We start from the raw sequence: 115343 nt of genomic DNA, 5'->3' as shown, positions 1-115343 counted from the left end.
CGAGGCGATGCGAAGCGAGCCCGTAAAGGGTCCCCTGTGGAGCGGTGAGGGTTGGACGAAAAGGCCCCGAAGGGGGCGCAGGCAGGGATGCCTGCGCCTTTTCGACACGACAGGGACGTCGTGTCGAAAAGCCCGTCCAACCCTCACGGACCCGCAGGCGAAGCCGGAGGGCGCGCAACCGGGGTGCCTTTTCTTTTGGTTACTTTTCTTTGGGCAAGCAAAGAAAAGTGACTCGGACCGCGGCAGCGGTTCGAAAGCCCGCGGCAGGCGAGCCAGGGCACGCAGACGCTAAAACCAAGCGATAACGCCACTGGATGACCAGCTTCGCTGTTGAAAAGCTCCTCCGGCCTACGCCGGAATGACGGAGTGAGAGGGATTTCGCAAGCTCCGAACAGAGGGGGGCGCAAACGCAACCACTTTCGCCGCAAAGCAACAAACCCCCAAACCTGCCCCCAACACCCCGCCTGCTAGAATTGCCAACTTTCATCCACCAGCGCCACACGGCGCCAAGGCTCAGGAGCACGCATGTCCCACGAAATCCTCAAAGCGCTCGGACTCGGCAACGACCACTCGGGCTCTTATCTCGGCCAGGGCGAATGGTCCAAGACCACCGACGCCGGCGCACTGCAGCCGGTGAACCCGGCCACGGGCGAGGTGATCGGCACCGTACATGCCTCCAGCACCGCCGACTACGAAATCATCGTCAAGCGCGCCCAGGAAGCCTTCAAAGTGTGGCGTACCACGCCCGCCCCGCAGCGCGGCGAAGCCGTGCGCCTGTGCGGCGAAGCGCTGCGCAAGCACAAGGACGCGCTCGGTTCGCTGGTCGCGCTGGAGATGGGCAAGATCAAGCCGGAAGGCGACGGCGAAGTACAGGAGATGATCGACATCGCCGACTTCGCAGTGGGCCAGAGCCGTATGCTCTACGGCTACACCATGCACTCGGAGCGCCCGGGCCATCGCATGTATGAGCAGTACCAGCCGATGGGTCTGGTCGGCATCATCAGCGCGTTCAACTTCCCGGTCGCGGTGTGGGCGTGGAACGCGTTCCTTGCGGCGATCTGCGGCGACATCTGCATCTGGAAGCCCTCGCCGAAAACCCCGCTCTCGGCGATCGCCACCATGAAGATCTGCAACGAGGCACTGAAGGCTGCCGGTTACCCGGATATTTTCTTCCTGTTCAACGACGCCGGCACCGATCTGTCGCAGTCCTTCGTCGACGACAAGCGCATTCCGCTGATCAGCTTCACCGGCTCCACCAAGGTGGGTCGCATGGTCGGCGAGCGCGTCGCGCAGCGCATGGGCCGTTCGCTGCTGGAACTGGGCGGCAACAATGCCATTGTGGTGGACGAGAGCGCCGATCTGAAGCTGGCGATTCCGGCCATCGTGTTCGGCGCCGTCGGCACCGCCGGTCAGCGTTGCACCACCACGCGCCGCCTGTTCGTGCACGAGTCGATCGCCGCCGACGTCACCGAGAAGCTGGTCACCGCGTACAAGCAGGTGGAAGGCAAGATCGGCGATCCGACCCTGGCTACCACGCTGATGGGTCCGCTCAACAGCCAGGACGCCGTCAGCGCCTACCTCGCCGCGGTGGAGAAGGCCAAGGCTGCCGGCGGTACGGTGCGCACTGGTGGTGCCGCGCTCAACGATCGCAAGGGCAACTTCGTGCTGCCCACCATCGTCACCGGCCTGAAGAACAGCGACGAAGTGGTGCAAACCGAAACCTTCGCGCCGATCCTCTACGTGATGACCTTCAAAACGCTCGACGAAGCGATCGAGCTGCAGAACGCCGTGCCGCAAGGCCTGTCCTCGGCCATCTTCACGCAGAATCTGAAGTCGGCCGAGCAGTATCTGTCGGCGGCCGGTTCGGATTGCGGTATCGCCAACGTCAATATCGGCACCTCGGGTGCTGAGATCGGCGGTGCGTTCGGCGGCGAAAAGGAAACCGGCGGTGGTCGCGAGTCCGGCTCGGATGCATGGAAGGTCTATATGCGCCGCCAGACCAACACCATCAACTACTCCAACTCGCTGCCGCTCGCCCAGGGCATCAAGTTCGATCTGTAAGCGCAACACCGGCGCCCCGGTTTCGGCCGGGGCGCCTGCGGTCCATCACGCCCGACCTCTTTCATCGGCAGCCGGCCTTCTCCGTGACGCAGACAACGACCGCCAAGACCCGCTTTGATCTGCACGGCTACCGGGTCGTGATTGCCGGTGGCAGCAAAGGCATCGGCCGCAGCATGGCGCTGGCCTTCGCCGAAGCCGGCGCGGCAGTGTCGATCTGCGCGCGCGGCGAACAGGCGCTGGCGGAAACGCGCGAAGCCATTGCAGCGCACGGCGTCACGGCGCATTCGAAAAGCTGCGACCTGGCCGATGCGAAGGCCATCGAAAACTATGTGCATGACGCCGCCACCGCACTCGGCGGCATCGATGTATTGGTCAACAACGCCAGCGGCTACGGTTTCAGCGAAGACGATGAGGGCTGGACCGCCGGCTTCGAAGTGGACCTGATGGCGGCGGTACGCGCTTCGCGTTTTGCCCTGCCCCATCTCAAGGCCTCGCCGCACGCCAGCATCCTGCACACCAGCTCCATCGCCGCGTTTCATCCGCGTCGGCACGGCGCGCCGTACGCGGCAGTGAAGGCAGCGCTGAGCCAATACACCACCTCGCAAGCGCTGGCTCTCGCCGAGCACCGCATCCGCGTGAATGCCATTGCGCCTGGTTCGATCGAATTCGCCGACGGCCTGTGGGACCGCCGCAAGCGCGAAGAGCCGGAGCTTTACGGCGCCACGCTGGCAAAAATTCCGTTCGGCCGCTTCGGCCAGCCGGAAGAAATCGCACACGCCGCTTTGTTCCTCGCCTCGCCATGGGGCGGCTGGATCACCGGCCAGACGCTCTGCGTCGATGGCGGCCAATCGCTGATGGGATGAATGCCATGACTGCCACGAACGACCTGCAATCCACCGAGCGCTTCAGCAACCGCGTCGAGGACTACGTCCGCTACCGGCCCGACTATCCGCACGCCTTGTTGCAATGGCTGCAGAGCGTACACGGCGTGACACCCCGCTGGCTGGTCGCCGATATCGGTGCCGGCACGGGCATCTCCAGCAAGATGTTCCTCGATGCGGACTATCACGTGATCGCCGTCGAGCCGAATGCCGCCATGCGCAGCGCCGCCGAGCAATGGCTGGGACGCGACGAGAACTTCCGCTCGCTCGATGGCCACGCCGACGCCACCGGCCTCGCCGCGCACAGTGTGGATCTGATTTCGGTGGCGCAGGCCTTTCACTGGTTCAACGAAGAAGCCACGCGCCACGAGTTCCATCGCATCCTGCGTCCGCATGGGCTGGCCGCGATCTATTGGAACAGCCGCCGGCTCACCAGCACGCCGTTCCTGGAAGGCTATGAAGCCTTGCTGCAACGCTATGGCACCGACTACACCAGCGTCGTCGAGCGCTATGCCGATGAAGCACGCATGCGCCAGTGGTTCGGCGACGGCTATCGCGGCACCGCGAGTTTCGAGCATCGCCAGTTGCTGGATTTCGACAGCCTGCGCGGCCGCCTGATGTCCTCGTCCTATGCGCCGGCGGCCGGTCACCCGATGCACGAACCGATGCTCGCGGCACTACGCGAACTGTTCGACGCCTGCGCCGAACACGGCAAGGTAAGCTTTGATTACGACACCCGCGTCTACGTGGGCCACCCGGGCTGACTATGTATAAATACCTCCGACCTTTGATGTTCGCGCTCGACGCGGAAACAGCGCATCGCGCGACCATGTATGGCCTGGATGTGGCTCATCGCAGCAACTTCCTGCACCTTGCCGCCAAGCCGCCGGCCGAGCTGCCGACCACGGTCTTCGGCATTCCATTTCCCAATCCGGTCGGCCTCGCCGCCGGCCTGGACAAGAACGCCGACCATCTCGATGCACTGGGTGCGCTGGGTTTTGGCTTTGTCGAAGTCGGCACCACCACGCCACGCCCGCAGCCCGGCAACGACAAGCCGCGCATGTTCCGCCTGCCCAACCACGAGGCGGTGATCAACCGGCTGGGCTTCAACAACGACGGCGTCGATGCGCTGGTGCGCAACGTGCAGCAGTCCAACTATCGCGGCGTGCTCGGCATCAATATCGGCAAGAACAAGGACACGCCCAATGAAAAGGCGGTGGACGACTATCTGTTCTGCCTGGAGCGCGCCTACGCGCACGCCAGCTACATTACGGTGAACATCTCGTCGCCCAACACCCAGGGCCTGCGCGACCTGCAGGAAGAGGCTACCCTGCGCCGCTTTATCGAAACCCTGCGCGAGGCGCAGGAACGTCTGGGTTCGCAAACCGGCGCACGCAAGCCGATGTTGCTGAAGATCGCGCCCGACCTCACCGAGACCGAACTCGACGCCATCGCCGATGTACTGCTGGCAGCGAAGGTCGACGGCCTGATCTGCACCAACACCACCGTTGACCACGCCGCGGTAGCCAGCGATCCGCACGGCAATGAAACCGGCGGCCTCTCCGGCAAGCCCCTGTTCGCGCGCTCTACCGCCGTGTTGCGCGGCATGCGCAAGCGGCTGGGTAATGACATCGGCATCGTCGGCGTGGGCGGCATCCTGGATGGCAGCGACGCGGCGGACAAGATCGAGGCTGGTGCCTCGCTGGTGCAGATCTACTCCGGCATGGTTTATCGCGGCCCTGAATTGATCGCCGAATGCGTCGACGAAATCCGTCGCCAGCGCGAGGACACTCATGCTGGTTGATCGCACAGACATGGGCGGCTACACGTTGATCGAAAACGCCTCACTCGCCGCGCGCAACACATTGCGCGTGGACGCGCGCGCCAAGCTTCTTGCCGAAGTGCGCGACGCCACCAAGCTACCCGAACTGTTGGACTTCCCCGCCGTGCGCCACGGCAAAGTGCTCGTGCTCGGTGAGGGCAGCAACCTGTTGTTCACCGGCGACTTCGACGGCACCGTGGTGGCTATGGCCACACGTGGCGTGCATGTGGAACAGGATGGCGACGTCGCCCGCATCGCCGTTGCCGCTGGCGAACGCTGGGACGACTTCGTCCGCTGGACCCTCGGCCAGGGCTACGCCGGCCTGGAAAACCTGATCCTGATTCCCGGCACCGTCGGCGCCGCACCGATCCAGAACATCGGCGCCTACGGCACCGAAGTCGCCGAATTCATCGAAAGCGTCGAAGCCTGGGACACCGTCGAACGCCGCGTTGCCACGCTCGACCGCAACGCCTGCGCCTTCGCCTATCGCGACTCCGTGTTCAAACACGTACCCGGCCGCTACATCGTCACCGCCGTCCGCTTCGCCCTGCCCCGCACCCGCGAACTGCGCCTCGACTACGCCGGCATCCGCGAAGAACTTGCACGCATGGGCATCGACAAACCCGCCCCCTTCCACGTCGCCGAAGCCGTCATCCACTTGCGCACCAGAAAACTCCCCGACCCCGCCGTGATCGGCAACGCCGGCAGCTTCTTCAAAAATCCCATCGTCGACGCCACCATCGGCGAAACCCTGAAACGCGAACATCCCGAACTCGCCGCCTGGCCAAGCAACGACAGCCGCTGGAAACTCTCCGCCGCCTGGCTGATCGAAGCCTCAGGCTTCAAAGGCGAGCGCGAAGGCGACGCCGGCATCTCCAACCGCCACGCCCTGGTACTAGTCAACCACGGCCACGCCACCGGCCCACAACTGTGGGCGTTCGCGCAACGCGTCATCGAAGGCGTACACGCCAAGTTCGGCGTAAAACTCGAACCCGAACCCGTCGTTATCAGCGCCGCCTAATCCGTTGCAGGAGCGCACCCTGTGCACGGCCGGCAAAGTGCGTCGCGCACAGAGTGCGCTCCTACAGCAGCGTTATCTCGAGCCCCCCCCTCACCCCAACCCTCTCCGCGGAGGGGAGAGGGAGATGTTGTGCTTCGAGGCGGACAGACCTGGAAGAAAACCATCCCGACGCCTGACACTGGAAGATGCGTAGCTACAGGGCACACCGCCTGCTCTCAGGCCATTTCTCTTTGGTTACTTTCTCTTTGGGCCAGCAAAGAGAAAGTGACCCGGGCCGCGGCAGCGGTTCGGAAGCCCGCGGCAGGCGAGCCAGGGCACGCAGACGCCAAAACCGAGCGCACCACTACTGGATGATTCGCTTCGCTCACCCCTTCAGGGCCGCCCATTCGGGCGTTCTTCGCGCTACGCGCTCGTCCTGCCTGCGCAGGGACGACGAAGTAGGAGGAAATGGCTCAAGGGCTCAATCCTCTTCCGAAGGGAGAGGGAGCAAAGCTCACGCAGCCTGACGACGCGACCGCTCAAGACCAGGCAAAAACACCGTAATCATCCCCAGCAACGGCAAATACGCACACAACTGATACACATAGTCGATGCCACGCGCATCCGCCACCCGCCCCAACACCGCCGCACCAATACCGCCCATCCCAAACGCAAACCCAAAGAACAGCCCAGAAATCATCCCCACCCGCCCCGGAATCAACTCCTGCGCATAAACCAGAATCGCCGAAAACGCCGACGACAGAATCAAACCAATCACCACCGTCAGCACACCCGTCCAGAACAAATCCGCGTGCGGCAGCATCAGCGAAAACGGCGCCACACCCAGAATCGACACCCAGATCACCCACTTGCGCCCGATGCGGTCGCCCACCGGACCACCGATCAGCGAACCCGCCGCCACCGCAAACAGAAACACAAACAAATGCGTCTGCGCGTTCTGCACCGACACACCGAATTTGTGGATCAGATAGAAGGTGTAATAGCTGCTGATGCTCGCCATGTAGAAATACTTGGAGAAGATCAGCAGACCGAGGATCAGCAGCGATCCCGCCACCTGCTCGCGCGTCAGCTTTAGCTCCAGCGCGTGACGCGGCTTGGCCTTGCCGCGCACCGCATGGTGGTCGCGGTACCAGCGGCTCACCTGCAGCAACACCACGATGGCGAGCAAGGCGGCGAGCGAGAACCAGGCTACGCTGCCGCGTCCATTCGGCACGATGATCCACGCCGCCAGCAGCGGCCCCAGCGAAGCGCCGGTATTGCCGCCGACCTGGAACAGCGATTGCGCCAGCCCGTGCCGCCCACCCGATGCCATGCGCGCCACGCGCGAGGATTCGGGATGGAACACCGAGGAACCCGTACCCACCAGCGCCGCCGCCAGCAGCAGCACCGGGAAGTTCGGCGCGGTCGCCAGCAACAGCAAGCCGCACAAGGTGAAGCCCATGCCGACCGGGAGCGAATACGGCATCGGCTTGCGGTCGGTGATCATCCCCACCATCGGCTGCAGCAGCGACGCCGTGACCTGATATGTCAGCGTGATCAGACCCACCTGCGCAAAATTCAGGTGGAAGCCAGCCTTGAGGATCGGGTAGATCGCCAGGATCAGCGACTGGATCATGTCGTTGAGCAGATGCGAAAAGCTGATCGCGCCCAGGATGCCGAATTCGGTGGCTTGCTCTGGGTGGGTAGGATCGGCGGGCAATGGCGAGGGCAAGGTTTCTTCGGCGGGGGATCGCATGGGGACTCGGGGAGTGTTGTGGCGGTATGTCGCGCACCTTAGAGCGACGGCCGGCGGCCCGCATGCGGTATTGGGTCAATAGATATAGAATTCGGGCCAATCATGCGCCAGACCCGCGTCACTCAATACGAAGACACGCCCCGCGATGTGGTCGCGACGGGCAACGACTACCCCGGGCGCTTCGTACTTCCGCCCCATACGCACAAGCGCCATCAGCTGCTGTACGCCGCCACCGGCGTGGTCAAAGCCATCACCTCGGAAGGCAGCTGGGTGGTGCCGCCGCGACGGGCCCTGTGGATTCCCGCAGGCGTCATGCACGAAGTACATATGGATGGCACGGTCAGCACGCGCAGCGCGTATATCCGGCAAGAAGCGGCAGCAGCAGCTGGACTCTGGACGCATTGCCAAGTCATTGCCGTATCGCCGCTGCTGCACGAGTTGCTGCAGGAAGCGGTGGACCTGCCGGCCGAATACGACCTAGACGGTCGCGATGGCCGCATCATGGCGCTGCTGGTGGACGAAGTCCGCGCCATGCAACCCCTCGCGCTCAACACGCCGCTGCCCAGTGATCCACGGCTGCGCCGCCTGTGTCGCGTCATCCTCGATGCACCGGCACTGGAGATCGACATCGATGCGATGGCCGATAAAGCCGGCATGAGCCGGCGTAGTTTTACCCGCACCTTCCGCGAGGAAACCGGCATGAGCTTCGCGGCATGGCGGCAGCAGGCCTGTTTGTTGAACGCGCTTACCCGGCTGGGACGCGGCGAATCCATCACCCAGGTCGCGATTGAACTGGGTTACGGCAGCACCAGCGCTTTCACCGCAGCGTTTCGGCGCGTGCTCGGCGCACCGCCGAGCCGCTATCTCGCTGGTGATCAGCATCCGCGCGAGAAAACACCGCCGCAGTAAGCAATGGATGGCTTCCTATCAAGCCGCTGACGCAAACTCACGCGTCGCTGGCAAACTGCCCGCCCCTTCCAAGGTGCAGCGGATCGCCTGCTCGATCGGTGTGTAGGGCGACTTGCCCAGAAAGGCCCGCAGTCGCGTGTCATCCAGTTGTACCGGCGTGCGCCACAGGTAGCGCATCTTGCGCATCTCGCGCAGCGTCTCCACGAACGGCGAGGCCAGGGTCACCAGCCACCAGGGGAAACGGCCGGCCACGATGTCCGGGTTATCTGCGGCACGACGGACCGCTTCCACCATCCCGCGTCCATCCAGCCAGTAACCACCGAAGTGATAGCGCGCAAAGTCGGCCAGTTCATCGCCACGATCGAGCAGCGTCGCCAGCGTTTCGGCCACATCGGGCAAGTAGGCCCAGGCGTGGCCGATATCGAGCGCGCCTGGATAACTGACCTTGCGCACCGGCATGCCGGGCTTGGTCAGGCCTTGCGAGAACCAGCTGTTGGCCGTACTGCGCGGGCCAAAGAAATCGCCGCAACGCAGGATCAGTACCGGCGTTCCTTCCTGGGCAGCCTGCTCCAATCGCTGTTCCATCGCTACGCGCAGTTCGCCCTTGCGCGTCTGCGGATGCTGCGGCGAGTCTTCACGCAGCAGCGGAAAAGCATCGGGGCCGTAGTTGTAGACCGTGCCGGGCAGCACGATGCGCGCACCCACGGCGCGGGCGGCGGCGATGCTGTTGTCCAGCATCGGCAGCACTACCTTGCCCCAGCCGCGATAGCCCGGCGGGTTCACCGCATGCACGATCACCTGCACACCTTGCGCGGCACGCAGCACATCGGCCGCCACCATCGCGTCGCCGCGCACCCATTCCACGCCGTCCAGCGCATCCGTCTTCGGTGCGCGCGCCATGGCGCGTACCTGCCAGCCATGCCGGCGCAGGGCCAGGCAGGTTTCGCTGCCAACGCCGCCATTGGCGCCGACGACCAGGGCTGTTTTCGATGTCTTCATGGCGGTGTCCTCGTTAGGGTGTGGATGTAGCTTGGCCTCGCCGGGCATCAAAGAAAATTGGCGATACACGAACATCTGCTATACAAATATGCATGGCTAACCCCGACCCGCAATGGAACCTCTACCGCTCGTTCCTCGCTGTCATGAGCGAGGGCAGCCTGTCCGCCGCCGCGCGCGAGCTGGACATGACCCAGCCCAGCCTGGGCCGGCATATCCGCGATCTGGAGGCCGCCCTGGGCGTCGACCTGTTCACGCGCTCGCCGCAGGGGCTGGTGCCGACCGACATGGCCTACGCCCTGCAACCCCACGCACAGGCCATGGCCGCCGCCACTGCGGCACTGCGCCGCGCGGCTACCGCACAGGACGGCAAGACCCGCGGCGTAGTGCGGATCACCGCCAGCGAAATCATCAGCGTGGAAGTGTTGCCACCCATGCTCGCCGCGTTCCGCAAGGCGCAGCCGGAGGTGGTGATCGAACTGTCTGTGTCCAACCAGACCGAAGACCTGCTGCGCAAAGACGCCGACATCGCCATCCGCATGGCGCGTCCCACCCAGCAGGCGCTGGTTACCCGTCATATCGGGCGCATCGAACTGGGCGCTTATGCACACAAACGCTACCTGCGTTCGCATGGCCGGCCGGAGACAGTAGAGGCATTGCGGGAGCACAGCCTGATCGGCTTCGACCGCGAGACACCCTACCTTCGCAACCTGCGCCCCAAGGACCTGCCCTACACGCGCGAGCTGTTCGCGCTGCGTACCGATAATGACCTGGCTGCGTTGGCGGCAATCCGCGCCGGCTACGGCATCGGCTTCTGTCAGGTACCACTCGCCGCGCGCGAACCGCAACTGGTACGGCTGCTGCCGGAGAAACTGGCGCTGGGCATGGACACCTGGGTAGTGATGCACGAGGACATGCGTCGCCACCTCGCCGTGCGCAAGCTGTTCGACCATCTGGCGAGCGCTCTGATCGACTACGCAAACAGCCCTTGACCACCTGCCATGTCATGCCGCTGTCAGAAGACCGTAGCAATATGACCGGCCGCGAAACGGCCCCAGGTCGTAGGCCCATCAAGGACGTGCTTGCCACGGGAACGAGGTAGCATGCCTATTCCCCGTAGTGGCCCTGCCTCCAGGGGCCCAGGAAAGACATGATGTCCAGCAGTGAAAACCGCTCCACCGTTACGGTCGAAGAAAGCGCCCCTGCCCTGGACATGCCTGCCGCGAGCGCACCCGTCGCCGCAGTGCATGACCTCAACGACAGCAATCTGTATATCCACCGCGAGCTGTCGCAGCTGCAATTCAATATCCGCGTGCTGGAGCAGGCGCTGGATGAGAGCAAGCCGATCCTGGAACGGCTGAAGTTCCTGCTGATCTTCTCCAGCAACATGGACGAGTTCTACGAGATCCGCGTGGCGGGCCTGAAAAGCCAGATCGCGTTCGATCATGAAATCGTGGGGCCGGACGGCATCTCGCCCCGGCGCGTGCTGGCCGAAATCAGCGAGATCGCGCACAAGCAGATCGAGCGGCAGTACGCCATCCTCAATGAGCATGTATTGCCGCAGCTCGATCGCCAGGGCATCCGCATCGTGCGCCGCAACGAGTGGTCGCACAAACAGAAGCTATGGGTGCGCCGCTACTTCCGCCATGAAGTCGCGCCGCTGATCACGCCGATCGGCCTCGACCCGACGCACCCGTTCCCGTTACTGGTGAACAAGAGCCTCAACTTCATCGTGCAGTTGGAAGGCGTGGATGCGTTCGGCCGCGATTCCGGGCTGGCCATCGTGCCTGCGCCGCGCGTGCTGCCGCGGCTGATCCGCCTGCCGGACGAAGTGTGCGAGAGCGGCGACAACTTCGTGCTGCTGTCCTCCATCATTCACGCGCATACCGAAGAGCTGTTCCCCGGGATGTCGGTGCATGGCTGCTACCAGTTCCGTCTGACCCGCAACGCCGACCTCACCATCGACCCGGAAGACGTGGAAGATCTGGCCCGCGCGTTGCGCGGCGAGCTCTACTCACGCCGCTTCGGCGATGCGGTGCGTCTGGAGGTGGCCGACAACTGCCCCAAAGCACTCACCGATTATCTGCTCAAGCAGTTCGGCCTCGCCGCGGCCGAGATGTATGAAGTGAACGGCCCGGTAAACCTGTCGCGCCTGTTCGGCCTGATCGGCAAGACCGATGCGCCGCAACTGCTCTATCCGCCCTTTACGCCGGCGATTCCCAAGGCGCTGAAGAAAGCCGAGGATCTGTTCCAGGTGATCGGCAAGCAGGACATACTGCTGCTACACCCCTATGAGTCCTTCGCACCCGTGGTGGATCTGCTGCATCAGGCGGCGAAAGATCCGAGCGTGCTGGCGATCAAGCAGACGCTGTACCGCAGCGGTGCCAATTCCGAAATCGTCGATGCGCTGGTAGACGCGGCGCGCGCCGGCAAGGAAGTCACGGTCGTCGTCGAACTGCGTGCGCGCTTCGACGAGGAATCCAACCTGACCCTGGCTTCGCGCCTGCAACAGGCCGGCGCCATGGTGATCTACGGCGTAGTGGGTGTGAAGACACATGCCAAGCTGATGCTGATCCAGCGCCGCGAAGGCGATGAACTGGTGCGCTACGCCCACATGGGCACCGGCAACTACCACACCGGGAATGCGCGCCTGTACACCGACTACAGCCTGCTTACCTCCGATCAGGTGCTGTGCGAAGACGTGCACAAACTCTTCAGCCAGCTCACCGGCATGGGCAAAGTGCTGCGCATGAAGAAGCTGCTGCATGCGCCGTTCACGCTCAAGAAAACCCTGCTCGACCTGATCGCGCGCGAAACCGCCCACGCCACGGCCGGGCGCCCGGCGCAGATCATCGCCAAGATCAATGCCATCACTGATCCCAAGGTGATCCGCGCGCTCTACAAGGCGAGCATGGCCGGGGTGAAGATTGATCTGATCGTACGCGGCATGTGCTGCCTGCGGCCGGGCGTGCCGGGGGTGTCGCACAACATCCGCGTGCGTTCCATCGTCGGGCGTTTCCTGGAGCACAGCCGCGTGTATTGGTTCGGTAACAACGGCGACGAGCAGTTCTACCTGGCCAGCGCCGACCTGATGGAGCGCAACCTCGACCGTCGTGTGGAAACCGGCTTCCCGATCGAGAGCAAGAAACTCCAGCAGCGTTTGAAGAAGGAACTGGAGCTGTACCTCAGCGACAACTCCAGCTCCTGGCAACTGCAACCCGACGGCCAGTACGTGCGTCAGCACCCCGCGCCGGGACAGACCACGCGCAATGTGCAATTGCAGTTGCTGGAGAAAATCTGCGGCATAGGCGCCTCAACCGAAGTCTGAGACCGTTGTAGGAGCGCACCCTGTACGCGAAGCTCTACGCCAATAGGGTGTCGCGCACAGGGTGCACTCCTACATGCATCACACGAAGCGCTTGACCCAGGCTACGTAGCGATCGACAAAGCCCTGCAGGAATTTCTGCGTGCCCTCGCTGCCGATGTGGCCCTGGTCATCCAGCAGGCCTTCCTTGAAGTGAATGAACACTTCCGGCTGTGCCAGCAGAGGCACGTCGACATAGGCCAACACATTGCGCAAATGCTGCTGAGCCAGCGCCGAGCCAGTAGCGCCGATCGAAGCACCGATCACCGCCCCAGGCTTGCCAGCAAACGAATTGGTACCCCACGGACGCGATGCGATATCAATCGCGTTCTTGAGCACACCGGGCATGGAACGGTTGTACTCCGGCGTCACAAACAACAGCGCATTGGCCGCCTCGACCGTCTGCTTCAGACGCCTGCATTCCGCCGGATAATCGCCATCGAAATCCTGCGTATACAGCGGCAATCCGCCGATAGGTACATGCTCAAACACAAGCTCCTTCGGCGCCAACTGCTCTACTGCCAGAGCCAACCGCTTGTTGATCGATTCCTTACGCAAACTGCCTATGAAAACCGCAACCTTGATCGTGCTCATCGCCCGCTCCCACCGATGCCGGAGTGCCAAGCATGCCGAGGCGCGGTTAAGCGCAGGTGATGCTTCGTAAAAGCCTTGTTCGCGCCATACCGAACGCCATCGCAAGCACCCACCCCTCACCCCAACCCTCTCCCCGGAGGGGAGAGGGAGATGTGGCGCCTCGACAGGGAATAACGATCAGACCTCGAAGAGAACTATCCCGACGCCTGACACTGGAAAAGGCGCAGCTACAAAGCGCACCGCCTGCTCTTAGGCCATTTCTCTTTGGTTACTTTCTCTTTGGGCCAGCAAAGAGAAAGTGACCCGAGCCGCGGCAGCGGTTCGGAAGCCCGCGACAGGCGAGCCAGCACACGCAAACGCTAAAACCGGGCGATAAGGCACTGGATTCCGGCCTGCGCCGGAATGACGAAGTAGGAGGAAATGGCTCAAGAGCCGAGCTCTCACTCCGGCGAGTACAACTTCCTCTTCAACAAAGCCTTCACACCATCATCCGGCCCACCCAACCAACTCAACTGATCATTACTGGTATCACCCACATCCACCGGCGCCTCCCCCGTGCGCTTGGCAAACACGCCCCACAACTCATGCGTCTTCTCGTCATAAAGCACCACGATCCGCTCACTCGGACAATCGTGCGGCTTGCAGCCGCTCGCGACCAGCATGGGCTTACCACTCACCACAATGTTCTGCGCCGGCGCAGACGTACCACCCTGACGCGTCCAGTCAGGCAGATCGGACACACCGGATAATTTGGCAAAAGCCGCCGAGAAATCGGGACGCTGCAGCAGATCGAACAGATACGGCCCCTTGGCCGCCAGATCGGCATCGACGGGCGCACCATCTGCCGCACTGATGCTGCTCGCCACTTCGATCTTGTTTGTCGTGGCGCTAGCGGCCGGCGCCGATGCGGCGCCGTTCTTATCCTGCGAACAGGCCGCACAGGCGAGCGCTGCGGAAAACGCGAGCGCGATAGCGGAGAGCTTCATCGTCGGATCCTTCGTTGGCTACACCTTGCCAACTTACGCAGCGCCGACTGAATCGAAACCTTCCTCCGCCACTCAGGCCAGCTTGTCGGCGGCCGCCACGATCTCCGCCTCGCCCGGCAGCACCAGCAAAGCCGCGCCAGCCAGCGGCGTGTAGGTATCCGCACCCACTACTCGCCGTAGCGGCGTCGCACCACAACCACCTTCAACGATGGCGGTGATGATGCCCTCGCCCACACCGGCGCTCTTGCGGCCTTCGTCCAGTACGAGGATGCGCTTGGCACTGCGCGCCTGATCCGCAATGAATGCGTCGTTGAGCGGCGCCAGCCAGCGCAGATCGACCACGCGGGTCTTCCAGCCGTGATGGGCTTCGATCGTGCGCGCCGCGCGCAATGCCATAGGCACGCCGTTGCCGAAGGTAAACACCACCAGGTCGTTGGCGCTGTCGTTGTAGACGCGGCCTTCGCCCAGCGACATCGCCTGGCCCGGCGCGGGATAGGCGTACTGCCATTGGCCATCGCCCGCTTCGTACAGATCTTTGGTCATGTACAGCGCAATGGGCTCGAGGAAGGCACACACGCGGCCGTCCACTTTCGCCAGCGCCATCAGCGTACGCAGCATGGTGGCCGCATCGTCGCCGCGGCTGGGGCAGCCCACCACCAATCCGGGGATATCGCGCAGCGCTGCAATCGAGTTGTCGTTGTGGAAGTGACCGCCAAAACCCTTCTGATAGCCCAGCGAGGCCACACGCATCACCAGCGGGTTGCGGTACTGGTCGTTGGAGAAGAACTGCAGACTGCAGGCTTCGCCGCGAATCTGATCGCAGGCGTTGTGGAAGTACGCCAGATACTGGATCTCCGGCATCGGCAGCATGCCCATGTTGGCGTAGCCCTGAGCCAGGCCAAGGATCACCGTCTCATCGAGCAGCGTATTGAACACGCGGTTGCCCTTGAAGGTTTTGAACAGACCCTTGGTGACGGTATACACCCCGCCCTTCTGCGCCACGTCCTCGCCGAACAGCAGCGACTCGGGATACTTCGCCATGACATCGTGCAAGGCCTGGCCGATCTGGATAGCCAGATGGCGCGGCGGCTGTTTCTCCGGCAGCTTTTCTTCGCTGCCGAACACGGTGAGACGGCGCTCGGCGTAGTCGGCGCGTTCGGCTTCGGCCTTCACCGCCGTCGGCGTGTACGGCGCCAACGGCTTCATGACGTCTTCGAGCGACGTGATGCGCGGGCGGCGGTCGGCGTCCTCCGCCGCTTCGAAGCAGCGCTTGCGCGTGGTCTCGTAAAGTTCGAGCAGCGATGCCTTGGTGTACAGGCCGGAAGACAGTGCAATCTCGGCGGAACGCAGCAGCGGATCGCTGGATTCGAGCGCGAACAACTCTTCGACGCTGCGCCACTCGATCTCGAAATCGGTGCCAGCATGCCCCATCACGCGCGTGGTGCGCAGATGCAGGAAAGTCGGGCGCCGCGTGTCGCGGCAGTGATCCACCGCACGCTGCACTTGCGCGTAGCCCTCGGCCAGATCGAGGCCATCAGCGAAGAAATAGTCCAGGTTGGCGCGGTGCTTGAAGTTGTTGGAGATCCAACCGGTGGGCGTCTTCACCGAAATGCCGATGCCGTTGTCCTCGCACACATAGAGCACCGGTGCCGGCAGCTTCTGGTAGGCCGTCCACGCGGCGGCGTTGAAGGCCGATTGCGCGGAGGCATGATTGGACGACGCGTCGCCAAACGAGCAAACGGCAATGCTGTCATCCGGAATCGGCAATGCGTGTCCGATGCGGCGCGCCTGCTCGATCGCCACCGCTGTACCGAAGGCCTTGGGCAGATGCGAGGCGATGGTCGACGTCTGTGGCAACACCCACAACGGTTTGCTGCCCCACACTTTGTGGCGACCACCGGAAGCCGGATCGTCCTTGCTGGCGGCAAACGACAGCGCGGAGTCCATGATCGGATCCATGCCCGGCAATTTGCGGAAGCGCTCGGCCATGAAGCCGCCGGAGCGGTAATGCAGGAATGCCGGGTCGGTGTGGCGCGTGAGCCGCGCCACCATCGCATTGCCTTCGTGGCCGCTGGAGCCGATGGTGTAGAACACCTTGTTCTGTACGCGCAGCACGCGCGCCATCAGGTCGAGATGGCGCGAGATCAGCTGCGATCCCAGCAACTCGCGAAATCCACGCGCATCCAGCGCGCTGCCCAGCAGTACCGGCTCGCCGTCATCCGGTGCATGGTGCACGTCGCCTTGCCACAGCTGCACGAACTCGGTGAAGTTCTGGTCGACGATTTCGGCGCGGTTGAAGCCTTTGTGGCGGGCGCTAAGGGCAAACGGAAGAGCAATCATGATGGACAGGCAATCTCGTCGGGAGCTTATGCTCCCTCCCCTGCTTGCAGGGGAGGGTTGGGGAGGAGTAAGTGCTTGAGAAAGCGTTTCGGGAGAGGTTGTCGCAAGGGCTTTACCCCCTCCCGGCCTCCCCCTGTCCCGCGGGACTAGCTTCGCGTCGCGAGCAGGGGGAGGAGTTAAAAACCGCGCTGCTGGGATTTAGCGCGTTCAACAACGCGGCGCGCTGCAGATCCTTCGGCCGCCCGAAACTCTCGAGGATGCGGATCTGCTCCGCCACCGTGGGAATCGGTACCGTGAAGCCGGCCACGCTGACGCTGGTCGCTTCATGGACCTGTACAGGCTGCCAACCGTCGCCACGATCCAGCTCCAGGCCGCCCATTACTTCCACTGGCAGACCGGGAAAACGGAAACGCGCGAAACGCGAACGGAACAGCTCCGCACCGACTGGTGCATAGACCGGATCGCGCAGGTCGCGCCATTGGTTTTCCAGCTGCGCCGCATCGTCGGCGCTGGCAAGTACATCGAGGTCGGCCACGCTGACATCCACACCGGCCAACCAAGCCGCGGCACTGCCGATCAGATACCACGGCTCGCGACAGTGCTTCTGCAGATCAGGCAGGACATGGACGAGCGTTTGCCGCAAGGTGTCGCGCATGGTGATGCTGTCCGCGCTCATGACTGCTGCCTGCGCTGCAGCCATTCCTCGCGCGTCTGGCCCCAGATATCGATTTCCAGATCTTCAAGCGGCGCCGGCAGCCGACCGGGCCCGCGATTGCGCGACCCGAGACGGATCGCCAATGCCTGCGAGGCCTGGTTGTCACGGTCGATGCTATGGATCACGTCGTTCCAGCCAAGATGCTCGAACGCCCAGTCGATACTGGCGACGGCGCCCTCCAATGCATAACCCTTGCCCCACGCGGAACGTGCGAGACCCCAGCCGACTTCCGTACCTGGCCAACCTTCGGGCTGCCACGGACCGAGCCGGCCGACCCATTGACCCGTGCTCTTCTCGATCACCGAGAACATGCCGAAGCCCTGGATCGCCCAGGCACCGGCCATGGTGAGAAAGCCGCGCCACGCGGCAGCGCGCGGCTGATAACCACCGATGAAACGCGCAGCTTCCTCGTCGGCCATGTTGGCGGCCCAAGCGTCGAAATCCTCTTGCTGCGGTGGACGCAGAATGAGGCGTTCGGTTTCGATGCGTATGTGTTGCCAGTTCACGTCACACACCTCACACAAGCCGTCGATCGCAACGACTCTCGTCATCCCAAGCTTCGCCGGGATGACGATTCAAATAGTCGTTGCCCACCGCTCCATCAGAACGCGTTGATGCCGGTCAGCTCACGCCCCACCACCAGCTGATGCACGGTCTCGGTGCCTTCGTACGTAATCACCGATTCCAGATTCAACGCATGGCGGATCGCCGAATGCTCGGTGGTGATACCAGCGCCGCCGAGGATGTCGCGGCATTCGCGTGCGATATCGATGGCCATGCGGCAGTTGTTCCACTTGGCTAGCGAAACCTGGGTGGGCTGCATCTTGTCGGCGTCCTTCAAACGACCGAGCTGTAGCGACAACAGCTGTGCCGAGGTGATGCGACGGGCCATGTCGGCCATCTTCAGCTGCACGGCCTGATTGGAAGCGAGCGGACGGCCGAACAGGATACGCTCCTGCGTGTAGTCCAGCACTTCTTTCAAGCAAGCCTGCGCGGCACCGATCGGGCCCCAGGTGATGCCGTAGCGCGCCTGGGTAAGGCAACCGAGCGGACCCTTCAGGCCCTTCACGTTCGGCAGGCGATTGGCGTCCGGCACGCGCACGTTGTCGAAGAACAGCGCGGAGGTAACCGACGCGCGCAGGCTCATCTTCTTGTGCACTTCCTGGGCGGTGAAGCCCTTGGTGTCGGTCGGCACGATAAAGCCCTGAATGCCTTCCTCGGTCTGCGCCCACACAATGGCGATGTGCGCGAGGTTGCCGTTGGTGATCCACATCTTGGCGCCGTTGATGACCCAGTCGCCGCCGTCTTTCTTGGCGTTGGTCTTCATGTTGGCGGGATCAGAACCACCGTGCGGTTCGGTGAGGCCAAAGCAACCGATGATTTCGCCCGCCGCCATCTTCGGCAGGTAGTGCATCTTCTGTTCTTCGGTGCCGTAGGCGTAGATCGGGTACATGCACAGCGAGCTCTGTACCGAGGCGAAGCTGCGCAGGCCGGAATCGCCGCGCTCCAGCTCCTGGCAGATCAGGCCGTAGCTCACGCCGTTCATGCCGGCGCAACCGTACTTCTCGGGAAGGGTCGCGCCGAGCAGGCCGAGGTTGGCGATCTCCGGAACCAGCTCCTGCGGAAACCGCGCCTGATCGAACGCATCGCCAATGATCGGCAGCACTTTTTCATCGACGAAGCGGCCAACGGTGTCCTGCACCATGCGCTCCTCGTCGGTGAGCAGCGAGCGGACGTCATACAGGTCAAGCGGATTCAGGCGAGCGGACATGCAGGGATTCCGTACGTGGGTGGGACAAGCCCTCGATTCTAGCGGCCTCCGTCCCTCCAGGTCATGACGAGGTGCAGCACCGACGGGTAGGCGTAAGGGTCTCCCTATGGGACCATGGCCGGGCCTGCCCGCCCCCGCTTTTCCGCTGGAATCCCCATGATCAAAGGTGTACTCCTGGGCTTCGCCTGCTACGCGGCCTACGCCATCAGCGACGCCTTCGTGAAGTCCCTGCACGGCTCGCTGCCAGCCTACGAGGCGGTGTTTTTCGGCGCCGTACTGATGCTTTCGGCGCTGCCCTTTATCCGCAAGCCGCAGGACCGCTGGATCGAGGTATTCAAGGCCAACCGACCCAGCCTGTGGTGGGTGCGTGCCATCTCCGGCGCCATCTGCAATATCGCGGCCGTGATCGCGTTCACGGCGCTGCCCATGGCGGAAGCTTTTGCGCTGATCTTCCTGCTGCCGATCTTCGTGACCCTGCTCTCGGTGGTATTCCTGAAGGAGCACGTGGGCTGGCGGCGCTGGTCGGCGGTGGTGGCCGGTTTTATCGGCGTGCTGGTGGTGCTGCGGCCCGGCTTCCGCGCGCTGGGCGTAGGCCACTTGGCGGCGATGATATGTGGGCTTTCCGGGGCGCTGTCGGTAGTGGCGCTGCGCATGGCCGGTGCCCACGAGAAACGCATCAGCCTGTATGGCGCCGGGGTGGTCGGCCCGCTGGTAGCCGGTGGCGTGCTGATGCTTCCCCATTTCGTCTGGCCCGAGCTCTGGCAATGGGGCCTGCTGGCCGGCTACGGCCTGCTGGCCGGCCTCGCCGGGGTGCTGCTGATGTTCGCTACCCAGCACGCACCCGCCAACCGCGTGGCTCCCACCCAATACAGCCAGATGCTCTGGGCCATCGGCTTCGGCTATTGGCTGTTCGGCGACCATCTGGACTGGCCGATGCTGATCGGCATCGCGCTGATCCTCGGCTCGGGCCTGTTTACCCTGGTGCGGGAAGGCAAGGTCACCCCGTGGTGGCGGCGGGCCAAGTTGGTGTAGCAGGAGCTTGCGCAAAAGAGCTCCGTACAAATCATCAGCATAGACGGGCGTCAGCAGTCGCCAGATACCGACGCGCGAGCTATCACTTTCTCCGCGAAAAGCACCTCGATTTCCTTACGCGATATCCCGCGCAGGCCGTCTGTCGTGGACCGTTGCCGTGATGCCCAATGAGTCCTGCGTCTGGATGAGACGCCTACGGACGGAGATGGACTCATGCGCATCCGCACTTCACGCCTTTCTGCGGCGGCGACCCTGCTTACCTTGTTTCTTTGTGCTCCAGCGTTATCGCTGGCCAAGAGCAAAAGCGCGTCACGCAACACCGCAGCACCCGCCTATGTCGACATTCACGACTACCTGCCCGACTGGCAGGACCGGGATGCCTGGCTCGATATCACCTATCAGCTCAAGCTCAATTTCCTCGATGTCTGTGGTGACACGTTCTGCGAGGGCGAATACGCCAATCTCGAAGCGCTCAGCTATCGCTGCTCGGTGGAGACTGCCAGTGGCGATATTGGCGAATGCGTGTGGGTGATCGCGGCCAGCTCGGAGGACATCAATCCCAGCGATGGCAAGGTGGTGGTGTCATTGCATCAGTGGCAATGCACCAGTCCGCTCGCAGCGCATACCAGCGCGGCGCAATTGATTGCCGCGCTAAAAGGGCGCGATCCGATCCACACCACACTGCCGAATACGGACAAGTCAATCTACGAAGGACTGACCGAATGCCTCTAGTCAGTCGCCGCGCTCGCGGTTGCTGATGCCGTGCGGCACATGTCCGGTTGCGACATGCTGCCGCGCGGATTCCACATTGGCCGGTGAGTCGTCGAAAAAGATATCAGCGCCGAAGGCATCGAGGAACGGCCCCTTGTCGCGACCGCCCAGGAACAGCGCCTCATCGATACGCACACCCCAACGACGCAGGGTGAGAATCACGCGCTTGTGCGCCGGTGCCGAACGCGCGGTGACCAGCGCGGTGCGGATGGGTGAGTCTTCGGCGGGAAACGCGGCCTGCAGACGATGTACAGCTGAAAGGAAACCGCGGAACGGCCCTACAGACAGCGGCTCATCAGCCCGTTCGGTTTCGCTGCGATGGAATGCTTCCAGACCCTCTTCGCGCGATACCCGCTCGCCTTCATCGCCGAAGATCACTGCATCGCCGTCGAAGGCGATGCGTAGTTGCTCGGTGGCGCGCGGCGGCGCGGTCGACGGCAGGATGGTCGCCGCCGCCACACCAGCCATCAGAGCGCGGCCCACGTCTTCGGCATTGGCGGAAAGGAACAGATCGGCCTTGAACGGCGCGATGTAGTCGGACGTAGGCGCCCCGCTGGTGAACGCGGCCCGGCTGATTTCCAGACCGTAATGCTGGATGGCATTGAAAATACGCAGGCCAGTGTCGCCCGAATTGCGCGATAGCAGGATCACTTCAACTGGCGGCACATCGCCGGCCAGCTTGTTCAGGCCGAGCAGTTTCTGCACCAACGGAAACGCCACGCCCGGCTTGAGAATTTCGTTCTCGTGATCGATCTGGAACGCGCGATAGGCGTCCAGACCGTCACGCTCGAACAGGGCGTGGCTGTCGCCCAGATCGAACAGCGCGCGTGAGGAAATGGCAACCACCAGGCGATTGTCGGTGGCAGCGGATGGGTCGTGAGTGGTGACTGCGCGGGTCATGGAAGTGCTATGGGCGATATTGCCGTTGAATCTAGCAAAGAGCGCCAAGAAATACCTGTAGGAGCGCACCCTGTGCGCGAAACGGCCTGCATAGCAGGGCCGCCCTTTCTTTCCAATGTGGCAAAACCGGACCCGCTAACGCGGGCCCTTCGCGCACAGGGTGCGCTCCTTCCGAGCCCTTGACTCAGTCGGGGGCGAATTGCTCGTCGAGGATGCGCTGCTCCAGATTGTGTTCCGGATCAAACAGCAGGCGCACACCGGGACCTTCCGATTGCTTCACGACCACGTCGCGCACGTCGCGCACTTCATGGAAATCGGCGGTGGCGCTGACCGGTCGCTTGCCGGGATCGAGCACACGCAGCGTCACCTGGGTACGGTGCGGCAGGATGGCACCGCGCCAGCGTCGCGGGCGAAACGGGCTGATCGGGGTTAGCGCCAGCACGTTGGCATCCAGCGGCAGGATCGGGCCATGCGCGGAGAGGTTGTACGCAGTGGAACCGGCGGGCGTGGAGACCAGAATGCCGTCGCATACCAGCGCATCGAGCTTCACCGCCTCGTTGAGCTGCACTTCCAGATGCGCGGCCTGGTTGCTCTGGCGCAGCAGCGAAACTTCGTTGAACGCCAACGCCTGATGCACTTCGCCGCTGACATCCGTGACCTGCATCTCCAGCGGATACAGCACGGCCGCATGCGCACGCGTGATCCGCCCATCCAGATCGTCGATGCGATGCTTGTTCATCAGAAAGCCCACCCGTCCCAGCTTCATGCCGTACACCGGCGCCGGCAGTGCGCGATACGCATGCAGGGTGCGCAGCATGAAGCCGTCGCCACCGAGCGCCACGATCGCCTCCGCCTGTTCCGGTGGCGTGTCGCCGTAGCGGTCGACCAGTTTGCGGCGTGCCTGCTGGGCAACGCTGGTTTCACTGGCGACGAAGGCGTAGGCCATGGGGAACCGTGAGGAGGTCAGTGAATGAGGGTCTCAGTTGAGCTCAGATAGAGAAAGGGCGCAAGACCATCGCTGGTCTGCGCCCTTTCTTCAGATCGATCAGGAATCAGTGGCCTTGCGGACCGCCACTGACTCCTGACGCCTTACTGGCTTACCGGTACCTGCGCGAGCTGCGCCAGGCGACGGACGGCGACCGAGGCGATCGGGTAGTCCGCGTTCTGGGTGAGGATTTCCGCCAGCATGCTGCGCGTGTACTTGAGCGTAGCGTCGTCACGCTGCAGCCACGCCCGCACCGGCGAGACGTCCTTGCTGCCGCCGGCCAATGCCAGCACCTGCAAGGCCAGCGCGCGATGTTGGTGGTTGAGCTCGTCCAGCAGCGAACCGCGGGCCTGGGCGTGCCAGTGGCCTTCCACCGGCAGCGCCTCGATCTGGCTGCGCAGCCATTCGAGATCCAGCGATTCACCCAGCTCGTAGAACACGCCCGCCACCTTGTCGACCGGCTGACCGCTCTGCTGCGCCACTTCGACCACGTCGAGCATGGCGCGCAGTTCGGGGATGCGGGCGAGACGCACTGCCAGATCCGCCGGCAGGCCCATGCCTTCCCATTTTTCCTGGCTGGTTGAGAAGTCGGCCTTGCCGGTTTCGGTCAGCGCATCAGGCAGCGCCGCACGCAAGGCGGCGACACCGGCCTGATAGCGCTCCACGTTGGCGGCGATATCCAGCGTGCCGCCCGGACGGTTGAGTAGCCAGCGGGTCAGATGACGCAGCAGCGACCAGATCTGCATGATCGCGTCGATCTGCGTGTCCTCGGCGGCCTTGCTGTCCAGCGCCTCGATCTCCGCCCACAGCTCACGCGCGCCGAGAATTTCACGAGCGGCGGTGTAAGCCTTGGCGATCGCCGCAGGACCCTGCCCCGTGTCTTCCTGCATGCGCATCATGAAGGTGGCGCCCATGCGGTTGATGGTGGAGTTGGTGACCGCGGTGGCGATGATTTCGCGCTTCAGGCGATGACGCTGCATGTGTGCGGCGTACTTGTCGTGCAACGGCTCGGGGAAGTAGCGCACCAACTCCTTGGAGAGGTACGGATCTTCCGGCACGTCGGAGTCGAGCATCTGCTGGAACAGCTTGATCTTGTCGTACGACAGCAGCACCGACAGCTCGGGACGGGTCATGCCCTGGCCGCGCGTCTTGCGCTCGGTCAGCTCGGCTTCGCTCGGCAGGTTTTCCACCTGGCGATCGAGCAGGCCCTCGCCCTCGAGCGTGCGGATGAAGTGGGCCATCGAACCCAGGCGGCGTACCGACTGATGCTCCATCAGGGTGATCGCCTGGTTCTGGCGATAGTTGTCCCACAGCACCAGCTGGCCGACTTCGTCGGTCATCGCCGCGAGCTGCTGGTTGCGCGCGTCCACCGTCAACTCGCCGCGCTGCACGGCGTCGTCGAGCAGGATCTTGATGTTCACCTCATGGTCGGAGGTGTCCACGCCGGCCGAGTTGTCGATGAAGTCAGTGTTAAGCAGCACGCCGTGCTGGGCGGCTTCGATGCGGCCCTTCTGGGTCATGCCCAGATTGCCGCCCTCGCCCACCACCTTGCAGCGCAGCTCACCACCATTGACGCGCAGGCCGTTGTTGGCGCGATCGCCCACGTCGGCATGCGTTTCGCTGCTGGCCTTCACGTAGGTGCCGATGCCCCCGTTCCACAGCAGGTCCACCGGCGCCTTGAGGATGGCGTTGAGCAGATCAGTCGGTGCCATTTGCGTCACATCAGCCTTGATGCCGAGCGCGGCGCGCACTTCCGGCGATACCGGAATCGACTTCAGCGCGCGCGAATAGACACCGCCACCCGCCGAGATCAACGACTTGTCGTAATCCTCCCAGCTCGAGCGCGGCAGCTTGAACATGCGCTCGCGCTCGACGAAGGAACGCGCCGCATCCGGGTTCGGGTCGAGGAAGATGTGGCGGTGATCGAACGCGGCCAGCAGGCGGATGTGCTGCGACAACAGCATGCCGTTGCCGAACACATCGCCGGACATATCGCCCACGCCCACGCAGGTGAAGTCCTGCGTCTGGCTGTCGCGACCCAGCGCACGGAAGTGACGCTTGACTGACTCCCACGCACCCTTCGCAGTGATGCCCATGCCCTTGTGGTCGTAGCCGTTGGAGCCACCGGAGGCGAACGCGTCGCCCAGCCAGAAACCATGCTCCACCGAGATCGCGTTGGCGATATCGGAGAACGTGGCCGTGCCCTTGTCGGCCGCCACCACCAAGTACGGATCGTCCGCGTCATGGCGCACCACGTCATGCGGCGGTACCACCTTGCCTTCGACCAGGTTGTCGGTGATATCGAGCAGGCCGCTGATGAACATGCGGTAGCAGGCGATGCCCTCGGCCAGCTGAGCGTCGCGGTCGCCGTTCACCGGCGGACGCTTGACGAAGAAGCCGCCCTTCGAGCCGACCGGCACGATCACGGTGTTCTTCACCATCTGCGCCTTGACCAGACCCAGCACTTCGGTGCGGAAGTCTTCGCGGCGATCCGACCAGCGCAGGCCACCGCGCGCCACCGCGCCGAAGCGCAGATGGATGCCTTCCACGCGCGGCGCGGAGACGAAGATTTCGCGGTACGGCACCGGCTTCGGCAGATCCGGCACGCGATGCGAGTCGAACTTGAAGCTGATGTAGCCGCGGTAAGCACCGTCCCACTGCTGGAAGAAGCTGGTGCGCAGGGTGCCGCGCATCAACGCCATGAAACTGCGCAGGATACGGTCGTCGTCGAGACTGGAAACCGTCTCCAGCAGCACGCCGATGGTCTCTTCAATCGCCTTGACTTGCTCGTCGCGCGGCTTGGCAAGGGCGGTGACCAGACCGGCAATCAGCGCCGGGTGAGCGGTGCGCACGGTTTCCGGAATCAACGCGGTCATTTCGCCCGACAGCGCCTCGCCGGCAGCCTTCAGTTCGTCGGCCGACAGGCTCTCGCGACGCGGATCGAACTTGGCCAGGAACAGCTCCACCAGCAGGCCGGCGATGGCCGGATAGCGGTTAAAGGCGTCTTCCATATAGCTCTGCGAGAACGCCACGCCAGTCTGCAGCAAGTATTTGCAGTAGCCGCGCAGCATGGCGATCTGGCGCCAGCCGAGCTTGGCGCCGAGCACCAGGCGGTTGAAGCCGTCGTTCTCGGCATTGCCGCGCCAGATGTGCTCGAAGGCGTCTTCGAACAGCGAACCCACCTGCTCCACCGTAAAGGCGAGGTTACCAACCGGCTGCACCTCGAAGTCCTGGATAAACAGCGGCGCGCCGTCGGTCTTCATTTCGTACACGTGCTCGGTGAGCACGCGCAGACCAAGGTTTTCCAGCTGCGGCAGCACTTCGGACAGCGCGATGTCGGCACCGCTGCGGTAGACCTTGAAGCGCAGCTCTTCCGGACGCTGGGCCGGGTGATAGAACGACATGCGCACGGCATCGTCGCCCTTCAGCAGCGACAACTGGCGCACGTCCTCGGCAGCGGCCGCCGCCGACACGTCTTCGATATAACCCGCCGGTAGTGCCTTGGCATAGCGATTCGCCAGCACCACGCCGTCGTGATCGCCGAGGCGCTTGACCAGGGCGTCGCGCACATCGTCGTGCCAGTTGCGCACGATCGCGGCAACACCCTCTTCCAGCTTGGCGGCATCGAAGTTCACGTGATCGCCGATCTTGGGGCGCACCACCACATGCAGGCGGGCCAGTGCGGCCTCGCCCATCAGCACGGCCGAATCGCTCTGCTCGCCGTGCAGCGCGTCGCGCAGCAGTGCTTCGATGCGCTCGCGCACCGAGGTGTTGAAGCGCTCGCGCGGCACAAACACCAGGCAGGTGAAGAAGCGGCCGTAGCGGTCGCGGCGCACGAACAGGCGCGTGCGGGCGCGCTGGCGCAGTTCGAGGATGCCGATGGCGGTGGCGTACAGCTCGTCCTCGTTGCTCTGGAACAGCTCCTCACGCGGCAGCGTTTCCAGAATGTGGCGCAGCGACTTGCCGGAGTACGAATCGCGCTTCAGCCCCGAACGGGCCAGCACGGCTTCCACCTTGTGGCGCACCAGTGGCACGTCCTGCGGACGCGCCATATAAGCGTTGGAAGAGAAGAGGCCGAGGAAGCGCTGCTCCGCGACCGGCTTGCCGTTGGCGTCGAACTTGAGCACGCCGATGTAATCCATGTGCCCGGGACGGTGCACGTGCGAGCGCGCATTGGTCTTGGTCAGGATGATCGCGTCGGTCGAACCCGACTGCGGCAGCTCGCTGGCCACCAGCGAACGGAGCGAACGCGGCGCCATCGAGCGCTCCTGCTTGTGCAGGATACCCAGGCCCGAGCCTTCCACCGAACGCAGCACTTCATCGCCGTCGGCCTGGGTCACTTCGTATTCGCGGTAACCGAGGAAGGTAAAGTTGTCGTCAGCCACCCAACGCAGGAATTCGTTTGCCTCTTCCACCGAACTGGCGTTGACCGGCAGCTGGCGCTTGGTCAGCTCGTCGGCGATGACCAGCGCCTTGTCGCGCATCTTGGACCAGTCGTTGACCGAGGCGCGCACGTCTTCAAGCGCGGCTTCGATCTGCCCCTTCAGCTGCGCCATCTCGGCGTCGCCGGCCATGCGGTCCACTTCGAAATGCATCACCGATTCGGGCGTGCCGTTTTCCGCACCCAACTGCTGCAGGCGGCCAGCGGCATCGCGTACGGCCTTCACCACCGGATGGATCACCGCGTGGATCTGCAACTTGGCTGACACAATCATGCTCACCGTGTCGACCAGGAATGGCATGTCGTCAGTGACGATCTGCACCAGGCTGCGGCCGGCATGACCGGACTCGGGGTTGATCACGCGCACCAAAGCACGGCCGGGCTGACGCTGCTGCGTGAACTCGAGCAGGCCGGCCATCAGCGCGGCCCATTCGGCGGCGGTGTGCAACTCGAGGTCGCTGGAGGCCATGCGCGAGAAGAAGGCGCCGATAAAAAATTGCGCCTCATCAAGGCGCTGGGTAGGTAAGCCGCTTTTTTTCAGTTCTTCGAAAACAACAGCCTGGATCGGGTTATCACTGGCCGCACGAATCGCATTCATGGCATCTACTTGTCTGTGGGGACGGAATGGTGCAGAAAAGCCGCAAAAGGATACGCCTGCCCCGCATGCTTAGCCACCTGCACTGCGGCACAAACTTCAGGTCTCGATGTGTTTACCAGGCGCTCGAAAGACTCAGCACCCGCGTGTGATCGTTCGAGCTTCCGTCAGTGGAGCAACCGAATGTATACGGCCCAGTGGAAGCGTCGCGTGTATCGGTCCAGATCATCTGCGCATTCCATGCCTGCCAGTTGAATCCAATACCCGCGCGTATGTCGTAACCGCATGCGCTACGCGGCCACACGCACGTCACGGCCGTTGCGACGCAACATGCACAGGTATGAATATGAAAAAGCATGGAAGCGCGTTGACACCGGCACGGTGCGGTCATGCGCCATGACGATGACCCGTATGGAGGGACGGCAGGATCGGAATGAGGGCTCTCGAAGCGCGCCCGCTTTAGCGATGCGGCATGCCCGGCTCGACCATTCCGGTTCAAAGCCCGGTCAGTCGCGCACTTACGCACCCATCTACTGGCCGGCCCCATTCACGGGAGGAGAAAGCCCGCCGGCCGGCATCACACTCCCTTCGCGATGAAAATACGAAGAATTTGGGGCTAGACCATACGTGAAGGCAAATTGTAAACTGTACGGTATAGTCAGCCCCGATTACCCGGCTCGATGGGCTGTTCGAGCGCTTGTCCACACCCCGTTTCCGCTGTAAAGCGGGACGTCAGGCACTGGGCAGGCTGTTCGCGAGCCGTAAAGCTTGAGGTCTGGCCGCCGATCCGGGGGGTCGGCGCCACCCCTACCCCGATACTTAAAGAACGGAGTCCCCATGAAGTCCTCGTCACTGCGCACACCGATGATGTGCCTGGGCCTGCTGGCACTGGCCGCTTGCGGAGGCAAGAAGGAACAAGGTCCCCCGCAGATGCCTCCGCCCGAAGTCGGGGTGGTCAAGGCGCAGCCGCAGAGCGCGCCGCTAAGCAAGGACCTGGTGGGTCGCGTCTCCGCCTATCGCAGCGCCGACGTGCGCGCCCGCGTCTCGGGCGTGCTGCTCAAGCGCGTCTATCAGGAAGGCACCGACGTCAAGAAAGGCCAGGTGCTGTTCGAAATCGAGCCCTCGGTCTACCAGGCCGCCCTGAGTTCCGCCCAGGCCAACCTGACCTCGGCGCAGGCCACCTATACGAATGCGCACAAGGCCGCGGAGCGCTTCCGCCAATTGCGTCCGCAGGGCTTCATCTCGCAATCCGACCTCGATAGCGCCGAAGCCAACGAGCGCAGCTCAGCCGCCGCGGTGAAGCAGTCCCAGGCTGCCGTGGAAAGCGCACGTATCAATCTCGGCTTCACCCGCGTCACCTCGCCAATCGACGGCCGCGCCGGGCAGCAGCAGCTGACCGAGGGCGCCATCGTGGGTAACAGCAGCGCCGACGGCGGTGCCAATTCGACCTTGCTCACCACGATCGACCAGCTCGACCCGCTGTACGTGAACTTCACCGTGAGCGCGGCGGATCTGGATCGCCTGCGCGCAGCGCAGGCTGCAGGACACGTGGTGCTGTCGGATACGGCCAAGACCTCGGTGGAAATCACCCTGCCAGACGGCAGCAAGTACGACCAGAAGGGCATGCTCGACTTCTCCGGCGCTGCGGTCGATCCGACCACCGGCACGGTGAACCTGCGTGCGCAGCTGGCCAACCCGCAGCACCGCCTGCTGCCGGGCACCTACGTCACCATCACCGCGAACCTCGGCGAACAGGCCAATGTGTTCCTGATTCCGCAGCAGGGCGTCGCTCGCGACGTCGCCGGCGCCTACGCGCTGGTAGTCGGCCAGGACGGCAAGGTGGCGCGCAAGAACGTGGTCGCCAACAACATGGCCACCGGCAACTGGATCGTCACCAGCGGCCTGGCCGCCGGTGATGAAGTCATTGTGTCGGGACTTCAGGCCGTGCAGCCGGGTGCCCCTGCCAAAGCCACGCCTTGGCAGCCGAACAAGGACAGCAACGGTCCAGCAGGCGCACCAGGTAGCACCAAGCCTGCTGCCGGCAAGCAGTAAGGGAGCCGACCGACATGCCGAGTTTCTTCATTGACCGCCCGATTTTCGCTTGGGTGGTAGCCATCCTCATAACCATGGTCGGCACGATTGCGATGCTGAACATGGGTATTGAGTCCTATCCCAACATCGCTCCGCCGCAGGTAGTGGTGTCGGCGACCTTCCCCGGCGCCAACGCCGATACGGTGGAAAAGAACGTTACCCAGGTGATCGAGCAGCAGCTCACCGGTATCGACCACCTGCTGTATTTCAGTTCGTCCTCCAGTGCCAGCGGCACCGCTTCCATCACCCTCACCTTCGAGACCGGCACCAATCCGGATATCGCCCAGGTGCAGGTGCAGAACAAGGTTTCGCTGGCTCAGCCGCGTCTGCCTTCGGCGGTGACTCAGCAGGGTGTGGTGGTTGCCAAGAACAACCCCGACTTCCTGATGTTCGTATCGCTGGTCTCCTCCAACCCGGAGATCGACGGCAACCGTCTGGCCGACATCATCGCTTCGCAGGTGTCTGACCAGGTCGGCCGCATCCCCGGCGTAGGCAGCACCCGCGTGATCGGTGCCGAGTACGCCGTGCGCATCTGGCTGAATCCGGACAAGTTGCAGGGTTATGGCCTCTCCGCCAGCGCCGTGCGCGACGCCGTCTCCACCCAGAACGTGCAGTTCGCTGCCGGCTCGCTGGGCGCCGATCCGGCCCCTACCGACCAGGCCTTCACTGCCACGGTGTCGGCCGAAGGCCGCTTCTCCTCGCCGGAGGAGTTCAGCAACATCATCCTGCGCGCTAACAGTGACGGCACGGCAGTCAGGCTCGGCGACGTGGCCCGTGTCACGTTCGGCCCGCAGACCTACGGCCTGGTTTCGACCTGGAACGGCCAGCCAGTCGGCGGCCTCGGCGTGCAGCTGCTGCCGGGCGCCAACGCGCTCGACGTCGCCACCGCCGTGCGCGCCAAGATGGACGAACTGGCCAGGGACTTCCCGCAGGGCGTTACCTGGTTCGCGCCGTACGACACGACGCCGTTCGTGAAAGTCTCAATCAATGAAGTGGTGCACACCCTGGTCGAGGCGATCATCCTCGTGTTCCTGGTGATGCTGATCTTCCTGCAGAACATCCGCGCCACCATCATTCCCACCCTGGTGATTCCAGTGGCGCTGCTCGGCACCTTTATCGGTCTGATCTCGCTGGGCTTCACCATCAACCAGCTGACTCTGTTCGGCATGGTGTTGGCCATCGGTATCGTGGTGGACGACGCGATCGTGGTGATCGAGAACGTCGAACGCATCATGACCGAGGAACACCTCCCGCCGAAGGAGGCCACCCGCAAAGCCATGGGCCAGATCACCGGCGCGGTGGTGGCGATTACGGTGGTGCTGGCGGCGGTGTTCATTCCGTCCGCATTGCAGGCCGGTGCTTCGGGCGTGATCTACAAGCAGTTCGCGCTGACCATCGCGGTGTCGATGGGCTTCTCCGCGTTCCTCGCGCTGTCGTTCACCCCGGCGCTGTGCGCCACCATGTTGAAGCCGACCCACAACGAAAAGAAGAACGTCGTCTACCGTGGGTTCAACACGCTTTTCGACAAGGTCACGCACGTCTATAGCGGCCACATCGGCAGCGCGGCGCGTCATGCGCCACGCTGGATGATCGTGTTCGCGCTTGTCGCCGCGCTGGCCGGGTTCCTGTACACCAAACTGCCAACCAGCTTCGTGCCCAGTGAAGACCAGGGCTTCGCGCTGGCCATCGTCAACCTGCCGCCCGGAGCCACCATCAAGCGCACTGAAGCGGTGATGGGTGAGATGCGCGAGCGGCTGAAGAACAGCCCGCTGAACGATGCCATCGTCGGCATGTACCAGATCAGCGGCTTCAGCTTCGTCGGCCAGAGCGAAAGCGCGGGTATGGCCTTCATCAAGTTGAAGGACTGGAGCGAGCGCAAGATCACCGCGGACGAGCTGATCATGCAGGCCAACGGCGTGCTGCACGGCATTCGTGATGCGCAGATCTTCGTGGTGAACCTGCCGACCATCCGCGGCCTCAGCCAGTTCGGCGGCATCGACATGTATCTGCAGGCACGTGCAGGCCAGTCGCATGGCGAGCTGATGCAGGCGATGGGCATGGTGCTGGGCAAGTCCAAGGGTAATCCGGCCTTGGTCGGTACCCGCCCCAACTCACTGCCAGATGCACCGCAGTGGGACTTGAAGGTGGATCGCGTGCAGGCGGAATCGATGGGGCTTTCGGTCAGTGATGTCTATACCGCTGTCCAGCTGACCCTGGCGCCGATCTACGTCAATGACTTCATCTACGGCGGCCGCGTGAAGCGCGTGTACCTGCAGGCCGACCAGCCCTATCGCATGGGGCCCGATGCGCTGCAGCACATCTTCTCGCCCAGCGTGCTGGCAAACAGTGCGACGAGGACAGCAGCCAATCCGTACAACATGATCCCGATCTCCAGCGTGGTGCAGACCAAGTGGGATTCGGGCTCCCCGGCACTGACCCGCTACAACGGCTATTCCGCCGTGGAAATCGTGGCCAGCGAAGGCCAGGGCTACTCCACCGGCCAGGCCATGGCGGCGTTGCAGAACATCGTCGACAACGACCTGCCCAAGGGCTTCGGCGCGGACTGGACCGGTCAGTCGTATCAGGAAATCCTGGCCGGCAACTCGGCCACGCTGCTGATGGTGCTGTCGATCGTCATCGTGTTCCTGTGCCTTGCCGCACTGTACGAGAGCTGGTCGATTCCGGTCGCCGTGCTGCTGGTGGTGCCGCTGGGCCTGTTGGGCACGGTAGTGTTCTCGATGTTGCGCGGCCTGCCGAACGACATGTACTTCAAGATCGGCATGATCACGGTGATCGGCCTGGCCGCGAAGAACGCGATTCTGATCGTGGAGTTCGCGGTGGAGCAACAACAGCAAGGACACTCGCTGTTCCAGTCGGTGGTGACCGCCTCCCGCCTGCGACTGCGCCCGATCCTGATGACCTCGATGGCCTTCATCCTCGGCGTGTTCCCGCTGGCGATCTCCACCGGCGCGGGTGCGAACTCCCGCCACGCCATCGGTACCGGCGTGATTGGCGGCATGATGTTCGCCACCTTCCTCGGCTTGCTGCTGATCCCAGTGTTCTACGTGGTGGTACGCCGTGCGCTGGGCGACAAGCTCGACGAGCCGTCGAACAAGATCCCGCAAACGCATGCGCAGCTGCCCAACGAACCCGGGCAGCAGTCGTTCGATTCCGATCCGCGTCGCGGGTCGTAATCAACGACTCGGCAACACCTCAAGCCCCGGCAGCGATGCCGGGGCTTTTTTTGGGGCCGCATAAACGAAAACGCCCGGCAGGTTTCCCTGCCGGGCGTTCGTCCCAACGGAGGCATTCGACTTAGCGCAGACCCGTCTCGGCGCGAGCAATCACCATGCGCTGGATCTCGCTGGTGCCCTCGTAGATCTCAGTGATCTTGGCGTCGCGGAAGTAACGCTCCAGCGGCATTTCTTTCGAGTAACCCATGCCGCCGTGGATCTGCACTGCCTGATGCGCGATCCACATCGCCGCCTCGGAGGCGACCAGCTTGGCCACCGATGCCTCGGTGCCAAAACGGCCACCGTTCTTGTCGGTTTCGCCCTTGGTCCAGGCTGCGCGCAAGGTCAGCAGCGTGGCTGCGTCGAGCTTGCACTTCATGTCGGCGATCTTGGCCTGGGTCATCTGGAAGGTGCCGATCGGATGACCGAAAGCCTTGCGATCGCGTGACCACTGCAAGGTCGCTTCATAAGCGGCGCGCGCAATGCCGACGGCTTGCGAGGCAATGCCGATACGACCGGCGTCCAGCACGCCCATCGCGATCGAAAAGCCCTTGCCCTCTTCGCCCAGCAGGTTTTCCTTGGGGCAAATGTAGTCGGTGAACTCGATCTCGCAGGTGGCCGATGCGCGGATGCCGAGCTTCGGCTCGGTCTTGCCGGCATGGAAGCCCGGTAACTGCGTGTCGATGATGAATGCCGACACGCCCTTGGCGCCGATGCCCGGCGTGCTGATGGCGAACAGGATGATGTAGCGCGCGACAGGACCCGAAGTGATCCAGCTCTTCTTGCCGTTGATCACCCAGTCGCCGTTGGCGTTCTTGGTGGCACGCGTGTGCATGGCCGACGCATCGGAACCCGACTGCGGCTCGGTCAGCGCGTAGGCGCCAATGGCCTCGCCCTGCGCGATGGCGCGAACATACTTCTGCTTCTGCTCCTCCGTGCCGTGCTTGAGGATGCCGTTGCAGAACAGCGAATTGTTCACCGACATAATCGTGGAGGTGGCGGCATCGGCCGCAGCGATCTCGATCATCGCCAGCACATAGGCGATCGGATCCATGCCCGCGCCGCCGTACGCCTCCGGCACCTCGATGCCCATCAGGCCCAGCTGGCCCATCTCGCGAATGTTCTCCAGCGGGAATTCGCCTTTCGCATCCAGCTCGGCGGCAACCGGCACGATGCGCTTCTGGGCGAAATCGCGGGCAATGGACTGGATCGACAGCTGATCTTCGGTAAAGCGGAAATCCATGGGGAGGGCTCCAGAGTGAGGCTAGCCGCCCATTTTAGCGGGAGGGGCCGAAAACCCTTTGTGCGACCGCAGCAAGGCCGTCCGAATAGGAGCGCCCCCCGAGCCGCCCCCACAGCATCTTGACGCACTGGGCCTAGGCGCCTAGCCTTACGCATCTCTTTATCGCGATATAAGGATGCAGCGTGGATCTCGCCACCGCTTCCAGCGTCCTGCGGTTGCTGGCCGACCCCACCCGGGTGCGCCTGCTGGCCTTGCTCGAACGCGAAGAATTGACCGTCGCCGAACTGGCCTCCGTGCTGCATCTGGCACAGCCGCGCGTGTCCACCCACCTGGCCAAGCTCAAGGAAGCCGAGCTGGTGCGCGACCGCCGCGCGGGTGTCTCCGCCTACTACCGTGCCAATAGCGAAGGCGACGAACACCAGCACAGCCTGATCCGCTCGCTGCGCGACAGCATCGACGACGCCCTGCTGCGCGACGACGCCGCGCGCCTGCCCGGCGTGCTCGCCCAGCGCGCCCGCGAGGAAGGCTGGGCCGATACCGTGGCCGGCGACATGGAGCGCCACTATTCCCCCGGCCGCACCTGGGAAACCCTGGCGCGCTCGCTGCTGCAGTTACTGGAAACCGGCGACGTGCTGGATATCGCCTCCGGCGACGGCATCACCGCCGAACTGCTGGCGCCGCATGCGCGCTCGATCGTCTGCGTCGACTCCAGCGAGCGCGTGGCCGAGGCCGCCGCACAGCGCCTCAAGCCTTTCACCAATGTCGAGGTACGCCAGGGCGACATGCATGCACTCGATCTCGGCGAGCGCCGCTTCGATCTGGTGTTGATGCTGCACGCCCTTACTTATGCGGAACAGCCGGCGAAAGCCGTAGCGGAAGCCTCGCGCCTGCTGCGCCCCGGTGGCCGCCTGCTCGCCGTGACCTTGGGCAAGCACGACCACCGCGCGGTGGTAGAACCGTTCGATCACCGCAACCTGGGCTTTTCGCGCGATGAACTGGACCGCTACGCCAAGAGCGCCGGTCTCGACGTACTGAGCTGCACGCGCCTGAGCCGCGAGCGCAAGGCCCCGCATTTTGAAGTCATCAGCCTGCTCGCGCGCAAACCGTGAGGACCGAATCATGAGCACCCCCTGGCTCCACCCCGATCGCGTTGCGTTGCTTGAAAACGCATTGCGCCAACGCATCCTGATCCTCGACGGCGGCATGGGTACCATGTTGCAGGGCCATCAACTCGATGAGGACGGCTTCCGCGGCGACCGCTTCGCCGAAGGCCGCGACAGCGCGCACGAACATCACCACGACCACCCCGGCAGTTGCGACCTCAAAGGCAACAACGACCTGCTCACGCTGACCAAGCCGGAGATTATCCGCGGCGTGCACGAGGCCTATCTCGAAGCCGGTGCCGATCTGGTCGAAACCAATACTTTCAACTCCACCCGCATCAGCCAGGCCGACTATCACCTGGAACACCTTGCGTACGAGCTGAACCGCGAAGGCGCACGCCTGGCGCGCGCAGCCTGCGATGCGTACACCGCGAAGACGCCGGACAAGCCGCGCTTCGTGATCGGCGTGCTCGGTCCCACCAGCCGCACGGCTTCACTGTCGCCGGACGTCAACGACCCCGGCTTCCGCAATGTCACCTTCGAAGAACTCGCGGCCAACTACACCGAATCGGCCAATGGCCTGATCGATGGCGGCGCTGACGTCATCATGGTCGAAACCATTTTCGACACACTCAATGCCAAGGCCGCACTGTTCGCGCTGAGCGAGCTGTTCCATCAGCGCCGTGCGCGCCTGCCGGTGATGATCTCCGGCACCATCACCGACCGCTCCGGCCGCACTCTCTCCGGCCAGACCGCCGAGGCGTTCTATTACTCGGTGGCCCACGCGCGGCCCCTCACCGTCGGTCTCAATTGCGCGCTAGGCGCCGCCGATCTGCGCCCCCACGTGCAGACCCTGTCCAACGTCGCCGACTGCTTTATCAGCACGCACCCCAATGCCGGCCTGCCCAACGCCTTCGGCGAATACGACGAAACCCCGGAACAAATGGCCTCGGTGATCGGCAGCTTCGCCCGCGACGGCCTGCTCAACCTGGTCGGCGGCTGCTGCGGCACCACGCCGGCGCACATCAAAGCCATTGCTGAAGCCGTGCGGCACTGTCCGCCGCGTGCTCTTCCTGTCGCCAAACAGGAGGCCGCATGAGCGCATGCATACCCCTCCCCCTGCTCGCAGGGGGAGGCTGGGAGGGGGGAAACCCTTGCGACACCGCCGCACAGCTTGCGGGGCTTGACCCCACCCCTACCCTCCCCTGCTGCACGCAGGGGAGGGAGCACATCGTTTTGCTTGAAGGCTTCCACTGCGCATGAGCTCCATCCGCCACACCCGACTTTCCGGCCTCGAGCCGCTGGTCATCACGCCCGACCTGCTGTTCGTCAATGTCGGCGAACGCACCAATGTCACCGGCTCCGCGCAGTTCAAAAAGCTGATCAAGGAAGATCGCTACGAAGAAGCGGTCGACGTCGCCCGCCAGCAGGTTGCCAACGGCGCGCAGATCATCGACGTCAACATGGACGAAGGTCTGATCGATTCGGAGGCGGCGATGACCCGCTACCTCAATCTGATCGCTGCCGAGCCCGACATCGCCCGCGTGCCTGTGATGGTCGACTCATCCAAGTGGACCGTGATCGAAGCCGGCTTGCGCTGCCTACAGGGCAAAGGCATCGTCAACTCGATCTCGATGAAGGAAGGCGAGGAAATCTTCCTCGAACACGCGCGCAAGGTGCAGCAGTACGGCGCCGCGGTGGTGGTAATGGCCTTCGACGAGCAAGGCCAGGCCGACACCTGCGAACGCAAAGTGGAGATCTGTTCGCGCGCCTACGCGTTGCTCACTACCCGGCTCGACTTCCCGCCCGAAGACATCATCTTCGACCCCAACATCTTCGCCATCGCCACCGGCATCGAAGAACACAACAACTACGCGGTGGATTTCATCGAAGCCACGCGCGAGCTGAAAAAACGCTTCCCGGCCAGCCACATCTCCGGTGGCGTCTCCAACGTCTCGTTCTCGTTCCGCGGTAACAACACCGTGCGAGAGGCGATCCATTCCGTGTTCCTGTACCACGCCATCAAGGCCGGCATGGACATGGGCATCGTCAACGCCGGCGCGCTGATGATCTATGACGACGTGCCGGAAGAATTGCGCGAGCGCGTCGAGGATGTGGTGCTCAACCGCCGCCCCGACGCCACCGAACGCCTGCTCGAGGTCGCCGAAAAGTTCAAGGCGAAGAAAGGCGAAGTTGTCGTCGAAAACCTGGCATGGCGCGAGAAGCCCGTGCGCGACCGCCTCAGCCACGCGCTTGTGCACGGCATCGACCAATACGTCGAGGTCGACACCGAAGAAGCCCGCCAGCTGTCCAGCCGTCCGCTCGACGTGATCGAAGGTCCGCTGATGGATGGCATGAACGTGGTCGGCGACCTGTTCGGCGCCGGCAAGATGTTCCTGCCACAGGTAGTGAAATCCGCCCGCGTGATGAAGAAGGCGGTGGCCTACCTGCTGCCTTATATCGAAGAGGAAAAACTGCGCACCGGTGACGTCGGCAAGAACAACGGCACCATCGTGATGGCCACGGTGAAAGGCGACGTGCACGACATCGGCAAGAACATCGTCGGCGTGGTGCTCCGCTGCAACAATTTCGATGTGATCGACCTCGGCGTGATGGTGTCGGCGCAGAAAATCCTCGACACCGCACGCGAGCACAACGCCGACATCATCGGCCTGTCCGGCCTGATCACCCCCTCGCTGGAGGAAATGAGCCAGGTCGCGCGCGAAATGCAGCGGCAGGATTTCCAGATTCCCCTCCTGATCGGTGGCGCCACCACGTCGCGCGCGCATACCGCGCTGAAGATCGAACCGCACTACAAGTCGCCCACGGTATGGGTGAAAGACGCCTCGCGCGCCGTCGGCGTGGCGCAGTCGCTAGTCAGCAAAGAGCTGATCGACAACTTCATGGCGAAGGTCCGCGCCGAATATGCAGAAGTGCGCGAACGCCATCGCAACCGCGGCCCAGGCAAACAGCTGGTGTCGCTGGAAAAGGCGCGTGGGCAGCGTTTCACCTGCGACTGGGCCAGCTACGAACCGCCGCAGCCGAACCGGCCCGGCATCACCGTGTTCGATGCCTATGATCTGGCGGAGCTGCGCCGCTATATCGACTGGAGCCCCTTCTTCAATGCGTGGGAGCTGGCCGGCCGTTATCCGGCCATCCTGCAGGACGAGATCGTCGGCACCCAGGCCACCGAACTGTTCCGCGATGCACAGGAGATGCTCGATCGCATCGTCAAGGAAAAGTGGCTGACCGCGCGCGGCGTGATCGGCTTCTGGCCGGCCGCACAGAGCGGTGACGATACGGAAGTCTATGCCGCCGACGGCAAGAAGCTCGCCACCCTGCATCACCTGCGCCAGCAGGTCGACAAGCCAGTGGAGCGTCCCGATTTCTCGCTGGGCGATTTCATCGCACCGAAAGAGGCCGGCAAGCATGACTGGATCGGTGGCTTCGCCGTCACCTCCGGCGTCGGCATCGAGGAACACGTCGCCCGCTTTGAAGCCGCGCACGACGACTATTCATCGATCATGCTCAAGGCCCTCGCCGACCGTCTCGCCGAAGCCTTCGCCGAACGCATGCACGAGCGCGTGCGCCGCGAATTCTGGGGCTACATGCCGGACGAAACGCTGGATAACAACGCACTGATCGACGAGAAATACTGCGGCATCCGCCCCGCCCCCGGCTACCCGGCCTGCCCCGACCACACCGAGAAGGCCACGCTGTTCAAGCTGCTCGACGCCACCGCCAATACCAGCATCGAACTCACTGAAGGCTTCGCGATGTACCCCACCGCCGCCGTCTCCGGCTGGTACTTCTCACACCCGGATAGCCAGTACTTCGTAGTAGGCCGCCTCACCCGCGAACAGGTCGAGGACTATGCCAAGCGCAAGGGCTGGACGCGCGAGGAAGCGGAGCGCTGGCTGGCACCAAATCTGGATTACGACCCGGATTGATGGCTGCTTTGTTCCTCCCTCTCAGGCAGAGGGAGGAACATCACGCGCTCAGGTCTCTTCCGGACCGCCCGGACGCACCGTCTCAGGTTTGTGCTGCTTCAGATGGGCGAACACGTTGTAGATCGAAACCAGCATCGGAAACGCCGTCTGGATGATGCCAACGGAGTCGTTCTTGCCCCAGATGAAATACGCCAGCGTCAGCACACTGCCCGCCACCGAGAGGTACCAGAACGACATGGGTACCACCACCTTCTTCTGCTTCTTGGTCGCATAGAACTGCACGAACCAACGCGCGGTGAAAAGCAGTGTGCCAAGCAGGCCGATGAGCTTCCACGGCGTCAGTGTGATCATGTGCAGGTTGGCGAGGGCGTCGTGCATGAGTCGGTTCCGTTCTTGAGGCCGGCGCATTGTACCCGCCGGCTCCTTTGCTCTCACTTCCCCCACCCTGCGGCAAAAACGCCCCAGGCCAGCCTGGGCCTCACCCCAGGGCATTGACCTGAGACAAAACACCCCGTATATTTGCGCGCTCTCGGCGGGCGGTTAGCTCAGCGGTAGAGCACTGCCTTCACACGGCAGGTGTCACAAGTTCGATCCTTGTACCGCCCACCACTCAGATTAGAAAAAGGCCACCCATCGGGTGGCCTTTTTCATGCGATCAGAAGGCGCCCCGCTCTCTGCGGCGCAAGCGGACTTCGTGATAACCCACGTATACCGCCCCCACCGCCGTCATCAACGCCAGCAGATACCAGGTAATCAGATACACCAGATGATTGTTGGGAAAGCTGATCACTGTCAGCCCTCCCCGCGGCCAGCCGGCCGTATCGGCGGGATTAGCATCCGCATCCACGAAATACGGCGTGACCTTCGTGAAGCCGTGCGCAGCGGCGATGGCTTGCACGTCGCGTGCATACCAGCGTCCCTTCGCGGGATCGTTGTGCCGCAGAAAAACTTTGGTCTCCGGCATGCGCAGCAGCCCAGTCACCGTCGTCTCGCCTTCCGGCCCCAGCGCGCAGGTTGCGTTGCGGCCGCACCAGTCAGGCGGAACAAAACCGCGGTTGATCAGCACCACGGTGCCATCGGCCGTGCGCAACGGGGTCAGCAGCCAGTAGCCACTGCCGAGCGCGGTGCTCGCGGTAACAAGCGTCTGCTGATCGTGCAGGAACACGCCGCTCAAACGTACGTGCCGGTATTCGTCGGCGGTGGCGGTTACTTGCGGCCATTGAGATAGCGCGGGCGCCGCGACTGCGGTTTCGTGCACGCGCGCGTCCACGCGTGCGATGAGGTCGCGTTTCCACGCGAGGCGATGCACCTGCCAGGTGCCAAGGGCGACAAAGCCCGCAAAGGCCACCAGCGCGAACAGCGCCAATGCGGTGAGCGCCAGCGGCCCGCGCGGGCCGCGTTCCGTCGATGCTTTCGGAGCGACGCCTAGTCCAGGCATGGCCTTGTGGCTCGCACCACAGACAGGCGCCTGCTCATGGCAGGTTCCGCACGTCCTGCATCAGCGCCGGCATCATGTTGTGGTTGAGGTGGTACATCACCCAGATCGACCCACTCAGTGTGATCAGCACCAGCACGGCGGTGAAGATCAGAGCCAGCATGTTCCAGCCGCCCTCCGACTTGGTGTTCATGTGCAGGAAGTACACCATGTGCACCACGATCTGCACGGCGGCAAAGCCCAGCACCACCAGCGCGGTCGTGCTGGATGTCTTGAAGCCGCCGCTCATCACCAGCCAGAACGGAATCGCGGTGAGGATCACCGCCAGCACGAAGCCGATCATGTAACCCTTGAACGAGACGTGGGCGGCGCCCTCGTCGTGGTCATGATCATGGTCGTGGCCGCCGTGGGTGGCATGCGTATCGGCGTGTGCGCTCATGGCAGCACTCCCATCAGATAGACAAAGCTGAAGACACCGACCCACACCACGTCGAGGAAGTGCCAGAACATCGACAGGCACCACAGACGGCGCTTGTTCTCGGCGATCAAACCCTTCTTCGACACCTGCACCATCAGGGTGATCAGCCAGATGATGCCGCAGCTGACGTGCAGACCATGCGTGCCCACCAGGGTGAAGAACGACGACAGGAACGCGCTGCGCTGCGGGCCCGCGCCATCGGCGATCAAATGCGTGAACTCATACAGCTCGATGCCAATAAAGCCGGCGCCGAGCAGCCCGGTGATGGCCAGCCAGATCAGGGTTCCGCGCTGCCGGTTGCGCTGCATTTCCAGCATCGCAAAACCGTAGGTAATCGACGACAGCAGCAGCAACGAGGTATTCACTGCCACCAGCGGCAGTTCGAATATCTCGGCGCCAGTGGGGCCACCGGCATAGCTGCGGCCCAGCACGCCGTACACGGCGAACATGCAGGCGAAGATGAGGCAGTCGCTCATCAGGTACAGCCAGAAGCCCAGCAGCGTACCGTTCTGCGGATGGTGCTCGGTCTCCAGATGGAACTGGAGCGGCTCGCGCGCCTCGGCGCCCATGGCGATAGAGGTTGAATTAGACATGGCTGGCCAGCTGCTCCGTACGCGCCGCCTCGACCGCAGCCACTTCCGTGGCCGGGATGTAGAAGTCGCGCTTGTAGTTGAAGGTATGACCGATCGCCGTCGCCAGCAGCGACACGAACGCCAGCACCACCAGCGGCCACATCTGCCAGATCAGGGCAAAGCCCAGCACCGTGCTGATGCCGGCGAGGATGATGCCCGCGCCGGTGTTCTTCGGCATGTGCACGTCGATGAACCCGGACAGCGGCCGGCGATAGCCATGCTCCTTCATCTGCCACCAGGCATCGCTGTCGTGCACCTGCGGGGTGAAAGCGAAGTTGTAGGCCGGCGGCGGCGACGAAGTGGACCACTCCAGCGTGCGGCCACCCCACGGATCGCCGGTGACATCGCGCAATGCCTCGCGGCGGCGGAAGCTCACCACGAACTGAATCAGCATGCAGGCAATGCCCAATGCGATCAGCACGGCACCAAACGCGGCGATCTGGAACCAGATCTGCAGCGACGGATCCTCGAAATGATTCAGGCGGCGGGTTACACCCATCAGGCCCAGCACGTACAGCGGCATGAAGGCGAAGTAGAAACCCACCACCCACAGCCAGAACGAGCACTTGCCCCAGAACGGATCGAGCTTGAAACCGAAGGCCTTGGGGAACCAGAAGTTGATCGCGGCAAAGGCACCGAACAGCACGCCGCCAATGATCACGTTATGGAAATGCGCGATCAGGAACAGGCTGTTATGCAGCGAGAAGTCCGCCGGCGGCACCGCCAGCAGCACACCGGTCATGCCACCGATGGCGAAGGTCACCATGAAGGCCACCGTCCACATCATCGGCAGCTCGAAGGTGATGCGGCCGCGATACATGGTGAACAGCCAGTTGAAAATCTTCGCTCCCGTGGGGATCGAGATGATCATGGTGGTGATGCCGAAGAACGAGTTGACGCTGGCGCCCGAACCCATGGTGAAGAAGTGATGCAGCCACACCAGGTAGGCCAGCACGGTGATCACGATCGAGGCGTAGACCATCGAGGTGTAGCCGAACAGGCGCTTGCGGCTAAAGGTGGAGACCACTTCCGAGAACACGCCGAACATCGGCAGGATCAGGATGTAGACCTCCGGATGGCCCCAGATCCAGATCAGGTTCACGTACATCATGGCGTTGCCGCCAAGCTCGTTGGTGAACACGTGGAAGCCTAGGTAACGATCCAGCGACAGCAACGCCAGCACTGCGGTCAACACCGGGAAGGCCGCCACGATCAGCACGTTGGTGCACAGCGCGGTCCAGGTGAACACTGGCATCTGCATCAGCTTCATGCCCGGCGCGCGCATCTTGATGATGGTGACCAGCAGATTGACGCCTGATAACAGCGTTCCCACGCCGGCTATCTGCAACGCCCATATGTAGTAGTCCACACCCACATCTGGACTGGCCGCGATGCCGGACAGCGGCGGATACGCCAGCCAGCCGGTGCGCGCGAACTCGCCGACGAACAGCGACATCATCACCAGCACGGCGCCGGCCGTGGTCATCCAGAAGCTGAAATTATTGAGGAACGGGAACGCCACATCGCGCGCGCCGATCTGCAGCGGCACGATGTAGTTCATCAGGCCGGTGACGATGGGCATCGCCACGAAAAAGATCATGATCACGCCGTGCGCGGTGAAGATCTGGTCGTAGTGGTGCGGCGGCAGATAACCCGCCGAGTCGCCGAAAGCGACAGCCTGCTGCAGACGCATCATGATCGCGTCGGCAAAACCACGCAGCAGCATCACCAGGCCCAACACCATGTACATGATGCCGATCTTCTTGTGATCGATGCTGGTGAACCATTCGCGCCAGAGATAACCCCACAGGCGGAAATAGGTGATCGCGCCGAGCACCGCGATGCCGCCGAGCGCCACCGCGATAAAGGTGTACAGCAGGATCGGCTCGTGGAGCGGAATCGCCTCCCAGGTGAGGCGACCGAAAATCAGTTTGGCGAGGTCGGGATGGTCAGACATCTTGGACACCTGGGAAGGCGGTACTGCGGATAGGGCGGCTCACGGGTCAATGCTCCATGTTCGCCATGTCGTGCATGCCATGCTCGCCAGCGGCGGGCTGCCCTGCACGGGCGGCATCCTTCATCATGGTTTCGTGCATGCACGGCGTGCCGGGCTTGACGCAAAGATTGACGATCGCTTCGTAGAGATCCGGCGCCACGCTGGAGAAGCGACTCACCGGTTCGTTCTCGCTGGGCTTTTCCAGGCGCAGGTAGGCGTCGCGGTTCAGCGCACTGCCCTGCTTCGCCTGCGCCACCCACTGCGTGAACTCACTTTCGCTCACGCCATGGAACTTGAAGTGCATGCCGGAGAAACCTGCACCGCTGTAGTTGGCCGAAAAGCCCTCGTACACACCAGGCTTGTTGATCACCGCGTGCAACTTGGTCTCCATGCCGGGCATGGCGTAGATCTGGCCGGCCAGCGCGGGGATAAAGAACGAGTTCATCACGGTCGAGGCGGTGATCTTGAACTGGATCGGGCGATCGACCGGCGCGGCCAGCTCGTTCACCGTCGCAATACCTTGCTCCGGGTAGATAAACAGCCATTTCCAGTCGAGCGCCACCACTTCGACCACCAGCGGCTTGACGTCGGCCGGCACCTCGCGACCCTGCGACAGACGCTCGAGCGGACGGAACGGGTCCAGCTTGTGCGTGCTTACCCAGGTCAGTGCGCCGAGTGCGATGATGATCAGCAGCGGCGCCGACCAGATCAGCAGCTCCAGCACAGTGGAGTGATCCCAATCCGGACGATAAATAGCTTTCTTGTTAGACGCGCGGTAACGCCAGGCGAAGAACAGAGTGAGCGCGATCACCGGCACGATGATGAGCAACATCAATATCAGGGAGATGACGATCAGATCGCGCTGTTGGAGCGCCATGTCGCCGGAGGGTGACATCAGAACCGTCTGACAACCCGTCAACAGCAGGACGGCAGGCAGCAGCAGTCCGCGGAGAGCCTTGATGAACATGGCCGGGGGAGCAACCCAAAGCGTAGGGGGAGCCGGAAAATTAACCCTTTTGCTGCAATGCAGGAATAGGACACTTTGTCTCATGGCAGCGGAACCCCGTCAGTGAGATGCTTTAGCAGTCCAAGTCATTCTTTTCGAACCGAGCCATGACGATGTCGAGCACTTTTGAGCACCACCCCGATCCGTCGGCAGGCCCCCTGGCGCAAGGCGCCGCGCCGCAGCACACCGACCATTCGACGGTCGCCCCGGGCGAGATCGCCGTGGGCGTGGTCATCGGCCGCGCGTCCGAATACTTCGACTTCTTCGTATTCGGCATCGCCTCGGTGCTGGTGTTTCCGTCGGTGTTCTTCCCCTTCGAGAATCGCCTTGACGGATTGTTACTTTCCTTTGTGATTTTCGCGTTGGCGTTTGTCGCACGCCCGTTCGGCACCGCTCTGTTCATGGCGATCCAGCGCCGCTGGAGCCGCGGCACCAAGCTCACGGCGGCCCTGTTCTTGCTTGGCAGCTCTACCGTAGGTATGGCCTTCTTGCCGGGTTATGACACGCTCGGCGGCCATGCTATCGCCTTGCTGGCCTTCTTCCGCATCCTGCAGGGTATTGCCCTGGGCGGCTCGTGGGATGGCCTGCCCTCACTGCTCGCGCTCAACACCCCGCCGGGCCGTCGCGGCTGGTACGCCATGCTCGGCCAGCTCGGTGCGCCGATCGGCTTCATGCTCGCCAGCGCACTGTTCCTGTTCCTGCATGCCAACCTGTCGAACGACGATTTCCTCAACTGGGGCTGGCGCTATCCCTTCTTCGTCGCCTTCGCCATCAACGTGGTGGCGCTGTTCGCGCGCCTGCGCCTGGTGGTGACCGAGGAATACACCAAGCTGCTGGAAGAGCGCGAATTGGAACCCATCGGCATGTTCGAGATGCTGCGCAAGCAGGATCACAACATCTTCCTCGGCGCGTTCGCCGCGCTCGCGAGCTACGCTTTGTTCCACCTCGTCACCGTGTTCCCGCTGTCGTGGATCACCCTCAACGCGACGCAGTCAGTCAACAATGTGCTGATCGTGCAGGTCGTCGGTGCCGTCGTAGGCATCCTGGGCACCATCGCCTCCGGTTTCATCGCGGACCGCATCGGCCGCCGCACCACACTCGGCCTGCTCGCGATCCTGATCGGCATCTTCAGCTTCTTCGCCCCGTGGCTGCTCGGCGGCCAGCAGGCCGCGCAAGACGCCTTCATCCTGATCGGCTTCGCCCTGCTCGGCCTCTCCTACGGCCAGGCCGCCGGCACCGTCACCTCCAACTTCCCGATCCGCTTCCGCTACGCCGGCGCCGCCCTCACCTCCGACCTCGCCTGGCTCATCGGCGCCGCATTCGCACCGCTGGTAGCGTTGAGCCTGTCATCCAAATTCGGACTCGGTGCGGTAAGCCTCTACCTACTCTCCGGCGCCATCTGCACCCTAGGCGCATTGCGACTCAATCGAGCCCTCGAAGCTCGCGATTGATGAAAAAAGGCCCGGCATCGCCGGGCCTTTTTCTATTTGTGCAAGCCTTAACTGTGCGACCAACAAGTAGCAACACTATCCCGAGCACGCACCCCTCACCCCAACCCTCTCCCCGAAGGGGAGAGGGAGAAGTTGCTCTATAGCCGATGAGGACTGAGCGATCAGGCCGAGAAGAAAACCATCCCGACGCCTGACACTGGAAAAGGCGTAGCTACAGAGCACACCGCCCGCTCTTCAGGCCATTTCTCTTTGGTTACTTTCTCTTTGGGCCAGCAAAGAGAAAGTGACCCGGGCCGCGGCAGCGGTTCGGAAGCCCGCGGCAGGCGAGCCAGAGCACGCAGACGCGACAACCGAAGCGCACCACTACTGGATCCCAGCCTACGCAGGGATGACGAAGTAGAAGCGGTGAACCGAGCACCCACCCCTCACCCTAACCCTCTCCCCGAAGGGGAGAGGGAGAACATCAGTCACTCCGCAGCCGGCAACACATGCCCATGCTCAACACGAACATCCCCACCAAACCGCCGCGCCCACCGATCAAACCAAAGATAAATCGCCGGTGTCGTGTAAAGCGTCAACACCTGCGAAACCACCAGGCCACCCACGATAGAAATACCCAGCGGCACGCGCAGCTCGGCGCCAGCGCCATGCCCCAGCGCCAATGGCAACGCTCCCAGCAAGGCCGCCAATGTCGTCATCATGATGGGCCGGAAACGCAGCGCGCAGCCTTGGCGGATCGCACTCAACGGATCCAACCCCTCGCGCTCCGCCACCAAGGCAAAGTCGATCATCATGATCGCGTTCTTCTTCACAATGCCGATCAACAGAATAATGCCGATCAACCCCATCACCGACAGATCCTGCCGGCACAGGATCAGCGCCACCAGCGCGCCCATACCCGCCGACGGCAAGGTAGAGATGATGGTGAGCGGATGGATGGCGCTCTCATACAACACGCCCAGCACGATATAGACCGTCACCAAGGCAGCGAGAATCAGCCACGGCTGGCTCGCCAGCGAACTCTGGAACGCCTGCGCTGTACCCTGGAATGAACCGGTGACCGTCGCCGACATACCCATGCCCTGCTCCGCCGTGTGAATCGCGGTGACGGCATCGCCCAACGATGCACCGGGCGCAAGATTGAAAGACAGCGTTATCGCCGGGAACAGCCCTTGATGGTTCACCGTCACCGGCGACACCCCATTGTCGATCGTCGCCAGCATGCTCAGCGGCACCAGTTGCTGGGTCAGCGAAGAACGCACATACAGATGCGCCAGGGCGTCGGTGCTGAGCTGGAAGCGCGGATCGGCCTCTTCAATCACGTGGTACTGGTTGGTCTGCGTGAACAGCGTCGCCACCTGGCGCTGGCCAAACGCGTCGTACAGCACATCGTCGATGGCCTGCACGCTCACGCCGAGACGCGCCGCCGTATCCCGGTGGATATTCAATGTCGCCGTCATCGCCGAAGGCTGGCGGTCGGAGCTGATGTCGCGCAGCTGCGGCATCGCTTTCATCTTCGCAGCCAGCTCGCCGGCCCAGTGGTCCAGTGTGGTGACGTCGGCACTCTGCAAGGTGTACTGGTACTGGGCAGCACTTAAACGGCCGCCGACCTGGATGTCCTGGCGCACCTGCATCTGCAGCTGCACGCCCTCGATGTTCTTGGTGGCCTTCTTCAGGCGCGCCATCACCACGTCGGCAGGGGTCGTGCGCTGACCGAACGGCTTGAGGTTGATCATCATGCGGCCCTGGCTCAGGGTCGGGTTGGGACCAATCCAGTAATAGACGTTGTCCACGTCCGGGTCGGCCATCACTATATTGCCCAGCTGCTGAATGCGACCGGTCATAGCGTCATAGGAGATGCTGGACGAAGCCTGTGCCGTACCGATAATCAGGCCGGCATCCTCCTGCGGGAAGAAGCCCTTGGGAATGAACACGTACAGCGCGATGGTGGCGGCGAACGTGACCATGGCAATACCGAGCACCAGGCGCCGGTGATTGAGCGTCACATCCAGCGTACGCACGTAGAAACGCGTCATGCCTTCGAAGAAGTTTTCCAGCGCGGTATAGACCCGCCCATGTTTCTGGTCATGGTGCGGACGGATCAGCCATGCGCAGAGCATCGGCGTCACCGTTAGCGACACGATGCCGGAGACTACGATGGCCGCGCTCACCGTCACCGCGAACTCACGGAACAAACGGCCGACGATGCCGCCCATCAGCAGGATCGGTATGAACACCGCGATCAACGAGATGGTCATCGACACGATGGTGAAGCCCACTTCCCGCGTGCCATCGATGGCGGCCTGTACCGGCCCCTTGCCCATTTCCATATGACGCACCACGTTTTCGATCACCACGATGGCGTCGTCCACCACGAAGCCGACCGCGATGGTCAGACCCATCAGCGACAGATTGTCCAGGCTGTAATTGAGCAGGTACATCACGCCGAAGGTGGCGATCAGCGACAGCGGAATGGTGAGACTGGGGATCACCGTCGCCCATAGGTTGCGCAGGAAGCAGGCGATCACCATCACCACCAGCGCGATGGTGATCATCATGGTCAACTGCACATCTGCGACCGAAGCCTGGATGGTCTGCGTGCGGTCGCCAACCACCTGCACTTTCACCGTCGGCGGAATCGATGCAGTCAGCGCCGGCAGCCGGTCGTTGATGGCCTTGATGGTATCCACCACGTTGTAGCCGGGCTGCTTGTGCACATCCATGATGATGGCGCGCTTGCCCTCCAGCCACGCGGCTTCGCGCACGTCCTCCGCTGCCTGCACCACCTGACCGATATCGGCGACGCGGATCGCCGCGCCGTTGCGATACGCCACCACCAGGTTCGCGTAGGCATCCGGGCTCACGATCTGGTCGGTACTGTTGAGCACGATGGTCTGGTGCGTGCCATTCAAGGTGCCCTTGGGCGCATTCACCGTCTGGGTGCCCACCACCGTGCGCACTTCATCCATGGTCAGGCCCAGCCCGGCGACTTTGTCCGGATCAAGCTGGATACGCACCGACGGACGCTGTTGTCCGTGAAAATCGACCAGACCCACGCCGGGCATCTGTGACACCTGCGGCGCGATGAAATCCTCCATGTAGCGATCCAGCTCGGTCAGCGGCAGCGAGTCCGAAGTAAGCGCGATCGACATGATGGTGAAGTCCGCCGGATTCACCTTGTGATAGGTCGGCGGGTTCGGCAGGTTCTTCGGCAGCAGGCCACCGGCCGCACTGATGGCGGTCTGTACGTCCTGAGCAGCGCCATCGATATTGCGCGACAGGTCGAACTGCAACACCACCTGCGTGGTACCCAGCGAACTCGACGACGTCATCTGCGTCACGCCCGGTACGTTCGCCAGCGAACGCTCCAGCGGTGTCGCCACCGACGACGCCATGGTCTCCGCACTCGCTCCCGGCAGACTTGCGCTGACGCTGATGGTCGGAAAGTCCACCTGCGGCAGCGGCGCCACTGGCAGCATGCGGTATGCCACCAGGCCAACCAGGATCAGACCAATCGCCAGCAAGCTGCTGCCGACACGGCGGCGGATGAAGGTATCGGAAAGACTCATGAGGAAGCGCCTGCAGCCGCACCGGGCTGAACAACGTTGACCTTGGCGCCCGGCGTCAACTGCGACTGGCCGTCCAGCACCACGGTGTCGCCCACATGGATGCCCTGCTCCACCACCTGCTGGTCACCATTGGCGACACCCAGCTTCACCGGACGCGACTGCGCCGCGTGATCCGCATCCACCACGTAGACATACGCGCCGTTCTGGTCGCGCTGCACCGCACGCGACGGCACCACCACGGCCTGCGGCTGCACGCGCAGCAGCAGGCGTGCGGCAACAAACTCGCCCGGCCACAGCATGCGATTCTCATTGGTGAACTGCGCCTTCAACAGGATCTGCCCGGTACCGGCATCCACCTGGCTGTCGACAAACACCAGCTCGCCATCCGCCAAATGACGACTGCCGTCGCGCGTACTTGCCACTACCTTGGCCTGGCCTGCCGCCTGCGCCTGCATCACCTCCGGCAACACATCCTGCGGCACCTGGAAGGTCACCGTGATTGGCTGCAACTGAGTGATGGTGACCAGCCCCGTGGTATCGCTGGCATGCACCTGGCTGCCCTGATCCACCAGACGCTGGCCCACGCGTCCGCTGATCGGCGCCGTAATGCGCGTAAAGCCCATTTGCAAACGTGCGCTGTCCACCGCGCCGCGATCGCTCGCCACCGACGCCAGCAACGACTGCGCCTGCGCCTTCTGCGCATCCAGCTGCTGCTGCGGCACCACCTGCAGACTCGACAACTTGGCATACCGCTGCAGATCCAGTTCCGCATTCGCCCGCTGCGCATCGTCCCTGCGCATATTCGCCTGCGCCTGATCCAGCGCCGCCTGGAACGGCCGCGAATCGATCTGCGCCAACACATCACCCGCCTTCACCATCTGCCCTTCGGTGAACGCAACCTTGTCCAGCTGCCCATCCACCCGCGTCTTCACCGTCACCACATTCAACGGCTGCACCGTACCGATCGCACTCACCCACACCGGCACATCCCGCTGCTCCGCCTGGCCCACGCTGACCGGGATCGTCGCGACCTTCGGCGTGGTATTGGCCTCGCCACTCGAACGCGGCGCATACACAAACGCGAATACCACCACGATCAGCGCAGCCGCCGAGCCAATAAGAAGAACACGCCGGGAACGGCGCGGCCGCGAAGTAGATTCAGCAACAAGCGGAGAAGACATAACGGCAATCCATAACGAGCCCTAAGCCCTGCCGTCAAAGCATGCCGCCCCCCGCCTCCACTCCCTTTCGCCGCGACATTAAAAAGAATTAAGGCTTTCCGTTTCTTTTGCTCTGCTTGAGAGCGTGCGGAGGGTAAGGGCGAACCATCCCGACGTCTGACACTGGGAAGGGCGCAGCTACAGAGCACACCGCCTGCTCTCAGGCCATTTCTCTTTGGTTACTTTCTCTTTGGGCCAGCAAAGAGAAAGTGACCCGAGCCGCGGCAGCGGTTCGGAAGCCCGCGGCAGGCGAGCCAGCGCACGCAGACGCGACAACTGAAGCACACCACTACTGGATCCCTGCCTGCGCAGGGATGACAAAGTAGAGGCGGTGAACCGAGCACCCATCCCTCACCCCAACCCTCTCCCCGAAGGGGAGAGGGAGAAAAGCGAGCCATCCCAAAGGTCTCAGAGGGAGAGGGAGCTAAAGCCTAAAGCGCACCCAACACATACCCCACCCCCGGCAACGTCCTCAACAACACCTCCCCCTCCCCCTCCCCCTCCCCCTCCCCCTCAATCTTCCGCCGCAGCCGATGCACATGCATATCCACCACCGCCCCCTGCGGATCGAAGTCGTAATCCCACACCGCCTCCAGCAGCATCCCGCGCGTCACCACCTGCCCCGCATGCCGCATCAGATACTCCAGCAGCAGATACTCCCTGGGTTGCAGCGGAATCAGCACATCGCCGCGCCGCGCCTGCCGCGCCAAAACATCCAGCCGCAGATCACCGACCTGTAACTGCTGCGCCCCGCGCGAAGGGTCGCTGCGCCGGGCCAGCGCCTCGATCCGCGCCAACACCTCGGCGAAGGCATACGGTTTCACCAGGTAATCGTCACAACCCGCCTGCATGCCCTCCACACGATCGGCAGTGCTGGCAAGAGCGCTCAGCATCAGCACGCCTACACGCGGATCGTCGCGACGCAGCGTCCGGACCAGTTCGATGCCATCTATACCCGGCAGACCCCGGTCCACCACCAGCACGTCGTAGATCCCCTCGCGCGCCAGCGCCAGACCCAGCGCACCGTCACTGGCCACGTCCACCACATGGCCGCTTTCGGTCAGGCCGCGGGCCAGATAGCTGGCGGCGCGCTCGTCGTCCTCGATGATCAGCAGGCGCATGGAGTCGTGGCGATTCTTAAATGGAATTAATCTGCAGGCCAAAGCCGGCTACGGATGCTCCGGCGACAATAATGCCCAGAACAACCCGGAGATATCGATGTCGCGCATTCTGGTGGTCGAAGACGACGCACAGACCGCCGCCGAGATCGTCGACGCGCTGCTCGACCATGGTTTCAGCGTCGAGCACGCGGAGGACGGCCGGCAAGGCCTGGTGAAAGCCGTGGCCGGCGGCTTCGATGCTGTCGTGCTGGACCGCATGCTTCCCGGCACACCCGATGGACTCGGCGTGCTGGCGACGCTGCGCGCCACCGGCGCACAGATGCCGGTGCTGATCCTCAGCGCACTCTCCGCGCTGGACGAACGCGTGCGCGGCCTGCGCGCCGGTGGTGACGACTACCTCACCAAACCGTTCGAAGCGATCGAACTCACCGCGCGCCTCGACGCCTTGCTGCGCCGCCGCCATGTGCCCGCGCAGGAAACTACGCTGCGCGCCGGCTCGCTGGAGATCGATCTGCTGACACGCGCCGTTCGCCGCGACGGCGAAACGATCAGCCTGCTCCCGCGCGAATACAACCTGCTGGCCTTCCTGATGCACCATGCCGGCCAGGTAGTGACGCGCACCATGCTATTCGAGGAGGTATGGGGCTATCGCTCGGAAGAGCGCACCAACGTCATCGACGTACATATCAGCAAGCTACGCCAGAAGATCGACGTGGAAGGCCGTCCCTCCTTGATCCAGACCATGCGCGGCTCGGGGTACATCCTGCATGCGACTGACTGAGCTGCCACGCACCACCGGCTTCCGGCTGGCGCTGATGTTCCTGGTGTTGTTCGGCACCTGCTCGCTGCTGCTGTTCGCCTTCGTTTACTGGCAGACCGTGGGCTACATGGCGCGCGAACAGGATGGTTGGCTGCGCCGCGAGTCGGCGAATTTCAGCACGCTTTCACCCGACGACCGCCAGCTGCGCTTGCGCGAGCACACGCGCGGCGATCCCGGTGGGCGCCGGCCCTTCGGCGAATTCGATGCCGACGGCCGCTGGCTGGCCGGCAACCTCGCCAGCCTGCCTACGGAACTGCACGCCACCGATCAGCCAATCAATTTCAGTCTATTCAGCGCAGACGCGCGCACGCCGTTCCGTGGCTACGCCACGCGGCTGCCGAACGGCCACTGGCTGGTGGTCGCGCAGAACGTACACGAGCCGCGCGAGTTCGAAGAGCTGATGGTGCGCGCCATGTTCGGCGCTGGCCTGCTCACGCTAATCTTCGGGTTCGCCGGCGCGGTAGCCGTGGGTGTCTCGTCGATGCGCCGCATTGACGCGATCACCCTGGCGATCCGGCGCATCGTCACTGGGGACCTCAGCGAGCGCCTGCCGGTCGAAAGCGGCGGCGGCGACCTGAACCGGCTCACCCACGAAGTGAACGGCATGCTCGACAACCTCGAGCGGCTGGTCCACGAAGTCAAAGGCGTCTGCGACAGCATCGCGCACGACCTGCGCACGCCGTTGACCCGTCTGCTCGGTGGGTTGGAGCGCGCCTTGCGCCGCGCCACCACGCCAGAGGAGTTCCGCAGCTCCATCGCCGACGCCATCGATGAAGTCAGCGCCCTGCTCAAGACCTTCAACGCCCTGCTGCGCATCTCGGAAATCGAGGCCGGCGCGCGCCGTGCCGGCTTCACCCAGGTGTCGCTGTCTACGGTGCTTGCGGATGTGGTCGAGTTCTACCAGCCGCTGGCGGAAGAAAAACAGCTCAGTCTGGAACTCGTCGGCGGCGCCACGCCCACCGAAGCCACCTTGCCCGGCGACCCCAGCCTGCTGTTCGACGCCATCGGCAACCTGGTCGACAACGCCATCAAATTCACGCCACCCGGCGGCAAGGTCGTGGTGCGGCTGGATGGACAGCATCATCTGCTAAGCGTGACCGACAACGGCCCCGGCATCCTGCCCAGCGAACGCAAAGCCGTACTCAACCGCTTCCACCGCAGCGAACCCAGCCGCAGCACCCCAGGCAACGGCCTCGGTCTGAGCCTGGTCGCGGTGATTGCCCACCTGCACGACATGAAAGTCGACATCACCGACGCAGCACCCGGTTGCTGCGTTTCGCTGTCATGGCCCGAAGCCAACTCAACAACCCCGTAGGAGCAGCCCCCGGATCCAGCCCAAGGTAGGCTCAGTGCGCGGCAGCGCTTAGCTAGACGCGCCCGAAGCAAGCAACAACGGACCCACGTCCCGACACCGGGCCACTTCACCGCACCCGGCCGGACGCAAGCAAGATTCCCCTTCGACATGTCATTGAATGCCCGATGACGCGCGAAAGCAGCGTGAAGCGTCGCTGTGCAAATCGCGTGATGGTCTTAGGTTGTGAATTTCGACGCTCTGTTCACGTCAGCCCGCTGCAATGACAACAGCAACAACACCACCGCCAGCACCAGATAAGCACCGGCAAATTGCCACACCACACTGCGCTCGCCGGCATCCAGCAACCAGGGCAGATACACTCCGCCCGCGGGCTCCACCGAATGGATCAGCCCGAACAGGCTGAGCGCGCCACCCAGCAAAAGAATCAACGCGCCGCGCGCCGTCTTGCCGTCGATCAGCGCTACCACGAAGCTGGCCCAGATCATCGAGGTGATGATGAAGCCGTTGCCCAGCACGGTGATCACCGCCAGTTCGGAAATGCCGTGCGCGCGGTCGTTGAACAAGGCGCCGAAATGCTCGGGCGACACGTAGGTGGGATCGCTCAGCTTGATCGTCACCATGCGCGCGATAGCCGGAAAGAAACTGAACACCACCGCAGCCGCATAACGCATCGGCGTCGCCTCGAACGCCTGCACGGTGATGCCGATGGCAACGAACACCAGGATCGGCGCCAGCACCGACAGCGGCACCAGTTCCACCAGATTGGACAGATAACCGAACACCCCGCCCAGCCCGATCACCACACCGGTCAGCAAGGTATAGCCGCTGCGCGCACCCATCGCCTTGTACGAAGGCTGGCCGATATACGGCGTGGTCTGTGCCACGCCGCCGCAAAAGCCCGCGACCAACGTCGCCAGCGCCTCCACCAGCAGAATGTCGCGGGTCGAGTAGTCATCACCCGCCGCGCGCGCACTCTCGGTGACATTGATGCCGCCCACCACCATCAGCAGACCGAACGGAAGAATCAGCGGCAGGTAAGGCACGGTATATGCAGTGCCCTGCATCCACTGCAACGTCGGCAGCGGCAACGCGAAGCGCCATTGCCATGCGGCCGGTGCGTGGTAACCCGTGCCCAGCCAACCCAGCGGCCCCAGCACGTAATACAGCAAGGCACCGATCACGAATGCCACCAGCACACCCGGCAAACCGAACGGCAGGCGACCGCGTGCCACCAGCGCATACAGCACCACACCAAGCCCGGCGAAGCCCACCACCGGCACCTTCAGAATCTCCACCAGCGGCAGGAAGCCCATCAACACCAGCGCGATGCCGGCGATCGAACCGAGCAACCCGGCGCGCGGCACGTGCCGCTGCACCGCCGCGCCAAAGAACGACAGCACGAACTTCAGCACACCCATCACCACCAGCGAGGCCATGCCCAGCTGCCAGGTCGCCACCGCCGCGACATGCTCGTCCATCCCGCCCTGCTTGAAATGCAGAAACGCCGGACCGAGTACCAGCAGCGCCATGCCGATACTGGTTGGCGCATCCAGGCCCAGCGGCATCGCCGTGACGTCATCGCGCCCAGTTCGCCGTGCCAACTTCCGCGCCATTGCGGTGTAAGCCAGGTTGCCCAGCAGCACGCCCAGCGCCGTGCCGGGGAACATGTGCAGGAACACGATATCGGCCGGGAACCCGAAGATGCCGATCAGCGCCGTGGCTAGAAACGCCATGATGGACAGGTTGTCCACCACCAGCCCGAGAAAGCCGTTGAGGTCGCCGGGAGTGAGCCAGCGACGCGAAGAAGAAGGGTTCAAAGGGAATTCCCTGTGTGATGGCGGCGTGTATGGAGGTAGTTCAAGCACATCGTTCCGGCACCGCGCCGATCAGAACGACACATCCGCCGGCTGCGTCACCCGCATCACCGACTGATCCCCCGTGCGCTGCTTCCACGCCGCGCGGATCGCCTCGATCCGTGCGCGGTTCTCCTGCGTATCCGGGTAATCGATCACTAACTGTTTCGAACGCAACCGCTCGGGCACCACCTGCTGCTTGCCCTGCCACTGCCCATACACATCCAGCACGCTCAACCCATCCGGAAAACGCGGCGTCACTTCCTTATCCAGAAACGCCCGCCACGCCTGCTCGCTCATGCCATTTACCGGATCGTCCGCCGCACCCAGACCAAAATAAAGCCGCGTCTCCACCCAACCCTGCGTCGCCGCTGGATGCGCCGCATCCCCCTGCAACGTCGAGCCCGTCGTCGTCGGCTGCACCGCACACGCCGTCATCCAACCCAGCGTCAACACGATCGGCAACACACGAAAAAATCGCATCGACATCCCCTTCCAGAATATTTGGACGTCCATCGCCGATGAACGTCAGATGCATCAAAGTATTGACATCAACCTCATGCAATGCAACAAATGCATTACTCGCGTACTAAACACACGCGGGCCCACTGCCAGTAACACCCGCAACACCCATCGCCGCATGCCAAAAGCATGCGGCGATGTTCGTTATGGCGGTGCGTTATTTGCTTATGAGCGGATGACGGCGTCGTGGATTCGAGAGCACAAAGCAACGCGCAAAGTAGCCACGCTCTACCGAGCACCCACACCCCTCCCCAACCCTCCCCTGTCCCACGGGACTAGCTGCGCGTCGCAAGCAGGGGAGGGAGCAAAGCTTGGTGCGGCGGTGAGTGGAGGACGATCAGGCCGAGAAGAAACCATCCCGACGCCTGACACTGGAAAAGGCACAGCTACAGAGCACACTGCCTGCTCTTCAGGCCATTTCTCTTTGGTTACTTTCTCTTTGGGCCAGCAAAGAGAAAGTGACCCGGACCGCGGCAGCGGTTCGGAAGCCCGCGGCAGGCGAGCCAGCGCACGCAGACGCGACAACCGAGCGATAAGGCACTGGATTCCGGCCTGCGCCGGAATGACGAAGTTTGGCGGAATCTAGTGCCCCACCACTCGCCCGCAACAACGATGTCCGCCACAATCCCCACATGAACAACCCCGCAGTCGCCCCGTGACCAGCACCCTGGCCCTCCCCTTAGAAATACCCATCGAACCGGGCCTGATGGTCATCCACGGCAACCGCCTGGAAGACCTGCGCGACCTGCTCACCGCCTGGCTCGCACGCACACCGCTGCACCCGCTCGAAGACGAACTCATGCTCGTGCAGAGCAACGGCATCGCCCAGTGGCTGAAACTCGCGCTGGCGCGTCCAGCAAACCAGGGCGGACTCGGCATCAGCGCCGCCGTACAAGTACAACTGCCAGGCCGCTTCCTGTGGGAAGCCTACCGTGCCGTACTCGGGCGAGACGCCGTGCCGCCCACCTCGCCCTTCGACAAATCGCGCCTCGCCTGGCGCCTGCTGCGCCTGATCCCACAACACCTCGACGACGCGGATTTCCGCCCGCTGCGCGACTTCCTCGGCAGCGACCCGGACTGGCGCAAGCGCTACCAACTGGCGGCGCGCGTCGCCGACCTGTTCGACCAGTATCAGGTGTACCGCGCGCACTGGCTGGCGGATTGGGAGCATGGCCGCGACGTGCTGGCCGATGACTGGCGCAGTCGAGTCACGCCGCTTTCTTCCGAGCAACGCTGGCAGGCGCAGCTATGGCGCCTGCTGTTGCAGGACGTCGGTACGGCGGAACGTCATAGCCACCGCGCCGCCGTGCATCAGGCTTTTGTCGAACGCGCGCAGGCGCTGACGACACGGCCGGAAGCATTGCCCCGCCGCATCGTGGTGTTCGGCATCTCCTCGCTGCCGCAACAGACGCTGGAAGCGCTCACCGCGCTGGCGCGGCATTGCCAGATCCTGCTGGTGGTGGCCAATCCCTGCCGCCATTACTGGGCCGACATCATCGAAGACCGCGAGCTGCTCAAGGCCCGCCAGCGGCGCCACTCCGGCAAGCCCGGCCTGCCGGACGAGCCGCGCTTCGAAGATCTGCATCTGCATGCCAACCCCCTGCTGGCCGCATGGGGCAAGCAGGGTCGCGATTACATCCGCCTGCTCGACAGCTTCGATCGCCCCGACGACTATCGCCGCCGCTTCGCCGCCTGGAGCCGCGGTATCGATCTGTTCTCCGACGTAGGTAAGGACACGCTGCTGCATCAGGTGCAGCAGGCCATACTCGATCTGGAACCGCTGCCGGCCAATCCGACCAAGCGACAGCACTGGCGCGAAGGCGATGACTCGCTGCGCTTCCACATCGCGCACAACCCACAGCGCGAAGTGGAAATCCTGCACGACCAGCTGCTTGCGCTATTCGCCCAGGCCGCCAGCGAAGACCGTCCGCTGGCGCCGCGCGACGTGATCGTGATGGTGCCGGATATCCAGACCTATGCGCCGCATGTGCAAGCCGTATTCGGGCGCATCGCGGCGGACGATCCGCGCTATCTGCCCTATTCCGTGGCCGACCAGCCCGATCGCAGCACCGCGCCGCTACTGGTGGCGCTGGAGCATCTGCTATCGCTACCGGAGTCGCGCTTCACCGTCAGCAATATCCTCGACCTGCTCGATGTGCCCGCGCTGCGCAAACGCTTCGGGTTCGACGAAGCCGGCCTGCCCACCTTGCGCCGCTGGATCGAAGGCGCCGGTATCCGCTGGGGTCTCGACGGTGCGCAGAAAGAGAGTCTCGGCTTGCCGGCGCAGGCACAGAACAGCTGGCATTTCGGCCTGCGCCGCCTGCTGCTCGGCTATGCCGTGGGCAATGGTGAAACCTGGCAGGCGATGGCGCCTTACGGCGAAGTGGGCGGTCTCGACGCCGCCCTGCTCGGCCCGCTGACTGAACTGCTCGAACAGCTCGAACAGACCTGGCAATCCCTGCGTGGCACCGCCACGCCAACGGAGTGGGTGACACGCCTGCGTGCCCTGCTGCTTGCATTCTTCGCCACCGATGACAGCGACGACGGCGACCGCCTCGGCCGCCTGGACGACGCGCTGGATGAGTGGTTGCAAGCCTGCAACGAAGCCGCCCTGGTCGAACCGCTGCCGCTCAACATCGTGCGCGAGTACTGGCTGGAGAGCATCGACGCCACGCGCCTGTCGCAACGCTTCATGGGTGGCGCGGTGAGCTTCGGCACCCTTATGCCGATGCGCGCGATTCCGTTCCGCGTGGTGTGCCTGCTCGGCATGAACGATGGCGATTACCCGCGCCACCACGCGCCTGCCGATTTCGATCTGATGGCGCTGCCCGGCCACGCCTGTCCTGGCGACCGCTCGCGCCGCGAGGATGACCGCTATTTGTTCCTCGAAGCCCTGCTCTCCGCGCGCGATGCGCTGCATGTGAGCTGGGTGGGACGCAGCGCGCGCGACAACACCACACTGCCGCCATCCGTCCTGGTCGGCCAGCTGCGCGACTATCTGGCCGCCGGCTGGCAGCATCCAGCGGAAGCCGCGAACCTGCTCGACGCGCTGACCACCGAATACCCGCTGCAACCTTTCAGCAAACGCTATTTCGGCGCCGGCCACGACCCGCGCGTCTTCACCTATGCGCACGAATGGCAGCAGGCGCACCGCGCCGCCAACCAAGACGACAGCGACAACACGCTCGCACCCTGGGAGCCCGATGCCGCGCTGAGCCTGGGCCAGCTGCAGAGCTTCCTGGCGCGACCGGTGCGCTATTTCTTCAACCAGCGCCTGAAAGTGCATTTCACCGCCGAGGATGCGGAGACAGCCGACGAAGAGCCGTTCGCGCTCGACGGCCTGGAGCGCTATGGCGCGATCCAGTCGGTGCTGCATGCTGCCCTGGCCGATCCCGCGCAGACCGGCATGCATGACGCAGTAACGGAGGCCGTGCAGCGCCTGCGCGAGCAAGGCCGGCTGCCGCCAGGCGGCTTCGGCGAACTGTGGCAGGACAACATCGCCACCGAAGCCCGCGCACTCGCGAGCCTGTGGCGAGAAGCGGAACAACGCTGGCCGCGCCTGGAAGACAAATACGAACTCCGCTATGCCGCGCATGGCGTGATGATGGAAGACTGGCTGGCCGACCTGCATGACGGTGATGGGGGCAACTATCTGCGGCTTGAGCTGATCCAGGGCCCGCTGCTGCGCCAGCGCGTATTACGTCTGGACAAGCTTATTCCGGCATGGGTGTCGCATCTGTTCGCGAATGCCAATGGCCTGCCCTTGCAGACGCGCATCGTAGGCATCGACGCCCAGCCCTGGTTGCCAGTGATGGAGCGACCACAGGCCGCGTCGCTGCTCGATGCATTGCTGCATGCCGTGATGAGCGGCATGCGCTCGCCGCTGCCGATCGCCCGCAAGACCGCCTTCGCCTGGCTGCAGGCCGAGAGCGAAGGCAAGGACACCTTCGCCGCGGCCCGGCTTTCGTATGACAGCGACGACGCCAGCCAGCGCGCAGGCGAGGTCGATGAAGATCCCTACCTGCAACGCGCATGGCCAACCTTCCAGACCATGCAACAGGCCGGCTTTGAACACTGGCTACCGCTGTATCGCTCGCTCGCCACCTACGTGCAACAGCAAGGAGAGGACGCATGAGCGCCAGCGCGCCGCTCCAACCGTTGCGCCTGCCGTTGCGCGGCGTGCAGCTGATCGAAGCCAGCGCCGGCACCGGCAAGACCTGGACCATCGCCGCGCTCTATCTGCGTCTGGTACTCGGCCACGGTACCGGCGTGCCGCTGCTGCCCGCGCAAATCCTGGTACTCACCTTCACCAAGGCCGCTACGGCGGAACTGCGCGACCGCATCCGCGCACGGCTAGCGGAAGCCGCCGGCCTGTTCCGCGGCCATGGCACGCCCGATGAATTCCTCGCCGCGCTGATCGCCGAATACCCCGACCAGCACGGCCGCGCCCTAGCCGCGCGCCAGCTGGAGCTGGCCGCGCAATGGATGGACGAAGCGGCGGTACACACCATTCACGGCTGGTCGCAACGCATGCTGGGCCAGCACGCGTTCGACAGCGGCCATCCCTTCGTCCAGGACACCGACACCGACGAAAGCGAACTGCTGGCAGAGGCGGTGCGCGACTACTGGCGACTGCAATGCCTCACCCTTGATCGCGACGGTGCCGCCCTGCTCGCACGCTGGTGGCAGACTCCGCAGGACTTGCAGCGCACACTCAAGCCGCTGCTGCGCCAGCCGGCGGATCAACTGCGCCTGCATGGCCGCCCACTGCCGGACGTCGACGACGTGCGCACTGCCCTTCAGGCGCCGCTGGCACGTTCGCAGCAGGCGCAAGCGCACGCGCGTGCGCTATGGCTGCACGACATCGTCGCGATTGAGACTGCGATTGGCGCCGCGATGAGCAAAGGAGCGCTCAACGGACGCAGCTATCCCGCCAAGCGCATGCCCGACGATCTGGCCGCCATGCGCACATGGGCTCAGGGCGAAGCCATCGATGAAGCCGTATTGCGCCGCTTCACCCAGACCAAGCTCAGCAACTCGGCCAACAAGAACAAGACGGCGCCAGCGCATGCCGCTTTCGCCGCCATCGACGAGGCCGTCGAAAGCCTGGGCGCACTCGATCAGGCCAGGCCGCTGGTGCTTGCCCACGCCGCGCCCTGGGTCGCCGCGCGACGGGACCAAGCCAAGCGACAGCGCGCGCAGCTCGGCTTTGACGACATGCTCACGCGCCTGGACGACGCTTTGCGGAGTCCCAGCGGCGAGCGGCTGGCCAACACCATCGCCACGCAGTATCCGGTGGCGCTGATCGACGAATTCCAGGACACCGACCCGCTGCAGTGGCAGATCTTCCGTCGCATCTATGCCCAGCGCGCCGACACTAGCCTGCTGTTGATCGGCGATCCCAAACAGGCCATCTACGGTTTTCGCGGCGCTGATATCCATACGTATCTGCAAGCGCGCAACACCGCCAGCCGGCCGACCTGGACACTGACCACCAATTACCGCTCCACCACCGCATTGGTCGATGCGGTGAATAGCGTCTACGAATATGCCGACTCGCACCCGCAGGGCGCCTTCGGCTTCGGTCATGGCGAACACGGCCTGCCGTTCCAGCCGGTGCTGGCTCGCGGACGCGACGACCAACTGCTGCTCGACGGCGCGCCATTGCCCGCGCTGCAATTCGCCGTGCTGGACCCGGACCAGACCGTCGGCAGCACCGCCTATCGCCTGCGCCTGTCCACGCAAGCCGCGGCCTGGCTGGTGCAGTTGCTCGACGCCGCGCAACACGGGCGCTGCGGCCTCCAGGCCAAGGACCGACCGCTGGTACCGCTGAAGCCCGGCGATATCGCCGTGCTGGTGCGCAACGGCAAAGAAGCGGCGGCGATACGTTCGGCCCTGCGCGAGCATGGACTCAAGAGCGTGTACCTGTCCGACCGCGACTCCGTCTATGCCTCATCCGAAGCGGAGGATTTGCTGCTTTGGCTGAAGGCCTGCGCCGAGCCCGGCTCCGATCGCGCCATGCGCGCGGCGCTCGCCACGCCCAGCCTCGATCAGAGCTATGCCGAACTCGACCGCCTCAACAGCGACGAGCGCTATTGGGAACAATGCGGCGAACGCTTCCGCCGTTTCCACGACACCTGGCTGCGCCACGGCGTGCTGGCGATGCTGCACGACATGCTGCATCGCTTCGACCTGCCCTCGCGCTGGATGGCGCGTGACGACGGCGAGCGCGCACTGACCAACCTGCTGCATCTGGCCGAGCTGTTGCAGCAGGCCGCCGCCATGCTGGACGGCGAACATGCGCTGATCCGCCATCTCGGCGAACAGATCGCCGCCGCCCGCGACGGTGAGGCCGACACCGCCGAGGAACAGATCGTGCGCCTGGAAAGCGAGGCGGAACTGATCAAGGTGGTGACCATCCACAAATCCAAGGGTCTGGAATATCCGCTGGTGCTGCTGCCGTTCGCGTGTAGCTTGCGCGAACTCAAACGCACTGACAGCTTTGTATGGCACGACGACGAAGGCCAGCCGCATGCAGACCTGCAACCGGATGAACACGCCTGGAGCCGCGCCGAACGCGAACGCCTGCAGGAAGATCTGCGCCTGCTCTATGTCGCGCTGACACGTGCGCGCCACGCCTGTTGGCTGGGCGTGGCCTGCGTGCGAGTGGGCAATGAGAAGGCACCATCGCTGCACAAATCCGCCTTGGGCTACCTGCTCTCCGGCGGAGAGATGATCGAACCGACTGAACTGATGCCCGTGCTGCGCGCACTGGCCAGCGATCAGCCAGCGATCCGGATCGAAGCGTTGCCCGATATGCCACAACCCTCGGTATACCGTTTGGCCATCGCCGGAACTACCGAACTGCAGCCGGCGCGCAGCTATCCCGGCCAGCCCGGCGAGCGCTGGTGGATCGCCAGCTACAGCGCCCTACGCTATGGCGAGGACAACAGCGGCGACACACCCGCCGCGCCGGAAACCGCCACGCAGGATGTACTCGCCGAGGCCAGCATCGAACAAGCGGAACCGACGATGGCTCCGGTCAGCAGCGTAGGCAGCGGCATTCATGCATTCCCTCGCGGTGCGATGGCGGGCACCTTCCTGCACGACCTGTTGGAATGGGCCGCGGAGGAAGGCTTCGCCCGCGTAGCGGAAGATCCGTCGCTGGCCATGGAGCAGATCGTGCGCCGCTGCCAGCGCCACGCCTGGCAGGATCAGGTGGAAACCCTGTCGCGCTGGCTGCCGTCACTGCTGCGCATGCCGCTGCCACTAGCCAGTGAACGTTCGCTCGCACTGGGCGACCTGAAGCGCACCACCAGCTATCGCGCCGAACTGGAATTCTGGTTCGCCGCGCACCGGGTGGACACCACCGTGCTGGATCGACTGGTCACCGCGCACACGCTGGACGCCCGCCCGCGCCTGCCGCTGTTGCGCGACCAGCTCAACGGCATGCTCAAGGGTTTTATCGATCTCCTGTTCGAACACGATGGCCGCTACTACGTGGTCGACTACAAATCGAACTGGCTGGGTCCGGACGCCAGCGCCTACACCACCGAAGCCATGCGCGACTCCGTGCTGCGCGAGCGCTACGACCTGCAGTACGCCATCTACACCCTGGCGCTGCACCGCCAGCTGCGCGTGCGCCTGCCTGACTACGACTATGACCGCCATGTCGGCGGCGTGCTGTATCTGTATCTGCGCGGCGTCGACGCGCAAGGCCATGGCGTGCATCGCGAACGTCTGCCACGCCAGCTGATCGAGGCGATGGACGTGCTGTTCGCCGAGGGGGAGCAAGCGCATGCAGCCTGATTCCCGCCTTGCCCTGCTCGCCCATGCCACCGAACAAAAGCGCCTGCGCGCGCTCGACATCGCGTTCGCGCGCTTCCTCGCCGAACAGGATGCACAAGCCGATGCCGGCTGGCTGTTGCTCGCCGCCCTGCTCAGCCGACAGCTGGCCGACGGCCATCTCTGTCTCGACCTTTCCATGTGGCGGACGCTCGCCGACGAGCAATCCTGGCCCTCGCACTGGCGCGATGCGATTGAGCGAACCTTGCAGGCACAAGTCCTGCCTGTATGGATCGGCAGCGGCGAAGGCGCCACGCCACTGGTGCTGGACGGCATACGACTGTACCTGCGGCGCTACTGGAACCATGAGCGTCAGGTGGCGCAGGCAATCAGCGAACGCTGGTCGGTAATACAGGCGGTGCCGACACACCTCGGCGAAGAACTGGCCCGCCTGTTTCCCGCCTCCGCCGCACAGCCGGACTGGCCGCGTGTCGCCTGTGCGCTAGCCGCGCATGGCGCCTTCACCGTGATCACCGGCGGCCCGGGCACCGGCAAGACCACCACCGTGGTGCGCCTGCTCGGACTGCTGCAGACCTTGCATCTGCGCGAACAGCCGCGGCCGCTGCGCATCCGTCTCGCCGCACCCACCGGCAAGGCCGCCGCGCGGCTCAACGCGTCCATCCACGGCCAGCTGGCGCGCCTTGATGTCGACGACGCCGTGCGCGCAGCCATTCCCGCCACCGTCGACACACTGCACCGCCTGCTCGGCGCGCGCCCCGACACCCGCAGCTTCCGCCACGACGCCTCGCACCCGTTGGCGCTGGACGTGCTGGTGATCGATGAAGCCTCGATGGTCGATTTGGAAATGATGTCCGCCGTGCTCACCGCGCTGCCATCGTCCGCACGGTTGATCCTGCTTGGCGACAAGGATCAGCTTTCCTCGGTGGAAGCCGGCGCCGTGCTCGGCGATCTATGCCGCCGCGCCGAAGGCGGTCACTACGAGCAGACCACGGCCGATTGGCTGCGCACGACCACCGGCGACAACGTGCAGCCATGGGTGAGCAGCGATGCCCGCGCACTGGATCAGCATGTAGTGATGCTGCGGCACAGCCATCGCTTCGACGCCGCCAGCGGCATCGGCCGCCTGGCGCAGGCCGTGAACGCGGGAGATCTCGGCAGTGTGCGCACCTTGTTTCAGTCACCGCAGATGGATATCGCCTGGATCGATGGCGTCGCGGATGCAAACGAACTTTCCACCCTCGTACTGCACGGCGGCCGCGAACACTTCGCTGTGCAGGACGGTGATGCTCCGCAGGGCTATCGCCACTATCTCGAACAGCTGCGCCGCGAACGGCCGGCCATCGATGCCGGCGACGAGGCACATGCGCAGTGGGCACGCCACGTACTCGACGCCTTTCACCGCTTCCAGCTGCTATGCGCGCTGCGCAGCGGACCTTACGGCACGGAAGGTCTCAATCAGCAGATCGCCGGCATCCTGCAACGCACCCAGCTGATCGACGCCGGCCACGACTGGTACGAAGGCCGGCCGGTATTGATGACGCGCAACGACTACAACCTCGGCCTGATGAATGGCGACGTCGGCATTGCGCTGCGCGTGCCTTCCACCGATGGCGAACCGCGTTTGCGTGTAGCGTTTTTGGTCGCCGATGGTTCGCGTGGCGGTGCGCAGACGGAACGTATCCGCTTCATCCTGCCTTCGCGGCTGGGCGAGCTGGAGACGGTGTTTGCGATGACGGTGCATAAGTCGCAGGGCTCCGAGTTCGAGCATACGGCGCTGGTGTTGCCGGAGCGGGCTAGCGGCGTGCTGACGCGGGAGCTTTTGTATACGGGGGTTACGCGGGCGCGGCGGTGGTTTACGTTGGTGGGTGGGGGAGATGTGGTGGCTGAGGCGGTGGGGAGGGTGACGTTTAGGCATTCGGGGTTGAGGGATCGGTTGCGCTGACGCTTTGCGCCCTTCTCCCTCTCCCTTCGGGAGAGGGCCGGGGTGAGGGTTCGACCCTTGCGATGTACACACCTACTCCGTCATTCCGGCGAAGGCCGGAATCCAGTGGCGTTGTCGCTCGGTTTTAGCGTCTGCGTGCGCTGGCTCGCCTGCCGCGGGCTTTCGAACCGCTGCCGCGGTCCGAGTCACTTTCTCTTTGCTGGCCCAAAGAGAAAGTAACCAAAGAGAAATGGCCTGAGAGCAGGCGGTGTGCTTTGTAGCTACACCTTTTCCAGTGTCAGGCGTCGGGATGGCTCTCTTCTCGGCCTGATCGTCCAGCACTCACTACCGTGCAGAGCTTTTGCTCCCTCCCTGCTTGCGACGCGAAGCTAGTCCCGTGGGACAGGGGAGGGTTGGGGTGGGGTGATGGGTGCTCGGGAACGCGCTGCTATCTAGCATTCTTGCTCTGCGGTCCGCAGTAGACCACCCTCAATCGAACCCACACCCTGCATCCCCCGCCAGCGTCTTGCTCCTCGCCCCGCCCGCTCCGCTCACATCAATCCGCGTGCCTGGTGCGCCGGAGGTATTGCTGGCTTGGCCGTCGCCGTTTTTGTTGCATACAACGAAGCTGAGGGATGGGCCGCCATCGCTGGGGACGGTGCGTTTGAGTTGGCCTTGTTGGCCGTAGCTGATGATCTTGTTGTCTTTGGCGATGACGCTGACGTTTTGCGGGCCAGAGGTGTTGCGTAAAAGTTGGAAGCCACTCTTTGGGTCGCTGTCGTAGACCTGGTCAGCACCGTCAGTGCCGACAGGGTAGGCGTAGATGAGCCAGCCGGTGTCGTAGGCAGTGGTGGTGGCGCAGGTTTTGCCGTCAGCGCTGGGGCAGAGGGAGACGAAGGTGCCGCGGGTGACGGCTTCGCTGCGTGCATAGGCGAAAGCGGCAAGGAGGCTGTTGGTGGCGGTGGTGATCTGGTGGCGGTGGATGAGGTTGCGGAAGTTGGGTACGGCTATCGCCGACAGAATCGCGAGCACGAAGATGGTGATCATCAGCTCGATCAGGCTCAGGCCGCGCTGGCGGGATGGAGGTCTGCGCATGGCGTTCACCAGCAGGGGCCGTTGTTGTTCGCCGTGAGGTTGCTGGCGTCGGGTTGCTTAACGCCTGCGTTGGTGATCGACAACTGCTTGCAGACATCTTTCACCTGCACGCCAGCCGGACTGGCCGTGGCGGTGTACGCCTGCGCGGCAGAGGCAGATGTCGCAATAGTCACCGAGTAGTAGCCCTTCTCCGACGGTGCCGGGTTGGTGTACCCGATATCCGTCAACGCACCGTAACGATTGAAAGTGGCGTAATAACGCTCCTGCGCATTGGCGATGCGCAGGAGCAGTTCCTTGCCGTCAACGCGGCGCGCGCGATAGGCGTAGCGGCCATAGGAAGGAATCGCGACGGCGGCGAGGATGGCGATCACCGCCACCACGATCATCAGCTCGACCAGGGTGAAGCCGTGTGCGTGCGTGTGTTTAGCGATCATTGTTGAGTGCCCTCCACGAACGCCGGCGCCACACGGTGTCGCCGAACGAGAATGTTTCCTTGGGTTCTTTGTCGACGTCGACGCCCGGCACAAAGACCTTGCCGCCGCCCATGGAGACGGTGGCCGGCAGGAAGCCGCCGGTGGGTGGATTGGTGACGCGCGCACCGGCCTGGGTGTAGCCGGCGGGCCAGCCGGCGATGGCACCGAAATCCACGCCTTGAGCCGCTCCGCCGGTAGCGGCATCGATCACCATCAGCGCGCCGCGCGGCGCAGGGTCGCAAGGGTCGTTAGTCTGCGGAATCAACGTAGTGATGATGGCGCGGCCGGAATCGAACAGCGCGGTGGCATCCACCACCACGCGCTCGCCCTTGGCGGCCGCGATATCGAGGTCGAAATACCAGCCGCGGATCGGTTTCTTGTCGGCATCGGCGGCGGGTACCGTCCGGGTGGTGAGACCGCGCACGTTGTCCGCCTCCACCAGTGTCTGCTGCACCAGCAGCGTCTTGCCCTCCACCACCACGGCCTGCCCGGCCTTGCCGCTGTCGCGGATGCCATACACCGCCTGCACGCGCGTGTTGTCGTCGACCACGTTGTCCTTGCCACCAAGGTATTTGCCGGTGCCGAACACCACGGTGAAACCGCTCGCGCCCGGTGTCGGGAACAGGCGCGGCATCACCGTCACCGGTCGGTAGCCGGGGTTCTTGGGGCGGAAGAACAGTTCGGTCGTCCAATTGGACGGATCGCCGTCGGTCAGGTCGAAGCGCCACATGTTGCCGAGCAGATCGCCAGCGAAGGCCACATCGTCAACCTGGTCGCTGTTGTAGTCGCCCATCACCGGTGTCGACAGACCATAGCTCTCGATGGCGTCCGTGATGCCAGTGACCGTGGTGGGCGTTTTCAGCTCGCGCAGCAGCTCGCCGGTCTGTGCATCCAGCACAAACAACGAGCTGAAAGCGTTCGCCGCCGCCGTCTCCGTGCTGCCTTCCGGGAAATACCCTGCCGGCACTAGCACCACCCACTTGCCGTTGGCGAGACGACCGATGTTCGGACGGCCGAAGGTGTAGCCGAGATTGGCGCCACCGGTGCTGGTGTTGTTGAACTCCCACAGCACGCGGTCGGCCGGCCCCATCACCTTGCCCGACGTGCTGCTTTCGGTGGATGCCGCCTCGGTCACGTCCAGCGCATACACACCACGACCGCCCAGACGCAGGCCCGCCACCAGGATGGTGTGCCAACCCTGCTTGCTGCCCGTCCCGAAGTACACATCGCGGGTCACCGGCGTGCCATCCACCGAGGGCATGAAGCTGAAGTCGGTCAGCGACGACCAGCCCCTGAGTCGTCCGTAGGCCGAGTACGGCACATAGGCCCAGCGCTCCTTGCCCGGGCTGGGCGTGACATCGACCTTGGTGGCATCGGTGGTCGACGTGGTCGCGTCGAAGGCGTGCAGCATGCCGTCGTTGGCGGCCACATACAGCGTGGGCGCACGCTTCAGATGATCGGCGCGGAATTGCTCATAGCTCTTCTTGGCCTCCGCACCTTTGGCCTCCGGCGAATCCTTCGGCCAGGTATTGAGATAGCCACCCGTCGGCGCAGCCAGATATACCGTCTGGCCGTTGATCACCGGGCCGAAGATCGAGCCGCGCTTGCGGAAGGTGGTTCCTTCGTTGCTGCGGTTACCACGCAGCCAGGCCAGGCGGCTCTCGCCGACGCCTTTCGCATCGAAGTTCGCATCCACCGTTTTCAGCGCCGCACTCACATTGGCCCAGGTAAAAGCCGCACCTTTGCCCGCACCTACATCCGTGCTGGTGAGGATCACGCGCGAATCCAGCGAACGCGCATCGAGCAAGCTGCGGCCATCCCACAACGCTGCGGTGCCGACAGTGCCATCCAGGCCGATGGCAAAGGCCTTGAGCGAGCCACTCCAGGTCGCCGGATCAAAACCGGCCAGATACGTGACCGACCCTGTCGTCAGCACGGCGGCATTGAGGCCGCCCGCCATCGGCGTAGTGGTCTGCAGGAGAATGCTGGAAATGATCTTCTCGAGAGCATCCACCAGCGCTGAGGGGCTGCTCACACCGAAATATTTGCCGCGGCTGTTGAGCGCGGCGTGCCACATGTCGTCGATCTTGCGGCCATCGTCGGTGCCGACGGCCGGCACCGGCCATGCCAGGCTGCCCTTCCGCAACTTTTCATAGGTGGCGTCGTTGTTGATCAGGTTTCCGGACGCACCGAAGCCGATCATGTACTGGACCAGATGCGGCCAGGTCGCCGGGTCGTTCGCCGGGTTCCAGAAAATCTCTTTGTTACTCCGCGGATCGGCACCATCAGCCAATGGCTTGCTGAACATGGTCGTGGAAAGATCGACGATATTCACCGGCACCCTCCGCCGATTGGTTTCCTTGCCGAACAGGCTTGTGGTGCTGCTGTTCAAGCCGGCCTGCAAATCCGTCGCCCAATAGTGGAAGGCGATGTCACCCATGGTGGGCGTGGTGTTGCTCGCTTCGTTCCAGACGACCTTGCTCTCTGGGTCGGTCGTGGAAAAACTCTGCACGCCATCCGGCAAACTGCGGTTCGCGGTATCCGTACCCGGAGTGGTTACACCCGTGTCGCCGTTCCACAGGCCGTCGGTCATCTGGATGTGGAAATTCTTGCGGCAGATCAGCTCCTTGTTAACATCGCGATCCCAATAAGGATTGCTGTCGTCACTGCCGCTGCGATCGGTAAAGTAGGTGCCCACGCGCTTGGCAGCCGAGCGGTTCGGCGTGCCGCCGCTGGCCGGAATGGCAAACAGCCAGTTGTAAAAGGACGTGCGTACGTTGCTGGTGACCGCGCCATCGATGAACTTGTAGATCTTGGTGGCGTTCGACAGCTCGTTGGAATTGATGTTCTGCCAAGCCACGCGCACGTTGTCCTTCAGCGGCGCGAACGCAAGCGAAATGGCGCTCACCGCCGCCATGCGTCGTGTGCGGTAGTACGAGTACCAATTGGCGAAGTTCTGCTGATCCTTGCTGTCCAGCGGAACCCAGGTCCAGTTGCCGCTCGTATAGAGCGCGGACTGGCTGCCCGTGGTCAGGCGGCCATCGGCATCCTTGCTCAACGCCGGGCCGGTGTAGCGGTAGTAGCCTGCCCCGGTCTTGCCGCAGAAGGTCGCCTTCGCCAGATCCGTTTTCGATGAATTTGAAGGGTTGGTCGGACGGTTCTGGGTAATGCCGTCGCTCCAGGCCGCAGAGAATGACGCAGCGGCAAGCGTCGTCTTACCGTCAGCCTTCAGCGGCAGCGCATAGGTATTCTTGGGATTGAAGTAGACACCGTTCATCACCCAACTGCGGGGATCTGTGGTGTCCGTGATGGTCGGATCGATGACTCCCGCACACTTCCAGCGGTCGCTGTTCCAGCCAGCGGTACCCGGTGTGCCGTTCGCGTTGAATTCGTATGGCCGGAAATCACCGACAAAGTCGGAACCCATCGACCCGGAATCATCGAAGGTCAGCACCAGGTTCGGCGCCACGGTGATTGTCGCCGCCGGTGGACCAGGGCTCAGCTCTACCGTGCCTGCCATCGATACTGCGGAATAGCCCGCCATAAGGCTCAGCAGCAGACTGCCGATTAACGCCGACAGACGCTGATGCCCTGTAACCGAAATGCGCATGTTCATGGATTCCCCCGATCCTCAATTGCCCTTAGCGGCAAATGTGCTTTCCACCATGCGCACGGTGTTCTCGTTGCCACCGGTGGCGCGCGCGGTGATGCGATAAACGTGGCGCCCCGTATTGGACGGGCCGGTGCCGGTGCTGCTGGTGACGCCCGATTCATGGCTGGGACCGGTGCCAGGCGGCAACTCCGGGCCAAGGTCTTCGATGATGTAGAGCGGGTTCTTCGCCAGCACCGCCACCTCGCGCTCGCTCGCCTTGAGCGTGCTGCTCGACAGCGTGGTGTAGTCGTAGTCGCCGCTGTTGCCCTTGTATTCGGTAGCGCCATCGGTCACCCAGCCGGTCTTGGTGCGGAACGCCACCACGGTGGTGATCGGGCTGGACGGGTCGTGTACGTAGCAATCGGTGATCACGGTGGTGCCGCAATTGACCGAACCGTCGCTGCCTGCTTTCCATAGACGCCATTCGGCGCCACGCAATGCGGTCTCGGCGGCAAGCTCGGCCTGCTGCGCATTGCGCAGGCCGCCGGCCATGCGCTCTTGCAACAGCGAGTGCCCGGAAGCGCTGATCGCCAAGATCGTCAGCAGCAGCAGGAAGATCAGCGCCACCACCAACACCACGCCGCGCTGCTGCCGCGAACGATGGGACACACGCGTGCCATACGACTTCGACATCGGAAACTCCACTCGCTAACGGGCGGGAGCGCGCAAGGCGCCCGCCTCAGGGGTTGTAATTGCGCACCGCGACCAGCGCGTTGAACTCGCGCCGCAACATGCGGTTGTCGAAACCTTGATCCGCCGGCTTGATCGCCCTGCTCGCGTCGTCCGGCAGCTGTGGCGAGCTGTTGCCGTCGATGCCGTAGGCGTAGCGCGTCTCGTTGCCGGTCAGCACGCCGTTGATCTGCTGGCCGTTCATCAGCAGATGCACTTCGATGTTCTTCACCGCACGCCACAGGCAGCCGTAGTCGTCGCCCAGCGGATTCGGTGCCGGCGGCGGGCAGGCGATGGTGCCGGCGGCACGGTCGTCGACCTGATCGGCGGTAAGGAACCGCGTTGCGCCGTTGGCATCTTCCACGCCGTAGAGGAAATCCAGCCGCTCGACGCCGCGCACGATTTCGCTGGTTTCGCCGTTGACCCGGCGCGTCAACGCACCGGTGGTGCGGCCATCGCCGAGATCGACCACACGCAGGAAGTAAGTGACCGTCTTGAAATCGCGGGTGAAGTTGAACAGGCGCGGCGCGGACAACGGTTGCTGCGCCACCGGCATCGCCAGGTTGTTGCCGGTGTCGACGGCGTCCGGATAGAACTGGTTGGTCTCTTGCAGATTAGCCGCGAAGATCTGGCCGTTCGAGCAGTCGGCCAGCATCATCAGATCGCCGGCCTGGTAGTGATCTTTGTCGATCGCCGGTTCGCCGGTACCCGGACTGATCGAGACGTGATGCACTGTCCCGTCATCATTGGCAACCATCGTGCTGCTGCCGCCCAGCGCCCAGCCACCCGATGCATCCAGATAACGCAGTGTCAGCACACCGGAACCGGCCACGCGGTCATCCACGTTCTTGCCGATAGCGGGCAGACCATCAGGCACCGTCGGCGTGCACGAGGACTTGCCGCACTGATAGCCGCGCATCGAGAGAAACGACGGGAAGCTGTACGGCTCGCTCGGTTTGGCCGGATAAGGATCCGTGCCCCACGGCGTGCTCACGTCATGCAGCGCGCCCATCAAGTTGTCAGCCTGCACCATCGGCGCACGCAACTGCGACAGATAAATGCCGCCGCCCTCCGTGTTCACGCCACCGGAATTACTGCAGTACTGCCCGTTCGCCATGCGCAGGTCCGTGACCAACCGCGTGATGGCGAAGCGGCCATCCTCCTGCAAGCGCGCCAGCTGCGTTTGCACGCGATGGCTGCTGGAAGTGGAGAGAAACACGGTGATGATGCCGGCTGCCACAATCAGCCCCAGCACCATCGCCACCATCAACTCAATCAGGGTCAGACCAGCCTGGCCGGCGCCAAGTGTACGAACGACCTTCATGGCTGGAACTCCCAGGCAAACGTCTGCTGCGCCGATTCACTGTTGGCGCCCTTGTCGCCCGCCTTGCGCTCCTGCCACTGGATACGCATCACGCAATTGCCGCCATAAGGCGGCCGCATATTGATGTGGTCGTTCGTCAGCGCGAAACCCACCGCATCACGGCCAGTGCACTGGATGGTCGCCTTGGGCCCCGGCACCGCAGCGCTCAGCAGACTGCTCCAGGCAAACTTGTCGCGCGCCGCCACTTCCGCCGGCGTACAAGCCGCGGCGGCGTCACAGCTCTTCGCCGTGGTCACCGGATAGTTGATGTCGTTGTAAGCCCCGTTCCACACCGCCACCGGATTGGCGCGCATGCGATCCGCCATGCTCCCAGCCAGAAACGTCACCTGCGTGCGCAGATACGCCGCCTGATTCGACCGCGCCGCCATCACCAGCAACCCGGCCAGCCCAATCAGACCGATGCTGAAAATCAGCACCGCCATCAACACCTCAATCAGCGAAACCCCTCGCTGCCGCGACCCGACGCGCATCCCCTGTCTCCCCTGTAAAGCTTGCGCCAACCCTACAATCGTAAGTAATTACGGCAAGGGTTTATGAGACAGGCGGCAGCAAAAACCCGACGAACGGAGAGAGAAGGCAGGGAAAATATGCGGTGAATCACAAGATTGGGAGGTGTTCACCGACGACCGGAGACGAAATCCACCTGGCGACATACGCAATTATTTGCGCTTGAGTAGGGAATGCGAAGCGAGCTCGTAGCCGCCCCTATGTGGCGACGAGGCCCGGGCGGAACGGCTCGGAGGAAAACATCCCGCCGCCTGACACTGGAAAAGGCGTAGCTACAGAGCACACCGCCTGCTCTTCAGGCCATTTCTCTTTGGTTACTTTCTCTTTGGGCCAGCAAAGAGAAAGTGACTCGGACCGCGGCAGCGGTTCGAAAGCCCGCGGCAGGCGACCCAGCGCACGCAGACGCTAGAACCGAGCGATAACGCCACTGGACCCCGGCCTACGCTGGGGTGACGAAGTAGGAGGAATGGCGCGAGACCGAACCCTCATCCGACCCTTCGGGCCACCTTCTCCCACAGGGAGAAGGATCAAGCAAAGAGCCGGAGCAAAAAGGATCAGGCGACAACTGAATCATCCTCCGCCGCCACAAACCCACCCGTCTGCCGCCTCCACAACCGCGCATACAACCCACCATGCGCAATCAACTCCGCATGCGTGCCGGTCTCCACCACATGCCCCTTGTCCATCACCACCAATCGATCCATCCGCGCAATCGTGGACAAGCGATGCGCAATCGCGATCACCGTCTTGCCGCGCATCAACAGCTCCAGGCTGTCCTGGATCGCCGCCTCGGCCTCCGAATCCAGCGCTGACGTCGCCTCGTCCAGCACCAGGATCGGTGCGTCCTTCAACAGCACGCGCGCGATGGCGATGCGCTGGCGCTGGCCGCCGCTGAGTTTCACGCCGCGCTCGCCGACGTGGGCGTCATAGCCATGGCGGCCTTCGCCATCCACCAGCTGCGGAATGAATTCGTCGGCGCGCGCCTTGCGCACCGCCTCAAGGATCTGCGCCTCGCTGGCATCCGGCCTGCCGTAGAGCAGGTTGTCGCGGATCGAACGATGCAGCAGTGAGGTGTCCTGCGTCACCACGCCAATCTGCGAGCGCAGGCTTTCCTGCGTGACGTGGGCGATGTCCTGACCATCGATCAGGATGCGTCCGTCTTCGAGGTCGTACAGACGCAACAGCACGTTCACCAGCGTCGACTTGCCCGCGCCGGACGGACCGACCAAGCCAATCTTCTCGCCCGCACGCACGGCCAGTGCCAGGCCGGCGATCACCCCGCCTTCTTTGCCGTAGTGGAAATGGATGTCGTCGAAATGCACGGCACCGTTGGTGACTTCCAGCGGCATCGCGCCTTCACTGTCCTGCACCGTGCGCGGACGCGAGATGGTCTCCATGCCGTCCTGCACCGTGCCGACATTCTCGAAGATGCCGTTGACCACCCACATGATCCAGCCAGACATGTTGTTGATGCGGATCACCAGCCCGGTGCTCAGCGCGATCGCGCCCACCGTCACCTTGCCCTGGCTCCACAGCCAGATCGCCAGCGCCGAGGTGCCGACAATCAGGAAACCGTTGAGCGTCGTGATGGTGGCATCCATCAACGTGGTCAGCCGCGTCATCGCGCGCATGCGCTTGATCTGCTCGCCCATGGCATCCGCCACATAAGACTCCTCGCGCCGCGTATGCGCGAACAGCTTGAGCGTGAGGATGTTGCTGTAACCATCGACGATGCGCCCCATCAGGCGCGAACGCGCCTCCGACTGCCGCCAGGAACGCTCCTTGGTACGTGGCACGAAAAACGCCAGCGTGGCGACATACGCCACCAACCACACCACCAACGGCGCGGCTAGCCAGAAATCCGCCTTCGCAAACATCACGATGGCGCTGCCGGTATAGATGGTGACGTACCAGATCGCATCCACAATCTGCACCGCCGACTCACGCAGCGAACCACCCGTCTGCATGATGCGATTGGCAATGCGCCCCGCGTAGTCGTTCTGGAAAAACCCCAGACTCTGGCGGATCACATAGCGATGGTTCTGCCAGCGGATACGACTGGTGAGATTCGGCACGATCGCCTGATTCACTAGCAAATCATGCAGCCCGATCAACACCGGCCGTGCGATCAGCGCCACAAGCCCCATCCACAGCAACTCATTCCCATGCTTCTGGAAGAAATCCGCCGTCGGCACCCCTTTCGCCATATCGACAATGCTGCCGATAAACCCGAACAGCGACACCTCAACAATCGCCACACCAAAACCCACCACGATCGCCGCCGCAAACACCGGCCACACCTGGCGCAGATAAAACACGTAAAAACGCCACACCGACTGCGGCGGCATCCCATCCACCGGCTCCTTGAAAGCATCGATGAGCGATTCAAACCAACGGAAAATCATCGCGGCGCTCCCGCCATGCCAAGAACGGCATGGTGCCTGAAATAGATGTCGAGGGAGAGAAAAGCTGAGGGCAAAACTAGAAGGATGCAAGAGCTCAAGCAGCGAAGTAGCAACGCATCCCCGAGCACCCACCCCTCACCCCAACCCTCTCCCCGGAGGGGAGAGGGAGATGTTGCGCTTCGATGAGGAATAACGATCAGACTTCGAAGAGAACCATCCCAACGCCTGACACTGGAAAAGGCACAGCTACAGAGCACACCGCCTGCTCTCAGGCCATTTCTCTTTGGTTACTTTCTCTTTGGGCCAGCAAAGAGAAAGTGACTCGGACCGCGGCAGCGGTTCGAAAGCCCGCGGCAGGCGAGCCAGAGCACGCAGACGCGACAACCGAAGTGCTTCACTACTGGATCCCTGCCTACGCAGGGATGACGAAGTGGGAAGGACGTCGCGAGGGCCAAGCCCTCACCCCAACCCACTCTCCCGCAGGAACTACCTATACAGATCGCCAAGCGGAAAGGAAGAAGATCGATCACGCCGCGACGCCACCCGATCCGCCCACCGCGTAGCCTCCGGTAACCGATACCGCGTACACCCAGCCAACACCAGCTCCGCCGCCCCTTCCACACTCACCCGATACCCCGGCGACACAATCAACGGCTTCACCCGATCCTTGCTGCGCAACACCGTGCCGATCACCCGCCCCTGATACACCAGGTCAGCACGATCCCCGCGCCGCTCCCCGACAGCCGCATGACTGCCAACCAAAATTGTCTTCGCCACACCAATCGTCGGCAGCCCGGTGATCACCCCAAGATGGGCCGCGATACCCAGCCCACGCGGATGCGCAATCCCCTGCCCATCCACCAACACCATATCCGGCACCTGCGGCAGCCCGGATAGCGCCTGCAACACCGCAGGCAACTCGCGGAACGACAGCAACCCAGGGATGTACGGCATGCACGTAGGCAGACGCGCCACCACCTGCGCGATCGGCACCAGCGTGCCCGCATCCAGCAATACGGCGGCGGCGCGGGTGATGGCGCCACTGTCCTCGAAGCCCACATCGACGCCGGCAATCACGCGCAGCGGCGGATAGTCATCCACCAGACTTACGCGCGCGGCCAGCTCGCTCTGCACAGCACGCGCCTCTGCCACGTCGCCGCGCCACACGGGAGCGGACTCGATCACGCTTTTCCAGTCCATCCGCTCAGGCTGAGGCCCGGCATCTGAACAAGCCGTCAAAGCCCGGGCGGTTTTGATTGACCCTGCACGGATGCGCCCGGATGATGCCGGCCATGTCTAACCTGCTTCGCTCCCTGCTGATCCTGTTGCTGGCCATTGGCTGCAGCTCTCTCGCCCTGGCCCAGGACAGTTCGGGCACGGTGCCACCGCAGCCTGCGCCGGTCAGCGTGGACCAGTTGAACAGCCAGCTCGACCAGATCAAGCAGGCGCTCACCGATACCGACAAGCTCAACGACGGTGTGCTGGTGGATCTGCACGGTAAGGTGCAGGCACTGCAGCAGCAGGCCGACCAGCTCAGCGCCAGCCTCGCACCACAGGCCGATGCGTTGAAGGCCAAGCTCGATGTGCTCGGTCCGGCACCGGAGAAAGGCGCGCCACCGGAAGCCGCCGAAGTGGTCGCCCAGCGCAAGCAGCTCAACAAGGCCAAGGCCGACCTGGATGCACAGACCAAGCAGGCGCAGACGCTCAGCCTGGAAGCGCAGCAGCTGACCACGCAGATCGCCGGCCTGCGCCGCGATCTGTTCGATGCGCAGATCAGCCAGCGCACAGCGTCACCGCTGAGCGGTACGTTCTGGAGCTCGCTGTCGCGCAGCGTGCCGGACGACCGGGCCGGATTGAAACTGCTGGGCACGGATGCGCTCGGCGCGCTGAGCCAGGCCTGGCAATCGCCCAACCGCACACCGCTGATACTTTGCCTGATCGCCGCGATCGCGCTGCTTGCGCTGGGGCGACGGCAGCTGGAGCGCGTGCTGGTGCAAGTCACCACCGATCGCATGCCGTCTGGGCATCTGCGCCGCAGCGCGCTGGCGCTGTTCATCACGCTCGGCACCACCCTCACCTATAGCGTCGCCGCCTATCTGGTCTATCTCGGCATCGACTGGAACAACACGCTGGACGACGAACTGCGCGACTTCGCGCTCGGGCTGGTGCGGCTGGCGATAGTGACGTCGTGCATGGCTGGACTCGGTCGTGCCTTGCTGAGTGCGGGGCGGCCGTCATGGCGCATGCCGGCGATCACCGATGATCTGGCGCGCCGCCTGCATCCGTTCCCGTGGCTGCTGGCCTGGTGCACCGTGTTGCTTGGCGTGGCCGAACGGGTCACCCACCATATCGGCGCCAGCCTGACCGCGACGGTGGCGGTCAATGGTCTGCTCAGCCTGTTGATCGCCGCGCTGGTCGCGGCCGCGCTGATCCGCATGGGCAGTGCGCGGCGCGCGCTGATCGCGGCGGGCGAAGCACCGGCCAAGCGCCCCTTGTGGTTCGGCCTGCTGGTAGCGGCGGCCTTCGTCGGCGTGGCGCTCTCGCTGCTCGGCCTGCTCACCGGCTATATCGCGTTTGCCTTCTTCGTGGCGCGGCAGATGGTGCGCGGCGGTTTCATCGTGGGCTCGCTGTATCTGTTGATGCATCTGGTCAACGACTTGTTCGCCACCCTGTTCTCGCCGGATTCGCGCGCGGGCAACCGTATCCAGGAAGCCTTCGGCGTGACCCCGGCACGGCTGGAGCAGGCCGCGGTGGTGCTGTCCGGCCTGTCGCGTGCCTTCCTGTTACTGATGGCGCTGCCGCTGTTGCTCGCGCCCTATGGCGCCGGTCCGGAAGAGTTGCTCACGCGCGGCGGCAAGCTGTTTGCCGTGCGCTCCATCGGCACCCTGCCCATCGTGCCGGGCAACATCCTCACCGCCTTGCTGGTGCTGCTGGTCGGCACATTGGTGATGCGCCTGATCAAGCGCTGGCTGGGCCACGAACTGTTGCCCAAGACCTCGCTGGAACCGGGCATGCAGATGTCCATCGTCACCCTGCTCGGCTATGTCGGCAGTGTGCTGGTGTTTGTGCTGGTGCTGGGCGCGCTGAAGGTGGATCTGCAGAGCATCACCTGGGTGGCCAGTGCGCTGACTGTCGGCATCGGTTTCGGTCTGCAGGCGATCGTGCAGAACTTCATCTCCGGCCTGATTCTGCTCGCCGAGCGGCCGGTGAAGGTAGGCGACTGGGTGAGCCTCAGTGGCGCCGAAGGCGATATCAAACGCATCAATGTGCGCGCCACGGAGATCCAGCAGTGGGATCGCTCCATTGTGATCGTGCCCAATTCGCAGCTGATCACCCAGAACGTGCGCAACGTCACCCAGGCTGGCGCGCTGGGGCGCGTGCAGATCCGCCTGCCGATGCCGCTGAGCACTGACGCATCGAAGACGCGGAAAATTATCTTCGACGCACTGAGTGCACATCCCAATACGTTGGAAAAGCCTTCGCCGAATGTGCAGCTCGACAACCTCGAAGGCGGCTCGATGACCTTTGTGTGCACGGCCTACGTGGGCAATCCGCGCGATGTCAGCAATGTGAAGAGTGATCTGCTGTTCGAGATCATCGATCAGCTGCGCAAGGCCGACATGCCACTGTCCACACCACAGGACATGATCGTGCGCACCATCCCCCCGTCGACCGACGCCCCCATGCCGCAGAAAACCTGACGCGGCCAAGGCACGGGACTAGACTGTTGCGGCCCGCGAGGAGCTAGCCGATGGGATACCGCACCACCCTGCCCGCACCGCCGCTCAATGCCCTGGTCGAGCGCCTGTGGGACTGGGACATGCCGCCAGCCGCGCATCATCTGGAGCGCGTGCTGCCGACGCCGGGCGCCGCGCTGATCATCAACCTCCACGAAAACGAAACCCGCGTCTACCGCGACGACGCCACACGCGCCTGCATACGCTCGCCGGCGGCGGTGATCGGTGGCCCCTGCCTGCGCAGCCAGATCATCGATACCGCCGAACAGGTACGTGTGATGGGCGTGGTGTTCCGTCCCGGCGGCGCGCATGCGCTGACCGGCGAGGATCATGGTGTTCTGATCGAGCGCGACATCGGCCTGGAGGATATGTTCGGCAGCAGCGCGCGTCAGCTGCGCGAGCGCCTGTTGCATACGCCCGACCCCGTGCAGCGACTCGGCGTGCTGGAACGCTGGCTGCGGGAGCGCATCTACCTGCCACAACTGGACCAGGCGATAGGCTATGCCTTGTCCGTACTGCATCGCGAACCGCGCGTCGCGCGCATCGGTGCCCTGGTGCGCGACACCGGTCTCTCCGACTATCGCTTCGGCCGACTGTTCCGCCGCCAGATCGGCATGGGGCCGAAGCGCTACGCGCGGCTATTGCGCTTCCGCATGGTGGTGGAGGAAGCACATCGCGTCGATACGATCGACTGGAGTCGCGTAGCCGCCGATAACGGCTACAGCGATCAGGCGCATCTGGTGCATGAGTTCCGCGAATTCGCCGGAATGACACCAATGGCATTCATGGCGGCGCGCGGACCCTATGTGAATCACCTTCCGTTGGATTGATTGAGAAATTGGGAGGGATGTCTTTCTATTCGCGACAATCGATGCGTTACTGCGGCCTGGCCGCTTATGCAGCGGGCATTCCGCCTCGCTGCCGCGAGCCGGAATGCCCGCTGCATAAGCGGCCAGGTCGCGACAACCCATCGATTGTCGCGAACACAAAAAATACCCAGCACCCCCAATCTCCCAGCGCAGAGATTTCGAACAAGCTCTATGAGAGAGGTATGTAGATGTCCGTGCGCAGCATGGCCTCGGGCGTCTGCTCCGGATCATCCAGATAGTGATGGAACAATGGCACGTCACGCAGGCCATGCCCGCTGGCCGGCAGCCACTGCGCCAACAGCACGTCGGTCGCGTCTTCGATGCCGGTGTCCACATACGACCCCAGATGGCGCAGGCGCGCCCAGCGTCCGCCGCCCAATGGCTGCATGCGCATACCTTCGCCTACGCCAACCGTGCGATCGAAAGCCAGCGCACAATCGAATTCGCAGTCCGCCGACGATGTGTCGCGCGAGTCATTCACCGGCCAGCCGTAGATACCACTGATATGCGGTACCACCCCTTGTTCGGCGGCCCACGCGAACAGGCGGCCATAAGCCTTGTCGAGGTCGGCGTAGTCGCCACGATTGCGCAACACAACCACCCGGAACGGCTCCATCGAAACCACCTCCACCTGCAACGGCGCTGGCGCCTGTACCGCATCGGCAGGCGCATGACTCATGCGTTCGATGGCCTCGGCCAGTCGCTCGTCCTGGCCGCGCCACTCGCTCGGCGTGGCATCGAAAACCTGGCGAAACGCGCGCGAGAAGGCCTGCGGCGTTTCATAGCCCACTGCCAGCGCGGCTTCGGTAATCGGCTGATCGGGATTGGCCAGCAAACGCAGCGCTCGCAGCATGCGCAGGCGCATCACCGTGCCGCCCAAGGTTTCGCCGGTCAGTGCCCGATACACGCGATGGAAGTGGAACGGCGACAGATGCGCGACTTCCGCCAGTCTGGTGGGATCGGGCAGATCGCTGCCCTGATTGACCGCCTGCTCCAGCAAGGCGATGACGCGGTCGATGCGTTGCAGATAGTCGTTGCGGGTACGGTTTTTCATGGCATGGCTCCTTGGCTCGCAAGCAGTCTGCCGCGCACCGTCAACGATGACGGTTCATTTCTTGCGCATTCGCACTGACCCGGTCGCCGTGCGCCTTTCCCCATTGCGCCAGCGCATCGAGCGCCGGACGCAGCGTGCCGCCCAGCAGGGTCAGCATATAACCCGGCGGTGCATCGCTCGCCGGCTCGCTGCGCATCACCATGCCATCGCGCTGCAGCTGTGCCAGCTGCTGGCTGAGTACCTTGTGCGCGATACCCGGCAACGCGGACTGCAACTCGCTGAAGCGCCGCGCACCGGCAGTCAGCTCCCACAGGATCGCCGGCTTCCACTTGCCCACGATCGCCTGCAGCGCCAGCTCGACCGGACATACATAGGTTGTCGCTTCATCCTGGATCATCACAGACCCCCAGTTACCAGTCGGTGCGTATCGCAAGGCACCGCTTCACGCCATGATGCTTTCCGATCCAACAACGTGCCCCGCGGAGACGCTGCATGATCGTGGAATACATCCGTTACAAATTGCCTGCGGCCGACAGCGCCGCCTTCGAGCACGATTATGCGCGCGCCGCCGCCAGCCTGGCGGCCAGCCCGTTCTGCCTGGGCTATGAGCTGAGCCGCTGCAGCGAAGAGCCCGGTGTATACGTGCTACGCATCCGCTGGACCTCAGCCGACGACCACCTGCAAGGCTTCCGCCGCAGCGAACATTTCCCCCCATTCCTGGCCGCGATCCGCCCCTACGTGCCGCAAATCGAGGAAATGCGGCATTACGAACCAACCAGGGTGGTAGGCGGCACGGTTGACTGAATGCTCTGGCCAGACGCCTGACCCTGGAAAAGGCGCGACTACAGAGCGCACCGCTTGCTCTTCAGACCATTTCTCTTTGGGCCAGCAAAGAGAAAGTGACCCGGACCGCGGCAGCGGTTCGGAAGCCCGCGGCAGGCGAGCCAGAGCACGCAGACGCTAAAACCGAGCGATAACGCCACTGGACCCCGGCCTACGCCGGGGTGACGAAGTAGAGGCGGTGAACCGAGCACCCACCCCTTACCCCAACCACCTCCCCAGAGGGGAGAGGGAGAAACACCCCCCATAGGCAGGAAGTCATGGTGGGCACCCCGCGCCAGCTCCCTTAAAGTCGAACGCTTGCAATGACGCAGCCCATTCCCACCCTGCCGCCCTGATGGACCGCCGGCGGCTCGCCTGCCCGGAGGTTCCATGCCGATCCGTCGTCCCCTGCTCGCTGCCGCCATACTCGCCGCCGCCATCGGCGCCAGCTTCGCCCAGGCGCAGACCGCCCCGCTCACGCCGGATATCCCCGCTAAGTTCACGGCGCCCACCGAGAGCAGCGACTACATCAAGCGCGAGGTGATGATCCCGATGCGCGATGGCGTGAAGCTGCACACGGTGATCGTGATTCCCAAGGGCGCCAAGCACGCGCCGATCCTGCTCACCCGCACGCCGTACAACGCCAGCGGCCGCGCGGCGCGCTCGGAGTCGCCCCACATGCTGGCGCAGCTGCCGCAGGGCGACGAGGTGTTTGTGCGCGGCGGCTATATCCGCGTATTCCAGGACATACGTGGCAAGTACGACTCGGAAGGCGACTACGTGATGACGCGCCCGCTGCGCGGCCCGCTGAATTCGAGCGAGGTCGACCACTCCACCGACGCCTACGACACCATCGACTGGCTGGTGAAGAACCTGCCTGAATCGAATGGCAGGGTCGGCATGCTCGGCTCCTCGTACGAGGGCTTCACCGTGGTGATGGCGCTGATCAATCCGCATCCCGCATTGAAGGTGGCCGCACCGGAAAGCCCGATGGTGGATGGCTGGATGGGTGACGACTGGTTCCACTACGGCGCCTACCGCCAGACCAACTTCGACTACATCCGCGGCCAGACGGCGCAGAAGGGCAAAGGCGAAGGTTCGCCGCGCGTGGGCTTCGACGATTACAGCAACTTCCTCGCCGCCGGTTCCGCCGGCGACTACGCGCGTGCCAACGGCTTCGACCAGCTGCCGTTCTGGAAAAAGCTGGACGAGCACCCGTCCTACGACGCGTTCTGGCAGGGCCAGTCGCTGGACAAAATCATGGCGCAGCAGCCGCTGAAGGTACCCACCATGTGGCTGCAAGGCCTGTGGGACCAGGAAGACATGTGGGGCGCGATTCACAGCTACGAAGCCACCGAGTCGAAGGACAAAGGCAACGACAAGAACTACTTGGTGATGGGCCCGTGGCGCCACAGCCAGGTGAACTACGACGGCAGCTCACTGGGCCCGCTGCAATGGGATGGCGACACCGCACTGCAATTCCGCCGCGACGTGCTCAAGCCCTTCTTCGACCAATACCTGGTGGACGGTGCGCCCAAGGCCAACACGCCGCCGGTCCTGATCTACAACACCGGCGAGAACCGCTGGGACCGCTACAAGGCGTGGCCGCTGAGCTGCGACAAAGGTTGCGCGAGCAAGCCGAAGGACTTGTATCTCGGCACCGATGGCGCGCTGTCGTTCACCGCACCGGGTGACGCCGCGGCGAAGTTCGACGAATACGTTTCCGATCCCGCCAAGCCGGTGCCGTATCAGCCGCGTCCGGTGCATTTCGCCGATCACGACGCGTGGACGCGCTGGCTGGTGAATGACCAGCGCTTCGTCGACGGCCGCCCCGACGTACTCACCTATGTCAGCGAACCGCTGAAAGAGCCGCTGCATATCGGCGGCGCGCCGCAGGTGAATCTGTATGCGTCCACCAGCGGCTCCGACAGCGACTGGGTGGTAAAGCTGATCGACGTGTATCCCGACACGGTCGCCTCGAATCCGTCCATGGGCGGTTACGAGCTGGCGGTGTCGCTGGATATCTTCCGCGGCCGCTATCGCACCAGCTTCGAACATCCGCAGGCGATCACGCCAGACCAGCCGCTGCTGTATAGCTTCGGCCTGCCTACCACCAACCATGTGTTCAAACCGGGGCATCGCATCATGGTGCAGGTGCAGTCCAGCCTGTTCCCACTGTACGACCGCAACCCGCAGACCTATGTGCCGAATATCTTCGACGCCAAGGCCAACGACTATAAGAAGGCGACACAGCGCGTGTGGCATACGCCGGGCACGGCGAGCTTCATCAGCCTGCCGGTGGTATCAGGCGGGAAGTAATCCTTCTGCCTGGGCACAAAAAAGGGCTGGCGAAAACGCCAGCCCTTTTTCTTTGCATCGCTATCAGCAGGTGCGCTTACGGCGAGCACTTCTTGCCATGTTCGCCATGGAAGCCCTTGGCGGTGGCATCGGCTTCGCTCATGTACTCACCCTTCTTGGTCTTGCCGTACCACTTGTCGTTCTGGCAGTGGTAGACCTTGCTGCTGGTGTTGACCCACACCATGCCCGGACCGCCACCCGGCGCGGCGGCGGCAGCCGGCTCCGGCATGCCCTTCTTCGCGGCCGGCGCGGCAGCGGCGGTCGGAGCCGCAGCAGGTGCGGCAGCCGGCGCAGTCTTCGGCGCAGCGGCGGCTGGTGCAGCCGGCGTGGCGGCCGGCGCTGCCGCCGGAGCGGCGGCAGGAGCTGTGGCAGCGGCTGCAGCTGCGGCGGCGTACCACTCCTTCACACCCTTATGACCCGCGCACGCGCCCTTCTTGCCGGCGTGGTCGGTATAGCTGCCGTCCTTGCACTGGCCGGTGGAACCCGCCGGTGCCGACGCTTGCTGAGCGAACGCTGCAGGCCCGGCCAACAGACAGGCCGCCATGATTGCGATCAAACCGTACGATTTCATTTTTGACTCCCTCCAGCGCGAATAACTTCCGTTGATCGCCGCCCGCCGGAACCGCCTTGCGGTCGTTCGCTGCGACGATGCACCCAGGCGCGCTTCCGCGGCGCCTGCGGCGGCGACTATGCATCAAAACCATGAACACGCCATGCCGCATCGCAAGGCACGTTCATCATTCATGCGGCTGTTTCGCAAGCTTTTACGGAGTGGCCACGACCTTGTGGCCACTCTTTGGATGCTTTGCCTTGGGCTGCTTTGGCTGCTCGGCCGGCGGCCGTGCCACGGCATACATCTCGCGCGTGATCTGCTTGAGCAAGGCGGAACGGTCATCGCCTTCCACGTAAAGATCGAAGTGGGTCTTGTCGGGGATAAAGCGCACTTCCGCCTTCGCGTGCAGTCCGTCCAGCACAGTCTTAAGCCGGTGCGCGGAGCCATCCAGATAGAACGTGTCGGCGGTGCCCACGATCACGTGGATCTTGCCGTCGAGATCCGGCTTGAGCTTCGGCCAATCCTCCTGCAGGCGCTTGGCGACGTCATAGTGCTCGCTCCAGTACGCCACCACGGCAGGATCAATGTCGCCGGTATCGCGATCGAACATCGGCTGCGGACGTCCATCCTTGCCGCGCGGCGAGAACACCCATTCGAACGAAGCGAGCTGGCCACCGTAGCCGCCGAGCACACGCTCCAATTGCGCGAACTGCTGGAAGGTGGCGAGCACCTTGCCCTTGTCGCGGATCAGCGGATAGGCCGAACCGTCCGGCTCGCGGTACGCGTTAGCGTTCGGTGCATACAAGTCGATGCCGGTGAAGTCGTGGAAATCGCTGGGATCGGGCGAGGTCGACCAGGTACCGCCGAACACTTTCGGATAGCGCGTCTGCAACCACAGCGTGGCCCAGCCGCCGGAGGAATGGCCGTTGAGGAAACGCCCACGCGCCTTGCCGTCCATGTGGTACTGCGATTCCAGATGCGGAATCAGTTCTTCGGTCAGCGCCTTGCCCCAGGGACCATTGTTCACCGAGTCGGCGAATTCGTGCGTGCCGGTGGGACTGGATTGATCGAGGAACACCCAGATCATCGGCGGCATCTCGCCCTTCTCCATCGCGGCGAAAGCGGTGGTCACGGGACCCGCGAAGCGCGCAAGGCCACCGCCGAAACCATGGGTGTAATACACCACCGGAAAACGCTGTTTGCCCTTCGGATCGTAACCCGGCGGTACCAGCACCAGGCCACGCATGTGGATCGGGCGGCCCCAGAACGCGGATAGCGAGGGGCTGACGAAATCGATCGACTCGGCCCGTTTCTGCGCCAGCGGCATCGCATCGCGCATGGCCTGCGGCGCGGAAGGCGGCAACGTCCAGCCATCTTTCTCCGGCAAGGTCTTGACCAATGACAACTTGGGCATGATCGCTTCAGGCAGACGCATCGGCACCACGTCGCTGATCACATCGCCCGCGCCGCGACCGGTGTAGTTGTAGCTGTGATCGGCATCGAGCACGGCCTGCACCAGGTAATCGCCCGGCGCCAGTTGCGCGACGCCGGCGGGAAACGTCATAGCGTCCGCATCCACGTCGATCGATTCACCAGGAGCCAATCGGGCAATTTCGCGCGCGGCCACCAGGGTCTGCCCGGGGTTCAGCGGATCGACGTCTACCGCCTCGACCTTGCCGTCCTTGGTCTGCGCCTTGGCCGTCTTGGCGTCGATCACGAACAGCAGCAGACGGCCGGAAACAGGAGTGGTTTCAGCGCCACCCAGTTCGACACGGAAAAAATGATGCGCACGCGGCACATCGGTGCGGGCCAGCGCGGCGCTGCACAGCAAAGCGACGCTCAGACAAAAAGCGACAACGGGACGACGACGAAGCATGACTATCTCCCCCAATCATGGAACCGGTCGCATCGGCGGTTGGTGTGGCCCCTGGCACTCCGCCGCTGCCATCAGGTGTTCTACCCGATGGCATGTCTGCGTGAGATCAACCTTCTTTGCTATCGACCTTTACAGGTGTCAGGCGCAGATCCTGAAAGTCGAAGCTGAAATCGGTCAGCGGCGAGATCGGCTGCATGCGCACTTCGCGGATCGCACCGTCCGCATCGAGCGAGAACGTGACGAAGGCATCGGCGTTCAAGGAGCGATCGTCCCAGCGCACGATAAAGGTGTCGTGCTGCCATGGCTCCATGGTGCCGACCAGCTGCGCCGTCTTGGAGAAACGCAGGCGCATCTTGCCGCCCTCCTGGCTGACCACCACGTCGCCGTACCACGGATCGCGATAGCTGCCGGCGTACTTGGCCAGCGGCAGCGACGGCTGGCTATTCTTGTCGCGCGCGGCTTCGTGCTTCTTCCAGCTGTCGTCGGCCTTGCCTTCGGACTTCTTCACCGCCGCCGCGTAAGCGGCCACCCAGTCAGTCTTATCCTTGCCCAGGTACGCGTCGAGCACACGGTACGTCACCGCGTTGAAGGCCGCGCCGGATTCCTGGTTGGTCAGTACCACCACACCCAGCTTCAGCTCAGGCACCAGCGTCAGGCGCGACACCATGCCCGGCCAGCCGCCGGTATGCCACACCAAACGCTGCCCGCGATAATCGGAAAGAAACCAGCCTTCGCCATAGCCGGCAAAGTTCGGCTTCACCGCCGCGAGTTCGGGCACGGGCGGCTCGCCGATCTTCATCGGCGTGAGCATCGACCACATCTGCTTCTGGCTCTCTTCCTTGAACAGGCGATGTTCCTTGCCATCGACATCCGGCAAGCGGCCACCGGCGAGCTGCACATTCATCCACTTGGCCAGGTCATGCGCGCTGGCGTAGATGCCGCCCGCGCCGGGGTTGTTGCTCCAGGCCATCGGCGGTACCGGCTTCAATTCCTTGAAGTTGAACTTGGCATGGCCGATCGCGGTATCCATGCCGGGCTTGAGGTAGGTCATGTCGACCAGCGACTCGTCCATGCCCACTGGCTTGAAGATGTTGTTGCGAATGAAGTCGGCGTAGCTCTGTCCCGATACCTGCTCGATCACCAGCGTCGCCACCGCGAACAGGATGTTGTCGTAGGCATACGCGCTGCGGAAGCTCGTCGCGAGCGGCACTTCGCGCAGGCGCTGCACCACTTCCTTGGTGGTGTATGAGGTGGGCGGCCAGTACAGCAGATCGCCCGCGCCAAGACCCAGGCCGCTGCGGTGCGCGAGCAAGTCGCGGATACGCATCTCGCGCGTCACGTAGGGATCGGACATCTGGAACCAGGGCAGATGATCGATCACGCGATCATCCATCTTCAGCTTGCCCTGCTCCGCCAGCATCTGCAGCGAGGCAGCAGTGAAGGCCTTGGTATTGGAAGCGATGGCGAACAGCGTGCGCGCATCCACCGGCTGCGGCTTGCCCTGCTCGCGCAGGCCGAAGCCCTGCTCCATCACCACCTTGCCGTCCTTGACGATGGCGACCGCGATGCCCGGCACGTCGAATTGCTTGCGCGCACTGTCCACGTAAGCCTGGAAATCCTGCAGCTGCGGCGGCAGCGCATCAGCCTTGGCGGTGACGGCCATTTCCGGCGCGGCGCCCGGCGGCGCTATCGGCGGCTGTGCCCATGCCGTCGAAGCAAACACGAACAAGGCCGCACAACCTGCCAGACGCGGGGACAGGATTCGCTGGGACATCATCGGCTCCACCGGCTTGAAAGCGCCCAACTATCGTGGCAAAACCAGGCTAATGCCAGCGCTGGAAGTCACAAGCCTCGACGCAGGCCCGGCGGGCAACGATCATGCCGGCCTGGCATGACTTGCGGAAACACAATGGCTTTGACGACGGACTGGATCGCGGCGCACGCACTCTCACTATGGACGGCACTGTTGCTGCTGGCCCTGCTGGCTGGCGACCTGGCCTGGCGGCGCAGCGCCAGACTGCGGGTCGCTGCGCTGGCCGGACGCCGTCAACCCGGCGTGATGCGCTGGACCACCGGTATCGCACTGGCAACACTCATGTTGATCCTGTTCGGCGGCATCGCTTTCGCCATCGGTACGGGCAGCCCAGGCAGCGTGGCGAACTTCGATGCCTCACTGGCCGAGCAGTTGCGCATGCAGATGCCACCACTCGTGCTTCAGATCATCGCCATGCTCACCCAGCTCGGCGGCACGCCATGGGTTGCCACCGCGGCCACGCTGGTGCTGCTCTGTCTGCTGCTGTGCCGTGAGTGGGCACTGGCCGGCGTATGGGCCTTTGCTGAGCTCGGCATCATGCCACTCACCAGCGGCATCAAGGCGCTGATCGAGCGCCCGCGCCCGTTACACAACCATGGCTTCGTCACCGAATCCGGCTGGAGCTTTCCCAGCGGACATGCGCTGGGTTCGATGGTGTTCTACGGCATGCTGGCCTATGTACTGCTGCGACTGCTGCCGACGCGCTGGCACCGCGCCGTGATCTTTACCACGGTGCTGCTGGTCGGCCTGATCGGGATCAGTCGCGTGCTGCTGCAGGTGCACTATCTCAGCGACGTCGTCGCCGGTTACGCCTTTGGTCTGGTGTGGTTGCTGCTATGCATCAGCATCGCCGAATGGCTGCGCCTGCGCACCGCGCACTGATCAATGCGCTGACGCGCGGTGCGCATCGAGCCACGGCGCCAGCGAGACGGACCAGATGTTCTCGCCACCGTTGTCCCAGGTCTGCATGCGCGCAAGATCGCGTTCGGCCTGCTCGCGCGTGCGCGGGTAGCTCACTCGCGTCGCACGATGGCTGCTGAAGTAAATCGTGCGGTGGTCCGGGCCAAGATGCGCGCCCCACGGATCGCCGACATTGACGGTATCGCCGAGATCGATCGGCTTGCCCCAACCCTCACCTTCGCGGAACGCGATGTACAGGCGATCCGGCCCGCTCTTGTTCGCGTCATTCGCGTCGAACACGATGAAGGATTCATCCGGCGCCACAGCGGGATCCAGTTTGTGCCCAGACGGCTCACCAAGCGCGACCGGCACCGGCGGTAGATAGGTGCCATCGCGATACTGCGAGCGATACAAGCGGAAATCGCCATCTTCACCGGGGCGCTGAAAATACACGCTGCCGTCACTGGCAACGCTGGGCGCATAGGTGCGCGTACTGCTGTTGACCGCACCGGGCAAACGCAAGGGCTCGCCCCAACCATCGCCCTTGCGGTCGACCCGCCATAGATGACCGCCGAAATCCGGATACACCTTGCCATTGGCCATCACCGCCGCGAGCGCCTTGCCGCCGGGCGCATCCGGGCGGTTCGAGGTGAATACGAGGAACGAACCATCGGGCGCCATCGCCGGATCGTGATCCTGCCACTGTCCCGAGAACGGAGCGATGCGCGGCGTAGACCAGCTGTCACCGTTCTTGTGCGATTCCAGGATCACTGCGTTCGACCCGCTGATGCGATCGAAGAAAACGGTTTTGCCATCGGGCGCGAAAGCCACGGAGTCTTCATTGGCCGCCCCGGAAATCACGCCCGGTGCGAACACTTCCGGAATGGGCGGCTTCGGCACATCCGCTCCGGCAGGGGCGGCGACTGACAACAACAGCACCAGCGACGTGCACGCGAGCAGTTTCATGAAGCCGACCTTATAGTAGTGGTGGAACGGCGGGAAGGATGCGACTGGATACGCCTTCCACCGGGGGCCGGCGCGTGCCTGAAGTCACGAGCATGGCATCATGGCGACCCACTCTTCATCGCCTGCCCGCCATGCCCATCGATGACTTGTTCGCCACTGCGGATCATCCTGCCGCCTCGCGCATCCGCGTGGGTATCGGCGGCTGGAACTACGCACCGTGGCGCAAGAACTTCTACCCTGACGGATTGCCGCAGCGCCGCGAACTGGAATACGCCAGCCAGCACCTGCGCGCCATCGAAATCAACGGCACCTATTACGGCGCGCAAAAAGCCGAGACGTACGCGCGCTGGGCCGCGGAAACGCCATCCGGCTTCGTGTTCTCGCTCAAGGCGCCACGCTACGTCACCGAAGGCAAGCGGCTGGCGACCACCGGCAAAGGCATCAACGGTTTCGTGCACGGCGGCCTCGCCGAGATGGGTGACCGGCTGGGACCGATCCTGTGGCAACTGCCGCCGTCGCGTCCTTTCGATGCCGACGATCTCGCAGCGTTTCTGGATCTGTTGCCGCGCGAGTTAAACGGGCAGCCGCTACGCCATGTGCTGGAAGTGCGCCATCCCAGCTTCCTCAGCGAGAGCTATGTGAATCTGGTGCGGCCACATTCGGTGCCAACGGTATTCACCGATTCGCCCGACTACCCGTCGCTGGCCGACTTCACGGGTGATTTCAGTTACGCGCGCCTGATGCGCAGCGAGGATGGTGTCGCCACCGGCTATGCGGTGGATGCGCTCGACCAGTGGGCGGAGCGAGCGCGGCGCTGGTCGGCTGGTGAGGATGTGGCAGAGCTACCGCATGTGGCTGCGCCGCATGCGCCTGGCGTGGCGCGCGATGTGTTTGTGTTTTTTATCAGTGCGGCGAAACACCGGAATCCGGCGGCGGCGATCGCGTTGCAGAAACGGGTGGATAACTGAGCCGTCATTCCGGCGTAGGCCGGAATCCAGTAGCGATCGCGTTAGATGATTGGCGACGCAACAGGGCCGGGCTCTTGGCGCACCGGGCGAGAATCACACATTGTCTCTACTGGATTCCGGCCTATGCCGGAATGACGAGATAGAAACGGTGAACCGAGCACCCGGCCCCTCACCCCAACCCTCTCCCCGGCGGGGAGAGGGAGAAGGGCGTTACGCGCTGATCAGCGCTTCACGCACCTGTGCCGCCAGCTCGAATGAGCGCTTGCGCGCCTCGTGATCGAATACGTTCGCAGTGATCATCAGCTCATCAGGACGATGGCGTTCGATGAAAGTAGCCAGCCCGTCACGCACAGTGTTGATATCGCCCACCACCGCGCACGCCAGCGCGCGTTCGACACCGAACTTCTCGGTCGGCGTCCAATACGTTTCGATATCGTCGATGGGTGGCGGTATCAATCCCGGCTGGCCGCGGCGCAGATTGATGAAGCTTTGCTGCTGCGTGGTGAACAGGCGCGTCGCCTCGCGGTCGCTCTCCGCAGCCACCACGTTCACGCCCAGCATCGCGTACGGAGCGGACAGACGCGCTGACGGCTTGAAATCGCGACGATATAGCGCAAGCGCCTCGTCCATCGCGTCCGGCGCGAAGTGCGAAGCGAACGCGAACGGCAATCCCAGTGCGGCGGACAGACGCGCGCTGAACAGGCTTGAGCCCAGCAGCCACACCGGCACCTCGATACCTGCGCCCGGCACAGCGCGCACGGGCTGCCCCGGTGCAGCGGGCTCGAAGTAGGCCAACAGTTCGAGCACGTCATCGGGGAAGGTTTCGGCGCCTTCGTAATAGCGCCGCAAGGCGCGCGCCGTGGCCTGGTCGGTACCGGGTGCGCGGCCCAGGCCCAGGTCGATGCGGCCGGGATACAGCGAAGCCAAGGTGCCGAACTGCTCGGCCACCTGCAGCGGCGCATGGTTGGGCAGCATGATGCCGCCCGCACCGACGCGAATCGTCGACGTGCCGCCGGCGATATGGCCGATCAGCACCGCGGTGGCCGCGCTGGCGATGCCAGGCATGTTGTGATGCTCGGCCAGCCAGTAGCGGGTATAGCCCAGGCGCTCGGCCAGCCGCGCCAGATCCAGACTGTTGGCGAACGCCTGGGTCGGCGTGCTGCCCTGGGTGACCGGCGCGAGATCGAGTACAGAAAACGGAATCATGAGGCGTCCTCGGTAACAAGCCCTTTCATCTGGGGGCAGGTGCAGCGATTCCCAGCCCGGGCGCGCCGCACTTGGCAAATCGGTGGCGCCACCACGGGGCTGCCCTACATTTCTCCACCGCCATGCCGATAACCCCGTCGGGGAGGCCGTGTCCGCGCGGCCATGGGGGCGACACACCAATGAATTGGCTATGGCGGCGCGTCTTCGCCACCCGGCCCACGCCGGAGCGGCGTCCGCGCATCACTTTGCGCAGCTTGCCGGACGTGCAGGCCGTACCGACTGCCGGCGCCATCGAACTGCCGCTGGCACAGCTGGCCGAACGCTATCAGCGCTTCATGCTCGGCCTGCCTGATGCGGCAAGCGGCGTACTGGATCATCCGGGTGAGCCAGCCTTGTTGCGGCGGCTGCAAATTGTCAGCGAACGTTTCGACGTACGCAGCTTGCCGCGCCTTCCCGCTGTGTTGCCGCAGTTGCTGCACGCGCTGAAGAACGACAACGTGGCCGGCGCCGAACTGGCCAAATTGGTCGGGCGCGATCCGATGCTCGTGGGCGAAGTCATGCGGGTCAGCCGCAGCATCTACTACCGCACCTTGCACTCGATCCAGAGCCTGCAGCATGCCGTGGTGCTGCTCGGCCAGGATGGACTGCGCCGCGTTGCCACCCAACACATGATGAAACCGATCCTGCAGGCCAGCGCAGGTGCGCGTGGTGCAGTCGCAGGCCAGCGACTGTGGGATCACGCCGAGCGCTGCGCGCATGCCAGTGCCTTCCTCGGCAAGTACGCCGGCTGCGATGCCTTCGAGGCCTATCTCGCGGGCATCGTGTGCAACACCGGCACCGGTGCGGTGATCCATCTGCTCGACATGGAAGAAGTGGCGGCGCCGGAAATGCTCAGCGCGGGTTTTCTCGACGGCTGCGCCCAGGTCGCCGCGCAACTCACTCTGCGCGCTGCCAGGCATTGGGAACTGCCGCCGAACGTGATCCAGGCGCTGACGGAATTCGCCCAGTCCGAGATGCCGGCCACGCCGTCACCGCTAGGCAAAACCCTGCGCGCCGCGCATGTGCTGGCGATGGCGCAATTGCTCAGCGATCACCGCGTGATCGACAGCTGCCCCGACCTCAGCCAGGCGTGGCCGGAGCGCTTTGCGCCGATGCAACTAGCCCGCTGCCAACAGGATCTGCAACACCAGTTCGAGCACGCCCGCACTACCGTGTAGGAGCACACAGGGTGCGCTCCTACATTACGTGTTACGAGTCGCCGGCTTCCGGATGCCGCGCCAGCCAGGCTGCCAGCTCGACTTTGTAGCGCTCCAGCGCTTCCTCGTAGAGATCGAAGATGCAGGGCACGCAGCCCTCGCCGCAGCAGTCGCCGGCGTCCGGTTCAACCGGTCGTACCGGCCGCGGATCGCTGGAAGGCGCCGATGCGCCTTCCAGCGGCTTGTCGTCGTGCCCTTCGATCAAAACTCAACCCGGCTTGCGGAAGCGATACACGAACTGGTCGGTATGGCCGCGGATCGACTTGTCGAACACTTTGATGTTGTGCTGATCGGCCGGATTGCGCAGCACGCTGCTCTCGCCGTCGAACACAAAGCCCGCTGCCTCAACTTCCTTCTTCACGATGGCGGGATCGATGCGATGCAAAGTATCCGTATCGCGTAGGCCGGAACCCGTTTCGGCGACGTGATCCACGACCACATACAGGCCACCCGGCTTCAGCGTCGCGAACACCTGCTTGTTGAGCACGGCCGGATCCACCTTGCCCATGAACTTGTCCGGGTAGTCATGGTAGTTCTGCGAAGTGAACACCACGTCCACCGGCTGCGGCACGCTCAACTGGTTCGCCGGCTGAGTCAGTACGCTCACGTTGGCGTAATGCGGCTGTGCCACCAGCGCCTTCGAGCCGGCCACGTCGGACTCCGACTCCTTGGCGTACTCATTCGGCCACACCACGTAGACGTGACCGGCCTGCCCCACGATGGCGCTGAACACACGCGTGAAATAACCGCTGCCCGGAATCAGCTCTAGCACTTTCTGGCCGGGCTTCACTTCGGCGAAGGTCATCAGATCGGCAATCTTGCGCCGCGCATCGTTGGCAACATCGTCCTTGCGCGCGGGATCGCTGACCGCGGCGGTGACGTAGGACGAAGGCGCACTCGGCGCGGCAGACTGGGCCAGCACGGCTACGGGAAACGCAAGGGCGATCAACGCAGCAAGAACGGTCGTACGCATGACGGACTCCGTTGGGGGTGATGGGAGCGGCATTGTGCGCCCAAACCCATCAACGCGTGGCATGACTTTTGGCATCCCAATTATCTGGCCAACTCCCAGCGTTGCAGCACCTCATAGTCCTTTTGCCCCACCACGCTATGAATCAGCGCCAGCCGCTCCACCCGCCAGGGCACCGGCTCGATCGGCGTCGGCTCCAGCATGCCGCCGCGGCTGTAGCCGAGCGTGACATGTGGCGTAAACGTGCGCTCCATCTGCGCGCCCTGGCCGGCGCGGATCAGCTTTTCGCGCAGATTCTGCCATAGCTGTTGCAGCGCGTCGGGAACGATGGAGCCGCGCAAGATGAGCGGCGGTTCACGGCCGCGAAATGTCGAGGCAAGATCCAGGGACCAGTCGAACGACGACGCGACCAGCGCATCCCCGGCGGCCTTGGCCCCCTGGATCACATCCTGGCGCAGCATCGGATGGTCACCGAGAAAATGCACCGTGGCGTGATAGCGCTCCGGTGCGATCCAGCGCGTGCGCAGCGCCGCGTGACCTGCCTTCAAGGCATCCGCCGTGCGCGACAGGCTGTTGCGGGTTACTTCGTCAGGCATCAGAGCGAAGAACAGGCGATGGACTTCGGCCGGCGCCGACTGCGCGCCGCCGAGGAGGTCGAGTTGCTGAGCGTCAAAGGTGGGTCTTGAGGGCATGATCGAGTGAATAGCTTGTGGCGGTCTGCCCTGCAAAGACTACCTTCCTGACCACAACACCGTCATGCCGAATGAACCTTTGAGAAGGTATCCAGCATTAACAAGTAGGTCACACACCCGTTACAACCACAGGAAAATGATATTCCCGTAACCCCCGCCCGCCGGCCGCACCGAACGGCGCGGTCACACGCGAGGCGCGCCACGCCGGAAACGGTGGGAGTCCGCCATGAAAACCCGTTGCATCTTCAGCACCAACGATCTCGACGGCGCACGCGCCGCCATGCAGGCGGCACGCGATGCAGGCGTTGACGACTACGACATCTCGCTGGTCGCGCGCGACGACATCGAACTCGAACGCATCCCCGACCACCTCCTCACCGGCCGCACCGACTTCGCCCCCTCCGCCCTCCGCGGTGTCGCCTGCGGTGGCGGCAGTGGCCTGCTGCTCGGTCTCGTCGCCGCCGCCATACCGCCGCTGGGCGTAACACTCGCCGGCGCCGGCGCCATCACCCTCGCCGGCGCCGCCGTCGGCTGCTGGACCGGCGCCCTCATCGGAACCGAAGTCCCCGACGTCATCCACCGCAAATTCAAAAGCGAACTCGACGCCGGCCACATCCTCGTCGTCATCGACGCCAACAGAGACAAACTCGAACGCGCCGAACCAGCCGTTGCCGGCACCGGAGCGACGATGCTGCCGTTTCATGCGCGGACGGTGTTGACGTGAGACGGCGTGGATTGCCGCTCGCGTGGACGAATCAAAACGCGTGAATTAGCCAGGTTGAACCGAGCACCCACACCCCTCCCCAACCCTCCCCTGCTTGCAGGGGAGGGAGCAAAAGCTCGGAGCGGTAAAGGCCAGACGATCCAGCCCCGAAGAAAACTATCCCGACGTCTGACACTGGAAAAAGCGCAGCTACAGAGCACACCGCCTGCTCTCAGGCCATTTCTCTTTGGGCCAGCAAAGAGAAAGTGACTCGGACCGCGGCAGCGGTTCGGAAGCCCGCGGCAGGCGAGCCAGAGCACGCAGACGCGACAACCGAAGCGCACCACTACTGGATCCCTGCCTACGCAGGGATGACGAAGTAGGAAGGGATATTGCAAGGGCCGAACCCTCACCCTCCCTCTCCCGGAGGGAGAGGGAGACAAGACGTCAGTCGGCCGCCGCCGACTCCACCACCACATACCGCCGATGCCGCAACGTCACCTGAGCCAACCCCAACGCCACCACCGAACACCCGGCAATCCCCGCCACCATCGGCAACGCCGTCCCATTGAGAAAGCGGCCGATCACACCGACCACACAAGCCCCGGTAACAAACTGCATCGTGCCCAACAGCGCCGACGCCGTACCGGCAATCTTGCCGTGATCCTCCAGCGCCAACACCGCCGAACTCGGAATCACCAAGCCGAGAAAACCGTAGCCAACAAACAACAAGGCCATCAGCACGCCAAGATTGTCCACGCCAGCCAGATTCAGCCCCAGCAACACCAACATCACGACCGCATAGCCCACCACCGCCGTACGCACCAGACGCGCCAGGCCAAAGCGCGCACCCAGCTTGCCGGTGAATTGCGCCGCGCCGATAAAGGCCACCGCATTGATGGAGAACGCGAAGCTGTAAAGCGTCGGCGTCAAACCGTAGTGGTTGATCAACACGAAGGACGAGTTGGCCAGATACGCGAAGAAGCTCGCCACGCCGAACGAACAGATCAGCACCAGTCCCAGGTAATGACGATCCTTGAGCAAAGTGATGTAGGCCTGCACCGCCGAGCGCAGATTGCTGTCCACGCGCTGCTCGCGCGGGCGCGTTTCCTTCAACGCCGTAAACGCCAGGATCAGGCCCAATACCGCCGCACCCGTCACCGTCCAGAAAATCCCGCGCCAGCTCGCCAGGCGAATCACCAGACTGCCAGTGAGCGGCGCAAGGATCGGCGACACGCTGAACACCAGCATCAGCAGCGACATCAGGCGCGCGGCGTCATGACCGGTATGCATGTCGCGCACGATCGCACGCGGCACCACCATGCCGGCACACGCGCCCAGACCCTGGATGAAACGGAACACGATCAGGGTGTGGATGTCCGGCGCCATCGCGCAGCCCACGCTGCCCAGCGCGAAGATCACCAGGCCGAAATAGATTGGCGGCTTGCGCCCCACCATGTCGGACAGCGGGCCGTAGATCAGCTGGCCGATGCCAAGCGAGATAAAGAACACCATCAGGCTCATCTGCACCGTGTCCACGTCGGTGTGCAGGCTTTCTTTGATGGTGGGCAGTGCGGGCAGATACATGTCGATCGCGAACGGCCCGATCGCCGACAGCAGACCAAGAATCAACGCCGCCCCTAGAAGCCGGGATGTCATGAGTGAATGTCCTTAAATCGCGGAATACGAAACGCGGGCCTTGCGCCCGGCTCGGCCGAAGCATCCGTCGGATGCCGGGGGCATCGGGGCTTCAGCGGGAGAGGTTAATTATTAAACTAATGAGTATGACAATTCAAGCCTGCTGACGAGGTGCATCGATAGGCACCTCCGGCGCAGGCATCCGACGATCGAAGTCGACACGCAGATGTCCGCTACCGATACCGACGCGCAGGCCATGGTACCTGACCAGATAACGCACCCCGACCAGCATGGCGGCAAAACCGGATGCCGCACCGACACCCAGCGCCCAGCGCGGCCCGAATGTATCGGCCACCCAGCCCACCAGCGGCGCCCCGATCGGCGTGCCGCCCAGTGCGACGGCGAGCAGGATGGCGACCACCCGGCCGCGCATCGCAGGCGCGGTGGATAACTGCACCAGGCTGTTCGTGCTGGTGGTGAAGGTTTGTGCACAGGCGCCGACAAGAATGAGCGCGATGCCAAAGGGTAAAAAGCTCGGCATCACTGCAGCCAATGCCACACCAACGCCAAAGGCCCCTGCCCCGGCCAGCAACACCGCGATGCTGGGCCGCGCGCGCCCGGCGGCGAGCAGCGCACCAGCTACCGATCCCAGCGCCATGATCGAGCTCAGCAGGCCGTATTGATCCGCTCCTGCATGAAACACGCTGACCGACATAGTGGAAATGAAGATCGGGAAGTTGAGCCCGAAGGTGCCAATCAGGAACAGCATGAAAAGCAGCGCTTTCAGATCCGGCCGTTGCCACACATAACGGAAACCTTCGAGCAGGCTTCCGCGCGCTTGCAATCCCCGCAGTCCAGCGTGCAGGGCGTCACGACGCAGCAGGCATAGCGACGCGATCACCGCCGCGAACGACACCGCATTGATCAGGAATACCCAGCCGGTGCCTATCGCGGCGATCAGCACACCAGCGATGGCCGGGCCGATCATCCGCCCGGCATTGAACGAGGTGGAATTCAGCGCGACCGCATTCGACAGGTCAGCTTCGTCCACCAGCTCCGCCACGAACGTCTGTCGCGCGGGCGCATCAAACGCGGCCACGCAGCCGAGCAGCAGCGCAAACACGTACACATGCCACAGCTGCACCACGCCGGCGATGGTGAGCGCGCCCAGGCCCAGAGCCAGCACACCCATGGTCGCCTGCGTGGCGAACAGCAACTTGCGCCGGTCGAAATGATCGGCCGCGAAACCGGTCAGCGGCAGCAACAGCACCTGCGGGCCGAACTGCAGCGCCATCACCACGCCCACCGCGGTCGCGTTATGGCGCGTGAGCTGGGTCAGCACCAGCCAGTCCTGCGCGGTGCGCTGCATCCACGTACCCACATTGGACACGATCGCCCCGCTCGCCCATACGCGGTAGTTGTAATTGCGCAGCGAGCGGAACATGCCGCTCATCGCATTGCCTGCCCATCTCCGCGCTTCATCATTACCGTATTCACGCGCGGGTGCCGTCGAGGCAATCGAGAATTTCCTTCGTCGTGCCAGTTTCACCCAGCCGCGGGAAGATGCGCGTTACGCTGTTGAGATGGGCATCCACATGTCTGTCGGTGATGGCATCGAGAGCGAGCGTGACATGGAAGCCATGCTCATGCGCCTGTCGCGCAGTCGACTCGACACCGATGCTGGTGGAAATGCCGGCAATCACCACTTGCGTGATGCCTTGTGCCTTCAGATAGGCGTCGAGGTCGGTGTGGCTGAAAGCACCCCAGGTGCGCTTGGTCACCGTGTGGTCCTGCGGCTGCCGATTCAATTCGGGCACAAGCTCGGCCCAATCGGCGGGCAGTTCACCACTCATGCCACGCTGTTCCACACGACCCGGCGCCCCGCCGGTGACATTGACTAATACCACCGGCAAACCATGCTGGCGAAAACTGGCGGCCAGTTCGCTGGCGTGTTTTACCACGTCGCTGGCCGGATGCATGGTGGGAACAGCGACGATGCCTTTCTGCAGATCGATGACGATCAGGGCAGTTTTCGGGTCTAGCGTAGTGATAGCCACGATGTGGGTTCTCTGTAGAAATGGATGAGTGACATCCGGCTGCGCGGCACGATGCTCCGAACAGCAATGGATGCTTGATGGTTCGATAAATCCGGTTAGGCCTCGGCGATACGCTTGAGCAAAGGCGCAGCCTTCGCCAGCACATCCTGTTCCTCCGGCGTCAGTTGCGCGCGGATGGTGCGCAGCAGCCAGTCCTCGCGCGCCGCACGGCTGACCTTGACCAGATCGCGGCAACGCTGCGTGAGCGACCACAGGGTCTGTCGTCCGTCGGTAGGATGCGACGCGCCGCTCACCATACCGGCCGCCTCCAGCGCGCCGATCGTGGCGCCCATCGATTGCGGTCGCACGCCTTCGACCTGTGCGAGCGCGGTCACCGTCGCAGGTCCGTCGCGCTCCAGATGGCCGAGCACGGCGACCTGCGACCAGGTCAGGTCGCCCAGGCTCACCTCATCGCGCAGCCGCCGTCTCAGCTTGCCGATCGCTATACGCAAGTCCGCCGCTGCGACAGACAAGCGCGCTGTCCCGATTCCCGCTGGTTGTCTGCTCGCCATGAGCCTCGCCAAATATGAAGTCTAACTACAAAGTTTACCTTCATATATGGCAGAGTCAAGGCAAATCATCCATGATGGTTCAGCCATGCGCAGGTGCGTGACTGACCAGCGCCGCGCGGATCTCGCGCAACTTGGCCTTCAGCTTCGCGGCGTTTTCCGGCCCCATGCGCAGCAGCAGCTTCTGCCCGGCCGACAGCGATTGCAGCGAAGGATCGGCATAGCGGTAGTAGACGTCGGGGCGCACCAGCTCGATCGGTCCGCTCACCTGCGGCGCCATCAACATGTTGTCGATGGCCGCGACCAGTCGGTCATTGAAGTACCCACGCGGATAACCGAGGTCGCGATACGCCTGCTGAAACAGCGGGTAATAGCGCACGTACCAGGCCACCGCCTTGCTCGCATCCACCTGCTCGACCACATGCATATACGGCGCGTAGCGCTCCGCATTGCGCTGCGCCAACGTGAAGCGCCCGTCTTCCTGATTCACTGCGAACGCACCCTGCGGCGTATGCAACGGCAGGATGCGTGTCGCCACACCCTGGCGCGGCAGGGCATCCACCGTTGCCACGATGCGCGGGATGATCTGCTCGCGCAGCAGCAACCCGGCCAGTCCATCGCCGCCTAGTTGAGCGAGTGCGTTCGCGACGGTGTCATCACTGCCTTCCAGCGCGGGCAGCGGCGCCGTAGATGGCGATGCGGGCGCGGCTTCGTCTATCGGATGCCGGACTACCGGCGCTGACGAAGCTGCGGCGGGAGCAGCCGCTGTCGTACTCGCTGCAGGCGCCGCTGCCTGATCCGTACCTTGCAGGCCTTTGCGCCAGATAAACACACCCGCCGCGATCGCCGCCGCTAGCACGATCACCGCCACTACCCACATGCCAAACGAAGATTGCCGATTTTTCACTGCACTGCCCTCATCAACTTGCCTATCCGGGTTCTGACTGGCCAATGTCCCGATGGTTCAAGCCGTCGTGGCAAATCCCGCAAATCCGGGAGTAAGCTGAAGCCGCCGCTGCATCCCCCTATGGCCGCGGCATTCCCCGTTGTCCACATCGTTGCGTTCGCCCAGGAGGAAGAACCATGGCTTTCTCTGCACGTGTCGAAAGCAGTGCCATCTCGAATATCAATGTCACCCCGCTGGTGGATGTACTGCTGGTGCTGTTGATCATCTTCATGATCACGGCGCCGGTAATCACGCATAAGACCCGGATCGACCTGCCTCAGGGCAGCCACAAGACCATCGTGGATCAGGCCGACACCGTTCGCCTCACCATCCACGCAGATGGCGCGCTGTACTGGAACGACATCCCGGTGGACGAGCCGCAGCTGAAAACCCAGCTGGCTATCGCGGCGCAACAAAACTTGCAGCCGCGCCTGAGCATCGATGCCGCCGACGGCGCCGCCTATCAGGCGGTGGCCCACGTGCTGAGCGAAGCCAAGGCGCAGGGCCTGTCGCGTATCGATTTCGCCGCAAGCCATTGAGCTCCAAGGGCGATGCCGTGACGGCATCGCCCTTCCACCCGCCCTTCACACCCTCAGGGCAATGGCCCTGACAAGCTCGGACCTTGCCGCTTCGTACCTTGTCGAAACCGGCCAACCCCATTCGTCGCATCGACAAGAGCGCCGTTCGCCCTGCCATCGCATCGGCCCGACGCTCTGTCCCTAGATTCCTGACACAGCGAGGAAACACCGATGAGCACCCGATTCCAGCGCATTACCCCCTTCCTGTGGTTCAACGGCCAGGCCGAGGAAGCCGCGAAGTTCTACGTCTCTGTATTTGAGAACTCCAAGATCACCGCTACCACGCGTTACAGCAAAGAGGCCGCCCAGGCTTCAGGCCAGCCTGAAGGCACAGCTATGACGGTGGGCTTCCAGCTCGACGGACAGGACTTCACCGCACTCAACGGCGGCCCGCACTTCAAGTTCAACGAGGCCGTGTCGCTGGTCGTGCACTGCCGTTCGCAGGACGAAGTGGATCATTTCTGGAAGCTGCTCTCCGCCGGTGGCGACGAAAAGGCGCAGCAATGCGGCTGGCTGAAAGACCGCTACGGCCTGTCCTGGCAAATCGTGCCGGACCAGATGATCGAACTGCTGAGCCAGCCGGATCAGGCCAAGGCACAGAAGGCCATGGCGGCGCTGATGCAGATGAAGAAGATTGATTTGAATGTGTTGCAGAAGGCGGCGGCTTGAGAACCTGCCAACACTCACTAACCTAGTCCTCTCTCCTCGGGACCTAATTAGCGTCGAATCTCGGCTGTGCGCTGTTAGCTCCCTCCCCTGCTCGCAGGGGAGGGTTGGGGAGGGGTAGGTACTTGAGAAAGCGCTACTGGGGAGTTTGTCTCAAGGGTTCACCCCCTCCCAACATCCCCCTGCGAGCAGGGGGATGAGAACGCCGCGCATAGCTGAAACACGGCGCTAATCAGGCCCTCGGGAAAGGGGTTGGAGTGGAGGTTAGGGGCTTGTGATAGCGCCCATCGCTATCACTTCGCCGAACCCTCATCCGTTGCGACCGAAGGCAGAAAGATTGAATAACCGACGTTACGCAATCTTCCCCGCCACGTTCCCAAATGACGGCGGCCGATCCGCCGGCGCCGCACCGAACGCTTTATTCGGCGTGCTGCTCATTTGAAAACTGAGCGTGCCGCCCTTGGCCAGCTCTGCATGGCTGATCCAGCTCTTGCTCCACGGCTGGCCATTCCAACTCACCGACTGGATGTACGGCGCATCAGGCCCATTGCCATGCGTCTCCACCACCAGCCGCTTGTCGTCCATCCGAATCTCCGCACGATCGAGCAGCGGGCTGCCGAACACGTAGTGCGTACTCACCGGGTCCACCGCATACAGACCCAGTGCGCTCATCACATACCACGCGCTTATCTGTCCGCAGTCTTCGTTGCCGGCGAGGCCGTCGGGTTCGGCTTTGTACATGGTGGTGAGCAAGGAGCGCACGCGCGCCTGTGTCTTGTGGTGCGCACCGGTGTAGGCATACAGGTAGGCGACGTGATGGCTGGGTTCGTTGCCGTGCGCGTACTGGCCAACCATACCGGCGATATCCGGCGGCGCATCGGCCGGCAGTGCGGAGCTGGTGTGGAACAGCTCATCCAACTTGTGCTCGAACGCCGGCTCGCCACCAAACAGTTCCGCGTAGTGATACACGTCGTGCTGGTTGAGGAAGGTGGCCTGCCAAGCGTTGGATTCGGTGAAATCGCGCCACTGCTTGGAATGCCCCATGCCGCGCGGATCGAACGGTTCCAGCCACTTTCCATCACTGCCGCGCGGGCGAACGAAGGTCAACTTCTTGTCGAATACGTTGCGGTAGTTGCGCGAGCGCTCACGCAGTTTCTTCGCGTCCTCGGTAGCTCCGGCAGCATCTGCAAGATGCGAGAGCGCCCAGTCGTCGTAGGCGTATTCAAGTGTCTTGCTGACCGCCTCGCCTTCCTTGTCGCTGGGGATATAGCCCTGCTTCCGATAGAACGGCAGGCCGCGGTAGTCGTCTTCAAACGCACGCTTGCGGAACAGAGGCCAGGCCTGCTTGGCATCGATGCCGGGAAAGCCTTTGGCAACCGCTTCGCTGACCACCACCGCCGAGTGATAGCCGATCATGCAGCCGGTCTCCACCCCTTGCAGCGGCCATACCGGCGGGCCATCGGGGCTTTCCGCCGCCATGCGCAGCAGGCCGTTGACCAGATCGGGCACGCGTTCCGGCTGGTACAACGTGTACAGCGGATGCAGCGCGCGGTAGGTATCCCACAGCGAATAGGTGCTGTAGTTGTGCGCACCCTCGGAAAGCTGATGGACAGCCAGATCCATGCCGCGATAGCGGCCGTCCACGTCGCTGAACAAGGTCGGCGCCATCATGGTGTGATACAGCGACGAATAGAAAATCCGCCGCACATCATCCGACGGCGTTTCAATCTGGATACGGCTCAGCTCGTGCTCCCAGCTTTCCGCCGCGGCATGGCGCACGCCATCGAAGTCCCACTCCGCAATCTCGGCGTCGAGATTGCGCAGAGCACCCTCGACATCCACCGCGGAAATGCCCACCTTCACCAGCAAGGGCGCCTTGTGCGCATCCTTGAAATGCAGCACGGCCTTGAGGTCGTTGCCCTTGGCCTCGCCCGTCGCCAGCGGTGCGTCGCCGCTATAAAGCGTGGCTTGATCGAACGGCCGCGACAGCTTCATCGCGAAATAGAGGTAGCGTCCATTCGCCCACTGATGCACGCGACGGCCGCCCACCAGGGTGTCCTTCCCGACCAGCCGCAGGGTCGCGTCGCTGACCTTGGTCGGCTTGCCTGGCTCGTCACGATAGCCATGGGCGAAATCGATTAGCAGATGACCTTCGCCCTTGTTGTGGAAGGTGTAGCGATGTATGCCGGCGCGCTGGGTCGCGGTGAGCTCAGCGAGCACGCCGTAGTCCTTTAGCAGCACTCGGTAATAGCCCGGCACCGCATGTTCGTCCGCGCGGTCGTAGCGCGAACGGTAGCCACGTTCGATCGGGTTGCTCGCGGTCGGTGCGTCATTAGTCGGCGGCACGCCGTCGTAGCGCGAGCGGTAATTCACGCCTTTGTATTCGCGATCGCCGGGCTTCAGCTGCACCGGTCCGGTACCTGGCATCACCAGTACATCGAGCATGTCGCTCGCGCCGGTGCCGCTCAGATGGGTATGCGAGAAACCCATGATCGAACCGTCGCCCTCGTGATAGCCCGAGCACGCATCCCACTGCGCGTTATAGGTATCGGGACTGAGCTGCACCATGCCGAAGGGCATCGTGGCGCCCGGATAGGTATGGCCATGACCGCCGGTGCCGACGAACACATCTACGTAGCGCGACACACCCGTCACCGCATCCGCCGCGCCACCGGCGGGCGATGCGCCTGCGGCCCGCGCGGCCGGGATACCGGTGAAAGGATTGAGCCCGTTGCCCAGCAGGGCCGCGGCCACTGCGCCTTGCAGGAAACGCCTGCGTGTCACCATGGATTGCACTCCGGTAGCGAAACAAAAATAAACGTCGGCCAGAACCTCAGCCGTGCAGCAGCGCTGGCTTGCGCTCTGCCAGTCCGGCGATCAGCTCGCCGAACAAGGTATTGGCCCAGGCGAACCACACGCGGGTGAAATGCGCCGGATCGTCTTGATCGAAAGCCTCGTGCATGAAACCGGTGCCGGCATGCGTGGTCTTCAGCCAATGCAGGCACTGCCGGATCTCGGCATCGTCGCGGCTGGTGAAGGCGCGCATCATGATCGACATTGGCCAGATCATGCGCAGGCCCTCGTGTGGGCCGCCGATACCTTCAGCCGCCTTGCCGGCGAAGAAGTACGGATTGTGTGTACTCCATACCCGCGCCCGCGTGCGGCGATAGCGCGCGTCGTCCAGCGGACAGCAGCCCAGATACGCCAGGCTCAGCAGACCCGGTGCATTGGCATCGTCCATGAACAACTGATTGCCATAACCGTCGACCTCATAGGCCCAGACCTCATCGCCGTGTTCGTCGCGCATCACGCCGTGCGTCTCGGCGGCATGTTCCACCTCATCGGCCAGCGCCTTGCATTCCTCAGCGAAGGGTTTGTCGTCGAACAGTGCGAGCGTCATTGGCCCCAGTTCGCGTAGTGCGTACACGGCGAACAGGTTGCCAGGAATGAACAAGGGATACAGGCAGGCGTCGTCGGAGGGACGGAACATCGAATGGATCAGCCCCACCGGCTGCGTCGGATTGCCATAGCCGCCAAGGAACTGGCTTTCCGTCGGGATCTCCGACCGCCGCTGGAAGTGATACGGCCCCGGCCCGTGCTTGCGCTGCTGCTCGCGGAACGTCGCCACCACCAGACGCATCGCGGCGCGCCAGTCGTCGTCGAACGGCGTGCGATCGCCGGTGGCCTTCCAATAGGCCGCGGCCAGCCGCACCGGATAGCACAGCGAATCGATCTCCCATTTGCGCTCGGCCACACCGGGGCGCATGTCGGTCGCGTCGTGCTGGGCCCAGTCCAGATTGGTTTTCGCCGTCGGATCGGGCAGAAAGGCATTGGCGTAAGGATCGATGGCAATGCATACCGCCTGACGGCGGATCAGCCCGCGGAACAGGCGGCGCAGGTCTTCGTCCTGGGCCGCAAGCGGCACGTAGGGCCAGACCTGTGCGGAGGAATCCCGCAGCCACATCGCGTCGATATCGCCAGTGACCACGAAGGTATCCGGCTTGCCGCGCAGAGTGCCCAGCTCCACCGTGGTGTCGAGCGTGTTCGGAAAGCAGTTCTCGAACAGCCAGGCCAGTTCGGGATCAGCGATGCGCGCCTTGGTGCGCGCGATCAACTGCTCCACCGCCGCACTGGTGAACTTGCGCTTACCCACCGGCGGACGCTTGCTCACGAAGCGCGCGCCCGATGCGGCCCAGCCGGGTCGCGCACGACCAAGCGCCGCAGCGCCGAACGCGAAGGACATCAGCTTCAGCATGTCGCGGCGCGAGGTACTCATGGTTTTTTCTCCGTCACCGGTTGCGTCGCGCCCGCCAGCGAACGTACACGCAACGCGCCGCGCAGGGCATCGAGGTTTTCGCGGCTGTCCACGCGCAGTTCCCGCTTCTCGCCGGGCAGCAGATCGAAAGCGTTGTCTTCCACGGTGGCATCGAGCCCGCCGAAGTCCACCCACACTTCGCGCGCAAGGCGCCCGGCGCTGACTTCCAGCACCATGCCCTGCCCGTTGTCGCGCAGTTCCGCCTTCAGCTCGGGATCGGGCAGTTGCAGCGCAATCGGCGGCTGCACAAACAGCAGATGCCGCGACAACAACGTGCCCTTGCTGTCGAGCAGTTCGTAGACCGCGAAGGTCTTGCGCGGGTCAGCGCCATGCAGCAGTTCGGCGTCGGTGGGACTGGCAAGCTTGGTGCTGGCCAGCGGGGCTACCTTGATCGACTGCTTGCGCTCACGCAGCACCTTGCCTTCCATATTCATCACGCGACTGCGCAACGTGGCCTGGAACGGCTCGGTGCGGTCGGACAGCACGAACACGTCGCTATGCCCTTCGCGATGGATCGCCGCCACGCGCACCGGCGCATAGAAGCGGCGCGCATGGAACTGCAGCGCCTTCCAGCGTCCAAAGTAATCCACGCTCGACCACGAGGCGCCCGGCCACACATCGTTCAACTGCCAGTACAGCGAACCCATCGCCTGCGGCCGCGTGCTGCGCAGGTGCTCCGCCGCCAGCTCGATGCCTTCGGCCTGCATCACCTGGCTGAGGTAGACGAAGGAAGCGAAGTCCTTCGGCTCGCCGTAGTACTTGCGGATATACAACAGCAGGCGGTCGTTGCCGTCGCCATTGGCGAACTTCTGGTGCGCGCGCATCACCGGCGAATTCGGCGACATGTCTTCATCGGCGGCGAAGGCTTTGACCGTCGCCAGCACCGGAAACGACTGCAGGCCGTACTCGGACTGGAAGCGTGGCGTGCTCATGAGGTAGTCCTCGATCGGCTTCGACCCGGACCAGACGCTCCACGAGTGGTAGTCGCCGTCGGTGAGCTGGTTGGCCGGCCCCTCGTAATCGGTGCTGGGCGAGCTGGCCCAGTACGGCACATCGGGCGTGTACTGGTGCACCACGTTGCGCAGAGTTTCACCAAACAGGGTCTTCATGCCCTGCTCCACCTTTGCGCGCTCTTCGGCGGAAATCGACTGGCGGAACTTCTCGCGATCCGGCCAGGCCTCCCAGCCGGTCTGCACTTCGTTGTTGCCGCACCAGAGCACGATGCTGGGATGGTCGCGCAGCCGCGTGACCTGCTCCACCGCCTCGATGCGGGTGTTCTCGCGATAGGCCTCGTCATACGGCGGAATCGCACCGCCGAACATAAAGTCCTGCCAGATCATCAGGCCGAGCTTGTCGGCCTCCTCGTAAAAAGCGTCGCTCTGATAATGGCCGCCGCCCCACATGCGCAGCATGTTCATGTTGGCGTCGCGCGCCGAACGCAGGATCTGCGCCATACCGTCCTGCGTAACACGGGTCGGGAAGCTGTCGAACGGAATCAGGTTGGCGCCCTTGGCGAAGATCGGCACGCCGTTCACCACGAACGCGAAGCCGCGACCCCAGGCATCCTTGTCGCGACGCAGCTCCACGCTGCGCAGGCCCGTGCTGCGTTCCGCGCTGGCCAAGGTCTCGCCGTTACTACTGAGCGTAGCCTCGAAGCGATACATGTTCTGCGGGCCATAGCCCACTGGCCACCAGCGTTGCGGCTGCTCGATGCGGATCGGCAGGTTGAGCGTGTTGTCGCCCTTGCGCAGCTCGACCTCCTGCGTTGCATCGTGGCGGCTGCCGTCCGGTGCGATCCAGCTCACCGCCAGCTCAGCCTTGCCGGCCTGATCGGCCTGCACCGTCGTCTCCGCACGCAGCTCCGCCGTTTCAGCGTCAACGTGCTGTTGCGCGATATGGAAATCGGCGAGGCGTGCGCGATCCCAGCTCTCCAGCTTTACCGGCTGCCAGATGCCAAGGGTGACGTAGCGCGGGCCCCAGTCCCAGCCGTACTGGTAGTTAGCCTTGCGAAGGTAATTGGCGGTCTGCTTGCCCTTGGGCTCGTCGCCGAAGGCCGAATCAAATTCACCCGGCAGTGCATAAGGCTGCTTGAGCAGCCACGGCAGCAGGCGCGCGATGGGCGAATGCAGGCGCACTTCCAGCCGGTTGTCGCCCGCACGCAGCACGCCCTTCACCGGCACCCGCCAGCGCCGGAACATATTGTCCGCGGCAAGCAGTTTGCGGCCGTTGAGCGACATGTCGGCGAAGGTATCCAGACCGTCGAACACCAGCTCCACATGCTCATGCTTGAGCGTGGCCGCATCCACCTTGAAGCTCAGGCGATAGTCCCAGTCCGCCAGGCCAATCCATTGCAGCCGCGCCTCGTTGTCGCGATAGAACGGATCGCCGATCACCCCGGCTGCGAGCAAGTCGGTCTGCACACTGCCGGGCACCGTAGCCGCTTGCCATTCGGCGGCCTCCGGGTGGCCCTTGGCCGCAGCCGATCCCGTTGCCAGATGGAACTGCCAGCCGCTTTGCAGCACCTGGGTGGCGAGCGGCGCGGCCGTTGCGTGGCCACCGGCCAACAGAAGAGTGACCGCCAGCAGGTATTGCAGGCGCGTGATCGGATGGCTTCGCTGCATGAACATGTTCCTTGTCGTCACGATCGATACTCAGCGGGCGCGGCCGTCGAACACCTGGAATTCGCGGATGCGCGCCGTGCCCACACTGGACAGAATATGCAAGCGCACTTTCTGTGCTGTGACCGGGGCAAAGGTATCGACCTTCATATGCCCGATCGCCTCGGCATGCGCCACCGCTTTCCAGGCGTGTCCGTCCCAGATCTCCACCGCATAGTTGCGGACCTGCTGGCCGGCGTCGAGCCATTCCATGCTCAGCGTGCGGTCGAAGGTCACCGGGCGGCCAAGATCCATTTCGAGCACCGCGTGATGCGAACCTTCCGGCGCTGACCAGAACGTATCGCGGTCGCCATCAAGCGCGCGCTCCGCTTCGGGATCGGCTTTGACGTGCTTGCGTGCCAGATTGGCGGCGTCCCCATAGCGCGTTTGCACCGCCTTGCCGAATTCTTCCAACCGCTTCACGTCGGCGTCGGGCAGTAGGCCGTGGCGATCCGGCGCGATGCCCAGCATCAGCTGGCCGCCGCGCCCTATGCTGTTCTCCCAGATATCCATCAGCTCGGCGACGCTCTTCAGCGTCGCTTCGTCGTCCGGGTGCCAGAACCAGTGCAGCTTGTGCAGCGGCGTATCCACTTCCACCGGCCGCCAGCGCAAATAGCCGTGACGGTCGATCACATTCCAGTTCTCGCCACGGATGTGCCCGTCCTCGGTACCCACCCAGCGGATGTCGCCGTACTCGAACAGCGCCATATCGGCGAACACCATCGCGTTCGGCTGGTAGGTGCGCAGCTCTTCCAGATATTTGCTGAAGTCGTAGACATGACCGCCGCTGCCAGCGCCATCCAGCCACCACTCGGTCAGCGGACCATAGTGCTGCACCAGCTCGTCCATCTGCGCGAGGTAATAGGCGTCATAGGCCTTACTGTTCGCATAGCGTGGCTCGTGGCGATCCCACGGCGACAGATAGATGCCGAATTCCAGCCCTTCCGCACGCGCGGCATCGGAAGCCATGCGCACCAGATCGCCTTTGCCGTTCTGCCACGGGCTGCTTTTCACCGAATAGTTGCTTTGCTCAGTCGGGTACAGCGCGAAGCCGTCGTGATGCTTAGCGACCATCACCATGTACTTCGCACCCGCCGCACGGCTGGCGCGCGCCCATTGAGCGGCATCGACGCGATCAGGGTTGAACACTTTGGGGTCGGCCTTGCCATCGCCCCACTCGCGGTCGAGGAAGGTGTTGGTGCCGAAATGCACGATCACGCCGAATTCCAGATCCTGCCAGTGCGATTGCTGCGGCGAGGGTCGCAATTCGCCAGCCGTCTGTGCAAGCACACGACCACCTAGCACCAAAGTGAACACACACACAAACGTGAGTCGAGAAAGATGACGAAATAGCATTAATCCACCTTATTTACCGATGGGATGACCGCGCGCCTTTTACTTGGAACACGGCCATCCGCTACCACGCAGGTCACACACAAATTCAGGCTATGGGTAGACGACATCTACCGAGGGAGATACCACGGAGGCATCTCCGAAAGTCGTCACATGACAGCCCCCCGTTCCGGCAACTTGGTCAAAAGAAGCGTAGCCCCCACCCAGATTGATCATAACGGTCGCATTTGAGCAGCTGAATAAACCAGCCGAGTAGAAGACCCAGCCCTTTATCATCGCCGTGGCAGCGCCAGGCTGAGAAAGCGCATGCATTTTCCACGGAAAGTGACCTTGCGAAGACAAGGACTGCTCTATGCGATTGCACACCGGCGTGGTCCCAATAACTCTCATCGAGGTGATGTAAGCGGCCCCATTCGTTACGTTTCCTTGCATGGTTATGTTGCAGTTGTAGAAATTAGCTGCAGAGTCTGGATTCGGAAGCACAGTGATGGGCATGCCGTTGTCCGCAGGGGTGTCAACATCGCTTTGATCAGGAAAGAAGGTCTGCGGTGAACCAGGCCCCGATGATGCCCAGAAGCTCACCGTGCCAGCGATCTGGAAATTGCCATCAAGGCTTCCACCTACCGTGAAGTGCGCCGCCGAAGCGGGTGTGATGTTTAGAACTCCAGCAGCCACCAGGATCGAAACCATAAAAGCTTTTGCCATTTTCATGCTTTTCTCCTAGATAACCATCATGTGTTGAGATCACCACAACCAAATCACCAACGCTCTACACCTGCCTCCTTTCCAGGCCTTCATCCAATAGAAGAGCCAACAAAAACCTTTGAAGAACTCGGCAGCCTGTGAACTGCGCACTCGCTTCGTGATCTATACCTAGATGCCGTCTCCCGCTCACAGCGAGAGACGGCATCTAGGCTACTTCGGTCAATCAAGCTTGTACTCAAGCTGCAACGAAAGCTCACGTCCGTTGTAATTCGCCCCATTCAAGGTCGGAATGAACTCGAAGCCACCCGCGTAGTACGGGATATAGCCCACCTTGTCGAAGATGTTGGATACGGTGAAGCCAAGCTTGATGCGCTCGTTGAAGCGATACCCGATGGTGGTGCTATAGGTGATCCACGACGGGGTATGGCCCTGGTAGACCACGCAATCCGCGTCGCCTAGGCCCGGCGTGATGCCGTTGGCCAGCACTTCGCAACCACCATAGTGCGGTGCGCGCACACCGCCCTGGCGATCGCCATAAAGCGTCACGTCCCACGGGCCGTTCCGCCAATTCACCGTAGCGCGCGTCCTGGTCGCGACGCGGTCGTAGCGGGTGTTCAGCAGCGGATCGTTGGCGTACTTGCGCAGCTTGTACGAGAGGTTGTCCGTCCAGTCGAGTGCAAAGTTGAAGTTGCCCCAGTCCTGCGTCTTCAGCCGGTAAGTGATATTGGCATCCACACCGCTGACGTAGAGCTTGTTCTGGTTGATCGGACCGGTGTAGACGGCGGTGACGTTGCCGTTGGCATCGCGAATAACGTTCGCCTCCACCTGTTTGCAGTACTCCGAACCCTGCGTATGCGTGGTGTACGGCGCGCCGCCCACCTGCAAGCCGGTACGGCAACCCGCTTCGTCTTTCAGCACGGTGTCTTTGTCGACATTGTCGATCGCATTGTCGATGCCCATGTGCCAGTAGTCGGCGGATATGGCCAAGCCTTCCACCCAGTTCACATCCCATACGAAGCCGTAGCTCCAGGAATGGCCCGTTTCAGGCAACAAGTTTCTACCGCCTGCCGCATGCAACGTGTAATAGGACGGATGCTGGACAGCTTCGCAAGTGGACTGATGGTTGGCGATACATTGGTAGTAGTCGGAGTAGATGCCGACCGTGGACTGCGAATCCTGCTTGTAGATGTACTGCATGTCCGGCGCGTGGAAGTTGGTGCCGTAGGTGCCGCGCAACAACACACCGTCCAGCGGTCGCCACTCGACGGCCGCACCCCAGGTCTTCGCCAAATCCGTGCTGCTTGCATCGCGGTACTTGTCGATGCGGCCGGAAAGTGTCGCGGTCAACGTCGAGGCCAGCGGGATGCGGAACTCCGTACCCACCGAGAAGCGCGTGCGAGTACCACCACCGGCGTTGTAGTCCTGGAACGGATCACTGAAGTTGGCGTTATTACCACGCGCATCCGGGCTAAGCTTGTAACCCTCGTGATTCGCTTCCAGTACGCCAGCGAAGCCGACCGGGCCGGCCCAGGTATTGAACAGGTCGCCGGTGAGGTTCAGTGAGGCCTGATCCATCCACGATACCGCGGTGTTCTCGCCGCCCACGCCAAACGTGCGGTAGTCCGCCGGGGAGATCGGGTTCCAGAACCGATTCTGATTGACCGCATAGACGGGATAAACCGTGCCACCGACCGTGGTAGTGCCGAGCTGCTTGCCAAAGAAATAGTCGAACATGCCCTGCTCGTTCAGACCGGTATAGCTCTCATGAACGATGTACTTCGCATGGCCCAGGTTGGCATCCCAGTTGAAGCGTCCATCCAGGATCGTCCCACGCAGGCCGGCATGCAGATCCCAGTTCTGCTCGTTATCGTGCGTATTGCCGTAGGTCCCCATCTCACCCGGCGTCAGCTGTCTGAAATAGTTGCTGATGACCTGTCCTGAAGTCTGGTCATAGAACGAACCCAGCGGCCCCGGCGGACTGCCTGCGTATGGATACAGGAACGGCAGCTGCGTGTTGGACACACCCTTGGTGTCCCAGAAGCCGACCGAACCATAGGCCTGCAGGCCATTGCCGAAATCATAGTTACCAGCGATGTAGGCATCTTTGTCGTCGCGCCCCGGGGTCAGCACCCAGTTGCCAAACAGCGCGTTCTGCGCACAGTAGGAGCCGCCATCCGTGATGTTGGTGGGATCGACCGTGTGGCCGTTAGTCGCTACTGACTGCTGGTGGTACTGGCTGAAATTGTTCTTGAAACCTGCCTGCGAACA

Annotated in this window: 83 protein-coding genes and 1 tRNA gene (1 of these 84 running past the window's edge); 32 read left to right on the top strand and 52 right to left on the bottom strand. The window is 63.4% G+C overall.

Going from position 1 to position 115343, the window contains the following annotated elements; translation table 11 throughout:
• The first annotated feature begins 525 nt into the window (after window positions 1-525).
• The 5 genes from BM338_RS19725 (at window position 526) to murB (ending at window position 5785) form a co-directional block, all read left to right on the top strand.
• Complete coding sequence (locus BM338_RS19725; protein ID WP_090454064.1) at window positions 526-2061, top strand: L-piperidine-6-carboxylate dehydrogenase; 1536 nt, start codon at window positions 526-528, stop codon at window positions 2059-2061.
• Window positions 2062-2144: 83 nt separating this feature from the next.
• On the top strand, window positions 2145-2924 hold the full coding sequence (locus BM338_RS19720) for an SDR family NAD(P)-dependent oxidoreductase (protein ID WP_143109352.1): 780 nt from the start codon (window positions 2145-2147) through the stop codon (window positions 2922-2924).
• Between the two features lie 5 nt (window positions 2925-2929).
• The gene (locus BM338_RS19715; protein WP_090454213.1) at window positions 2930-3706 is read left to right on the top strand and encodes a class I SAM-dependent methyltransferase; all 777 of its coding nucleotides are present in this window, start codon (window positions 2930-2932) and stop codon (window positions 3704-3706) included.
• A 2-nt stretch (window positions 3707-3708) separates the two neighbouring features.
• Window positions 3709-4746 carry a quinone-dependent dihydroorotate dehydrogenase gene (locus tag BM338_RS19710; protein WP_090454062.1) on the top strand — a complete coding sequence of 346 codons (1038 nt, stop codon included), beginning with the start codon at window positions 3709-3711 and terminating at the stop codon, window positions 4744-4746.
• Window positions 4747-4756: 10 nt separating this feature from the next.
• A complete protein-coding gene (gene murB, locus BM338_RS19705) occupies window positions 4757-5785 on the top strand; it encodes a UDP-N-acetylmuramate dehydrogenase (RefSeq protein ID WP_090454211.1) in 1029 nt (342 codons plus the stop codon).
• A 493-nt stretch (window positions 5786-6278) separates the two neighbouring features.
• On the opposite strand, the gene BM338_RS19700 is transcribed toward murB, so the two are convergent.
• The gene (locus BM338_RS19700) at window positions 6279-7520 is read right to left on the bottom strand and encodes an MFS transporter (protein ID WP_090454060.1); all 1242 of its coding nucleotides are present in this window, start codon (window positions 7518-7520) and stop codon (window positions 6279-6281) included.
• Between the two features lie 102 nt (window positions 7521-7622).
• On the opposite strand from BM338_RS19700, the gene BM338_RS19695 reads away from it, so the two are divergent.
• A complete protein-coding gene (locus BM338_RS19695; protein WP_090454057.1) occupies window positions 7623-8429 on the top strand; it encodes an AraC family transcriptional regulator in 807 nt (268 codons plus the stop codon).
• Window positions 8430-8447: 18 nt separating this feature from the next.
• On the opposite strand, the gene BM338_RS19690 is transcribed toward BM338_RS19695, so the two are convergent.
• Entirely contained in the window at window positions 8448-9428 is a 981-nt protein-coding gene (locus BM338_RS19690; protein ID WP_090454209.1) for an NAD-dependent epimerase/dehydratase family protein, read from the bottom strand.
• A 92-nt stretch (window positions 9429-9520) separates the two neighbouring features.
• On the opposite strand from BM338_RS19690, the gene BM338_RS19685 reads away from it, so the two are divergent.
• The gene (locus tag BM338_RS19685) at window positions 9521-10417 is read left to right on the top strand and encodes a LysR family transcriptional regulator (RefSeq protein WP_090454055.1); all 897 of its coding nucleotides are present in this window, start codon (window positions 9521-9523) and stop codon (window positions 10415-10417) included.
• 161 nt (window positions 10418-10578) lie between these two features.
• Window positions 10579-12753 (top strand): polyphosphate kinase 1, encoded by a 2175-nt coding sequence (gene ppk1, locus BM338_RS19680; RefSeq protein WP_090454053.1) that lies wholly within the window; start codon window positions 10579-10581, stop codon window positions 12751-12753.
• A gap of 78 nt (window positions 12754-12831) precedes the next feature.
• Here the strand turns inward: ppk1 and BM338_RS19675 are convergent, their stop codons facing one another.
• The 6 genes from BM338_RS19675 to BM338_RS19650 all read right to left on the bottom strand — a co-directional run bounded on the left by BM338_RS19675 (window position 12832) and on the right by BM338_RS19650 (window position 19195).
• A complete protein-coding gene (locus BM338_RS19675) occupies window positions 12832-13383 on the bottom strand; it encodes an NADPH-dependent FMN reductase (protein WP_090454051.1) in 552 nt (183 codons plus the stop codon).
• Between the two features lie 440 nt (window positions 13384-13823).
• Window positions 13824-14369 (bottom strand): Ivy family c-type lysozyme inhibitor, encoded by a 546-nt coding sequence (locus tag BM338_RS19670; protein ID WP_090454049.1) that lies wholly within the window; start codon window positions 14367-14369, stop codon window positions 13824-13826.
• Window positions 14370-14441: 72 nt separating this feature from the next.
• A complete protein-coding gene (locus BM338_RS19665) occupies window positions 14442-16709 on the bottom strand; it encodes a thiamine pyrophosphate-dependent enzyme (RefSeq protein WP_177229421.1) in 2268 nt (755 codons plus the stop codon).
• Window positions 16710-16821: 112 nt separating this feature from the next.
• Entirely contained in the window at window positions 16822-17385 is a 564-nt protein-coding gene (locus BM338_RS19660) for a hypothetical protein (protein ID WP_255367391.1), read from the bottom strand.
• Entirely contained in the window at window positions 17382-17930 is a 549-nt protein-coding gene (locus BM338_RS19655; RefSeq protein WP_090454205.1) for a GNAT family N-acetyltransferase, read from the bottom strand. Before BM338_RS19655 ends, BM338_RS19660 begins: the two co-directional genes overlap by 4 nt.
• Window positions 17931-18025: 95 nt before the next feature.
• Window positions 18026-19195 (bottom strand): acyl-CoA dehydrogenase family protein, encoded by a 1170-nt coding sequence (locus BM338_RS19650; protein WP_090454047.1) that lies wholly within the window; start codon window positions 19193-19195, stop codon window positions 18026-18028.
• Between the two features lie 156 nt (window positions 19196-19351).
• Between BM338_RS19650 and BM338_RS19645 the strand changes: the two genes are divergently transcribed.
• Together BM338_RS19645 and BM338_RS19640 are read left to right on the top strand one after the other, a co-directional pair.
• Entirely contained in the window at window positions 19352-20227 is an 876-nt protein-coding gene (locus BM338_RS19645) for a DMT family transporter (protein ID WP_090454045.1), read from the top strand.
• A gap of 213 nt (window positions 20228-20440) precedes the next feature.
• Window positions 20441-20959: a hypothetical protein gene (locus BM338_RS19640; protein ID WP_090454042.1), complete on the top strand. Its 519-nt coding sequence runs from the start codon at window positions 20441-20443 to the stop codon at window positions 20957-20959.
• Here the strand turns inward: BM338_RS19640 and BM338_RS19635 are convergent, their stop codons facing one another.
• The 3 genes from BM338_RS19635 to BM338_RS19625 form a co-directional block, all read right to left on the bottom strand.
• A complete protein-coding gene (locus tag BM338_RS19635; protein ID WP_090454040.1) occupies window positions 20960-21898 on the bottom strand; it encodes a 5'-nucleotidase in 939 nt (312 codons plus the stop codon).
• A 184-nt stretch (window positions 21899-22082) separates the two neighbouring features.
• Window positions 22083-22844, bottom strand: coding sequence for an NAD kinase (locus BM338_RS19630; RefSeq protein ID WP_090454038.1), 762 nt, complete (start codon window positions 22842-22844; stop codon window positions 22083-22085).
• A 143-nt stretch (window positions 22845-22987) separates the two neighbouring features.
• Window positions 22988-27922 carry an NAD-glutamate dehydrogenase gene (locus BM338_RS19625; RefSeq protein ID WP_090454036.1) on the bottom strand — a complete coding sequence of 1645 codons (4935 nt, stop codon included), beginning with the start codon at window positions 27920-27922 and terminating at the stop codon, window positions 22988-22990.
• A gap of 834 nt (window positions 27923-28756) precedes the next feature.
• Here BM338_RS19625 and BM338_RS19620 point away from each other — a divergent pair.
• Complete coding sequence (locus BM338_RS19620) at window positions 28757-29971, top strand: efflux RND transporter periplasmic adaptor subunit (RefSeq protein WP_090454034.1); 1215 nt, start codon at window positions 28757-28759, stop codon at window positions 29969-29971.
• Window positions 29972-29985: 14 nt separating this feature from the next.
• On the top strand, window positions 29986-33204 hold the full coding sequence (locus BM338_RS19615) for an efflux RND transporter permease subunit (protein ID WP_090454032.1): 3219 nt from the start codon (window positions 29986-29988) through the stop codon (window positions 33202-33204).
• Between the two features lie 121 nt (window positions 33205-33325).
• Here the strand turns inward: BM338_RS19615 and BM338_RS19610 are convergent, their stop codons facing one another.
• The gene (locus tag BM338_RS19610; RefSeq protein ID WP_090454030.1) at window positions 33326-34486 is read right to left on the bottom strand and encodes an acyl-CoA dehydrogenase family protein; all 1161 of its coding nucleotides are present in this window, start codon (window positions 34484-34486) and stop codon (window positions 33326-33328) included.
• A 182-nt stretch (window positions 34487-34668) separates the two neighbouring features.
• Between BM338_RS19610 and BM338_RS19605 the strand changes: the two genes are divergently transcribed.
• The 3 genes from BM338_RS19605 to metH all read left to right on the top strand — a co-directional run bounded on the left by BM338_RS19605 (window position 34669) and on the right by metH (window position 39539).
• Window positions 34669-35595 carry an ArsR/SmtB family transcription factor gene (locus BM338_RS19605; protein WP_090454028.1) on the top strand — a complete coding sequence of 309 codons (927 nt, stop codon included), beginning with the start codon at window positions 34669-34671 and terminating at the stop codon, window positions 35593-35595.
• A 10-nt stretch (window positions 35596-35605) separates the two neighbouring features.
• Window positions 35606-36688 carry a homocysteine S-methyltransferase family protein gene (locus BM338_RS19600; RefSeq protein WP_090454026.1) on the top strand — a complete coding sequence of 361 codons (1083 nt, stop codon included), beginning with the start codon at window positions 35606-35608 and terminating at the stop codon, window positions 36686-36688.
• A gap of 160 nt (window positions 36689-36848) precedes the next feature.
• A complete protein-coding gene (metH, locus tag BM338_RS19595; protein ID WP_090454023.1) occupies window positions 36849-39539 on the top strand; it encodes a methionine synthase in 2691 nt (896 codons plus the stop codon).
• A gap of 48 nt (window positions 39540-39587) precedes the next feature.
• Here the strand turns inward: metH and BM338_RS19590 are convergent, their stop codons facing one another.
• The gene (locus BM338_RS19590; RefSeq protein WP_090454021.1) at window positions 39588-39917 is read right to left on the bottom strand and encodes a lipid-A-disaccharide synthase N-terminal domain-containing protein; all 330 of its coding nucleotides are present in this window, start codon (window positions 39915-39917) and stop codon (window positions 39588-39590) included.
• A gap of 156 nt (window positions 39918-40073) precedes the next feature.
• Between BM338_RS19590 and BM338_RS19585 the strand changes: the two genes are divergently transcribed.
• A tRNA-Val gene (locus tag BM338_RS19585) sits at window positions 40074-40148 on the top strand.
• Between the two features lie 46 nt (window positions 40149-40194).
• Here BM338_RS19585 and BM338_RS19580 read toward each other — a convergent pair.
• From BM338_RS19580 to cyoA, 5 genes are read right to left on the bottom strand one after another with little or no spacing between them, the layout of a single operon-like run.
• Window positions 40195-40977 carry an SURF1 family protein gene (locus BM338_RS19580; protein WP_090454019.1) on the bottom strand — a complete coding sequence of 261 codons (783 nt, stop codon included), beginning with the start codon at window positions 40975-40977 and terminating at the stop codon, window positions 40195-40197.
• Window positions 40978-41011: 34 nt separating this feature from the next.
• Window positions 41012-41413, bottom strand: coding sequence for a cytochrome o ubiquinol oxidase subunit IV (gene cyoD, locus BM338_RS19575; RefSeq protein WP_090454017.1), 402 nt, complete (start codon window positions 41411-41413; stop codon window positions 41012-41014).
• Window positions 41410-42045: a cytochrome o ubiquinol oxidase subunit III gene (cyoC, locus tag BM338_RS19570; RefSeq protein ID WP_090454015.1), complete on the bottom strand. Its 636-nt coding sequence runs from the start codon at window positions 42043-42045 to the stop codon at window positions 41410-41412. Before cyoC ends, cyoD begins: the two co-directional genes overlap by 4 nt.
• Window positions 42038-44041 (bottom strand): cytochrome o ubiquinol oxidase subunit I, encoded by a 2004-nt coding sequence (cyoB, locus tag BM338_RS19565; RefSeq protein ID WP_090454203.1) that lies wholly within the window; start codon window positions 44039-44041, stop codon window positions 42038-42040. The genes cyoC and cyoB overlap by 8 nt, the downstream gene beginning before the upstream one ends.
• 46 nt (window positions 44042-44087) lie before the next feature.
• Window positions 44088-45047, bottom strand: coding sequence for a ubiquinol oxidase subunit II (cyoA, locus tag BM338_RS19560; RefSeq protein ID WP_090454013.1), 960 nt, complete (start codon window positions 45045-45047; stop codon window positions 44088-44090).
• A gap of 152 nt (window positions 45048-45199) precedes the next feature.
• Here cyoA and BM338_RS19555 point away from each other — a divergent pair, with 152 nt between their 5' ends.
• Window positions 45200-46537, top strand: a complete 1338-nt coding sequence (locus tag BM338_RS19555) for an MFS transporter (protein WP_090454011.1) — start codon at window positions 45200-45202, stop codon at window positions 46535-46537.
• A 467-nt stretch (window positions 46538-47004) separates the two neighbouring features.
• On the opposite strand, the gene BM338_RS19550 is transcribed toward BM338_RS19555, so the two are convergent.
• The 3 genes from BM338_RS19550 to BM338_RS19540 all read right to left on the bottom strand — a co-directional run bounded on the left by BM338_RS19550 (window position 47005) and on the right by BM338_RS19540 (window position 52447).
• A complete protein-coding gene (locus tag BM338_RS19550; RefSeq protein ID WP_090454009.1) occupies window positions 47005-50106 on the bottom strand; it encodes an efflux RND transporter permease subunit in 3102 nt (1033 codons plus the stop codon).
• On the bottom strand, window positions 50103-51287 hold the full coding sequence (locus BM338_RS19545; protein WP_090454007.1) for an efflux RND transporter periplasmic adaptor subunit: 1185 nt from the start codon (window positions 51285-51287) through the stop codon (window positions 50103-50105). The genes BM338_RS19550 and BM338_RS19545 overlap by 4 nt, the downstream gene beginning before the upstream one ends.
• Window positions 51288-51757: 470 nt before the next feature.
• Entirely contained in the window at window positions 51758-52447 is a 690-nt protein-coding gene (locus BM338_RS19540; RefSeq protein WP_090454005.1) for a response regulator transcription factor, read from the bottom strand.
• A gap of 97 nt (window positions 52448-52544) precedes the next feature.
• Between BM338_RS19540 and BM338_RS19535 the strand changes: the two genes are divergently transcribed.
• Entirely contained in the window at window positions 52545-53228 is a 684-nt protein-coding gene (locus tag BM338_RS19535; RefSeq protein WP_090454003.1) for a response regulator transcription factor, read from the top strand.
• Window positions 53215-54582 (top strand): sensor histidine kinase, encoded by a 1368-nt coding sequence (locus tag BM338_RS19530; protein WP_090454000.1) that lies wholly within the window; start codon window positions 53215-53217, stop codon window positions 54580-54582. The genes BM338_RS19535 and BM338_RS19530 overlap by 14 nt, the downstream gene beginning before the upstream one ends.
• A 215-nt stretch (window positions 54583-54797) precedes the next feature.
• Here BM338_RS19530 and BM338_RS19525 read toward each other — a convergent pair whose 3' ends face one another.
• Both BM338_RS19525 and BM338_RS19520 read right to left on the bottom strand, forming a co-directional pair.
• Window positions 54798-56399, bottom strand: coding sequence for a SulP family inorganic anion transporter (locus tag BM338_RS19525; RefSeq protein ID WP_090453998.1), 1602 nt, complete (start codon window positions 56397-56399; stop codon window positions 54798-54800).
• 69 nt (window positions 56400-56468) lie between these two features.
• Window positions 56469-56918 carry a DUF3574 domain-containing protein gene (locus tag BM338_RS19520; RefSeq protein WP_090454201.1) on the bottom strand — a complete coding sequence of 150 codons (450 nt, stop codon included), beginning with the start codon at window positions 56916-56918 and terminating at the stop codon, window positions 56469-56471.
• A 694-nt stretch (window positions 56919-57612) separates the two neighbouring features.
• On the opposite strand from BM338_RS19520, the gene recC reads away from it, so the two are divergent.
• Genes recC through recD form a run of 3 tightly spaced genes read left to right on the top strand, consistent with a single transcriptional unit; the run spans window position 57613 to window position 66705 of the window.
• The gene (recC, locus tag BM338_RS19515; RefSeq protein WP_090453996.1) at window positions 57613-61092 is read left to right on the top strand and encodes an exodeoxyribonuclease V subunit gamma; all 3480 of its coding nucleotides are present in this window, start codon (window positions 57613-57615) and stop codon (window positions 61090-61092) included.
• A complete protein-coding gene (recB, locus tag BM338_RS19510; protein WP_090453993.1) occupies window positions 61089-64766 on the top strand; it encodes an exodeoxyribonuclease V subunit beta in 3678 nt (1225 codons plus the stop codon). Before recC ends, recB begins: the two co-directional genes overlap by 4 nt.
• On the top strand, window positions 64756-66705 hold the full coding sequence (gene recD / locus BM338_RS19505) for an exodeoxyribonuclease V subunit alpha (protein ID WP_090453990.1): 1950 nt from the start codon (window positions 64756-64758) through the stop codon (window positions 66703-66705). The genes recB and recD overlap by 11 nt, the downstream gene beginning before the upstream one ends.
• A 468-nt stretch (window positions 66706-67173) precedes the next feature.
• On the opposite strand, the gene BM338_RS19500 is transcribed toward recD, so the two are convergent.
• The 8 genes from BM338_RS19500 to nfi all read right to left on the bottom strand — a co-directional run bounded on the left by BM338_RS19500 (window position 67174) and on the right by nfi (window position 78054).
• Window positions 67174-67779 carry a GspH/FimT family pseudopilin gene (locus tag BM338_RS19500; protein ID WP_090454199.1) on the bottom strand — a complete coding sequence of 202 codons (606 nt, stop codon included), beginning with the start codon at window positions 67777-67779 and terminating at the stop codon, window positions 67174-67176.
• Between the two features lie 5 nt (window positions 67780-67784).
• On the bottom strand, window positions 67785-68213 hold the full coding sequence (locus BM338_RS21840; protein ID WP_090454197.1) for a type IV pilin protein: 429 nt from the start codon (window positions 68211-68213) through the stop codon (window positions 67785-67787).
• Complete coding sequence (locus BM338_RS19490; RefSeq protein WP_090453988.1) at window positions 68203-71868, bottom strand: pilus assembly protein; 3666 nt, start codon at window positions 71866-71868, stop codon at window positions 68203-68205. Before BM338_RS19490 ends, BM338_RS21840 begins: the two co-directional genes overlap by 11 nt.
• Before the next feature lie 15 nt (window positions 71869-71883).
• A complete protein-coding gene (locus tag BM338_RS19485; RefSeq protein WP_090453987.1) occupies window positions 71884-72537 on the bottom strand; it encodes a pilus assembly PilX family protein in 654 nt (217 codons plus the stop codon).
• A 46-nt stretch (window positions 72538-72583) separates the two neighbouring features.
• Window positions 72584-73897 (bottom strand): PilW family protein, encoded by a 1314-nt coding sequence (locus BM338_RS19480; protein ID WP_090454195.1) that lies wholly within the window; start codon window positions 73895-73897, stop codon window positions 72584-72586.
• Window positions 73894-74427 carry a type IV pilus modification protein PilV gene (gene pilV, locus BM338_RS19475; RefSeq protein ID WP_090453985.1) on the bottom strand — a complete coding sequence of 178 codons (534 nt, stop codon included), beginning with the start codon at window positions 74425-74427 and terminating at the stop codon, window positions 73894-73896. The genes BM338_RS19480 and pilV overlap by 4 nt, the downstream gene beginning before the upstream one ends.
• 591 nt (window positions 74428-75018) lie before the next feature.
• Window positions 75019-76866 carry an ABC transporter ATP-binding protein gene (locus BM338_RS19470; RefSeq protein ID WP_177229424.1) on the bottom strand — a complete coding sequence of 616 codons (1848 nt, stop codon included), beginning with the start codon at window positions 76864-76866 and terminating at the stop codon, window positions 75019-75021.
• Between the two features lie 489 nt (window positions 76867-77355).
• Entirely contained in the window at window positions 77356-78054 is a 699-nt protein-coding gene (gene nfi, locus BM338_RS19465) for a deoxyribonuclease V (RefSeq protein WP_255367390.1), read from the bottom strand.
• A 107-nt stretch (window positions 78055-78161) separates the two neighbouring features.
• Here nfi and BM338_RS19460 point away from each other — a divergent pair, with 107 nt between their 5' ends.
• Window positions 78162-80570: a DUF3772 domain-containing protein gene (locus BM338_RS19460; protein WP_255367389.1), complete on the top strand. Its 2409-nt coding sequence runs from the start codon at window positions 78162-78164 to the stop codon at window positions 80568-80570.
• Window positions 80571-80620: 50 nt separating this feature from the next.
• A complete protein-coding gene (locus BM338_RS19455) occupies window positions 80621-81436 on the top strand; it encodes a helix-turn-helix domain-containing protein (protein ID WP_090453979.1) in 816 nt (271 codons plus the stop codon).
• Between the two features lie 208 nt (window positions 81437-81644).
• Here the strand turns inward: BM338_RS19455 and BM338_RS19450 are convergent, their stop codons facing one another.
• Entirely contained in the window at window positions 81645-82529 is an 885-nt protein-coding gene (locus tag BM338_RS19450; RefSeq protein WP_090453977.1) for an AraC family transcriptional regulator, read from the bottom strand.
• A 40-nt stretch (window positions 82530-82569) separates the two neighbouring features.
• Window positions 82570-82926 carry a winged helix-turn-helix transcriptional regulator gene (locus BM338_RS19445; protein WP_090453975.1) on the bottom strand — a complete coding sequence of 119 codons (357 nt, stop codon included), beginning with the start codon at window positions 82924-82926 and terminating at the stop codon, window positions 82570-82572.
• 95 nt (window positions 82927-83021) lie between these two features.
• Between BM338_RS19445 and BM338_RS19440 the strand changes: the two genes are divergently transcribed.
• Window positions 83022-83333: a putative quinol monooxygenase gene (locus BM338_RS19440; RefSeq protein WP_090453973.1), complete on the top strand. Its 312-nt coding sequence runs from the start codon at window positions 83022-83024 to the stop codon at window positions 83331-83333.
• Between the two features lie 414 nt (window positions 83334-83747).
• A complete protein-coding gene (locus BM338_RS19435) occupies window positions 83748-85670 on the top strand; it encodes a CocE/NonD family hydrolase (RefSeq protein WP_177229423.1) in 1923 nt (640 codons plus the stop codon).
• Window positions 85671-85746: 76 nt separating this feature from the next.
• On the opposite strand, the gene BM338_RS19430 is transcribed toward BM338_RS19435, so the two are convergent.
• The 3 genes from BM338_RS19430 to BM338_RS19420 all read right to left on the bottom strand — a co-directional run bounded on the left by BM338_RS19430 (window position 85747) and on the right by BM338_RS19420 (window position 89912).
• On the bottom strand, window positions 85747-86280 hold the full coding sequence (locus tag BM338_RS19430; protein WP_090453968.1) for a DUF3761 domain-containing protein: 534 nt from the start codon (window positions 86278-86280) through the stop codon (window positions 85747-85749).
• Window positions 86281-86473: 193 nt separating this feature from the next.
• Window positions 86474-88138: an alpha/beta hydrolase gene (locus tag BM338_RS19425; RefSeq protein WP_090453966.1), complete on the bottom strand. Its 1665-nt coding sequence runs from the start codon at window positions 88136-88138 to the stop codon at window positions 86474-86476.
• Between the two features lie 106 nt (window positions 88139-88244).
• On the bottom strand, window positions 88245-89912 hold the full coding sequence (locus BM338_RS19420; protein WP_090453964.1) for a serine hydrolase: 1668 nt from the start codon (window positions 89910-89912) through the stop codon (window positions 88245-88247).
• Window positions 89913-90047: 135 nt separating this feature from the next.
• Here BM338_RS19420 and BM338_RS19415 point away from each other — a divergent pair, with 135 nt between their 5' ends.
• Complete coding sequence (locus BM338_RS19415; RefSeq protein ID WP_090453962.1) at window positions 90048-90833, top strand: phosphatase PAP2 family protein; 786 nt, start codon at window positions 90048-90050, stop codon at window positions 90831-90833.
• Here BM338_RS19415 and BM338_RS19410 read toward each other — a convergent pair whose 3' ends face one another.
• Window positions 90834-91817 (bottom strand): TolB family protein, encoded by a 984-nt coding sequence (locus tag BM338_RS19410; protein ID WP_090453960.1) that lies wholly within the window; start codon window positions 91815-91817, stop codon window positions 90834-90836.
• Between the two features lie 137 nt (window positions 91818-91954).
• Here BM338_RS19410 and BM338_RS19405 point away from each other — a divergent pair, with 137 nt between their 5' ends.
• The gene (locus BM338_RS19405) at window positions 91955-92785 is read left to right on the top strand and encodes a DUF72 domain-containing protein (protein WP_218156403.1); all 831 of its coding nucleotides are present in this window, start codon (window positions 91955-91957) and stop codon (window positions 92783-92785) included.
• 210 nt (window positions 92786-92995) lie between these two features.
• On the opposite strand, the gene BM338_RS19400 is transcribed toward BM338_RS19405, so the two are convergent.
• The gene (locus tag BM338_RS19400) at window positions 92996-93991 is read right to left on the bottom strand and encodes an LLM class flavin-dependent oxidoreductase (RefSeq protein WP_090453954.1); all 996 of its coding nucleotides are present in this window, start codon (window positions 93989-93991) and stop codon (window positions 92996-92998) included.
• Window positions 93992-94170: 179 nt separating this feature from the next.
• Between BM338_RS19400 and BM338_RS19395 the strand changes: the two genes are divergently transcribed.
• Window positions 94171-95208 (top strand): HDOD domain-containing protein, encoded by a 1038-nt coding sequence (locus BM338_RS19395; RefSeq protein ID WP_090453952.1) that lies wholly within the window; start codon window positions 94171-94173, stop codon window positions 95206-95208.
• Window positions 95209-95239: 31 nt separating this feature from the next.
• Here BM338_RS19395 and BM338_RS19390 read toward each other — a convergent pair whose 3' ends face one another.
• The 3 genes from BM338_RS19390 to thpR form a co-directional block, all read right to left on the bottom strand.
• Window positions 95240-95452, bottom strand: a complete 213-nt coding sequence (locus tag BM338_RS19390; RefSeq protein ID WP_255367388.1) for an oxidoreductase-like domain-containing protein — start codon at window positions 95450-95452, stop codon at window positions 95240-95242.
• Window positions 95453-95455: 3 nt separating this feature from the next.
• Window positions 95456-96220: a class I SAM-dependent methyltransferase gene (locus BM338_RS19385; protein ID WP_090453950.1), complete on the bottom strand. Its 765-nt coding sequence runs from the start codon at window positions 96218-96220 to the stop codon at window positions 95456-95458.
• An 80-nt stretch (window positions 96221-96300) separates the two neighbouring features.
• A complete protein-coding gene (gene thpR / locus BM338_RS19380; protein ID WP_090453948.1) occupies window positions 96301-96909 on the bottom strand; it encodes an RNA 2',3'-cyclic phosphodiesterase in 609 nt (202 codons plus the stop codon).
• A gap of 226 nt (window positions 96910-97135) precedes the next feature.
• Between thpR and BM338_RS19375 the strand changes: the two genes are divergently transcribed.
• A complete protein-coding gene (locus BM338_RS19375) occupies window positions 97136-97633 on the top strand; it encodes a hypothetical protein (protein ID WP_090453945.1) in 498 nt (165 codons plus the stop codon).
• Between the two features lie 426 nt (window positions 97634-98059).
• Here the strand turns inward: BM338_RS19375 and BM338_RS19370 are convergent, their stop codons facing one another.
• From BM338_RS19370 to BM338_RS19350, 5 genes are all read right to left on the bottom strand, one after another.
• Complete coding sequence (locus BM338_RS19370) at window positions 98060-99271, bottom strand: multidrug effflux MFS transporter (RefSeq protein ID WP_090453943.1); 1212 nt, start codon at window positions 99269-99271, stop codon at window positions 98060-98062.
• A gap of 133 nt (window positions 99272-99404) precedes the next feature.
• Window positions 99405-100703, bottom strand: a complete 1299-nt coding sequence (locus BM338_RS19365) for an MFS transporter (RefSeq protein WP_090453941.1) — start codon at window positions 100701-100703, stop codon at window positions 99405-99407.
• Between the two features lie 40 nt (window positions 100704-100743).
• The gene (locus BM338_RS19360; protein WP_090453939.1) at window positions 100744-101307 is read right to left on the bottom strand and encodes an isochorismatase family protein; all 564 of its coding nucleotides are present in this window, start codon (window positions 101305-101307) and stop codon (window positions 100744-100746) included.
• Between the two features lie 95 nt (window positions 101308-101402).
• On the bottom strand, window positions 101403-101819 hold the full coding sequence (locus BM338_RS19355) for a MarR family winged helix-turn-helix transcriptional regulator (RefSeq protein ID WP_255367387.1): 417 nt from the start codon (window positions 101817-101819) through the stop codon (window positions 101403-101405).
• A 118-nt stretch (window positions 101820-101937) separates the two neighbouring features.
• Complete coding sequence (locus tag BM338_RS19350; RefSeq protein ID WP_255367386.1) at window positions 101938-102762, bottom strand: DUF3014 domain-containing protein; 825 nt, start codon at window positions 102760-102762, stop codon at window positions 101938-101940.
• Window positions 102763-102938: 176 nt separating this feature from the next.
• Between BM338_RS19350 and BM338_RS19345 the strand changes: the two genes are divergently transcribed.
• Both BM338_RS19345 and BM338_RS19340 read left to right on the top strand, forming a co-directional pair.
• On the top strand, window positions 102939-103340 hold the full coding sequence (locus BM338_RS19345) for an ExbD/TolR family protein (RefSeq protein ID WP_090453929.1): 402 nt from the start codon (window positions 102939-102941) through the stop codon (window positions 103338-103340).
• Between the two features lie 210 nt (window positions 103341-103550).
• Window positions 103551-104048, top strand: coding sequence for a VOC family protein (locus tag BM338_RS19340; protein WP_090453927.1), 498 nt, complete (start codon window positions 103551-103553; stop codon window positions 104046-104048).
• A gap of 348 nt (window positions 104049-104396) precedes the next feature.
• On the opposite strand, the gene BM338_RS19335 is transcribed toward BM338_RS19340, so the two are convergent.
• From BM338_RS19335 to BM338_RS19310, 6 genes are all read right to left on the bottom strand, one after another.
• Window positions 104397-106832 (bottom strand): GH92 family glycosyl hydrolase, encoded by a 2436-nt coding sequence (locus BM338_RS19335; RefSeq protein WP_090453925.1) that lies wholly within the window; start codon window positions 106830-106832, stop codon window positions 104397-104399.
• Window positions 106833-106878: 46 nt separating this feature from the next.
• Window positions 106879-108321, bottom strand: a complete 1443-nt coding sequence (locus tag BM338_RS19330; protein WP_090453923.1) for a glycoside hydrolase family 125 protein — start codon at window positions 108319-108321, stop codon at window positions 106879-106881.
• Window positions 108318-110981 (bottom strand): beta-mannosidase, encoded by a 2664-nt coding sequence (locus tag BM338_RS19325; RefSeq protein ID WP_255367385.1) that lies wholly within the window; start codon window positions 110979-110981, stop codon window positions 108318-108320. The genes BM338_RS19330 and BM338_RS19325 overlap by 4 nt, the downstream gene beginning before the upstream one ends.
• 30 nt (window positions 110982-111011) lie before the next feature.
• Entirely contained in the window at window positions 111012-112373 is a 1362-nt protein-coding gene (locus BM338_RS19320) for an alpha-L-fucosidase (RefSeq protein WP_090453919.1), read from the bottom strand.
• A gap of 90 nt (window positions 112374-112463) precedes the next feature.
• Complete coding sequence (locus BM338_RS19315) at window positions 112464-113081, bottom strand: hypothetical protein (RefSeq protein WP_090453917.1); 618 nt, start codon at window positions 113079-113081, stop codon at window positions 112464-112466.
• A 213-nt stretch (window positions 113082-113294) separates the two neighbouring features.
• Window positions 113295-115343 carry the 3' portion of a TonB-dependent receptor plug domain-containing protein gene (locus BM338_RS19310; RefSeq protein ID WP_090453915.1) on the bottom strand. The gene runs 867 nt beyond the window's last position, so 2049 of the gene's 2916 nt are visible here — the last part of the coding sequence; the start codon falls outside the window, past its right edge — the gene reads right to left on this strand; its stop codon occupies window positions 113295-113297.

The organism is Dyella sp. OK004 (assembly GCF_900114495.1).
Taxonomy (GTDB): domain Bacteria; phylum Pseudomonadota; class Gammaproteobacteria; order Xanthomonadales; family Rhodanobacteraceae; genus Dyella_D.
The sequence above is the reverse complement of the archived record's forward strand: the minus strand, read 5'-3'. Positions and strand labels throughout refer to the sequence as shown.

Excerpts from the sequence above, each read along its gene's own strand:
- BM338_RS19725 (WP_090454064.1), top strand. The coding sequence starts at position 526 with ATGTCCCACGAAATCCTCAAAGCGCTCGGACTCGGCAACGACCACTCG.
- BM338_RS19715 (WP_090454213.1), top strand. The coding sequence starts at position 2,930 with ATGACTGCCACGAACGACCTGCAATCCACCGAGCGCTTCAGCAACCGC.
- BM338_RS19710 (WP_090454062.1), top strand. The coding sequence starts at position 3,709 with ATGTATAAATACCTCCGACCTTTGATGTTCGCGCTCGACGCGGAAACA.
- murB (WP_090454211.1), top strand. The coding sequence starts at position 4,757 with ATGGGCGGCTACACGTTGATCGAAAACGCCTCACTCGCCGCGCGCAAC.
- BM338_RS19700 (WP_090454060.1), bottom strand. The coding sequence starts at position 7,520 with ATGCGATCCCCCGCCGAAGAAACCTTGCCCTCGCCATTGCCCGCCGAT.
- BM338_RS19695 (WP_090454057.1), top strand. The coding sequence starts at position 7,623 with ATGCGCCAGACCCGCGTCACTCAATACGAAGACACGCCCCGCGATGTG.
- BM338_RS19690 (WP_090454209.1), bottom strand. The coding sequence starts at position 9,428 with ATGAAGACATCGAAAACAGCCCTGGTCGTCGGCGCCAATGGCGGCGTT.
- BM338_RS19685 (WP_090454055.1), top strand. The coding sequence starts at position 9,521 with ATGGCTAACCCCGACCCGCAATGGAACCTCTACCGCTCGTTCCTCGCT.
- ppk1 (WP_090454053.1), top strand. The coding sequence starts at position 10,579 with ATGTCCAGCAGTGAAAACCGCTCCACCGTTACGGTCGAAGAAAGCGCC.
- BM338_RS19675 (WP_090454051.1), bottom strand. The coding sequence starts at position 13,383 with ATGAGCACGATCAAGGTTGCGGTTTTCATAGGCAGTTTGCGTAAGGAA.
- BM338_RS19670 (WP_090454049.1), bottom strand. The coding sequence starts at position 14,369 with ATGAAGCTCTCCGCTATCGCGCTCGCGTTTTCCGCAGCGCTCGCCTGT.
- BM338_RS19665 (WP_177229421.1), bottom strand. The coding sequence starts at position 16,709 with ATGATTGCTCTTCCGTTTGCCCTTAGCGCCCGCCACAAAGGCTTCAAC.
- BM338_RS19660 (WP_255367391.1), bottom strand. The coding sequence starts at position 17,385 with ATGAGCGCGGACAGCATCACCATGCGCGACACCTTGCGGCAAACGCTC.
- BM338_RS19650 (WP_090454047.1), bottom strand. The coding sequence starts at position 19,195 with ATGTCCGCTCGCCTGAATCCGCTTGACCTGTATGACGTCCGCTCGCTG.
- BM338_RS19645 (WP_090454045.1), top strand. The coding sequence starts at position 19,352 with ATGATCAAAGGTGTACTCCTGGGCTTCGCCTGCTACGCGGCCTACGCC.
- BM338_RS19640 (WP_090454042.1), top strand. The coding sequence starts at position 20,441 with ATGCGCATCCGCACTTCACGCCTTTCTGCGGCGGCGACCCTGCTTACC.
- BM338_RS19635 (WP_090454040.1), bottom strand. The coding sequence starts at position 21,898 with ATGACCCGCGCAGTCACCACTCACGACCCATCCGCTGCCACCGACAAT.
- BM338_RS19630 (WP_090454038.1), bottom strand. The coding sequence starts at position 22,844 with ATGGCCTACGCCTTCGTCGCCAGTGAAACCAGCGTTGCCCAGCAGGCA.
- BM338_RS19625 (WP_090454036.1), bottom strand. The coding sequence starts at position 27,922 with ATGAATGCGATTCGTGCGGCCAGTGATAACCCGATCCAGGCTGTTGTT.
- BM338_RS19620 (WP_090454034.1), top strand. The coding sequence starts at position 28,757 with ATGAAGTCCTCGTCACTGCGCACACCGATGATGTGCCTGGGCCTGCTG.
- BM338_RS19615 (WP_090454032.1), top strand. The coding sequence starts at position 29,986 with ATGCCGAGTTTCTTCATTGACCGCCCGATTTTCGCTTGGGTGGTAGCC.
- BM338_RS19610 (WP_090454030.1), bottom strand. The coding sequence starts at position 34,486 with ATGGATTTCCGCTTTACCGAAGATCAGCTGTCGATCCAGTCCATTGCC.
- BM338_RS19600 (WP_090454026.1), top strand. The coding sequence starts at position 35,606 with ATGAGCACCCCCTGGCTCCACCCCGATCGCGTTGCGTTGCTTGAAAAC.
- metH (WP_090454023.1), top strand. The coding sequence starts at position 36,849 with ATGAGCTCCATCCGCCACACCCGACTTTCCGGCCTCGAGCCGCTGGTC.
- BM338_RS19590 (WP_090454021.1), bottom strand. The coding sequence starts at position 39,917 with ATGCACGACGCCCTCGCCAACCTGCACATGATCACACTGACGCCGTGG.
- BM338_RS19580 (WP_090454019.1), bottom strand. The coding sequence starts at position 40,977 with ATGCCTGGACTAGGCGTCGCTCCGAAAGCATCGACGGAACGCGGCCCG.
- cyoD (WP_090454017.1), bottom strand. The coding sequence starts at position 41,413 with ATGAGCGCACACGCCGATACGCATGCCACCCACGGCGGCCACGACCAT.
- cyoC (WP_090454015.1), bottom strand. The coding sequence starts at position 42,045 with ATGTCTAATTCAACCTCTATCGCCATGGGCGCCGAGGCGCGCGAGCCG.
- cyoB (WP_090454203.1), bottom strand. The coding sequence starts at position 44,041 with ATGTCTGACCATCCCGACCTCGCCAAACTGATTTTCGGTCGCCTCACC.
- cyoA (WP_090454013.1), bottom strand. The coding sequence starts at position 45,047 with ATGTTCATCAAGGCTCTCCGCGGACTGCTGCTGCCTGCCGTCCTGCTG.
- BM338_RS19555 (WP_090454011.1), top strand. The coding sequence starts at position 45,200 with ATGTCGAGCACTTTTGAGCACCACCCCGATCCGTCGGCAGGCCCCCTG.
- BM338_RS19550 (WP_090454009.1), bottom strand. The coding sequence starts at position 50,106 with ATGAGTCTTTCCGATACCTTCATCCGCCGCCGTGTCGGCAGCAGCTTG.
- BM338_RS19545 (WP_090454007.1), bottom strand. The coding sequence starts at position 51,287 with ATGTCTTCTCCGCTTGTTGCTGAATCTACTTCGCGGCCGCGCCGTTCC.
- BM338_RS19540 (WP_090454005.1), bottom strand. The coding sequence starts at position 52,447 with ATGCGCCTGCTGATCATCGAGGACGACGAGCGCGCCGCCAGCTATCTG.
- BM338_RS19535 (WP_090454003.1), top strand. The coding sequence starts at position 52,545 with ATGTCGCGCATTCTGGTGGTCGAAGACGACGCACAGACCGCCGCCGAG.
- BM338_RS19530 (WP_090454000.1), top strand. The coding sequence starts at position 53,215 with ATGCGACTGACTGAGCTGCCACGCACCACCGGCTTCCGGCTGGCGCTG.
- BM338_RS19520 (WP_090454201.1), bottom strand. The coding sequence starts at position 56,918 with ATGCGATTTTTTCGTGTGTTGCCGATCGTGTTGACGCTGGGTTGGATG.
- recB (WP_090453993.1), top strand. The coding sequence starts at position 61,089 with ATGAGCGCCAGCGCGCCGCTCCAACCGTTGCGCCTGCCGTTGCGCGGC.
- recD (WP_090453990.1), top strand. The coding sequence starts at position 64,756 with ATGCAGCCTGATTCCCGCCTTGCCCTGCTCGCCCATGCCACCGAACAA.
- BM338_RS19500 (WP_090454199.1), bottom strand. The coding sequence starts at position 67,779 with ATGCGCAGACCTCCATCCCGCCAGCGCGGCCTGAGCCTGATCGAGCTG.
- BM338_RS21840 (WP_090454197.1), bottom strand. The coding sequence starts at position 68,213 with ATGATCGCTAAACACACGCACGCACACGGCTTCACCCTGGTCGAGCTG.
- BM338_RS19490 (WP_090453988.1), bottom strand. The coding sequence starts at position 71,868 with ATGAACATGCGCATTTCGGTTACAGGGCATCAGCGTCTGTCGGCGTTA.
- BM338_RS19485 (WP_090453987.1), bottom strand. The coding sequence starts at position 72,537 with ATGTCGAAGTCGTATGGCACGCGTGTGTCCCATCGTTCGCGGCAGCAG.
- BM338_RS19480 (WP_090454195.1), bottom strand. The coding sequence starts at position 73,897 with ATGAAGGTCGTTCGTACACTTGGCGCCGGCCAGGCTGGTCTGACCCTG.
- pilV (WP_090453985.1), bottom strand. The coding sequence starts at position 74,427 with ATGCGCGTCGGGTCGCGGCAGCGAGGGGTTTCGCTGATTGAGGTGTTG.
- BM338_RS19460 (WP_255367389.1), top strand. The coding sequence starts at position 78,162 with ATGTCTAACCTGCTTCGCTCCCTGCTGATCCTGTTGCTGGCCATTGGC.
- BM338_RS19455 (WP_090453979.1), top strand. The coding sequence starts at position 80,621 with ATGGGATACCGCACCACCCTGCCCGCACCGCCGCTCAATGCCCTGGTC.
- BM338_RS19450 (WP_090453977.1), bottom strand. The coding sequence starts at position 82,529 with ATGAAAAACCGTACCCGCAACGACTATCTGCAACGCATCGACCGCGTC.
- BM338_RS19445 (WP_090453975.1), bottom strand. The coding sequence starts at position 82,926 with ATGATCCAGGATGAAGCGACAACCTATGTATGTCCGGTCGAGCTGGCG.
- BM338_RS19440 (WP_090453973.1), top strand. The coding sequence starts at position 83,022 with ATGATCGTGGAATACATCCGTTACAAATTGCCTGCGGCCGACAGCGCC.
- BM338_RS19430 (WP_090453968.1), bottom strand. The coding sequence starts at position 86,280 with ATGAAATCGTACGGTTTGATCGCAATCATGGCGGCCTGTCTGTTGGCC.
- BM338_RS19425 (WP_090453966.1), bottom strand. The coding sequence starts at position 88,138 with ATGCTTCGTCGTCGTCCCGTTGTCGCTTTTTGTCTGAGCGTCGCTTTG.
- BM338_RS19420 (WP_090453964.1), bottom strand. The coding sequence starts at position 89,912 with ATGTCCCAGCGAATCCTGTCCCCGCGTCTGGCAGGTTGTGCGGCCTTG.
- BM338_RS19415 (WP_090453962.1), top strand. The coding sequence starts at position 90,048 with ATGGCTTTGACGACGGACTGGATCGCGGCGCACGCACTCTCACTATGG.
- BM338_RS19410 (WP_090453960.1), bottom strand. The coding sequence starts at position 91,817 with ATGAAACTGCTCGCGTGCACGTCGCTGGTGCTGTTGTTGTCAGTCGCC.
- BM338_RS19400 (WP_090453954.1), bottom strand. The coding sequence starts at position 93,991 with ATGATTCCGTTTTCTGTACTCGATCTCGCGCCGGTCACCCAGGGCAGC.
- BM338_RS19395 (WP_090453952.1), top strand. The coding sequence starts at position 94,171 with ATGAATTGGCTATGGCGGCGCGTCTTCGCCACCCGGCCCACGCCGGAG.
- BM338_RS19385 (WP_090453950.1), bottom strand. The coding sequence starts at position 96,220 with ATGCGTACGACCGTTCTTGCTGCGTTGATCGCCCTTGCGTTTCCCGTA.
- thpR (WP_090453948.1), bottom strand. The coding sequence starts at position 96,909 with ATGCCCTCAAGACCCACCTTTGACGCTCAGCAACTCGACCTCCTCGGC.
- BM338_RS19375 (WP_090453945.1), top strand. The coding sequence starts at position 97,136 with ATGAAAACCCGTTGCATCTTCAGCACCAACGATCTCGACGGCGCACGC.
- BM338_RS19370 (WP_090453943.1), bottom strand. The coding sequence starts at position 99,271 with ATGACATCCCGGCTTCTAGGGGCGGCGTTGATTCTTGGTCTGCTGTCG.
- BM338_RS19365 (WP_090453941.1), bottom strand. The coding sequence starts at position 100,703 with ATGAGCGGCATGTTCCGCTCGCTGCGCAATTACAACTACCGCGTATGG.
- BM338_RS19345 (WP_090453929.1), top strand. The coding sequence starts at position 102,939 with ATGGCTTTCTCTGCACGTGTCGAAAGCAGTGCCATCTCGAATATCAAT.
- BM338_RS19340 (WP_090453927.1), top strand. The coding sequence starts at position 103,551 with ATGAGCACCCGATTCCAGCGCATTACCCCCTTCCTGTGGTTCAACGGC.
- BM338_RS19335 (WP_090453925.1), bottom strand. The coding sequence starts at position 106,832 with ATGGTGACACGCAGGCGTTTCCTGCAAGGCGCAGTGGCCGCGGCCCTG.
- BM338_RS19330 (WP_090453923.1), bottom strand. The coding sequence starts at position 108,321 with ATGAGTACCTCGCGCCGCGACATGCTGAAGCTGATGTCCTTCGCGTTC.
- BM338_RS19325 (WP_255367385.1), bottom strand. The coding sequence starts at position 110,981 with ATGCAGCGAAGCCATCCGATCACGCGCCTGCAATACCTGCTGGCGGTC.
- BM338_RS19320 (WP_090453919.1), bottom strand. The coding sequence starts at position 112,373 with ATGCTATTTCGTCATCTTTCTCGACTCACGTTTGTGTGTGTGTTCACT.
- BM338_RS19315 (WP_090453917.1), bottom strand. The coding sequence starts at position 113,081 with ATGAAAATGGCAAAAGCTTTTATGGTTTCGATCCTGGTGGCTGCTGGA.